Annotated in this window: 114 protein-coding genes and 1 tRNA gene (1 of these 115 cut by a window edge); 50 read left to right on the plus strand and 65 right to left on the minus strand. The window is 64.0% G+C overall.

Annotation, left to right across the window (positions count from 1 at the left end; all coding sequences use genetic code 11):
* The first annotated feature begins 12 nt into the window (after positions 1-12).
* Positions 13-89 (plus strand) — tRNA-Met (locus JDO7802_RS00475).
* Here JDO7802_RS00475 and JDO7802_RS17510 read toward each other — a convergent pair.
* From JDO7802_RS17510 to JDO7802_RS00500, 4 genes are all read right to left on the minus strand, one after another.
* A complete protein-coding gene (locus JDO7802_RS17510) occupies positions 68-1879 on the minus strand; it encodes a recombinase family protein (RefSeq protein ID WP_245624070.1) in 1812 nt (603 codons plus the stop codon). The two genes, JDO7802_RS00475 and JDO7802_RS17510, sit on opposite strands and share 22 nt — an antisense overlap.
* 317 nt (positions 1880-2196) lie before the next feature.
* Positions 2197-2838, minus strand: a complete 642-nt coding sequence (locus JDO7802_RS00490) for a hypothetical protein (RefSeq protein WP_144430468.1) — start codon at positions 2836-2838, stop codon at positions 2197-2199.
* Positions 2839-2891: 53 nt separating this feature from the next.
* Positions 2892-3341 carry a hypothetical protein gene (locus JDO7802_RS00495; RefSeq protein WP_055081746.1) on the minus strand — a complete coding sequence of 150 codons (450 nt, stop codon included), beginning with the start codon at positions 3339-3341 and terminating at the stop codon, positions 2892-2894.
* Complete coding sequence (locus tag JDO7802_RS00500) at positions 3338-3895, minus strand: hypothetical protein (RefSeq protein ID WP_055081747.1); 558 nt, start codon at positions 3893-3895, stop codon at positions 3338-3340. Before JDO7802_RS00500 ends, JDO7802_RS00495 begins: the two co-directional genes overlap by 4 nt.
* A 415-nt stretch (positions 3896-4310) precedes the next feature.
* Here JDO7802_RS00500 and JDO7802_RS17820 point away from each other — a divergent pair, with 415 nt between their 5' ends.
* The 8 genes from JDO7802_RS17820 (at position 4311) to JDO7802_RS00520 (ending at position 12851) form a co-directional block, all read left to right on the plus strand.
* Positions 4311-4718, plus strand: coding sequence for a hypothetical protein (locus JDO7802_RS17820; RefSeq protein WP_144430469.1), 408 nt, complete (start codon positions 4311-4313; stop codon positions 4716-4718).
* A gap of 229 nt (positions 4719-4947) precedes the next feature.
* Positions 4948-5754, plus strand: coding sequence for a DNA adenine methylase (locus JDO7802_RS17515; RefSeq protein WP_083480951.1), 807 nt, complete (start codon positions 4948-4950; stop codon positions 5752-5754).
* Positions 5754-6941 (plus strand): metallophosphoesterase family protein, encoded by a 1188-nt coding sequence (locus JDO7802_RS00505; RefSeq protein ID WP_055081748.1) that lies wholly within the window; start codon positions 5754-5756, stop codon positions 6939-6941. The genes JDO7802_RS17515 and JDO7802_RS00505 overlap by 1 nt, the downstream gene beginning before the upstream one ends.
* Positions 6938-8782, plus strand: a complete 1845-nt coding sequence (locus JDO7802_RS17825) for an ORC-CDC6 family AAA ATPase (RefSeq protein ID WP_144430470.1) — start codon at positions 6938-6940, stop codon at positions 8780-8782. Before JDO7802_RS00505 ends, JDO7802_RS17825 begins: the two co-directional genes overlap by 4 nt.
* Positions 8739-9710, plus strand: a complete 972-nt coding sequence (locus JDO7802_RS17830; RefSeq protein WP_144430471.1) for a hypothetical protein — start codon at positions 8739-8741, stop codon at positions 9708-9710. Before JDO7802_RS17825 ends, JDO7802_RS17830 begins: the two co-directional genes overlap by 44 nt.
* 654 nt (positions 9711-10364) lie before the next feature.
* Entirely contained in the window at positions 10365-11720 is a 1356-nt protein-coding gene (locus JDO7802_RS00510) for a plasmid recombination protein (protein WP_055081749.1), read from the plus strand.
* A 178-nt stretch (positions 11721-11898) separates the two neighbouring features.
* The gene (locus tag JDO7802_RS00515) at positions 11899-12333 is read left to right on the plus strand and encodes a hypothetical protein (RefSeq protein ID WP_055081750.1); all 435 of its coding nucleotides are present in this window, start codon (positions 11899-11901) and stop codon (positions 12331-12333) included.
* Between the two features lie 260 nt (positions 12334-12593).
* Positions 12594-12851 (plus strand): hypothetical protein, encoded by a 258-nt coding sequence (locus tag JDO7802_RS00520; RefSeq protein ID WP_055081751.1) that lies wholly within the window; start codon positions 12594-12596, stop codon positions 12849-12851.
* An 882-nt stretch (positions 12852-13733) separates the two neighbouring features.
* On the opposite strand, the gene JDO7802_RS00525 is transcribed toward JDO7802_RS00520, so the two are convergent.
* From JDO7802_RS00525 to JDO7802_RS00565, 9 genes are read right to left on the minus strand one after another with little or no spacing between them, the layout of a single operon-like run.
* Positions 13734-14519, minus strand: coding sequence for a creatininase family protein (locus tag JDO7802_RS00525; protein WP_083480952.1), 786 nt, complete (start codon positions 14517-14519; stop codon positions 13734-13736).
* Complete coding sequence (locus JDO7802_RS00530) at positions 14516-15430, minus strand: isopenicillin N synthase family dioxygenase (protein WP_055081752.1); 915 nt, start codon at positions 15428-15430, stop codon at positions 14516-14518. Before JDO7802_RS00530 ends, JDO7802_RS00525 begins: the two co-directional genes overlap by 4 nt.
* Positions 15427-16020, minus strand: a complete 594-nt coding sequence (locus JDO7802_RS00535; protein ID WP_055081753.1) for an NAD(P)H-dependent oxidoreductase — start codon at positions 16018-16020, stop codon at positions 15427-15429. Before JDO7802_RS00535 ends, JDO7802_RS00530 begins: the two co-directional genes overlap by 4 nt.
* Complete coding sequence (locus JDO7802_RS00540) at positions 16020-16652, minus strand: NAD(P)H-dependent oxidoreductase (protein WP_306455338.1); 633 nt, start codon at positions 16650-16652, stop codon at positions 16020-16022. Before JDO7802_RS00540 ends, JDO7802_RS00535 begins: the two co-directional genes overlap by 1 nt.
* 56 nt (positions 16653-16708) lie before the next feature.
* On the minus strand, positions 16709-18103 hold the full coding sequence (locus JDO7802_RS00545) for an FAD-binding oxidoreductase (protein WP_055081755.1): 1395 nt from the start codon (positions 18101-18103) through the stop codon (positions 16709-16711).
* Positions 18100-19362, minus strand: a complete 1263-nt coding sequence (locus tag JDO7802_RS00550; RefSeq protein ID WP_055081756.1) for a cytosine deaminase — start codon at positions 19360-19362, stop codon at positions 18100-18102. The genes JDO7802_RS00545 and JDO7802_RS00550 overlap by 4 nt, the downstream gene beginning before the upstream one ends.
* Positions 19362-20243: an ABC transporter permease gene (locus JDO7802_RS00555; RefSeq protein WP_055081757.1), complete on the minus strand. Its 882-nt coding sequence runs from the start codon at positions 20241-20243 to the stop codon at positions 19362-19364. The genes JDO7802_RS00550 and JDO7802_RS00555 overlap by 1 nt, the downstream gene beginning before the upstream one ends.
* Positions 20240-21022, minus strand: coding sequence for an ABC transporter ATP-binding protein (locus JDO7802_RS00560; RefSeq protein WP_055081758.1), 783 nt, complete (start codon positions 21020-21022; stop codon positions 20240-20242). Before JDO7802_RS00560 ends, JDO7802_RS00555 begins: the two co-directional genes overlap by 4 nt.
* A 20-nt stretch (positions 21023-21042) precedes the next feature.
* Positions 21043-22056, minus strand: coding sequence for an ABC transporter substrate-binding protein (locus JDO7802_RS00565; RefSeq protein ID WP_055082904.1), 1014 nt, complete (start codon positions 22054-22056; stop codon positions 21043-21045).
* Positions 22057-22264: 208 nt separating this feature from the next.
* On the opposite strand from JDO7802_RS00565, the gene JDO7802_RS00570 reads away from it, so the two are divergent.
* A complete protein-coding gene (locus tag JDO7802_RS00570; RefSeq protein WP_055081759.1) occupies positions 22265-22663 on the plus strand; it encodes a RidA family protein in 399 nt (132 codons plus the stop codon).
* A gap of 200 nt (positions 22664-22863) precedes the next feature.
* On the opposite strand, the gene JDO7802_RS00575 is transcribed toward JDO7802_RS00570, so the two are convergent.
* Together JDO7802_RS00575 and JDO7802_RS00580 are read right to left on the minus strand one after the other, a co-directional pair.
* Positions 22864-23442, minus strand: coding sequence for a c-type cytochrome (locus JDO7802_RS00575; RefSeq protein WP_055081760.1), 579 nt, complete (start codon positions 23440-23442; stop codon positions 22864-22866).
* The gene (locus JDO7802_RS00580) at positions 23439-24704 is read right to left on the minus strand and encodes a PQQ-dependent sugar dehydrogenase (RefSeq protein ID WP_055081761.1); all 1266 of its coding nucleotides are present in this window, start codon (positions 24702-24704) and stop codon (positions 23439-23441) included. Before JDO7802_RS00580 ends, JDO7802_RS00575 begins: the two co-directional genes overlap by 4 nt.
* 420 nt (positions 24705-25124) lie before the next feature.
* Here JDO7802_RS00580 and JDO7802_RS17520 point away from each other — a divergent pair, with 420 nt between their 5' ends.
* On the plus strand, positions 25125-25838 hold the full coding sequence (locus JDO7802_RS17520) for a metallophosphoesterase family protein (protein ID WP_083480954.1): 714 nt from the start codon (positions 25125-25127) through the stop codon (positions 25836-25838).
* Positions 25839-25913: 75 nt separating this feature from the next.
* On the opposite strand, the gene JDO7802_RS00590 is transcribed toward JDO7802_RS17520, so the two are convergent.
* The gene (locus JDO7802_RS00590; RefSeq protein WP_055081763.1) at positions 25914-28670 is read right to left on the minus strand and encodes a [protein-PII] uridylyltransferase; all 2757 of its coding nucleotides are present in this window, start codon (positions 28668-28670) and stop codon (positions 25914-25916) included.
* Positions 28671-28701: 31 nt separating this feature from the next.
* Positions 28702-29913, minus strand: a complete 1212-nt coding sequence (locus tag JDO7802_RS00595; protein WP_055081764.1) for a penicillin-binding protein activator — start codon at positions 29911-29913, stop codon at positions 28702-28704.
* Between the two features lie 105 nt (positions 29914-30018).
* Between JDO7802_RS00595 and rsmI the strand changes: the two genes are divergently transcribed.
* The 3 genes from rsmI (at position 30019) to gshB (ending at position 32266) form a co-directional block, all read left to right on the plus strand.
* Positions 30019-30873 (plus strand): 16S rRNA (cytidine(1402)-2'-O)-methyltransferase, encoded by an 855-nt coding sequence (gene rsmI / locus JDO7802_RS00600; protein ID WP_055081765.1) that lies wholly within the window; start codon positions 30019-30021, stop codon positions 30871-30873.
* Positions 30870-31223, plus strand: coding sequence for a YraN family protein (locus JDO7802_RS00605; RefSeq protein ID WP_055081766.1), 354 nt, complete (start codon positions 30870-30872; stop codon positions 31221-31223). Before rsmI ends, JDO7802_RS00605 begins: the two co-directional genes overlap by 4 nt.
* 89 nt (positions 31224-31312) lie before the next feature.
* Complete coding sequence (gene gshB / locus JDO7802_RS00610) at positions 31313-32266, plus strand: glutathione synthase (protein ID WP_055081767.1); 954 nt, start codon at positions 31313-31315, stop codon at positions 32264-32266.
* Here gshB and JDO7802_RS00615 read toward each other — a convergent pair.
* Genes JDO7802_RS00615 through cobU form a run of 4 tightly spaced genes read right to left on the minus strand, consistent with a single transcriptional unit; the run spans position 32263 to position 35638 of the window.
* Positions 32263-33771 (minus strand): YifB family Mg chelatase-like AAA ATPase, encoded by a 1509-nt coding sequence (locus JDO7802_RS00615; protein WP_055081768.1) that lies wholly within the window; start codon positions 33769-33771, stop codon positions 32263-32265. The genes gshB and JDO7802_RS00615 overlap by 4 nt on opposite strands.
* Before the next feature lie 58 nt (positions 33772-33829).
* Positions 33830-34510 carry a glutathione S-transferase gene (locus tag JDO7802_RS00620; RefSeq protein WP_055081769.1) on the minus strand — a complete coding sequence of 227 codons (681 nt, stop codon included), beginning with the start codon at positions 34508-34510 and terminating at the stop codon, positions 33830-33832.
* 58 nt (positions 34511-34568) lie between these two features.
* Positions 34569-35126: a histidine phosphatase family protein gene (locus tag JDO7802_RS00625; RefSeq protein ID WP_055081770.1), complete on the minus strand. Its 558-nt coding sequence runs from the start codon at positions 35124-35126 to the stop codon at positions 34569-34571.
* Entirely contained in the window at positions 35123-35638 is a 516-nt protein-coding gene (gene cobU / locus JDO7802_RS00630; RefSeq protein WP_055081771.1) for a bifunctional adenosylcobinamide kinase/adenosylcobinamide-phosphate guanylyltransferase, read from the minus strand. Before cobU ends, JDO7802_RS00625 begins: the two co-directional genes overlap by 4 nt.
* A gap of 99 nt (positions 35639-35737) precedes the next feature.
* Here cobU and JDO7802_RS00635 point away from each other — a divergent pair, with 99 nt between their 5' ends.
* The 10 genes from JDO7802_RS00635 (at position 35738) to JDO7802_RS00680 (ending at position 44849) form a co-directional block, all read left to right on the plus strand.
* Entirely contained in the window at positions 35738-36616 is an 879-nt protein-coding gene (locus JDO7802_RS00635; protein WP_055081772.1) for an RNA polymerase factor sigma-32, read from the plus strand.
* On the plus strand, positions 36613-37341 hold the full coding sequence (locus JDO7802_RS00640; RefSeq protein ID WP_245624073.1) for a ChaN family lipoprotein: 729 nt from the start codon (positions 36613-36615) through the stop codon (positions 37339-37341). Before JDO7802_RS00635 ends, JDO7802_RS00640 begins: the two co-directional genes overlap by 4 nt.
* Positions 37342-37384: 43 nt before the next feature.
* On the plus strand, positions 37385-38578 hold the full coding sequence (gene coaBC, locus JDO7802_RS00645; protein WP_055081773.1) for a bifunctional phosphopantothenoylcysteine decarboxylase/phosphopantothenate--cysteine ligase CoaBC: 1194 nt from the start codon (positions 37385-37387) through the stop codon (positions 38576-38578).
* Positions 38575-39042, plus strand: coding sequence for a dUTP diphosphatase (gene dut / locus JDO7802_RS00650; protein WP_055081774.1), 468 nt, complete (start codon positions 38575-38577; stop codon positions 39040-39042). Before coaBC ends, dut begins: the two co-directional genes overlap by 4 nt.
* Positions 39042-40094 carry a HesA/MoeB/ThiF family protein gene (locus tag JDO7802_RS00655; RefSeq protein WP_306455339.1) on the plus strand — a complete coding sequence of 351 codons (1053 nt, stop codon included), beginning with the start codon at positions 39042-39044 and terminating at the stop codon, positions 40092-40094. The genes dut and JDO7802_RS00655 overlap by 1 nt, the downstream gene beginning before the upstream one ends.
* Before the next feature lie 65 nt (positions 40095-40159).
* Positions 40160-40948 (plus strand): transporter substrate-binding domain-containing protein, encoded by a 789-nt coding sequence (locus JDO7802_RS00660; RefSeq protein ID WP_055081776.1) that lies wholly within the window; start codon positions 40160-40162, stop codon positions 40946-40948.
* Positions 40949-40968: 20 nt separating this feature from the next.
* Positions 40969-41757: an amino acid ABC transporter permease gene (locus JDO7802_RS00665; protein ID WP_055081777.1), complete on the plus strand. Its 789-nt coding sequence runs from the start codon at positions 40969-40971 to the stop codon at positions 41755-41757.
* A 70-nt stretch (positions 41758-41827) separates the two neighbouring features.
* A complete protein-coding gene (locus JDO7802_RS00670) occupies positions 41828-42379 on the plus strand; it encodes a GbsR/MarR family transcriptional regulator (RefSeq protein WP_055082909.1) in 552 nt (183 codons plus the stop codon).
* On the plus strand, positions 42376-43827 hold the full coding sequence (locus tag JDO7802_RS00675) for a cytochrome ubiquinol oxidase subunit I (protein WP_245624074.1): 1452 nt from the start codon (positions 42376-42378) through the stop codon (positions 43825-43827). Before JDO7802_RS00670 ends, JDO7802_RS00675 begins: the two co-directional genes overlap by 4 nt.
* Before the next feature lie 5 nt (positions 43828-43832).
* Positions 43833-44849 (plus strand): cytochrome d ubiquinol oxidase subunit II, encoded by a 1017-nt coding sequence (locus tag JDO7802_RS00680; RefSeq protein ID WP_055081778.1) that lies wholly within the window; start codon positions 43833-43835, stop codon positions 44847-44849.
* Between the two features lie 62 nt (positions 44850-44911).
* Here the strand turns inward: JDO7802_RS00680 and JDO7802_RS00685 are convergent, their stop codons facing one another.
* The 18 genes from JDO7802_RS00685 to JDO7802_RS00760 form a co-directional block, all read right to left on the minus strand.
* A complete protein-coding gene (locus JDO7802_RS00685; protein ID WP_055081779.1) occupies positions 44912-45976 on the minus strand; it encodes an ATP-binding cassette domain-containing protein in 1065 nt (354 codons plus the stop codon).
* Complete coding sequence (locus JDO7802_RS00690; protein WP_055081780.1) at positions 45976-47025, minus strand: ABC transporter permease; 1050 nt, start codon at positions 47023-47025, stop codon at positions 45976-45978. Before JDO7802_RS00690 ends, JDO7802_RS00685 begins: the two co-directional genes overlap by 1 nt.
* A 113-nt stretch (positions 47026-47138) precedes the next feature.
* The gene (locus JDO7802_RS00695) at positions 47139-48125 is read right to left on the minus strand and encodes an ABC transporter substrate-binding protein (RefSeq protein ID WP_055081781.1); all 987 of its coding nucleotides are present in this window, start codon (positions 48123-48125) and stop codon (positions 47139-47141) included.
* Positions 48126-48387: 262 nt separating this feature from the next.
* Entirely contained in the window at positions 48388-49371 is a 984-nt protein-coding gene (locus JDO7802_RS00700) for a glycine betaine ABC transporter substrate-binding protein (RefSeq protein ID WP_055081782.1), read from the minus strand.
* A 167-nt stretch (positions 49372-49538) separates the two neighbouring features.
* The gene (locus tag JDO7802_RS00705; protein ID WP_055081783.1) at positions 49539-50348 is read right to left on the minus strand and encodes a division plane positioning ATPase MipZ; all 810 of its coding nucleotides are present in this window, start codon (positions 50346-50348) and stop codon (positions 49539-49541) included.
* A gap of 205 nt (positions 50349-50553) precedes the next feature.
* Entirely contained in the window at positions 50554-50775 is a 222-nt protein-coding gene (gene rpmE / locus JDO7802_RS00710) for a 50S ribosomal protein L31 (RefSeq protein WP_055081784.1), read from the minus strand.
* 11 nt (positions 50776-50786) lie between these two features.
* Positions 50787-51164, minus strand: coding sequence for a 50S ribosomal protein L19 (gene rplS, locus JDO7802_RS00715; RefSeq protein ID WP_055081785.1), 378 nt, complete (start codon positions 51162-51164; stop codon positions 50787-50789).
* Between the two features lie 205 nt (positions 51165-51369).
* Positions 51370-52149 carry a tRNA (guanosine(37)-N1)-methyltransferase TrmD gene (trmD, locus tag JDO7802_RS00720; RefSeq protein ID WP_055081786.1) on the minus strand — a complete coding sequence of 260 codons (780 nt, stop codon included), beginning with the start codon at positions 52147-52149 and terminating at the stop codon, positions 51370-51372.
* 52 nt (positions 52150-52201) lie between these two features.
* On the minus strand, positions 52202-52363 hold the full coding sequence (locus tag JDO7802_RS17525) for a DUF1328 family protein (RefSeq protein WP_083480955.1): 162 nt from the start codon (positions 52361-52363) through the stop codon (positions 52202-52204).
* A gap of 107 nt (positions 52364-52470) precedes the next feature.
* Positions 52471-53007 (minus strand): ribosome maturation factor RimM, encoded by a 537-nt coding sequence (rimM, locus tag JDO7802_RS00725; protein WP_055081787.1) that lies wholly within the window; start codon positions 53005-53007, stop codon positions 52471-52473.
* The gene (locus JDO7802_RS18115; protein WP_187298067.1) at positions 53004-53177 is read right to left on the minus strand and encodes a hypothetical protein; all 174 of its coding nucleotides are present in this window, start codon (positions 53175-53177) and stop codon (positions 53004-53006) included. The genes rimM and JDO7802_RS18115 overlap by 4 nt, the downstream gene beginning before the upstream one ends.
* A gap of 56 nt (positions 53178-53233) precedes the next feature.
* Positions 53234-53674 carry a 30S ribosomal protein S16 gene (gene rpsP / locus JDO7802_RS00730; protein ID WP_187298068.1) on the minus strand — a complete coding sequence of 147 codons (441 nt, stop codon included), beginning with the start codon at positions 53672-53674 and terminating at the stop codon, positions 53234-53236.
* Between the two features lie 27 nt (positions 53675-53701).
* Positions 53702-53998, minus strand: a complete 297-nt coding sequence (locus JDO7802_RS00735) for a chorismate mutase (RefSeq protein ID WP_055081788.1) — start codon at positions 53996-53998, stop codon at positions 53702-53704.
* On the minus strand, positions 53995-54327 hold the full coding sequence (locus JDO7802_RS00740; protein WP_055081789.1) for an NIPSNAP family protein: 333 nt from the start codon (positions 54325-54327) through the stop codon (positions 53995-53997). Before JDO7802_RS00740 ends, JDO7802_RS00735 begins: the two co-directional genes overlap by 4 nt.
* Positions 54324-54887, minus strand: coding sequence for a GNAT family N-acetyltransferase (locus tag JDO7802_RS00745; RefSeq protein WP_055081790.1), 564 nt, complete (start codon positions 54885-54887; stop codon positions 54324-54326). Before JDO7802_RS00745 ends, JDO7802_RS00740 begins: the two co-directional genes overlap by 4 nt.
* Positions 54884-55402 carry a GNAT family N-acetyltransferase gene (locus JDO7802_RS00750; protein WP_055081791.1) on the minus strand — a complete coding sequence of 173 codons (519 nt, stop codon included), beginning with the start codon at positions 55400-55402 and terminating at the stop codon, positions 54884-54886. Before JDO7802_RS00750 ends, JDO7802_RS00745 begins: the two co-directional genes overlap by 4 nt.
* Positions 55399-56889, minus strand: coding sequence for a signal recognition particle protein (gene ffh, locus JDO7802_RS00755; RefSeq protein WP_055081792.1), 1491 nt, complete (start codon positions 56887-56889; stop codon positions 55399-55401). Before ffh ends, JDO7802_RS00750 begins: the two co-directional genes overlap by 4 nt.
* A gap of 185 nt (positions 56890-57074) precedes the next feature.
* On the minus strand, positions 57075-57650 hold the full coding sequence (locus JDO7802_RS00760; RefSeq protein WP_055081793.1) for an FMN-dependent NADH-azoreductase: 576 nt from the start codon (positions 57648-57650) through the stop codon (positions 57075-57077).
* A 152-nt stretch (positions 57651-57802) separates the two neighbouring features.
* On the opposite strand from JDO7802_RS00760, the gene JDO7802_RS00765 reads away from it, so the two are divergent.
* The 3 genes from JDO7802_RS00765 (at position 57803) to JDO7802_RS18120 (ending at position 59825) form a co-directional block, all read left to right on the plus strand.
* Entirely contained in the window at positions 57803-58696 is an 894-nt protein-coding gene (locus tag JDO7802_RS00765; RefSeq protein ID WP_055081794.1) for a LysR family transcriptional regulator, read from the plus strand.
* A gap of 1 nt (position 58697) precedes the next feature.
* Positions 58698-59594, plus strand: a complete 897-nt coding sequence (locus JDO7802_RS00770) for a DMT family transporter (protein WP_055081795.1) — start codon at positions 58698-58700, stop codon at positions 59592-59594.
* Between the two features lie 69 nt (positions 59595-59663).
* Positions 59664-59825, plus strand: a complete 162-nt coding sequence (locus JDO7802_RS18120) for a hypothetical protein (protein WP_187298069.1) — start codon at positions 59664-59666, stop codon at positions 59823-59825.
* 4 nt (positions 59826-59829) lie between these two features.
* Here JDO7802_RS18120 and JDO7802_RS00775 read toward each other — a convergent pair whose 3' ends face one another.
* A complete protein-coding gene (locus JDO7802_RS00775; protein WP_245624075.1) occupies positions 59830-62097 on the minus strand; it encodes an adenosylcobalamin-dependent ribonucleoside-diphosphate reductase in 2268 nt (755 codons plus the stop codon).
* Positions 62098-62174: 77 nt separating this feature from the next.
* Between JDO7802_RS00775 and JDO7802_RS00780 the strand changes: the two genes are divergently transcribed.
* The 4 genes from JDO7802_RS00780 to JDO7802_RS00795 all read left to right on the plus strand — a co-directional run bounded on the left by JDO7802_RS00780 (position 62175) and on the right by JDO7802_RS00795 (position 66335).
* Positions 62175-62594, plus strand: coding sequence for a DUF1489 family protein (locus JDO7802_RS00780; protein ID WP_055082917.1), 420 nt, complete (start codon positions 62175-62177; stop codon positions 62592-62594).
* A 90-nt stretch (positions 62595-62684) separates the two neighbouring features.
* Positions 62685-63089: a c-type cytochrome gene (locus tag JDO7802_RS00785; RefSeq protein WP_055081796.1), complete on the plus strand. Its 405-nt coding sequence runs from the start codon at positions 62685-62687 to the stop codon at positions 63087-63089.
* A gap of 167 nt (positions 63090-63256) precedes the next feature.
* Positions 63257-65755 (plus strand): GcvT family protein, encoded by a 2499-nt coding sequence (locus tag JDO7802_RS00790; RefSeq protein ID WP_055081797.1) that lies wholly within the window; start codon positions 63257-63259, stop codon positions 65753-65755.
* Positions 65718-66335 (plus strand): hypothetical protein, encoded by a 618-nt coding sequence (locus tag JDO7802_RS00795; protein WP_055081798.1) that lies wholly within the window; start codon positions 65718-65720, stop codon positions 66333-66335. Before JDO7802_RS00790 ends, JDO7802_RS00795 begins: the two co-directional genes overlap by 38 nt.
* On the opposite strand, the gene JDO7802_RS00800 is transcribed toward JDO7802_RS00795, so the two are convergent.
* The gene (locus tag JDO7802_RS00800) at positions 66330-67298 is read right to left on the minus strand and encodes a DUF2125 domain-containing protein (protein ID WP_055081799.1); all 969 of its coding nucleotides are present in this window, start codon (positions 67296-67298) and stop codon (positions 66330-66332) included. The genes JDO7802_RS00795 and JDO7802_RS00800 overlap by 6 nt on opposite strands.
* A gap of 66 nt (positions 67299-67364) precedes the next feature.
* On the opposite strand from JDO7802_RS00800, the gene JDO7802_RS00805 reads away from it, so the two are divergent.
* The 3 genes from JDO7802_RS00805 (at position 67365) to JDO7802_RS00815 (ending at position 71289) form a co-directional block, all read left to right on the plus strand.
* On the plus strand, positions 67365-67907 hold the full coding sequence (locus tag JDO7802_RS00805) for a gamma-glutamylcyclotransferase (protein ID WP_055081800.1): 543 nt from the start codon (positions 67365-67367) through the stop codon (positions 67905-67907).
* A gap of 79 nt (positions 67908-67986) precedes the next feature.
* A complete protein-coding gene (locus JDO7802_RS00810; RefSeq protein WP_055081801.1) occupies positions 67987-69201 on the plus strand; it encodes a biopolymer transporter ExbB in 1215 nt (404 codons plus the stop codon).
* A gap of 3 nt (positions 69202-69204) precedes the next feature.
* Positions 69205-71289: a peptidoglycan -binding protein gene (locus tag JDO7802_RS00815; RefSeq protein ID WP_055081802.1), complete on the plus strand. Its 2085-nt coding sequence runs from the start codon at positions 69205-69207 to the stop codon at positions 71287-71289.
* Positions 71290-71310: 21 nt separating this feature from the next.
* Here the strand turns inward: JDO7802_RS00815 and JDO7802_RS00820 are convergent, their stop codons facing one another.
* From JDO7802_RS00820 to JDO7802_RS00840, 5 genes are all read right to left on the minus strand, one after another.
* On the minus strand, positions 71311-72156 hold the full coding sequence (locus JDO7802_RS00820; RefSeq protein WP_055081803.1) for an extensin-like domain-containing protein: 846 nt from the start codon (positions 72154-72156) through the stop codon (positions 71311-71313).
* Entirely contained in the window at positions 72153-73067 is a 915-nt protein-coding gene (locus tag JDO7802_RS00825) for a prephenate/arogenate dehydrogenase family protein (RefSeq protein WP_055082919.1), read from the minus strand. Before JDO7802_RS00825 ends, JDO7802_RS00820 begins: the two co-directional genes overlap by 4 nt.
* Complete coding sequence (hisC, locus tag JDO7802_RS00830; RefSeq protein WP_055081804.1) at positions 73064-74152, minus strand: histidinol-phosphate transaminase; 1089 nt, start codon at positions 74150-74152, stop codon at positions 73064-73066. Before hisC ends, JDO7802_RS00825 begins: the two co-directional genes overlap by 4 nt.
* Before the next feature lie 115 nt (positions 74153-74267).
* On the minus strand, positions 74268-76457 hold the full coding sequence (locus JDO7802_RS00835; protein WP_055082921.1) for a primosomal protein N': 2190 nt from the start codon (positions 76455-76457) through the stop codon (positions 74268-74270).
* 42 nt (positions 76458-76499) lie between these two features.
* On the minus strand, positions 76500-77129 hold the full coding sequence (locus JDO7802_RS00840) for a LysE family translocator (RefSeq protein ID WP_055081805.1): 630 nt from the start codon (positions 77127-77129) through the stop codon (positions 76500-76502).
* Between the two features lie 66 nt (positions 77130-77195).
* Here JDO7802_RS00840 and fsa point away from each other — a divergent pair, with 66 nt between their 5' ends.
* The 3 genes from fsa to JDO7802_RS00855 all read left to right on the plus strand — a co-directional run bounded on the left by fsa (position 77196) and on the right by JDO7802_RS00855 (position 79585).
* Entirely contained in the window at positions 77196-77849 is a 654-nt protein-coding gene (gene fsa / locus JDO7802_RS00845) for a fructose-6-phosphate aldolase (protein WP_055081806.1), read from the plus strand.
* Between the two features lie 114 nt (positions 77850-77963).
* Positions 77964-78662, plus strand: a complete 699-nt coding sequence (locus tag JDO7802_RS00850; protein ID WP_055081807.1) for a DUF484 family protein — start codon at positions 77964-77966, stop codon at positions 78660-78662.
* A 2-nt stretch (positions 78663-78664) separates the two neighbouring features.
* Positions 78665-79585 (plus strand): tyrosine recombinase XerC, encoded by a 921-nt coding sequence (locus JDO7802_RS00855; protein WP_438501623.1) that lies wholly within the window; start codon positions 78665-78667, stop codon positions 79583-79585.
* A 4-nt stretch (positions 79586-79589) separates the two neighbouring features.
* On the opposite strand, the gene JDO7802_RS00860 is transcribed toward JDO7802_RS00855, so the two are convergent.
* The 5 genes from JDO7802_RS00860 to JDO7802_RS00880 all read right to left on the minus strand — a co-directional run bounded on the left by JDO7802_RS00860 (position 79590) and on the right by JDO7802_RS00880 (position 85442).
* Complete coding sequence (locus JDO7802_RS00860) at positions 79590-80978, minus strand: alpha,alpha-trehalose-phosphate synthase (UDP-forming) (RefSeq protein ID WP_055081809.1); 1389 nt, start codon at positions 80976-80978, stop codon at positions 79590-79592.
* A gap of 3 nt (positions 80979-80981) precedes the next feature.
* Positions 80982-81767, minus strand: a complete 786-nt coding sequence (otsB, locus tag JDO7802_RS00865) for a trehalose-phosphatase (RefSeq protein WP_055081810.1) — start codon at positions 81765-81767, stop codon at positions 80982-80984.
* Between the two features lie 19 nt (positions 81768-81786).
* Positions 81787-82632, minus strand: coding sequence for a UTP--glucose-1-phosphate uridylyltransferase (locus JDO7802_RS00870; protein ID WP_055081811.1), 846 nt, complete (start codon positions 82630-82632; stop codon positions 81787-81789).
* A 148-nt stretch (positions 82633-82780) separates the two neighbouring features.
* Positions 82781-84211 (minus strand): UdgX family uracil-DNA binding protein, encoded by a 1431-nt coding sequence (locus JDO7802_RS00875; protein WP_055081812.1) that lies wholly within the window; start codon positions 84209-84211, stop codon positions 82781-82783.
* 1 nt (position 84212) lies between these two features.
* A complete protein-coding gene (locus tag JDO7802_RS00880; RefSeq protein ID WP_055081813.1) occupies positions 84213-85442 on the minus strand; it encodes a putative DNA modification/repair radical SAM protein in 1230 nt (409 codons plus the stop codon).
* 264 nt (positions 85443-85706) lie between these two features.
* On the opposite strand from JDO7802_RS00880, the gene JDO7802_RS00890 reads away from it, so the two are divergent.
* The 3 genes from JDO7802_RS00890 to JDO7802_RS00900 are packed head-to-tail and all read left to right on the plus strand — an operon-like array spanning position 85707 to position 87495.
* On the plus strand, positions 85707-86198 hold the full coding sequence (locus JDO7802_RS00890) for a hypothetical protein (protein ID WP_055081815.1): 492 nt from the start codon (positions 85707-85709) through the stop codon (positions 86196-86198).
* On the plus strand, positions 86195-86590 hold the full coding sequence (locus tag JDO7802_RS00895) for a phage holin family protein (protein WP_055081816.1): 396 nt from the start codon (positions 86195-86197) through the stop codon (positions 86588-86590). The genes JDO7802_RS00890 and JDO7802_RS00895 overlap by 4 nt, the downstream gene beginning before the upstream one ends.
* A complete protein-coding gene (locus tag JDO7802_RS00900; RefSeq protein ID WP_055081817.1) occupies positions 86590-87495 on the plus strand; it encodes a DUF3618 domain-containing protein in 906 nt (301 codons plus the stop codon). The genes JDO7802_RS00895 and JDO7802_RS00900 overlap by 1 nt, the downstream gene beginning before the upstream one ends.
* Positions 87496-87558: 63 nt before the next feature.
* On the opposite strand, the gene JDO7802_RS00905 is transcribed toward JDO7802_RS00900, so the two are convergent.
* Positions 87559-87906 (minus strand): RidA family protein, encoded by a 348-nt coding sequence (locus JDO7802_RS00905; protein WP_055081818.1) that lies wholly within the window; start codon positions 87904-87906, stop codon positions 87559-87561.
* A 68-nt stretch (positions 87907-87974) separates the two neighbouring features.
* Here JDO7802_RS00905 and JDO7802_RS00910 point away from each other — a divergent pair, with 68 nt between their 5' ends.
* A complete protein-coding gene (locus JDO7802_RS00910) occupies positions 87975-88346 on the plus strand; it encodes a rhodanese-like domain-containing protein (protein ID WP_055082924.1) in 372 nt (123 codons plus the stop codon).
* Here JDO7802_RS00910 and JDO7802_RS00915 read toward each other — a convergent pair.
* From JDO7802_RS00915 to gloB, 3 genes are all read right to left on the minus strand, one after another.
* Positions 88343-89266: a M23 family metallopeptidase gene (locus JDO7802_RS00915; RefSeq protein ID WP_055081819.1), complete on the minus strand. Its 924-nt coding sequence runs from the start codon at positions 89264-89266 to the stop codon at positions 88343-88345. The genes JDO7802_RS00910 and JDO7802_RS00915 overlap by 4 nt on opposite strands.
* Before the next feature lie 136 nt (positions 89267-89402).
* The gene (clpA, locus tag JDO7802_RS00920) at positions 89403-91742 is read right to left on the minus strand and encodes an ATP-dependent Clp protease ATP-binding subunit ClpA (RefSeq protein ID WP_055081820.1); all 2340 of its coding nucleotides are present in this window, start codon (positions 91740-91742) and stop codon (positions 89403-89405) included.
* A gap of 156 nt (positions 91743-91898) precedes the next feature.
* Positions 91899-92654, minus strand: coding sequence for a hydroxyacylglutathione hydrolase (gene gloB, locus JDO7802_RS00925; RefSeq protein WP_438501624.1), 756 nt, complete (start codon positions 92652-92654; stop codon positions 91899-91901).
* 86 nt (positions 92655-92740) lie between these two features.
* On the opposite strand from gloB, the gene JDO7802_RS00930 reads away from it, so the two are divergent.
* Both JDO7802_RS00930 and JDO7802_RS00935 read left to right on the plus strand, forming a co-directional pair.
* Positions 92741-93493 (plus strand): class I SAM-dependent methyltransferase, encoded by a 753-nt coding sequence (locus JDO7802_RS00930; protein WP_055081821.1) that lies wholly within the window; start codon positions 92741-92743, stop codon positions 93491-93493.
* A gap of 111 nt (positions 93494-93604) precedes the next feature.
* Entirely contained in the window at positions 93605-94069 is a 465-nt protein-coding gene (locus tag JDO7802_RS00935; RefSeq protein ID WP_055081822.1) for a GNAT family N-acetyltransferase, read from the plus strand.
* Here the strand turns inward: JDO7802_RS00935 and JDO7802_RS00940 are convergent.
* The gene (locus JDO7802_RS00940; protein WP_055081823.1) at positions 94066-94365 is read right to left on the minus strand and encodes a CBU_0592 family membrane protein; all 300 of its coding nucleotides are present in this window, start codon (positions 94363-94365) and stop codon (positions 94066-94068) included. The two genes, JDO7802_RS00935 and JDO7802_RS00940, sit on opposite strands and share 4 nt — an antisense overlap.
* 627 nt (positions 94366-94992) lie before the next feature.
* Between JDO7802_RS00940 and JDO7802_RS00945 the strand changes: the two genes are divergently transcribed.
* The 7 genes from JDO7802_RS00945 (at position 94993) to JDO7802_RS00975 (ending at position 101391) form a co-directional block, all read left to right on the plus strand.
* Positions 94993-95553 (plus strand): F0F1 ATP synthase subunit delta, encoded by a 561-nt coding sequence (locus JDO7802_RS00945; protein ID WP_055081824.1) that lies wholly within the window; start codon positions 94993-94995, stop codon positions 95551-95553.
* Complete coding sequence (gene atpA, locus JDO7802_RS00950) at positions 95553-97091, plus strand: F0F1 ATP synthase subunit alpha (RefSeq protein ID WP_055081825.1); 1539 nt, start codon at positions 95553-95555, stop codon at positions 97089-97091. The genes JDO7802_RS00945 and atpA overlap by 1 nt, the downstream gene beginning before the upstream one ends.
* Positions 97092-97112: 21 nt before the next feature.
* On the plus strand, positions 97113-97982 hold the full coding sequence (locus tag JDO7802_RS00955; RefSeq protein WP_055081826.1) for a F0F1 ATP synthase subunit gamma: 870 nt from the start codon (positions 97113-97115) through the stop codon (positions 97980-97982).
* A gap of 44 nt (positions 97983-98026) precedes the next feature.
* Positions 98027-99451, plus strand: coding sequence for a F0F1 ATP synthase subunit beta (atpD, locus tag JDO7802_RS00960; protein ID WP_055081827.1), 1425 nt, complete (start codon positions 98027-98029; stop codon positions 99449-99451).
* Between the two features lie 3 nt (positions 99452-99454).
* Positions 99455-99859 (plus strand): F0F1 ATP synthase subunit epsilon, encoded by a 405-nt coding sequence (locus JDO7802_RS00965; RefSeq protein ID WP_055081828.1) that lies wholly within the window; start codon positions 99455-99457, stop codon positions 99857-99859.
* A 139-nt stretch (positions 99860-99998) separates the two neighbouring features.
* Entirely contained in the window at positions 99999-100349 is a 351-nt protein-coding gene (locus JDO7802_RS00970) for an H-type lectin domain-containing protein (protein ID WP_055081829.1), read from the plus strand.
* A gap of 64 nt (positions 100350-100413) precedes the next feature.
* Complete coding sequence (locus tag JDO7802_RS00975) at positions 100414-101391, plus strand: type I glyceraldehyde-3-phosphate dehydrogenase (RefSeq protein WP_055082928.1); 978 nt, start codon at positions 100414-100416, stop codon at positions 101389-101391.
* On the opposite strand, the gene JDO7802_RS00980 is transcribed toward JDO7802_RS00975, so the two are convergent.
* The 9 genes from JDO7802_RS00980 to JDO7802_RS01025 all read right to left on the minus strand — a co-directional run.
* Positions 101375-103270, minus strand: a complete 1896-nt coding sequence (locus tag JDO7802_RS00980; protein ID WP_055081830.1) for a beta-galactosidase — start codon at positions 103268-103270, stop codon at positions 101375-101377. The two genes, JDO7802_RS00975 and JDO7802_RS00980, sit on opposite strands and share 17 nt — an antisense overlap.
* Positions 103267-104130, minus strand: a complete 864-nt coding sequence (locus JDO7802_RS00985; protein ID WP_055081831.1) for an SMP-30/gluconolactonase/LRE family protein — start codon at positions 104128-104130, stop codon at positions 103267-103269. Before JDO7802_RS00985 ends, JDO7802_RS00980 begins: the two co-directional genes overlap by 4 nt.
* On the minus strand, positions 104127-104747 hold the full coding sequence (locus JDO7802_RS00990; RefSeq protein WP_055081832.1) for a 2-dehydro-3-deoxy-6-phosphogalactonate aldolase: 621 nt from the start codon (positions 104745-104747) through the stop codon (positions 104127-104129). Before JDO7802_RS00990 ends, JDO7802_RS00985 begins: the two co-directional genes overlap by 4 nt.
* The gene (locus JDO7802_RS00995) at positions 104748-105626 is read right to left on the minus strand and encodes a 2-dehydro-3-deoxygalactonokinase (protein ID WP_055081833.1); all 879 of its coding nucleotides are present in this window, start codon (positions 105624-105626) and stop codon (positions 104748-104750) included.
* 1 nt (position 105627) lies between these two features.
* Positions 105628-106398, minus strand: coding sequence for an SDR family NAD(P)-dependent oxidoreductase (locus JDO7802_RS01000; RefSeq protein WP_055081834.1), 771 nt, complete (start codon positions 106396-106398; stop codon positions 105628-105630).
* Between the two features lie 123 nt (positions 106399-106521).
* Positions 106522-108651, minus strand: coding sequence for an alpha-galactosidase (locus tag JDO7802_RS01005; protein WP_055081835.1), 2130 nt, complete (start codon positions 108649-108651; stop codon positions 106522-106524).
* A gap of 24 nt (positions 108652-108675) precedes the next feature.
* On the minus strand, positions 108676-109524 hold the full coding sequence (locus JDO7802_RS01010; protein WP_055081836.1) for a carbohydrate ABC transporter permease: 849 nt from the start codon (positions 109522-109524) through the stop codon (positions 108676-108678).
* Positions 109524-109868: an MmcQ/YjbR family DNA-binding protein gene (locus tag JDO7802_RS01015; RefSeq protein ID WP_055081837.1), complete on the minus strand. Its 345-nt coding sequence runs from the start codon at positions 109866-109868 to the stop codon at positions 109524-109526. Before JDO7802_RS01015 ends, JDO7802_RS01010 begins: the two co-directional genes overlap by 1 nt.
* A 445-nt stretch (positions 109869-110313) precedes the next feature.
* A protein-coding gene (locus tag JDO7802_RS01025; RefSeq protein WP_055081839.1) for a carbohydrate ABC transporter permease crosses the window boundary here: on the minus strand, positions 110314-110392 show its final stretch. It continues 869 nt past the right edge of the window; 79 of the gene's 948 nt are visible here — the last part of the coding sequence; its start codon lies off the right edge, out of view — the gene reads right to left on this strand; the stop codon is at positions 110314-110316.

Here is a 110392-nt window from a genome sequence, read left to right on the forward strand (position 1 = left end):
AAGGACCAATGGCGCGGGATGGAGCAGCTCGGTAGCTCGTCAGGCTCATAACCTGAAGGTCGTAGGTTCAAATCCTACTCCCGCAACCAACTTCCGCGAAAACCTCTCCAGATAACGCATCGAGTCCGCTTGGGCCTGATTTGCGCAGCATGTCCAGGAGATTGCCTTCGATCGTAAGACGATGGGCGTGCGCACCTTCATCCCAATCTACGACGATCCGGTCCACGAGTTCGTGCAGCTCGTCCGCCGCGCGGCCCGCGATGAGCTCCTGCGACAGCGTCGTCGCCAGATCGGCCACCATCTCTCTATAGAGTTCCGGCAGATTGTCCGGCAGTTCCACCGTCGGCGGCACGATCCTGTCCCGACGCACCCGCATCTCCTTCAGTTCGGCATCGATGGCGTTCAGCCGGGCGACGAGAACCGACGGATCATTCCCCAGTTCGATCGCGCGCAGCAGATTGCGGTGCGATGTCTCCAGTTCCCGAATCCGGGCATCGTGCAGCTTGAGCGTGTCCTCCGCGCTCCCCTGGCTTGCCCGGAGCCGGTGATGAAACCGATCCCTGAAAGTCTGGTAGGCGTCTGGCTTCATCAATTCGCCGCGCAGCCCGGATAGCACCAGGGGGAGGGCGCGGCTCTCTCGCAGGCCTCGGAAGCCTTCGCAGACGCTGGCCCCCTTCTCCTTCGCGCTGGCGCAGTAGTAGGTCTTGTATTTGCCAACCCCGGCGATGGTCATTGAGCTTCCGCACCGCGCGCAGGTGAGCAGACCGGACAGCAGATATTTGCGACGCCGGAGCGACTGTCCGGATGACAGGGCTTTGCGGTCCGTCGTCTCGAGTTTGGCGCGCCATTTCGTCAGGCCGGTTTGGCGCGCCTTCACCTCGTTCCAGAGATCCTGCTCAACGATCCGCAGGTCAGGCACATCCACGGAATGCCACTTGCTCTCGGGGTTCAGTTTTGAGACCCGCCGATCCGTCGCTGGGTTCTTGGAATAGGTCAGCTTGTTCCAAACCCGGGTGCCGATGTAGATCTCGTTGTTCAGGATGCCGGTGCCGCGTGCGCGGTTGCCGTTGATCGTGTTCTGCTTCCAGTGGCCCGACGATCTTCGCTTCGTGCCGACGGAGGGGGAGGGGATGCCTTCAGCGTTGAGCCGAGCGGCGATCGCGATCGGCGACAATCCGGCGGCGTAGTCGCGGAAAATCCCGCGCACGACGGCGGCTTCGATCTCATCGATGGCAAGCGCGCCCTTCACCGGGGCACCGCGCTCATCGGTGCCGGGACGGTAGCCGTATATGCGGCCGCCACCGCTCTGGCCGCTCAAGACCTTCCCTTCGACGCCGCGGCGGACCTTGTCCGAGAGTTCTTCCAGGAACATCGCGCTCATCAGCGAGGAAAGCCCGAGGGTGAGGGCGTCGACGCGACCCCGGCCGACGGTGTGGATCTCTACGCCGGCGTAGCGGGCGTCCTTGTAGAACCGGGCGATGTGCTCTTGGTCGCGCGAGATCCGATCGACGGATTCCGCGAGGACGATGTCGAAGCTGCGCGCCTGCGGATCGAGACCCGCCGAGAGTTCGGCGAAGCCGGGCCGCGCTTGGCCGACCGACCCGCTGACCGCGCTGTCGGAGATCTCCTTGATCACGGTCCAGTTGCGCTCCCTGGCGTAGCGCCGGGCCGTCCGCAGCTGATCCTCGGTCGACATCGGGTTCTGCATGTCGGTGGAGTAGCGCGCGTAGAGCACGGCGCGGCGTGGAATGCTTTGGTGGCTGGTCATCAGATGGTCCTTCGTCGGGCGGCGGTCTCTTCGAGATGGCGGGCGATAAAGCCCCTGAAAACCGTGTTCAAGGGGCGGCACGTCCGACTTGGTCCGCAGCTTCGCGTCCACGATAGTCAGGCGAAGTAAGGGAAGTCTTTACGACGATTGGAAAAACTGTGTGCCAGAATGAACAGATGGCGGTAGACCCATCCTATCGCGTCAGGTGTCGCCTCCTGCTTCTCCCGCCCTTGCGAGAGTCTGCGGACCGCGGCTTCTGCGAGAAGGTCTATCAGTCTGTCGAGCGGCATCGGCGGAGTCCTTTCCTGTTCGGGCATTCGACAACCGACACGGCGGACGCCTACCCGAGACCGTCGCACAGCGATGGCCACAAGCGCCCGCGGGACAAATCCCGTGGGCGCGTCTCGTTTGGCGGGGCGGCCTGGTTGTTATTGACCGGGTCGACGGAGCACCCGAAGGCCAGCCCTCCAGGACATTGCAAGGTCGGCGGCGTCCTGCGCCGCGCGGTGGGTCGTGCGCCGCCGCGCCCGCGTGTCGTAGACGGCTTTGAGGGCTGCCGAGATCCCAGCGCGGCTCTCTACGAACACAGTCCAGGCCGCGTTGTCGAAATCCTGTATGCGGAGGGTGGGCGCGCCCGGTCTCGTCGCAAGCAGTCGATCCAGCCAGCGTTGATCGAACTCCGGCGCGTCCGAAATCAGCACGGCATCCCCGATTGCGTCGGTCGCCCATCGAGCGACATCGGCGGCGGGATCGGCATCATCGAGCGCGGAGCGTGGGATGCGGTGCACCTCTGCGCTTTCCGGGGACCACGCCGTCTCGGACCAAGCTGGATCGGGGCGGATGAGTCGGCCTGTCTGCGAGATCGTGCCGTCCGGCTCGATCCGCGCGAGGCCGATCTCGATCGGCCAGCTGTCGGAAAAGAGGCTCGAAGCCTCGAAGTCGATGAAGATGAGCATTGGGAAGCCTGATGAGAAGATGGAAGGGGAAGGCGGCGCGCCGACGGGAGCAGCAGATGGATGGATGTCGGCGCGCCGGCCGCCGGTGTGATCCGGTTCGGCGGCAAGAGGCATTGGCCTCTCAAGGACGGCGCGCGAGACGCGCGCCGCTTCGTTGGGTCGGTGAATCAGTCGACCGTCATCATCGCTTGGCTGATGCGAACGGCTTCGGCATAGTCGAGGGCCTCGTGTGTCGCCCGCGCGAGCCGTTCGAGCAGCGGCAGGGCGTCGTGCAGAGCCTCCGCCGCAGGACTGCGGACCCTGCGCTTGTCGTGAGCCTCCGTGCAGCCGACGAGACGCCGAGGGTCGATCTCGACACGCTCTTCCCTCGTGCCAGCGGAGATGGCAGCGCGAACGTCGGCCATGACGTTGTCGAGACAGCAGGCAAGATCGGCCATGATTGCATCGCCGTTCCGCAGGAGCACGAGCAGAGCTGCCACGCCGTCGTGAGCGGCCCCGTCGAGGTGTGGGAGAACCCGCAACGACAGATGGTCCGACATACTCCGCCGCAGTTCGACGACGGCAAGCATCTTGTCGATCAGCGGGCCAATCGGCAGGCGGGATCCCGCGGCGCTCATTGCGACACCGCCGTTCCTGGTGCCGTCGCAAGGCTGACGGCTGGTCTTGCTCGACCGGTGCCATCTTTCCGCCCCCTCATACGAAAGCGTTGCGCCCGGGCCCGGCGGTCCGCCGCGATATCCCGTATTGCATAGATGCGGCCCCTCACGAGGTTCATCACCTCGTAGGGCTTCCCCTCGATGCGGCCCAGCACGGCGGAGCCGGTCGCGCCGCATAGGGCGAAGCCGCTGTGATCCAGCGATACGAGGACACGGCGCGCCCCGACGAAGCGGGTGGGGCGGTTCAACCCTGCCGCCGCGTAGTCCTCCCGACGTCGGACGTGCACCTCGTAGCCGATGTTCGACTTCCGACGCGATGTCGTCCCGTAGGCGATTAGGGCGAAGCGGTGGTCGCCACGTTCCTCGATGTCGAGGATCAGGCACGGCCGCGCTTTCGGGTGCGCCCGGTTGCCGTCCTCCGCGAGTGGGAACCGGAACGACACGATGTCGCCGGGGCTGATGTGATCGCGCCATTCCGCGGTCATCGTGTGAATGATGGGGGTGCTGTCGAGCATCTCGACCTCCTTGCGTCTCTAAAACGCCGCACCTCCCGATCTCACCCCGGACCGGGGCGTCGTCTTCGTGCGCGACACAAGGCGCGTGCACGAAGACGACGATCCCAAGGCCCGAGCCTCAAGCTGTCCTCTGTGTCGTGGCAGGCGGAGCCTGACCGTCCGATTTGATCGTCCGGTGATGATGGGGAGAGCGTCGAGAGGGGGCACCCCTCTCGACTTCGGTGGATGGTAGCTTGCGGCCCATTCCGGACTCCCATAGTGGCCTCCAATGCTGCAAGGCGCGATCCCTTAAGCGGACGTTGCTTGTGGTGGGTCGTGTAATGGCTATCATAGTGCTAAATTTTTGAAGGATGGTACGTGTTGATGTGTGCAGATAGAGGAGTATCCGGATAAGGCCGACCGGCTATTCAAAGTCATGATGCGCCTGGAATTTTCATTAAAGGAAAATGGTTATTGCAAAGGCATAAATAGACAGGCCGCCGAAGTCGATTGGGATGGGTTTGCCAATGCTTGCCTTGGAGCACCGTTCTTCGAGCTAATCAGAGCAGCAGGCAATGTGAACGTCCTTATCCAGACCCCGCCAAAACGCCAATTTGTAGATAGAAACGGCTACTTAAGTTGGGAGCCGGTTGGTGCAGTCTCGAACATCCAAGAATTAATAGGGTCTCTGCGTCGGGTTAGAAACAACCTCTTTCACGGAGGGAAGAGTGGCGACCCTGATAGAGATCGAAACGACGCACTGGTCGAAAATGCGCTGTCTGTTGTGGATGATATTCTACTGTACGACGATGATTTGCGAAGGATGTTCGAAGGCACCTACTGATCCAGCCCGTTGCCTACGCAACACGGATAGTCAGCAAGATCGATCGCGAAGCAACAAAGCTTCATGGTGGCGAGTGTCGACGCGAACTGTCGGAAGAAGGGGCCGCACCGAGTAACGGTACGGAACAGCAAAGGGTCCTATCCCTTGACGCTAACTTTCAAACAGACGACTGTAGTACATCGTCTCAAAGACAAGGCAGGTCTCTGCCACATGGCAGTGGTGGGCAACAATGAACAAGCAACGCGGATCACCCATAAGATGGGCTGGGAGCAAAGCGTCATCTGCCTCCCAGATAATGCCTCTGCTCGATTTTAGACGTCCTTACATCGAGCCCTTCTGCGGATCTGCGGCCTTCTTCTTTAAGCAGAAACCAGATTTCTCATATCTAAACGATAGCAACCCTGCTCTAATTTCATTTTATGATGAGCTTTGTCGAAACCCTGCAGAGGTCTGGAAAAATTACGATGACACGCCGATTGATGAACCTACCTATTACGAAAAGCGGAAAGAATTCAATCAACTAGAATTGGGCACGAGGAAAGCATCACTCTTCCTTTACCTTAATCATTATGGCTTCAATGGTATCTTTCGAACAAACAGGAAGGGCGAATTAAACACGCCATTTGGGGCGCGAAAGAAGATACGGAATAAAATGTCTCTCGAGGAGATAACTTCACATTCTGAAGCCCTGAAGGGCGTCTCTCTCTACTGCGGTGATTTCGAAGATTTCTTGAAAAACCTGTCGCCTGAAGGTTGTTGTATATACATGGATCCGCCATATTTCACAGATGACTCGCGGGTGTTCGGAGAATATGGAGCTTACACTTTCAAAGCGATAGACCTTCAAAGACTGCTTGACGTAGCGATAGAGCTGGCTGCTTCAAACAATAAGATTGTGATCTCGTATAAAGATTGCACTGAATTTCGAGATTTGTTTCGGGCAACAATAAGGTCTGAGATAACGGTACAAAGAAACGTGGGTGGGTTTGCTGGTAGGCGGAAAACCGATCAAGAGCTAGTGGCAATTTTTCAGTAATGCGCTTTTTAATCCTAAGCGATATACACTCGATATCTTCCGATCTCTCTAAGCTACAAGCCTATGACAGCGGAAAGGTAAGCATTTGCGACATCGAGAGCAAAGACGTTCAAAGCAACCCGCTCCTCGGAATTTCAAGCGCTCTAGCAGAGTACAGCGGCAAGCTAGATGGTGTCTTATGTCTGGGTGACTTAGCACACCATGCTAAAAAATTGCCGTTGCAAGAGACTTGGAGGGTAGTCCACAAAATAGCGGATGAGTTGGGGGTCAGTTTGGTGCTTGGCGTGACAGGAAATCATGACATAGCTTCAAGGCCAGAGGATTTTGAGGAACTGGAGAACATCAAGTATATTCGAGGAATTGAGCCGAAGTTTCCTTCCACGGATTGTACCTTCAACGACGCATACTACTTAGACGGCGTGGCGGCAATGGATGTGGGCAAGACTACGCTTATCTGCATCGATACGTGCCGTCTTCATGGCTACGGCGGCAGCCAGAAATCAGACGTTTTCTCTGTCGGTAACATAACTGATGATATGATCTCTGCCGTTGTCGAAAAAGCTGACTTTACCGATTCAAAGGACGTTGTCGTCCTCATGCACCACCATCCAGAGCCCGTAGATGAGGTCTTCGACAGAGATGCTGATGTCATGAGCAGAGGAAAGCAACTAATGCTCGCATTAGGCGCTGTGTCTAAGCCAATTTTTTTACTTCACGGTCACAAGCATATGGTCAAAATCAAGTATGCACAGGGAAAGATAGATCCAATTACCATACTATCTGCAGCCAGCTTGTGCAGTTTACCATATAGTGTTGAGCATCAGCTAGCTGCAAACCAGTTCCACGTCCTCGAAATCGGCGAAGATCTCGGAGAGTTCGGCGAGCGAGGTATGTTGCTTTCGTGGGAATGGCGAGTGAACGCTTGGAAACCTAGCCACCAACCGTACATGGCGCACCAGTTGACGATTGGTAGGCCGCCCGAGTTGACTAAACTTCTAAGCTCGCTTCGAAGCGTTTCGTTTGTTGGCTTCATGTCGAGAGAAGAACTGTTGCAGCAGGTGCCAGATCTTATTTTTGCTAGTGCCGCAGAACTAAACGAGCTTAATGCTGAGTTAGCTGCGAATGGAAGGTCGATACATCATACGAGCGGCCAAATTAAAGGAATGCTTTACGAGGAAGAACGATGAGTGAGTTTCTCTCCAGCTTTAATGCAAGGAACAGCTCTCCAGAGCAGATTGCTGCCACTTTTGTTCCTCCAGATCGACTGCGGGATATAGCAAGCTTCTCGAACCTGGTTCTGGTGGGGCCTAGGGGAATAGGAAAAACCACAGTTCTCAAAGTCCTCACCGCATCCGGACTTCATCATTTGCAGAAGCGCGCAAACGTGCCAGAGCTCCCGATCGATTATTTACCAGTCTACATACCAGCTGAGAAGATGTGGAAAGGTAACTCGGAAGCAATTGCAAAAGCCGGATTCAGCGCTGAGCTTCAGAACCGGGTCCTTGACGGGTTATTTGTAAACCATTGCTTGTACCATCTGGTTGCTTCAATGCAGGATTGCGCCAAGATAGGAAAAGAGTACCCTACTGGTGAAAACCCTCGCTGGGCTCTTCAAGTCAAGCCTGAGCAGGAAGAACAGATCTCACGGCTCGCATCAGATCTCTGGGAAATTGAAAAAATACAGACATCGTTCATTGGTCTCAAACTCAGCTTGATCAAGAGGACCAACAAGTTCTGTACGGCCGTAAACTCAATGCAGTCCGCCGAGCAGACAGCAGAGCTCTCAGGTGTACCTAAGCTTAATATTCTTAAGATGCTACAAGGCTTCTTTGATATCACTGAGGAAGTGTTAGGCGTTTCACGCTGGAGCATTAACTTCGACGAGATGGAAATAGCGCCTCACCGCTTAGTACACGAACTGTTTGAAAATCTTCGTTCATTCGATCAGCGCGCGGTGCTAAAGTTCTCTTTGTTCCCTTACGTAGAATTTTACAATTGGCTGCATGGTCCCAATGTAGTGAGCGACAGCCCAGGACCAGGCAACGACTTCATATCAATCAATTTAGCCAATCGTTTCACGCATTCTGACACATCATTCTCAAATGCTCTTGTTGAGGGAATCTGCGCGTCTAGGAAGATTAGCAAAGAGGTTTTTCGTGACTATCTAAATAGCTCATCCGCGATACCCTCTGGCACACGCCTGTTCGAAGAAAGCGGCCTTCATCGTGGGCATCCAGGCATTCTTGAACAGATCATCAAGGATCGTTCAGACCCCAGTTTCCTTGAGTACGTGAACGGTAAAGGAATTCACGAGCCTAGCGACATTGAGCACTTGACGGAAAACAAGCGAGCAGCTTTCGTCCGCAAACCTTTTCCCATCGCTGAACTGCGAATGTACTACTTAAAGGAAAAGCCAAGTGTCGAAGACGGTGTTATGAGGCGGTCGATAAAAGGCTACGGATACTACCATGGGTTTGATCAAATTTTGACGCTTACCGAAGGTAACCCCAGAGCAATCCACTTTTACGTTAATGAGTTAATTGACTCGTTCACGTCTCGACAGGCTTCGAGCAGTGCTCAAAATGCTGCAATTGGCAGAAATGTAAATCGCTTCCGGGCGTTTATTGCTACGCAAGCCGTCCCACACACTTCGGCGCAGGGAATGCTACGCAACACTCTTAACGTTGTAGACCGCCTTGGAGCAGATCTTTCGAATTTTTTGTTCGATCGGAAATTTCGACCAGAGCCACCTTTGTCATTTCAATTCAAGGACCTTGACCAAACTACGAAAGAAATCATTGGTATAGCTATCAATGCCGGAGCAATTGTTCCTGAACAACCATCAGATGACAAACACTTGATTTTCGATTTAATAGGCTACCGGATGAGAGTATCGCACCGACTGTCACCATACTATCCGTTGCCGACCATCACTGGGAAATCAAAGCTGTTGCGGCGAATTCCGAGATCTAAAAATGAGATAGATGCTCAGCCTGATCTTTTATCTTATAGGTTCGACGATGACTGACATTTTCCCAGTATCGAACATTGATAGTCGGACAAGTGTTTTCGTTGGTTGCATCGGATATGAGGACCGATCGTCCTACTTGTTGAGGGAGGACTTCAATGACTCCGAGATAAGCCATGTTTTGTTCGACTATCGAGCGGTCGATGGCGATGGTGTCGGGTTGTGCTCTTATGACAGAAATTTAGAAATCGCTAAGCGCATGGGGGCCAAATTAGAGCCTGATTTTAATCGTTTTCTTGAGATACTCTCTTCGACAATTGGATCGCAACAGAATCCGAACTTGATATTAGATATTACGTCTTTTGATCGCTCTAAGATGGCCGAACTACTTCTTCAGGTTTTCCGTCTTAAAGACGCACTGAGTCAAATTCGCTTAATGTATAGTCCGAGGACTTTCCAGCCATTTGAAATGGTGAAATTTGATGTCGTCCAGTCATTTGGTCCGGTCCTCCCGGAGTTCTTTGGCTCAGCAGATGGGTTTGAAAAGCCACTGTCGCTTGTTCTGGGGGCCGGATACGAATTTGGAAAAGCCGTAGGAGCAGTAGATACACTGGAGCCGGATCATATCTACTGTTTTAGGCCAACTGGTACTGATCCAAGGTTCGATCAACACATCGATCAAGCCAACGTAAATTTTAGTTTTATGGATAAACAAGAAAACATCTTTGGATACGATCTTAACGATGCTTACACATTGTACTCTGATTTGCGAAGGCTAGTGGAGTACGAAGGTGTTGAGCGTTCAGTCCTTTTGCTACCTCTTGGACCAAAGCTATTTGCGGCACTTAGCATTCTGATAGCAACGGTATTGCACCCTACCGTAATGGTTTGGAGACATTCAACAGTATCTGCGGCGCAACCAGAGACAATAACTGACGCAGAAACTACTGGTGCGATCGTTGAGTTCGCTTTTCGTTTTGCAAAATAGAGAGGCTATTGGAATACTCGGCTCTGGAGCCCTTAAGCGCCTCTGTGAACGTCCGCTTCTTGGCGATCGAGTTGACCATTGTGACTTCACAGCGAACTTCCGCTCTCCCGCCCGAGTTGTCGATGACATCTACTCGGATCCGTCGCGTCCTACCAAGCCTGTCCCAAAGTGCAGGCTTGGTAGGACTCACGGGACCCACCCTTACGACCTCCCGCGCTGCTTGCCCACGAGCGTGGCCCTTTGGATATCGTGAGCAAGGTCGTATGGTGATGGCGTGCCATGCATCGTCCACCGGCCCGTCAGAAGACGCCAGGGGTTCAGGGGAGTGGCGAACGACGCCTTGACCTGCCGGGAGGCGAGCAGGGGGATGCAAGGGGGAGTGCGGAACGATGACCCTTGCTCCGGCGGAAGGCCCCTGGAGGGTTCGGGAGGGCGGAGCGTTTCCCGACCGACGCGTAGCGGCGCCGGGGTCCGGGGGTGTCCCCCGGCGAACGACAGCCTGTGCACAAAGGCGCGCGCAGCGCGACGACTGCGCAGGTTGATTAGTGAGTAGAGGCCTCTGCGCACCCCGCGACCGACATCTGACAGACCACGATTTCCCGATCACATGATCCGACAACATCTCCCCGGTTCCTGCGGTCCCGGAGATGAACCATGCTCGATCAGTCCCAACCCGAATGCCCCGTCGTCTGCCGCTTTCGCGGTATGTCTCCGTCCGATCTGGGCGGCTATGAGAAGCACCGCATCCGCAAGGGCGGAGACCTTGGACACGTTGATCGCTCCCGGTCTCATAAAAACCGGCCTTTGATCGGAGAGGACGACTGGGCTGCGCGCACTGTCGCCATGATCGACGACATGAAGGCGGAGAACTTCGCCGATGAACTCGAGACACTCACCAAACGTCGCCGGATGTCGCAGATCAAGGCACGGATGGTCGAAGGTCCACGCGATCCGTGGCGTGCCACGCGCCACGGCCCTTTGCGCGAAGTGATCCTGACGGCCAACCGCGACTGGTTCGCGGTGATCGAGCCAGACGGCGACAACAACATCGATTTCGAAAAGCGCGAACGGGCCTTCGAGGCGAAGGCCGTCGAATGGCTCCGCGAGAACTTCGGCGACGATGTCGTTCACGCGCGCGCCGATCTCGACGAAACGACCTACCATATCCACGCCATCATCGTGCCGAAGGTGCAGGTCGACCTGAACGGCACGAAGCGCTGGATGCTCCAGCCGTCCAAGCACCCGCTGATCAAGAATTACGAGGCGGCTCAGGACAGCGTTGGACAGCACTTCGCGTCCATTGGCCTCGTTCGGGGCGAGCGACGGGCGGCGGCGGTGCGGACGGCACGGCAGAATGGCCAAGTGCCTCCCCCCTATCGGGAGCACGTCCGAACGGTCGACTGGCGGAAAGCCAAGGATACGAGGATCGTCGAGACCTTGCGGGAACTCAATAAGCGCGAGACCGTCATTGAGCAGTCGGAAGACGATCTCGTGGCGGCTCGGCAGATGATGGGTCAGCGAGAAGATGCCGTCGCGAAGCGTGAGGCCAAGATCGGGAAGCGGGAGCAGGCTGCGGAAGCGAAGACACAGGAGGCGGACACCATCTTGGCGATCGGCGAGGGTCTCGCTGCCGACGACTTCCAGATCGAGGATGCGGATGATGCACCACGCCTGATGGATGCACCGGCGGCACCTTCGGGACGTCTGGCGAAGCTGAAAGCGAGGATCGCTTCATCGCCGGGCGCACGGTCGGGCGCGCTCCACGTCTTCTCGAATGCGCTCAAGGCTCTGCGCAAGCGGGCGCGCGAGGAGGCGAAAGCCGAAGTCGCGGCAGAAACCGCCGAGATCCGGCGCGCCGACGACACCATCGTCGAGATCGCGCGAACGCTGCCTCGCGTTGAGCGTGAGAAGATCGGAAAGATCAGGCGGTCGCTGTCGGCTGCGATTATGGCTCTCAAACCGCGCAGCGACGGCTCTGCGGTGGACCCCAAGAAGGCTGATCCGCGATAGCGAGGGAGAAAAATACGTTTAAATACCGTTGTTCGACAACAGGTTGCCTGGTCAGGCCATTTTAGTTCAGAAACCGATGTTTTTTTCCCGATCGACCTCACACCACTCTTCTCCTGTCCGCGGCAGAACAGTCGATCGGAGGACAGCAACCTAACCAACGAATGAAGGAACACCGACGATGAAAACTCTCCTCTCCACCACCTACTTCTCCGCAACTCCCTTCTACGCTTTCGCCGACGGACGGGGCAGCGGCGACGCCAAGCCAAAGCTGTCCGCGCAGGAGCGCGCGATCAAAACCCTCGTGGGGGCGATCGGCAAAGACGCCAAGGCCGAGGCGCGAGAGGAGGCCGCGCGGCGAAAAGCCATTGGCGAGCTCTTCACGAGCTTCATCGAGGACGCCGACGAAGATCTCGTCGTGGCCGTCTTCGCGGGACTGGAAGTCCCCGCGACGAAAGCCAACCGCAAGCGCATCGCCGCGCACCCGCTGCGCCCGGCCAAAGTCGATGCCATCGTCGAGAAGCGGCTAGCCGAGATCGAAAAGGCGAAAGCCGAAGAGGCGGCCGAGCGCGAGCGCCTTCGCGTTCAGGATCTGGCCGAAGCGGCCGACGCCTGATCCTGCCCTCCCGTCCTCCGCATCATCGCGGAGGACGGCAAACCCTGCCGGCGGTCGTGGACTCCTCGTCCTCTCCGCCGGGTCTCCGGATCATCCCGAAACCGGAACGAAGAGCGTCGTTTTCGATAAAGTCCAATGCGCGCTCCCGCAACCAATACTAATTCTTCATCAATATCAAATATTTGAAAATCCTGCGTTCCGCGGGATCTCTCATCGTGTCCAATCGACAGCGACAGCAGGGCTGCAAGAGCACCTTCGAGATGGATCCCCAACCGGCCGGTCACATCATCGTTGCGGCTGCCTTGGGTTTGGCCCCGCCCCACGGCGCGCGGATCAGCGTCCGGGACGGCGAGGTCGGAGTGGACTTGCCAAAGCGAATGACCCGCGACGCGCTGGACCGCCGCATGGCGGCGGTTCTGGCCGGGCGCGCAGCGGAAGACCTGATCCTCGGCAGCATCGGACACGGAGCAGGATACGGGGGCGGGGCCGACCTGGAAGTCGCACGGCAATCGCCCTGACGGTCGAGACGGAATGGGGCCTGGCGGATCACCTGATCTACGCGCCAATTCCACCCCATGAGCGTATGCGTCTTCCAGAAGGCCTGCGCCGCCGCGTCGAACGGTATCTGTCCACCGCTAAACGATGGGAGCTCGATGTTCCGACACACCACGAAAAGGCTCTCATCGACATCGCCGCCGGGAACGTGTGAGTGCGACCTTGACGCGGATCGGATCGCGGATCTCACGCGCTCGATGCGAAGGGCGTGCAAAGATGCCGTCTCTGCCGCGCCCGCCTGCAGGCTGCACTAAGGTCGCCCGGTGGCGACCGCGCTGTACGTCTCGACCGGCGAACCCGTGGTAGCGGTCGACGCAGCAGGACGCGAGTAACCTGACGAGACTGCTCAAAGGGCGGATCGCAGACCTTCGTTGCGTGACGTGCGGAGGTCCGAAGTGCGGGACGAAGTGGTCATTTGTCGACCCTTCTCCGATGGCTCATATGTGTCGGGTCTCAGGTCGGCACCAGTCTCGTCAGGGAAGGGGCGTAGCCGTAATGGATGCCGACAAGTATTGTCCGGAGGTTGCTTGACCATGTCAGGCCCTGACCGTCTGCACAGCTGGGGTCATCGGCACCGCAGCGGCGCGACCGATTGCAAAAGCATAGGTAGTGCAAGAGCCGCGTCCTCGATCATGTGCGCGAAGATCTACAGCTCGGCCGGGACGCCGTCCTGGAGCAGGTGGTGATGTTCGGCCAATGCGCGCGAACCCCATTTTCGACGGAAGTTTCGGGATGCAGTTCGAGGAGCAGCACCAGCAGCCCCGAAGCGGAGGATTGCAGAGCGGTGCAGATGCCGCTTCTGCCTAGCGGACCTAACAGCGGCGCAATGGGCGTGGCCGTTTGTTTCAGACCCACCCGGTCCGTGCGGAGGGCACGGGCGTGGCGACTATCGTGCGTGTCAGATCGGTAAAGCCCGCGACCTGATGGCAGGCCAACGCCTCGCCCTTTTCGGCCATGGCCAGATGCGCCTCGCCGACGACGCCGTCGTTGGAGAGGTCGGATGCGATCCAGCCGAAAGACGTAGGCCCGATAGGAGAAAGATCGGACGTTTCGGCGGTCGAAGCGAAATCCTGCGCCAGCTCCATGTCGACCGTGTCGGGGCGGAAGGCGAGCATGAGCGAGGTCTCCCGGTCACCGCCATGGATGCCGAAGGCCTCCTCCCGCGCGGAGAAGAGACCCTCGGGGGCACCGAAGCTGCTCCATTGGGTCTTCACCGCCAGCATCCCGGCGCGCACCCGTAACTCGCGGCTCAGGATCGACACGAGGTCGAGGTTGCCGCCGTGGGAATTGACGATGGCGAGCTTGCGCAGCCCTGCGCGCGCGACCGACAGGCCGATCTCGGTCCAGGCGGCGAGGGCGGTTTGCGCGGTCAGCGTCACGGTGCCCCCAGCCCAGAGGTGTTCGTTCGACTTGCCGACGGTCTGGACCGGCAGGATCAGCAGATCAAGGTCGGCGGGGCAGGTGGCGCGCAGACGCGTCAGCATTCCTTCGGCGATCAGCGTATCGGTGCCCACGGGCAGGTGGGGGCCGTGCTGTTCGATCGCGGCGGTCGGCAGGACGGCGATGGTCCGCTCCGGGTCGAGCCCGGCGAAGTCGGGCGCGCGCAGGTCCAGCCAGTCGCGGGCGCTCATGTCGGCACCTTGGGTGCGTAGGTCGCGTCCAGACGGCTGGCGAGGTAGTCCGCCGCGCGGATCGGCGGGTATTTCGCCGCACCGGTGCCGGGCAGGGCGGTGACCAGCGCGTCTGGGTTCGCCTCGACGAAGAAGGCGACCGACCGGCGGGTGCGCGCGGGCGGCAGGACGCGGTGCGGCGTCGAGACGTAGATGTCGTTCGACCAGCGCATCAGGCAGTCGCCGATGTTGACCACGTAGGCCCCCGGCACATGCGGCACATCCGTCCAGTCGCCGCCGCGCGGGCGCACCTGCAACCCCGGTTCGCCGTCGGTCATCAGGAGCGTGATCGCGCCGTAGTCGGTATGCGCGCCGGCCCCGATCTCGCCCGCCGCGCCGGTGGCGGGAGGGTAATGGAGCAGGCGAAGCGCCGAGAGGGGCGCGTCGAAGAGGGGGGCAAAATGGTCGGGGGGCAGGCCCAGATCCTCGGCCAGGAGCGACAGGATCGCCACGCCCTGCGCCTGCGCGGCGTCGTAATAAGCCAGCATCTTCTCGCGGAAGCCCGGCAGGGGGGGCCATTGGTTCGGGCCGCGGAACGGCTCGCCCACACGCGGGTCGTTGGGGGCCAGGTCGTAGCCGATGTTGAAGGTCTGCTTGGTGTCGACCTCGCCCCGCGTCTCGTCCAGGCTTTCGACGCCGGGGCGGGCCCAGCCGCGATAATGCGGGGTGTTCGAGATCGCGACGGCCTCCTTCTCGCCCTCGGGCAGGGCGAAGACGGCGTCGGACAGGTTAAGGACGCGGGTGCGCAAATCCGGATCTATGTCACTGTTTTTCAGAAGGAAAAACCCGGTGCCGCGCACCGCCGCGCCGAGGTCGGCCACGAGGCCCGCGCGGTCGCTGCGCGCGCGGGTCCAATCGAGAAGGGGGATCATGCGACGAGCCTTTCCATGATGCGCCCGACGCGCGACAGATGGGCAGCGCGGCTGTCGGGGGTGGAGCTGTCCATCAGGTGATGCGCGGCGTAGTACGTGCGGCAACGGCGCGCGCAGATCGAGCGGACGCCGCGGGTCAGCGTGCGCTTGCCCGGCGCGCCGATCACCTGCGTCAGCCACCAGGACGCGCCGCAGGTGGTGAAGACGCCGATCCGGGTGATTTGCGCCAGGCCGGGGCGGATATTCTCGGACCCTTCGGGCATGATGAAGGCGACGCCGGGCACCAGCACCCGGTCGAGCCAGCCTTTGAGCATCGCGGGCAGGCCGTACCACCATGTCGGATAGACGAAGATCAGCGTGTCGGCCCATTGCAGGTCCGCCACATCCTGGGCGACGGCTTCGGTGTTCGCCGCCTCGTCGAGGTAGACGTCGAGGTCCTGCGCGGTGAGGACCGGCGTGAAGTTGCTGCGATAAAGGTCTCGGACGCGGTATTCAGCCTTGGCCGCCTCAAGCCGGGCGGTGACTTCCGACAGGACGGCGGCGGAGAAGCTGTCGGTCTTGGGGTGGCAGAAGACGATCAGGGCGCGCATCATAAGTCCTTCATTTCCCGACCGACTTTCGACAGGAACCCGGCCCGATCGTCAGCGGTGGCGCGGTTCATGTCGTAAAGCGCCAGGTAGCGCGTCTTGCGCGGGCGGCAGACGTGCCAGACGGCGCGGGTGACGCATTTTCGGGGTGGGTCGCCGACGAGCATGGCGCGGAGTCTTGTGCCGCCGTAGGTGGTTACGGCGGCGAGGCGGCGGATCTGGGTGAGGTTGGGTTTCACCTTGCCGTCTTCGAGCCGAAAGGAAACGCCGGGCAGGAAGACGCGGTCGAGGAAGCCCTTGAGCATCGCCGGGTAGCCGAAATTCCAGACCGGAAAGACCATGACGAGCGCCTCGGCCGCCTCGAGCCGCTCGACGTAACTTTCGACGGGGGAACGATTTTCCGGCACATCGTGGTAGCCCCGTCGCTCGGCGTCCGAGAGGACCGGATCGAAGTTTTCGGCGTAGAGGTCGCAGTCGTCCACGCTCCAGCCCCGGTCCGTCAGCGTGTCGACGACGCGGGTGTGAAGGGCCGCGTTGAAGCTGTCCTTCATGGGGTGGGCGGCGAGGACGAGGGCGTGGGTCACGGCGAAACCAGGGTCGGATTTCGGGGGTGATCCACGTCGGATATGCGTCACCCGTATCGGATCGCACCATCGAGCAGTAAAGCCGTGGGTTCGGTGCGCAGGTGCGATCATTCCGCTGCCTGCATCTTGGGGTAGGCGTACATCGTCTCGAAGCCGAAATCGGGATCGTCCCAGGCGATCATCTTGCCGGGGTTCAGGAGGCCCTTGGGGTCGGCCTCGCGCTTGAAGGCGAGCTGGCGGTCGTCGACGGCCTGTCGCCCGCCTTCCTCGAGGGTATAGCGGTGTGGGTTGAAGATCATGGCGCCAGCGTCCTCGTGCATCTTCACGATCTCGTCGAGGCGGTCCTCGGTGGTGAAGTTGACCAGTGATAGCCCCGCGAACATCACTTTGCCGTTCTCGCGCAGCACTTCGAGGTGCTGGAGGACTTCGGGCGACAGCGCGTCGCGCATCTTCTCGATCAGGTCGAGATGCTGGGGGAAACCGTAGCGGACCTGGAGGTAGGTGATCGACGGATCGACCTTGAGCGCGCGCAGGGTGGTGTGGTTCCAGCCGTATTCGAACACGGCCCCCGGCCCGCGCGCCCAGTCGTGATCGTCGTTGCGATAGATGAGCGTGAGGTCGGGGTGGCGGCCGAGGAAGGTCAGGAAACCGTCCATCGAATGGGGCGCGACCATGAGGCCGACGAGGCTGTCGCCCTCGTCGACATGGGGGGCGACGCGGGCGAAGTACGCCTTGGCGATGGGGGCCTCGAACACCGTGGCGAGCTTGATGAGCACACCGTCGAGATTGGCGAGCCCTTCGGCGAAGCGGGTGGCTGCCATGAAGTCCTTGGAGGTCACGAACATCTCGACCCAGTCGTAGGCGGGGGCGAGGGGGATCTCGATCTCGGTGATGATGCCGTTGGTGCCGTAGGCATGGCTGACGCGGGCCAGCTCCTCTCCCCGGAACTCCAGGATGCGCGGTTCGGCCTCCATGGTGACGACGCGCAGGCGGATGATGTTGCCGAGGTCGCGCAAGCTGCCCCAGGTGCAGGACCCGACGCCGCCGGACCCGCCGGCGATGAAACCGCCGATGGTGGCCGTGGCCCAGGTGGAGGAGAACATGCGGATCTCCTGGCCCGAGTGGTCCTTGGTGGCGGCGTCCAGATCCTTGAGCAGGATGCCCGGTTCGCAGATCACGCGGCCCGGCGCGATCTTCTTGACGGCGGTCATGTGGCGCAGGTGCATGACGCAGCCGCCGGCGAGTGGCATTGCTTGACCGTAGTTGCCGGTTCCGGCCCCCCGCGTGGTCACGGGGACGTCGTGTTCGTAGCAGGCCTTGAGCACCTCGATCACCTCGGCCTCGGATTTCGGCGAGACGACGAAATCGGCCTCCACGTGGTCGAGCCGGTCCTTGAGGACGGGGGAATACCAGAAGAAGTCGCGCGACTTGGCGCGGATGGCGGCCTCGGACTGCTCGATGTCGAGATGGGCGAGGGCGGCTTTGGCGGCGTCGAGGTTCATGGCGTCGTCTCCCACAGGTGGTCGAGGTCGGAATAGGCGGGCAGGGTGCGGTCGATGGCCCGGCCACCGCGCAACACGATACGGTCGGATTGCGGGCGGGCGTGGAATTCGGTCCAGTCGCGTGCGTTGAAGAGGACGAGGTCGGCGGGGGCACCGGGTTCGAGCGTCTGCGCGGGGAAGCCGCAGGTGGCGGCGGGCTGGGTCGTGAAGGCGGTGACCCAGTCGTCGCGGCTGTGATCGAGGTGGGCGATGCGCGTGGCCTGTCGCATGACCTCGACCATGTCGAGATCGCCGTAGGCGTAGAACGGATCGCGCGTGTTGTCGGAGGCGAAGCTGACGGGGATGCCGCGGTCGCGCATCTCGTGCACCAGGGTCACGCCACGGTTGCGGGGCGTGCCGGGGCCCCGGTCCTGCAGGTAAAGGTTGCACATCGGCAGAGAGACGACGTGGAGGCCGGCGCGGGCCACGAGGTCGAGCGTGTCCATCGCGCGGGCGGTCTCTTGCGTGGAGAGCGAGCAGCAATGGCCGACGGTGACCGGCGCGTCGAAGCCGGTTTCCAGCACTGTTTCCGCGATCAGGCGCAGGGTTTCGGAACCGGCTTCCATCGTCTCGTCCACGTGGAAGTCGGCGGCAAGCCCCCTCTCGGCGGCCATGCGGAGGAAGCCGCGCAGGCGGTCGGCGAGGTCGGGCACCGGGTAGGTCACCATGCCGAGGACGCCGCCGTGATGGGACACGAGGTCGGCGGTATCGCGGAAATCGCCGTCTTCGGAGAATTGATCGCAGCCGATGAGGCAGACGCCCTGCAGGTCGATGCGCCCGGCCCAGTCGTCGCGCAGCTCGGCGAAGACGGGCCAGGTGATCTGCGGCTGCGGCGGAATGGAGTCGAGATGCGTGCGGATGGCGCGGGTGCCGTGAGCGTGGGCGCATTTGAGGGCGAAGGTCATGCGGGCGCGCAGGTCGTCGGCGTGCCAGTTGGCGTGGTCGGCGCGCACGGATGCGAGCGCCCCCATGAAGCTGCCGTCGGGGTTCGACGCGCGGGGCCAGATGTGGCCCTTGTCGAGGTGGGTGTGCATGTCGGTAAAACAGGGCAGGGCCATGGCGCGGGCCATGTCGACGCGGGGGCCGGGCGTGTCGGTCAGCCGGCCGTCGGCGATGTGCAGGTCGGTCACGACGAGGTCGCCGGCTTGGCCCAGAAGGCAGGCGGGGACGGTGACGTCGGAGAGGGTGATCGGGCCGCTGGGCAGGGCGCGGAAATCCATCAGCCCTCCCGGCTCAGCGCGCTCTCGTGCCATTTTCGCAGGAGGAGATGCGACAGGAGTGACAGGGCCGCGAAGATGAACACGCCCATCGCCGCCACGAGGGCCAGGGCCGCGAACATGCGCGCGATGTTGAGGCGGTAGCCGGCCTCCTGAATGCGGAAGGCGAGGCCCGCGCCCACGCCGCCGGTGCCCGCCACGAGTTCGGCCACCACGGCCCCGATGAGCGACAGGCCCCCGGCGATCTTGAGGCCGCCGAGGAAGTAGGGAAGGGCCGAGGGCAGTTGCAGCATCGTGAGCCGCTGCCAGCGCGAGGCACCGTAGATGCGGAAGAGGTCGCGCAGGTTGTGGTCGACCGAGTTGAGGCCGAGCGTGGTGGAGCTGAGCACCGGGAAGAAGGCGACGATCCAGGCGCAGAGCAACATGCCCACCGTCTTGGAGGAGACGTAGATGAAGATGAGCGGCGCGATCGAGACGACGGGCGTGACCTGCAGGATCACGGCGTAGGGATAGAGCGAAAGCTCGACCATCCGCGACTGGTTGAAGAGGATGGCGAGGCCCGCGCCGCCGATCACCGCGATGATGAGTGCCAGAAGCGTGATGCGCCCGGTCAGAAGGGCGGCGTCCCACAGGATCGGCCAGTCGGTCGTCAGCGACTCCCACACGAGGCCGGGGCCGGGCAGGATGTAATGGGGGATCTCGTTCCAGGCGACGATACGGTCCCAGAGCCAGATCGTCGCGACCATCATCACCAGCGGCAACAGCCAGCGCGCCGTCCGCTCCATCCGGCGGCCCCGGGCACGGCGCGCTTCCTCGGCGTCGACGACAGGCGGGGCGGTCAGGGGGGCGGAGGGGCCGGCGGGGCCGGTGGAGGCGTCGGTCATGCGGCCTCCGCCATGGCGTGTTCGAGCGCGGTCGAGGCGGCGCGGCAGTGCGCGGCGTAATCCGCGGAGGTGCGGAACGCCTCGGTGCGCGGATAGGGGGCATCGACGCGCACCTCCTCGATCACGCGGCCGGGGCGGGCGGCCATGACGACGATGCGGTCGCTGAGGAAAACGCTCTCGAACACGGAATGGGTGACGAAGATCACGGTGCAGCCGATGCGTGCCTGCATCGCCAGAAGGTCGTTGTTGAGCTTGAAGCGCGTGATCTCGTCGAGGGCGGCGAAGGGCTCGTCCATCAGGATGAGGCGCGGCTGCGTGACCATGGCGCGGGCGATGGCGACACGCATCTTCATGCCGCCCGAGAGCTCCCGCGGATAGCTGTTCTGGAACCTGTCGAGGCCCACGAGTTTGAGCGCGTTCAGGACGTCGTCCCTGACCGAAGGATAGGCGCGGCCTTCCAGGCGGAAGGGCAGGAAGACGTTCTGCGCGACCGTGGCCCAGGGCATGAGCGTGGGTTCCTGGAACACGACGCCGAGATCGCCCTTCTGGCGCGGGATGGCCCAATCGATCCGTCCCGCGGTGGGCTGCGACAGCCCCGCCATCAGGCGCAGCGCCGTCGACTTGCCGCAGCCAGAGGGGCCGAGGAGGGAGATGAAATCCCCCTCCCGCACCGTCAGGGACATGTCGCGCAGCGCCTGCACGTTGCCGGGGAAGACCTTGTCCACGGCCTCCACCGTCAGGAGGGCCGCACGGCTGTCGATGGGGGCGACTTTGGGCATCGGCTTCTCCGGGACCCGGACTATTGGTCCTTGATCTCCATGCCCGCGCCCTTGTTGGTGAAATCGAGCGTGTAGGACGCCTTCCAGTCGATATCGTCCTCGATCACCCCGGCCTCGACCATCTTCTGGTAGAAGTCGCCGATCACCTCGTCGGTCATGGCCCCCACGCCCAATTCCAACGCATCGCCGCTGTCGACGATGCCGAGCTCCAGCATCTTGGACTTGGCGAAGTCGATCTTGTCCTGGGTCATGTCGGCGTTCGCCTCGAGGATCATGGCGTCGGCGGCGGAGCTGTCGCCGTAGAGATAGGTGTACCAGCCCTTGAGCGAGCCATCGACGAAGCATTCGACCACCTCGGGGCTCTGCTCGATGGTGGCGGCCATGGTCTCGATCGTGGTGGCGTAGGAGGAATAGCCGTTGTCGGCGATCAGGAAGACGTTCGGAACGAAGCCGCCTTCCTTTTCCACGACATAGGGCTCGGACGAGAGGTAGCCCTGCATGGCGACGTCCGTGTCGGCGAGGAAGGGTGCGGGGTTGAAGGTATAGGGCTGCCGCTGCTCGACGGTGAAGCCGTGGGCGGCGATCATCCACTGGTAGTAGCTGGTGAAGCCGTTGTCCCCGATCAGGAGCGTCTTGTCCTTGAGGTCGTCCCAGCTTTCGACGTTAGGATGCGCGACCAGAACCTGCGGGTGCTTCTGGAAGATCGCGGCGACGGCGACGACGGGGATATCCTCCCTGACGGCGTTGAACGCCTGAAGCATGTCGCCGCCCATGTGGAACTGGATCCGGTCGGCCAGCATCAGCGCGCGGTTGTTCACCTGCGGTCCGCCCGAGACGATCGTCACGTCGAGGCCGCAGTCGGCGTAGGTGCCGTCGGCGACCGATTGGTAGAAACCGCCATGCTCGGCCTGAGCGAGCCAATTGGTGCCGAAAGTCACGGGCACCAGATCGGTCTGTGCGAAGGTGACGGATGGCAGTGCCGCAGCGGCGAGCGCGGTGGCGATGGGTGCTATGCGGACGGGCAGGCGGGTCATGGGCGTCTCCGAAAATTGAAGGGGCGGCATGTTTCGCAAAAATTGCAGCAGCAAGGTGCCCAAAGGTGAAGCCAGCCGCCACGGAATGGCCGCCGATCCGCGCGAACCTCGGCGCAACTGCCCACTTGTTGGGCGCAAGGGGCGGAATCCGGGCAGGCACACGATACCGCGGCTGGTCGGCGCCCTGTGACATGGAGATGATCGGGCGATGGATGATCCGAAGATCGCCTTGAGCCCCGCCATCGCGCCGCCGCCTTTCGGCGCGTATTCCCATGGCGTCCTCGTTCCCGCCGGCCGCCTTCTGGTCACGTCGGGACAGCTGGGTCTGGGGGCAGATGGCGATTGTCCGGCCGATCTGGCCGAGCAGGCCCGCCTATGCCTCGCCACGATCGACGCAATTCTCGGAGAGGCGGGTGCCGGGCGCGAGCATGTTCTGCGTCTGAACGCTTATGTGACGCGACGCGAAGATTTCGCCGTCTGGATGAAAGTGCGCGACACCTGGTTGGCCGATGTTGCGGTCAAACCGGCCTCGACCCTGATGATCGTCGGCGGCTTCACCAAGGCTGAATTCCTTGTGGAAATCGAGGCGCTGGCAATGGTGCCGTAAATACTCAGACTGAAATTCGGATGGGCCGTCCATAACGAGGATCAATGCCGCGATATGGCGGGTGCTGCGCTGCATCCGAGGTCCGGTTTGAGCCCAGAGCGGAAGTTGAATTCGAACAGGGTCAGCCTCTATTTGGTGAACGTTATGAAAGAAACCGAGAGGTTCCGCCCGCCTGAATGGCTGGTAGCGGATGTCATCACTTACTCGGCCAAAACGATCTCCAGTTGGACATTCGAATACCAATCCGCAACCTCCCGGATTTCTGCGTCGTCCAGATGCGAAGCAATCTCAGACATGATTTCGTGATCACGCTTTCCGAGGCGGAACGCCTTTAGTTGCGTGTCGATATAAATGTTGACCTCGCCCGCCAGATTAGGTGCGTCTAGAAGAACTGAGATCCCATCGGCCCCATGGCAGGATACACAGGCTTGAGGCGCATCGTCCTCGTTTATGCCATCTGGCAAGGTGGCGACAGCATTGTGGGATGCATACCACGCTGCCACGTCCGAAATCTGTTGGGCCGAAAGAGTTGCGGTTACAACAGACATCATCTCGTGTTCGCGCGCGCCGGACTTGAAGGCCATCAGCTGCGCTTCGAGGTATTCCTTCGGTTCACCGCCGATATGGGGCGCGATTGGGATCTGCGCATATCCGTCGATGCCGTGACAGGTTCGGCACATGTTGGCGATCTGACGTCCGGCAGACGGATCGTCGGCGGCGGCAGGGGACCCCCCGGCGAGCATCAGCCCGCCGAGAATGGTCATCACTGCAATCCTCATTCCGAGGGTGCAGGATTATAAGCGATGCGCCAGATCGCGCCGGCAAAGTCGTCCGAGACCAGCATCGAGCCGTCCGGTAGGAACTCAATGTCCATCGGGCGCCCGCGGTATTCGCCGGTGTTCTCGTTCAACCAGCCATCCGCGAAGACCTGCGCGCCCAAGGCATCGCCCGTTTCAGGATCGAGCGCGGTGAACATCACGCGCGCGCCGACCGGCGTGGTGCGGTTCCACGAGCCGTGCTGCGCCCAGAAGATGCCGCCATGATATGCCTCTGGGAAGCTCTCGTCATGGTAGAAGCGCATCCCGAGGTCAGCCGCATGGGCTGTCAGCTCAAGCTGTGGCTCCGTGAAAGACACGCCCTCCGGACGCGGGAACTCGCTCTCCTTAACGATTTCGACGCGCGAGTTGGTCCAGGGAAAGCCGAAGTGCTGGCCAGCTTCGGTTTGGCGGTTCAACTCGCCCGGCGGGATGTCGTCGCCCATGCCGTCGACCTGGTTGTCAGTCCACCACAGTTCGCCCGTGGCCGGGTTGAAGTCCTGACCCACCGAGTTGCGGACGCCCCTGGTATAGACTTCGCGTTCCGACCCGTCGGTGTTCATCCGAACGATTCCGCCGATGCCGATCTCGTCATACATCTCGATCTTGTCGACGGGCTGCACATTGTGCGGCTGGCCAAGCGAGACATATAGCTTGCCGTCCGGGCCGATGTCGCACACGCGTGCGGTATGGTTGAAGCTTTCCTCCTCGGCCGGAATCAACTCGCCCTGTTCGACGACGACGCCGACTGCCGGATCCGGGCCCTCAAAGAAGAATTCGGCCGCCGGGAAGACAAGCACCCGGTTTCGCTCGGCGATGTAGAGAAAACCGTCAGGTGAGAAACATGGTCCATTCGGGATGTCGAAGGTGATCGAGGGCGCAAAGTCCTTGACCTCATCTGCCACACGGTCACGGTCGCGGTCGACGATTGACCACATCTTGTCCTTCCGCGTTCCTGCAAAGAGCACCGTCCCCTGCGGGGCCATGGCCATCGAGCGCGCATCCGGCACGACGGCATAGAGGCTCACTTCGAACCCGTCGGGTACATTGATGTGCTCTACGATCGCCCTGAGTGCCTCGGCCCGGTCCCCCTCTTGATCAACAAACGTGAACGTGGCGTCCGTTTTTTGCATGCTGGTGAGCTTGTCCATGTTGTCCTGAGCCAGAGCCGGTCCTGCCAACATGGTTCCGAGCAGAAGTCCCGGAAGTATCCTCCGATGAGTCATGTGTTCCTCCCATTATCTTATTGAAGCGGTTAGACGCATTCGGGCCGTTGCCGCCTCCCAAGACGTTATCATCACTTTACGTAAGGGAAGCTGTCAACTTTATTACCAACTTACAAGCAAGGGCTTGTCGACCACTGCCCTAGGTTCCAGATCGCTCCGACTGGCCTCCCATCCTCGCCACTTCAAAACACTGCGCGATGCACGAACGGCCGATCTGGTGAAGCTGCGTTGCAGCATCGTCGATGACGGCGGAGGTCCGTTTTGGGCCGCAGGTGTCGCCATTGAAGGCCGCTGATGCGCCGATGCTGCTTTGCATTTGAGGTCGGCTTCGAGCCCAATTTACCGCATGCTGCAACATGTACAGATGGCTGCTTCGTGGAATTTCTGGCGTTGCCTGTTTAGAGCTTCTAATCTGAAATCATGGATAAACTTATCTACGCAATTGGAGATGTTCATGGTCGCGACGACTTGCTTCGCGACTTGCATGAACACATTCGCGATTACCACCAACTGATGCACTCCGGCAGAGATGCTGAGTTGATCCACGTTGGCGACTACATCGACGGTGGCGCGCATAGTCGCGAAGTCATTGATCGGCTGATGTCGGGTCTAGGCAATTTTGAAATGACATGCCTTCTCGGGAATCATGAAGCGATGCTGCTGGAATGTCTGGCCACGGACAATCGACAGGCTTGGTACACTTGGCTCTCCAACGGAGGTGAGGAAACACTCGCGTCCTTCGGAATGTCTCTCCGTTTTGGCGGCTACGACCCGGACGAGCTTCATTCAAGCGTGGGTGACGGCAGAGTCGCCTGGCTGAAATCTCTGCCGCTCTGCAAAGCCATCGAGCCCTATTTTTTTGTTCATGCGGGCATCGCCCCGGGCGTTCCAATCGATCGACAGCAACCCAAAGATATGCTTTGGATTAGATCGCGCTTCCTAGATAGCGAAGAGGAACATGGCTGCGTGGTTGTACATGGTCATACGCCAGGTGACGAACCTGTGGTTAAAGCCAATCGGATTTGTATCGACACAGGTGCAACGTCGAATGGGTTGTTGACTGCCGCTGTTTTGGACGGGAACGCTGCCCCCATCTTCTTACGCGCAGCCGGTCGCCCTGGAAAAACCGGCTAGGCAACCGAAAGCCGACTTTGGGTAAAGTGCAACGAACTGGCGCTTCGTCCCGCACAGCGGACATAAATCCCCCGGTTACGCCCCCGCCCGCTCCGCCGCGCGTGTGACGGCACCGCGGAGTTTCTCTGACAGTGCTTCCTGTTTGGATTTCGACATGATTTTCAGGCCGAACAGGTCCTTGACGTAGAAGCTGTCGACCACTTGCGCGCCGTAGGTCGCGATGACGGCGTGGGAGATGTAGATGTTCGACTGCGCGAAGGCCTGCGTCAGGTCATAGAGCAGACCGGGGCGGTCGCGGGTGTCGACTTCGATGATGGTGTAGATGTCCGACCCTTCGTTGTCGAAGCTGATGTTGGTGGGCACGGTGAAGCGGCGTTCGCGCTTCTTGATCTCCTTGCCCTCCAATTCGCGTCGGGTGGCAAGCTCCCCGCGCAGGATCTTTTCGATCATGCTGCGCAGGCGCGGCAGACGACTGGCTTCATAGGGGTGGCCCTCGGCGTCCTGCAACCAGAAGGCCGATGTCGCGAATCCGTCCTTGGAGGTATAGGTCCGCGCGTCCACGATGTTCGCCCCAACCAGCGACAAGGCACCGGCCAGGCGCGAGAAGATGCCGGGATGATCGTGACAGGTCATCAGGGCGCGGGTGGCGTCGCGGTCCTCGTCCGCCTCCAGATCGACGCGGACTTCACCGTCGGGCAGGTCGCGGAGCATCTTGGCGAATTGCACCTGCGCCGCCGTCGGCAGACCTTGCCAGTAGGGGCCGTAGTGGCGCCCCAACTCGGCGCGCAGGGCTCCTTCCGACCAATCGGGCAGCATTTCGCGGAACAGCTGCTTGGCCTTCTTCTCCCGCGTTTCCCGGTTCACATCCTCCAGCCCGTTTTCGAGCGCTGCGGCGGTGGCACGGTGCAGCGCGCGCAGCATCTGTGCTTTCCAGTTGTTCCAGACGTTCGGGCCGACCCCGCGGATGTCGCAGACGGTCACCACCGTGAGCAGATCAAGACGTTCACGCGTCTTCACCGCCTTGGCAAAATCGCGGATGGTGCGGGGGTCGGAAATATCGCGCTTCTGCGCCATGTCCGACATCAGCAGGTGGTGCCGGACCAGCCATTCGACGGTTTCCACTTCTTTGGGCTTCAGGCCCAAGCGGGGGGCGACGACGCGGGCGATCCGCGCCCCAAGAACCGAATGTTCTTCGGTCCGGCCCTTGCCGATGTCGTGCAGCAGCAACGCAATGTAGAGCACGCGTCGATTGACGCCTTTGGCCAGGATATCCGAGCAAAGTGGCAACGTCTCCACCTTCTCCCCGCGTTCGATCTGGGCGAGGTGGGAGATGACCTGGATGGTATGCTCGTCGACGGTGTAGCTGTGATACATGTTGAACTGCATCATCGCGACGATGGGGGCGAATTCCGGGATGAAGGCGCCCAGAATGTCCAGCTCGTTCATGCGGCGCAGGGCGCGTTCGGGATTGCCGTGTTTGAGCAGCAGGCCGAGGAACAGCCGCGCCGCTTCGGGGTCTTCGCGCAGATCGCGGTCGATCAGGTGCCGGTTCGCACCGATCAGACGCATGGCGTGGGGATGCAGCAGCAGGCCGGTGCGCAACGCTTCCTCGAAGATGCCCAGCATGTTGAGCGGCGTGCCCAGAAACGCGGCCTCGTCGTCCACGTCCAGCCGGCCCTGGCGTTCGGCATAGGGCGACTTGACCCTGCGGCGGCGCTTGAAGAACCCCATCAGGCCTGGTTCCTGCTTGATGTTGTCCGCCTCCAGCGCGACCAGAAGGATGCGCGTCAACTCTCCGACGCGGGTGGCGTGGCGAAAGTAGTCTTGCATGAAATGCTCGACCGCGCGCCGGCCGGCATGGTCGCGGTACCCCATGGCGGCGGCCACATCGACCTGCGCGTCGAACGTCAGCATGTCGGCGGCGCGGCCGGCGATCAGGTGCAGATGGCAACGCACGCACCACAGGAACCGCTCGGCGGACTCGAACGCCTTGAATTCGTCTTCGGTGAAGACGCCCATGGTCTGCAGCACCGCCGGGTCGTCCACGCGGTACCGGTACTTCGCAATCCAGTAGAGCGCCTGAAGATCGCGCAGGCCGCCCTTCGCCTCCTTCACGTTCGGCTCCAGAATATAGCGCTGGCCGCCCTGCTTGCGGTGCCGTTCGAAACGTTCCTGCAGCTTGGCGTCGATGAAGTCGGGCACGGTCTTGAGGAACAGATCTTCCCACAGGCGCGCGTCGAGGGTGTCGGCCAGCGCCGCCTCGCCGCAAATCAGGCGACGCTCCAGGAGGGAGGTGCGGATGGTGTAGTCTTCGGCCCCAAGCCGCAGGCAGTCCTTCACGGTGCGGGTCGAATGGCCGACCTTCAGCTTCAGGTCCCACAGGATATAGAGCATCGACTCCACGACGCTCTCGACCATGGGGGTGACCTTGTAGGGCGTCAGGAACAGCAGATCGACGTCTGAATGGGGGGCCATTTCGCCACGGCCGTACCCGCCGACGCCGATGACCGCGAAATGCTCCCCATCGGTCGGGATCGGGCAGGGATGCAGGACCCGCGTGGCGATAAGCCAAGCGCATTGGACCAGCCGGTCGGTCAGATGCGCATAGGAATGCGTGACCCGTCTGGCCCGCGTCGGATCGGCCTGGAACCCCGCACGAATGGCGGCGCGCCCCTTGGCCTGAGCCTGCGACAGGGCGGCGACGGTGGCCTGACGGATCGCCATGGGGTCGTCCAGACGATGCACGTCTGACAAGGCCGCGAGCGTGGTCGCGGCGTCGAAGATCTCGGCCAAGGGCGCGATCAGCGTGTCGCTGGTCGCGGGCGGTGGCAGGTCTTGGAGTGTGAAGGCCGGGGCCGAGGTCTTACGACCCGGCGCCGCCGAAGCTGTTGGGGGCAGGGCTGACCACCTGTAGTTGACGGTTCACGATTTGCGCGACGGCCAGCGCCCTGTCGTTGGTGCCATCGCCGCGCAGTCGGAATATACCGCCCGTGCCGGCAAAGCCAGCGTTGGTCGTCAGTGAACGGCGCCCGACCGTCTGGCCCTGCCGTGAAATCGCCCCGATGGCCGCCATGCCATCATAGGCAAGGTTGGCCAGGGGATGCGGTGCGCCGCCATAGGCCGCGGAATACCGCGACCGGAACTGGCTGAGCGGGCCGGGTGCGGGCAGCGCGAAATAGCCGCCCTGCAGGCCCGGAAGCTGCAGCGCCTCGGCCGGGATGTCCCAGCGGGTGAGGCCAAGGAACCTGAAATCCTCGCCGCCGATGCCGGCTTCGGACAGCAGTTGCGAGATGACGGGCAGATCGCCCGACGTGTTTCCGGTCAGGAAGATGGCATTCGAATTGGTGCTGCGCGCCTGCGCGACGATGCCCGGTACGGCGGCCTGAATGCCCGCCTGGCTTAGCTCGTAGGGAACCGAGCCGGTGATCTGGGCCTGCGTTTCGCCAGCCGCGCGTGCGACGGCGGCGTTGGCGATCTGGCCGGACTGATTATTGGCGTGGGTCACCAGGACGCGGTTGCGCCCCTGCGTTGCGGCATAGCCCAGAACCCGGCGGGCCGTGTTCTCGAAGGTGTTCCCAAGGACCCAGACGTTCCCGCCCGAGATCGCCGTGTTGTTCGAAAAGCTGAGCACGGGGATGCCCGACCCGGCCGCGGCCACACCTGCGGCAGCGGCATTATCGCCGTAAAGCGGGCCGAGGATGACCTGCGCCCCGGCCGCGACTGCCTGCGTCGCGGCGGCGCTGGCCCCGCCCGGCGTTCCTTGCGTGGGATACACGGTGATCGACACGACGCCGTCCCCCAAGTCGGCGGCAGCAAGGCGGGCCGCGTTTTCAAGGCTGCGGGCCACGGTGGCGTCGGTGCCTCGGCTGGAGCCGTAGGGCACCAGAAGCGCCACGGAGGTCGGACCGCTGCCGGCAGTGCCGCCGCCACCGCCACCACCGCCCAGACCCGGACCCGCGACGTTACAGGCCGCAAGCGCGGCCCCCGTCACCAGCAGCAGCGCCGCCGTGCGGGCGCGATGCGCGACCTTGCGCGCACGTGCGGCGAGTGAGACGAACAGGCTGTGCTTGGACATGAGTGGTTTCCCCCCGGGAATTGGCCTGTCACGGCCACGTGATTTGACCCAAGGGATACCTTCCCGATCCGGGCGCGTAAACGGCGGAACCAGAGGAGATGCGAAATGGCGGACATCGGCAGGATCGAAGCCGGGCTGCATCTTGTTGCGGTGCCTATCGGAACGGCCCGCGACATCACGTTGCGCGCCCTTGACCTGCTGGCCGGAGCCGACGTTCTGGCGGCCGAGGACACGCGGTCCCTACGCCGGTTGATGGATATCCACGGCATCGCGTTGGGGGACCGCCCGCTGATCCCGTATCATGATCACAACGGACCGCAGGCCCTGCCCCGTCTGCTGGGCGCGTTGCGGGCTGGGCGGTCGGTCGCCTATGCCTCCGAAGCGGGTACGCCGCTGATCGCCGACCCGGGGTTCCGGCTGGGGGTGGATGCGCGGGCCGAGGGCATTGCGGTGCGCGCGGCTCCGGGGGCCAGCGCCGTTCTGACGGCGCTTTGCGTTGCGGGGCTTCCGACGGACCGATTTTTTTTCAACGGGTTCCTGCCGCCCAAGTCGGCGGCGCGCAAATCGGCGTTGCGTGATCTGGCGGCGGTGCCCGGGACGCTGGTCTTCTACGAATCGCCCCGCCGTCTGGCCGCGATGCTGCGCGATGCGGCCGAGGTTCTGGGCCAGCGCGAAGCGGCGGTCTGCCGGGAGTTGACCAAGCGGTTCGAGGAGGTTCGGCGCGGTCTTCTGTCCGATCTTGCCGCATCCTACGACGAGGAGACGACGAAGGGCGAAGTGGTCGTCGTGATCGACCGCGCCGCCGGGGTCGTGGCGGACGAGGCCACGGTCGAGGCCGCCCTGCGCGTCGCCTTGCAGGAAGGGTCGGTAAAATCCGCTGCAAAAGACGTTTCCGAAACCTTCGGAATTGCGCGTAACATGGCCTACCAGATGGCACTGCGAATAAAGGATTACGGATGAGCGGATCGACGTCCTATCACGCCGGCCTTGCGGCGGAAGACAGCGTCGCGCGCCACTACGGTCTGGCCGGTTACCGCGTCGTCGCGCGACGCTGGCGTGGCAAGGGCGGAGAGATCGACGTGATCGCGCAAGCCGGCGACGACACCATCTTCATCGAAGTGAAGAAGAGTGACAGCCATGCGGCCGCAGCCGCGCGCGTCAGTGATCACCAGATCAGACGGCTGTTCGATTGCGCCGGCGAATACATGGGCACCTTGCCGAACGGCATGCTCAGCTCGGTCCGGTTCGACGTCGCGCTTGTCGATGCGGTGGGCCGGATCGAGATCATCGAGAACGCGCTGACGGCCTGACGCCGGGGGGTGCCTTGCGCGACAGCACATTGTCACGCCAGCGGGCCTGCGCCATCTAGGGGCAAAGCAGTTTGCCCGAGGATGCACAGATGCCCAGCCCGAAATCTCTGAAGGTCGGTTTCCAGATGGATCCGATGGAAGGCGTCGACATCAAGGCCGACAGCAGCTTCCGCATCGCGCTGGAAGCGCAGGCGCGGGGGCATTCGCTGGTCTATTGGACGCCGGACAGACTTGCCTACGTCGAAGGCCGCATCGTCGCGCGGGGGCGGTCGATGGAGTTGCGCCGCGAGGTTGGAAACCATGTCACGCTGGGGGCAATGCAGAACTACGACCTGGCTGACCTCGACGTCGTCTGGCTGCGCCAGGATCCGCCGTTCGACATGGGATACATCACGTCGACACATCTGCTGGAGAGGGTGCATCCCGGCACGCTGGTGGTGAACGATCCGGCTTGGGTGCGCGGCTGGCCCGAAAAGCTGATGGTACTGGATTTTCCCGACCTGACGCCGCCGACGGTCGTGGCCCGCGATCTGGAGACGCTCAAGGCGTTCAAAGAACGGCACGGCGATGTGATCCTCAAGCCGCTTTACGGCAATGGCGGTGCCGGGGTGTTCCGCCTGACGCCGGACGACCGCAACCTAAATTCGCTGCACGAGATATTCACGTCGATCAACAACGAGCCGTTGATCATGCAGAAATTCCTGCCCGCCGTGTCCAAGGGCGACAAGCGCGTGATCCTGGTCGACGGGGAGCCTGTGGGTGCCATCAACCGGGTGCCGGCCGCGGGCGAGACACGGTCGAACATGCACGTCGGTGGGCGACCCGAGAAGGTGGCCCTGACCGACCGGGACCGTGAGATCTGTGCCGCGATCGGACCGCGTCTGCGCGATGCGGGGCAAATCTTCGTCGGCATCGATGTGATTGGCGACTGGCTGACCGAAATCAACCTGACGTCACCCACCGGCCTGCAGGAACTTGAGGCGTTCGACGGTATCAACGCCAGCGCGATGATCTGGGACGCGATCGAGCGGCGGCGCGCCTAGCTGCCGCTGACCAGACGGTAAGACAGCGCCTCAGCCACGTGGGGGCGGCGCACGCATTCGCTGCCGTCGAGGTCGGCGATGGTGCGCGCGACCTTGAGCACACGGTGATATCCGCGCGCGGACAAACGGAATCGGTCCACCGCTTGCAGCAGCATCGCGCGCCCGTCTTCGTCGGGTTCGGCCACGGCCATCAGATCGTCGCCGGCCACGTCGGCGTTGACGGTGACCCTGTCGTGGCCGGCATAGCGCTCGGCCTGAACGGCGCGGGCCGCGGCGACCCTGTTCGCGGTCGCCGCCGACGTGTCCCCAGTTGCGGCTCGTGACAGATCCGCGACCTCGACCGCCGGAACCTCCAGCCGCAAGTCGAAGCGGTCCATCAGGGGCCCCGAGATCTTGCCCATGTAATCCTCGCCGCAGGTCGGGGCGCGGGTGCAGGCCTGTTCCGGGTCGAACAGCATTCCGCACCGGCACGGGTTCGCCGCCGCCACCAGAAGGAAGCGGCAGGGATAGCGGACATGGGCGTTGGCGCGCGCGATGGTGACTTCGCCGGTTTCGATGGGTTGACGCAAGGTTTCCAGCACCGCGCGCGGGAATTCGGGAAATTCGTCCATGAAGAGAACGCCGTTGTGCGCAAGGCTGATCTGGCCGGGCCCGGCCCGTTTGCCGCCGCCCGCGATGGCGGCGACCGACGCGGTGTGATGCGGCTCCTGAAAGGGGCGACGATGCAGGATGCCGCCTTCCTCCAGCGTTCCGGCGAGGGAATGGATCATCGACGTCTCCAGCGCCTCGCGTGCCGACAGCGGCGGCATCAGGCCGGGAATGCGGGCGGCCAGCATGGATTTGCCGGCACCCGGCGGTCCGACCATGAACAGGTGGTGACGCCCGGCCGCCGCAATCTCTAGCGCGCGCTTAGCCCGGTCCTGGCCCCGCACGTCGCGCAGGCACAGCGGACTGGCATCTTCTGGAATACGCCCGGCGGTGGCGGCAGGCAGGGGGGCCGTGCCGATCAGATGGTCCATCAGCGCCTTGAGCGAGCGCGCGGCGTGAACGCTGGCCCCCCCGACCCAGGCGGCTTCGGCACCGCAAGCCTCGGGGCAAAGAAGCTCCATCTCCAGCTCGGCGGCGGTGACGGCAGCCGGAAGCGCGCCGGTAACCGAGACGAGGCCGCCATCGAGCGACATCTCTCCGATGCTAAGGACGCGGGCCACACGGGTCGGCGGCACGATTTCCAGCGCGGCGAGCAACGACAGCGCGATCGGCAGGTCGAAATGCGCCCCTTCCTTGGGAAGATCGGCGGGCGACAGGTTCACCGTCAGCTTCTTGGAAGGAAGCGCGATCCCCAGTTCGGACAGGGCGGTGCGAATGCGGTCTTTCGCCTCCGACACGGCCTTGTCGGGCAGGCCCACGACCGAAAACCCCGGAAGGCCGGGGGACACGGCGCATTGCACGTCGACGGGTCGGGCCTCCAGCCCTTCGAAAGCGACGGTCGTGGTGCGTGCGAGCATGTTTTCCCCCTGCCCATGTTGGTTAACGGGCAGGGGGTTTAAGAAAGGTTAACGGTCATCATACGATTGGAAATGGTGACGTTGGCAGCCCGATGTCGTAATTCGACAGGGTGCGGTCGCGCGCTTCGCCCTCTGCCCGCCAGGCGCGCAGGGGGGCATGGGTCAGATGCGCGTCGACGTAGGTGCGACTCGCGTCGCTGATCGGCAGGTCGTAGCCTGCGATCCGCATCGCGACCGGCGCAAAAAAGGCGTCCGCCGCACAATACGCGCCGAAGAGCCAGGGACCGTCCCCCGCCATCTCCCGCGCCGCCGCCCAAAGCGTCTCCAGCCGGGCAAGGTCGGCGCGGACGGCGGCGTCCGGCGTGAATCCGTCCCATCGGACGCGCAGGTTCATCGGGCAGGCCCCGCGCAGGGCGGTGAAACCCGAATGCATCTCGGCCGTCATGGATCTGGCGAGGGCGCGGGTCTTCGGGTCTTTCGGCCAGTGCCCGGCCTTCGGATGCCGCTCGGCCAGCCCTTCCGCAATGGCGAGGCTGTCGCACCAAAGCGCGCTGTCTGGGGCACGGGCAACGGGCACCGTCCGGGCCGGGGCCCAGGCCTTCAGCCTGTCGTGGAAAGACTCGCGGTATAACTCGTTCACCTCGACCCGGACGGGCAAGTCGAAGGCTGCGAAAAGAAGCCAGCCGCGCAAGCTCCAGGAGGAATAGGATCGGTCGCCGATCAGCAGGTCATAGGTCATGGACCAGTCTTATCATTCCTGCGGCTTTGCCCGAAACGACCATTCCTGATGACAGGAATCACGGTTTTCGATTGGCCGCGACCGCAACCGGACCGTCTTGCGTCAGGTCGATGCGCGTCAGGCTGAGGTTGTCGATCTTCTGCGCCAGCGCGTCGTAAGGCGTCTTGCCGGCCGCGCGCGCCCATTGTGTCAGGATCACGCCCATGTGTGCGACCACGATCAGATCGGGACCGATCGCCAGCCGCGTCAGGGTTTCCGTCACACGCGCATCCACGTCGTTCCAGCTTTCGCCGTTCGGCGCACGCTGGTCGCCCGGATCGTCGAAATAAGAGCGCAGGTCGGGGCTCTCGATCTCCTCGAACGATCGGTTCTCCCATGCGCCATAGTTGAATTCCCGCAATGTCTGAGCATGCGGAAGCCGGGGCCGGACTCCCTGAAGGGCCGTCGCGGTGTCAACCGCGCGTATCAGATCGCTGCTGATCACCGGGGCCTGCGGCAAAACCTGTTCCAGCCGGTCGAGGGCAGGGCGGTCCGAAAGATCGGCGGGCAGGTCCGTCCAGCCGACCATGGTGCGCGCGTGGGTCGGGCCATGCCGGATGAGCCACAGGCGTGTCATTTCAGCTGCTGCGGCAGGCCGGCGGTCACCAGGACCACCCGGTCGGCATATGTGGCCAGCCGCTGGTTGAGCGCGCCCTGCATCCGCTGGAACCGGCGGGCCATCGCATTGTCCGGGGTGATGCCGCCGCCGACATCGTTCGACACCACGACGAACGTCGCCCGAGACCGCCGCATGGCAAAAAGCCATTCTTCCGCAAGGGATTGCCAATCGTCTTCGTCCATCATCCGGTTCGTCAGCCACATTGTCGCGCAATCGATCAGGACGGTGTCGTCCGTGCCGAACCGCGTGCAGACGGCGGCAAGGGTGTCTGCCGCCTCGACCAGCGACCACTCTGGTCCACGTCGCGCGGCGTGGTCGGCCACCTTGGCCCGCATCTCTGCATCCAGGATGCGGGCGGTCGCGACATAGCTTTTTTTGCCCCCCAGGCGAGCGATTTCCGCTTCTGCCCATAAGGACTTACCGGATGCGGCATGGCCCAGGACCAAGGTGATGTCCGAATTTTCTGACACTGTTAGGGAACTCTTAATGATCCATCGGCGTAGTCTTGTCGTAGTTGGATGTATGATGCCACGTCACGGCACATCGCATGCACCCCAGGGAGACTTGAGATGGCTCTAGATTTCAATAGTGATACGTCCTTGTCCCGGCGTGCGATGAAAGCCGAATTGCTGGACGCAGAGACAGAGTTGCGCCTTGCCTATGCCTGGCGCGATGACCGCTGCGAGGAAAGCCTGCACCGGCTGATCACTGCTTACATGCGTCTGGCGATTTCGATGGCCTCGAAATTCCGTCGGTACGGTGCGCCGATGAACGACCTGATCCAGGAAGCCGGGCTGGGTCTTATGAAAGCCGCTGAAAAATTCGACCCCGACCGCGGTGTTCGTTTTTCGACCTATGCCGTCTGGTGGATCAAGGCATCGATCCAAGACTATGTGATGCGCAACTGGTCGATGGTCCGCACCGGATCCACCAGCAGCCAGAAATCCCTGTTTTTCAACCTGCGCCGTGTCCAGGCCCGTCTTGAGCGGGAAGCTGCGTCTGATGGTGTCGCGCTGGACCGCCAGACCATGCGCGAGAAGATCGCGACCGAAGTCGGCGTTCCGCTGCGCGACGTGGAAATGATGGAAGGTCGTCTGGGCGGATCTGATTTCAGCCTGAACGCCACGCAGTCGTCGGAAGATGAAGGGCGTGAGTGGATCGACGCCCTGGAAGACGATTGCGCGCAGGCCGAAGAGACGGTCGAGCTGAAGCACGACAACGCGATGCTGCGCGAGTGGCTGTTGATGGCCTTGTCGGCCCTCAACGACCGGGAGCGGTTCATCGTGCGCGAACGCAAGCTGCGGGAAGACCCCCGTACGCTGGAGTCGCTTGGCAATGAGTTGAAGTTGTCCAAAGAGCGTGTGCGTCAGTTGGAGGCCGCGGCCTTCGCCAAGATGCGCAAATCGCTTGAAGCCGAAAGCAAGGAGGTTTTTGGCTTCCTCGCGTGAATTACCTGATCGCCTTGCTGACCGTCGTCAGCGTTTCGACTTTTCCGGCGGGGGCGCAAACGCTGCCCCCGGCGGATATTTATGTGTTGGGCGAAATCCACGACAACCCCCATCATCACGTTGTTCAGGCCCGTCTGGTGGAAACGCTGGACCCCGCCGCCGTCGTGTTCGAGCAATTGACCGACGAACAGGCGGACCGGTTGTCGCCGGACACGCCGCGCGATGCGCATGTTCTTGGTGAAATTTTCGACTGGGCCAACAGCGGCTGGCCCGACATCGCGATGTACGCCCCGATCATGGCCGCGACCGACGCGCCGATCCTGGGGGCGGCGGGCGCACCCGACGATCTATCCGCCTATGGTCTGTCCGATCCACTGCCACAGGCGGAACAAACTGCACGCGAGCAATTGCAGGCCGACGCGCACTGCGGTGCTCTTCCCGCAGCGATGTTGCCGCAGTTCGTGCAGCGTCAGCGACAGGCCGACGCGCTGTTTGCATCCCGCACCATCGCGGCCTTCGATCGCTACGGCGGCCCCGTGGTCCTGATCGCGGGCAACGGGCACGCGCGAACCGATTGGGGGGTGCCGGCGGCCATCGCGCGCGTTCGGCCCGACCTGCGCGTGGTCGCGTTGATCCAGGGCGAAGGCGGCGAGACGCTGCCCGGCGACGTGACCGTGCAAAGCGACGCACCCGACCGTGACGACCCCTGCGCGGCCTTCCGCTAGGTCGACGGCTGCCCTAGACATTGGCGTTGAACCGGAGGGGCACATGCTGACCGACAAGACCATCTTGCTGATCATCGGGGGCGGCATCGCCGCGTTCCGGTCGCTCGACCTGATGCGGCGTCTGCGGGACCGCGGCGCACATGTGACACCCGTTCTGACCCACGCGGCCGAGGAATTCGTGACACCGCTGTCGGTGTCGGCCCTGGCCGCCAGCAAGGTATACCGAGACCTGTTCGACCTGACCGACGAGGCCGAGATGGGGCACATCGAACTGAGCCGGGCCGCCGATCTTGTCCTCGTCTGTCCGGCCACGGCGAACCTGATGGCGCGCATGGCGGGGGGCTTGGCCGATGATCTGGCGACGACACTTCTGCTGGCGACGGACACGCCGGTGATGATCGTGCCGGCGATGAACGTCCGCATGTGGGAACATCCGGCCACGCAGCGCAATCTGGCCACGCTGCGCGCCGATGGCATCGCGGTGGTCGGACCGGTGGACGGGGCGATGGCCTGCGGCGAGTTCGGCCCCGGTCGCCTGTCGGACGTGCCCGACATCGTGTCGGCGGTCGAGGCGCATTTCGTCGAAGGCCCCCTGTCCGGCAAGCATGTCCTCGTCACGTCCGGCCCCACGCACGAGCCGATCGACCCCGTCCGCTATATCGCCAATCGGTCGTCGGGGGCGCAGGGCACGGCCATCGCCACGGCGCTGCGCGATCTGGGCGCACGCGTTACATTCGTGACAGGCCCCGCCGACGTGCCACCGCCCGCCGGGGTCGATGTCGTTCGGGTGCAGACCGCGCAGCAGATGCTGGACGCGACCCTTGCCGCGCTGCCCGCCGATGTCGCGGTCATGGCGGCCGCCGTCGCAGATTGGCGGGTCGAGAATGCGAGCGGGTCGAAAATGAAGAAGGACGCAAGCGGTGCCGCCCCGGTCCTGTCGTTCGCCGAAAACCCCGACATCCTGAAGACGGTCGCGCAAGGCACCACACGGCCCCGGCTGGTCGTCGGGTTCGCGGCGGAAACGGATGATGTGACGGCCCACGCGACGGCAAAACGGGGGCGCAAGGGCTGCGACTGGATCGTGGCGAACGATGTCTCTCCGGCGACCGGCATCATGGGCGGATCCGAGAATTCCGTCACGCTCATCACCGACGCGGGGGCCGAAGACTGGCCGCGTCTGTCCAAGGCGGAAACCGCGCGACGCCTGGCTGTGCGCATCGCGGAGGCGTTGAGATGAGCGTTCTGATCGAAGTCACCCGGACCCACGGGGCCGACCCCGATCTGCCGTTGCCCAGCTATGCGACCTTGGGGGCGGCTGGGGCTGACCTGCACGCCGATACCGGCGGCAAGACGATTGCCTTGGCGCCCGGTGCCCGCATTCTGGTGGGGACGGGTTTGAATATCGCTATCCCGCGCGGATATGAGATGCAAATCCGACCCAGGTCGGGCCTGGCGTTGAAGCATGGGGTGACCCTGGCCAACGCCCCCGGTACGATCGACAGCGACTATCGCGGCCCCTTGGGCGTGATCCTGATCAATCTTGGATCGGACAGTTTCGATATCGAACACGGGATGCGCATCGCACAGGCCGTCGTCGCCCCCGTGGTGCTGGCCCGGTTCGAGGTGATCGAAGAGCTTGGCATGACGAAACGGGGCAACGCCGGGTTCGGTTCGACCGGGGTGGGGGCCAAGCGGCCGTGATGGTCGTCCTGATCCTTGCGGCGGCGATCTGGGGCATGGGCGTTTACCTGAAAACGCCGGTCCAGGCGCGCGCCCTAATGCTGGCGCTGCTGTACGTTGCGGTTCTGTTTGTGCAATTCGCCCTTCCCGACGGCCATCCCCTGCGAAATTCCTTGGGCGGATCGCCGGGGCAATGGCTGGTCTTTGGGGCCATGGTGGCCGCGATCCTGGGCTATCGCCAGGTGCTGGGGCGCGTCCGCAGCAAAGCCCAGACGGTCGAAGCCGCGCGCGACGGGACTGACGCCCCGGCGCAGACGGGGCCGTTCTCGGACGTCGAGCTGGAGCGGTATGCCCGCCACATCATGTTGCGCGAAGTCGGCGGGCCGGGGCAACGACGGCTAAAGGATGCGAAGGTGCTGGTCATCGGTGCCGGCGGGCTGGGGTCGCCCGTCCTTTTGTATCTGGGCGCGGCGGGCGTCGGTACGCTGGGTGTCATCGACGACGACATCGTGTCGTTGTCGAACCTGCAGCGCCAGATCGTGCATGCCGACGATCGCGGCGGGCAGCCCAAGGTCTTCTCGGCCGAAACGGGCCTGCGGGGGTTGAACCCGCATGTCACGGTCCGCCCTTACAACCGCCGGCTGACGGCCGATATCGCGCCCGATCTGTTCGCCGATTACGACCTGATCGTCGATGGATCGGACAGCTTTGCAACACGTCGAATCGTGAACGCCGCGGCCGTCGCAGCGGGCAAACCGCTGATCGCGGGTGCCATCACCCAGTGGGAAGGACAGGTCACGATCTACGATCCGGCGCGCGGCGCGCCCTGTCTGACGTGCCTGTTCCCCGACGCCCCGGCCGCCGGCCTGGCCCCCAGTTGCGCCGAAGCCGGCGTCATCGGGGCCTTGCCGGGCATCGTCGGATCGATCATGGCGCTGGAAACCATTAAGGAGATCACGGGTGCCGGCACGACCCTGCGCGGCGCCATGCTGCTGTGGGACGGGCTGGACGCAGAGGCGCGGCGCGTGAAGATCGGGCGACGACAGGGCTGCGCGACCTGCGGATCCGTCTGACCCCTTGCGCCGGGACGGCATCGCTGCATCATTGCCGGTGACCCAACTCCCCGGAGGATAGCCCGATGAAGACCCTTGCCCTGCTTGCCGCGCTCGGCCTTGCGATGCCTGCCTTTGCCGATGGACATCTGCCCGATCTGGGCGGGCGGACCGTGACCATCGCGACGGAGGACGCCTATCCCCCGCTGCAGTTCAAGGACCCTGCCAGCGGCGATGCGATCGGTTGGGAATACGACGCCATGGCCGAGATCGCGACGCGCATCAACATCACGCCCGAGTACGAGAAGATCAGCTGGGACGCGATGATTCCCGCCGTATCCGAAGGTCAGATGGACATGGGGATGACCGGCATCACGATCCGGGACGATCGCAAGGAAACCGTCGATTTCTCCGACCCCTACATGCGGTCTGAAATGGTGATGATGGTGCGGGGCGACGAAGATCGCTTCACCGATGCCGCCGGGTTCGCTGCCGACCCGGACCTGCTGATGGCCGCGCAACCGGGAACGACGCCGTTCTATGTCGGCGTTTATGACGTGCTGGACGGGGACGAGGCGAACCCGCGCATCAAATTGTTCGAGACGTTCGGCGCAACGGTGCAGGCCCTGCGTGCCGGCGACGTCGATTTGATTTTGACGGATGGCACGGCTGGCAACGGTTATGTCGCGGCGTCGGACGGTGGGCTGAAGATCGTGGGAGAAACGCTGGGAACGGAGGATTTCGGCTTTATCTTCCCTAAGGGTTCGGAGGAATTGATCGGTGCGATGAACGCCGCCATCGCGTCGATGAAGGACGACGGGACGATCGACGCGCTGAACACGAAGTGGTTCCTCGACTACAAGCTGGGCGGTTGATCGGCTGAGGGGGAGGGCCCTTGCGGCCTTCCGACACATCCGACCGCGACTTTCCGTGGTGGCTTCTGGCGGTGGCCGTCCTGCTGGGGACGGCCTATGTCGTCGTGCTGATGGACGATGGCGCGCGGCAGGTCCTATCGACCCTTCGCCGGGGCATCTGGATCACGGTTCTGGTCACGCTCACCGGTTTTGCCGCGGCATCGGTCGTGGGGCTGGGGCTGGCGCTGATGTTGTTGTCTCGGTCTCTGATCGCGCGTCAGATCGCACGGTTTTACATTGAAATCGTGCGCGGCATCCCGATTCTCGTCCTTCTGCTCTATGTCGCGTTCGTTCTGGCCCCCGCACTTGTGGCGTTCTGGAACTGGATCGGTCTGCCCGAGGCGCGAACGCGGGATTTTCCTCTGCTGTGGCGCGCTGTTCTGGCGCTGGTCATCGCCTATTCATCCTTCATCGCCGAAGTCTTCCGCGCCGGTCTTCAATCGGTCGATCCGGGCCAGATCGAGGCGGCCAAGGCGCTGGGGTTGAAACGCGTCCACATCTTTCGCCACATCGTCTTTCCCCAGGCGATCCGCACGATCCTGCCGCCGCTGGGCAATGATTTCGTAGCGATGGTGAAGGATTCCAGCCTCGTTTCCGTCGTGGGCGTGATGGATATCGCGCAGCTGGGCAAGCTGACGGCGGCGGGCAATTTCCGGTACTTCGAGACTTATAACGTGGTCGCGCTGATCTATCTGACGATGACTATTCTGCTGTCGCTGGGACTGCGCCGGCTGGAGCGTAAGTTGGGCGATTTTCAGCACCGGTCCTGATTGTCGCACCCCCCTTCAATGGGTCGTCGCAGGTGATACATGAATTTCAGAAATTACTGAAATGGTCGACATGGCGCTTTCACCTCTGCATCAGGACTTCATCTGGCACTTCGGCGAGATGGGCAGCCGTTGGGGCATGAACCGGACGGTCGGGCAAATCTACGCCCTGCTTTTCCTATCCGAAGAGCCGCTGAACGCCGAGACGATCACAGCGGACCTGGGGATCAGCCGTTCGAATACCTCGATGGGTCTCAAGGAGTTACAGGCCTGGAATCTGGTGCGGATGCGCCATGTGCAGGGCGACCGGCGCGATTATTTCACCACGCCCGACGATCTGTGGGAAATCGTCCGAACGCTGGTGGCCGAACGCCGCAAGCGGGAGGTCGATCCCACCCTGACCAAACTGCGAGAGCTGGAGATGGCCGGACCACAGGGCGACGCCTATGCCGAAGCGCGGATTGCCGAATTGCGCGAGATGATCGAGATGATGACCCAGTTTCACGATGAGATGAATCGTCTGGAAACCGAACGTTTGGTACAACTGATGACGATGGGTCGCAAACTTGGCGGACTGCTGGACAAGGGTCCCCGCCTGAACCCGTTCCGGAGGGCCGCGAAATGATGGACACCCTGATCCTGAGCCGCATCCAGTTTGCGGCCAATATCTCCTTCCATATCCTGTTCCCCACGATCACGATCGCGCTGGGCTGGTTCCTGCTGTTCTTCAAGCTGCGCTTTCAATGGACCGGCGATTTCAAGTGGATGGAAGCCTACCGCTTCTGGGTCAAGATCTTCGCGCTGTCATTCGCGATGGGGGTGGTGTCGGGTATCACGATGTCGTTCCAGTTCGGCACCAACTGGCCGGGCTTCATGGAAACCGTGGGCAATATCGCGGGGCCGCTTCTGGCCTATGAGGTGATGACGGCCTTCTTCCTGGAGGCGGTGTTCATCGGGATCATGCTGTTCGGATTTTCGCGCGTGCCCGGCTGGTTGCATACGCTGGCGACGTTTCTTGTCGCCTTCGGTACCACGATGTCGACCTTCTGGATCATCGTGCTGAATTCCTGGATGCACACGCCGCAGGGGTTCGAGATGGTCGACGGCGTCGCCTTCGCGACCGATTGGTGGGCGATCATCTTCAACCCGTCGATGCCGTACCGTCTTGCCCACATGCTTTTGGCATCCGGTCTGACCGTGGCCTTTGTGATCGCGGGGATCGCCGCCTTCCGCTACATCCGTGGTGACCGGAAGGAGACGGTGCGCACGCAGATCCGCGTCGGCATAACCTTCGCCGCGCTGCTGATCCCGATCCAGATCTTCATGGGCGACCTGCACGGGCTCAACACGCTCGAGCATCAGCCCGCCAAGGTCGCGGCGATGGAGGGCAACTGGTCCGATACCGACGGCAACACCCCCCTGATCTTGTTCGGCCTGCCGAACGAGGAGACGCGATCGAACGATTTCGAGATCGCCGTGCCCAACATGGCATCTATCATCTTGACCCATAGCGCCGAGGGGGCGATCCCCGCGCTCGATGAATTCGTCACTGAGGACGGCGACGTTCTGCACCCGCCGGTCGGCAAGGTGTTCTGGTCGTTCCGCACGATGATCGGGACCGGCGTGGCGATGCTCCTGATGTCCTGGGGCTCGCTGATCTTCCTGTGGCGGCGCAAGCCCTGCGAGGAGACCGGCACCGACCGGCGGTTCATGATCCGCCACCTGCCGAAACCGCTGCTCTATGCCTTGGTGCCGATGGCGCTGTCGGGCTGGGTCGCCACGCTGGCGGGCTGGTACACGACCGAGATCGGGCGTCAGCCGTGGCTGGTGAACGGTGTTATGACGACGGAAATGGCCGTAGCCGATGTGCCCGCGCCGCTGGTCCTGTCGACGCTGCTGGGCTACCTCGCGATCTATGCGGCATTGCTTTTCGCCTATATCGGCGTGGTCGTCTATCTGGCCGTGAAAGCCCGCCACGACGAGCCGTTGGAAAGTCTGACGCCTGCGTCGGGCGAGGCGCTGGTCGACGTCATCGCACGGGAGGATCGCGGCGGCGCGGTCCCGGCGGAGTAGGGCGGATGGAGTTGTTCGGATACGCCGACACGGTCTGGCTGCCCTTCGTCTTCGCGGGTCTGATGGGCTTTTCGATACTGCTTTACGTCGTCCTGGACGGGTATGACCTTGGCGTCGGCATCCTGACGCCGTTCGCCGGGGACGACGTGGAAAAGGACATGATGGTCGCGTCCATCGGCCCGTTCTGGGACGCGAACGAAACCTGGCTGGTGCTGGCGATCGGCCTGCTACTGGTAGCGTTTCCGACGGCCCATGGCATGATCCTGTCGACGCTGTACCTGCCGGTGTTCTTCCTGCTGATCGGGCTGATCCTGCGGGGGGTGTCTTTCGAATTCCGCGTCAAGGCGCGGGCGAAGTATAAGAACTTTTGGAACTGGATGTTCTTCACCGGATCGCTAATGGCGACGCTGGCGCAAGGGTTCATGCTGGGCCTTTACGTCATGGGGCTGGAGATAAACACGGGTACGCTTCTCTTCGCGATGCTCTGCTCGGTCTCGTTGACGATTGGCTATGCGTTCATCGGGTCGACCTGGCTGATACTGAAAGGGCAGGATGCGTTGCAGGTGCGGGCTGTTGGCTGGGCCAAAGGGTGCATCTGGGGCCTCGTTGTCGGGATCGGGGCGATCAGTCTCGCGTCGCCGCTGGTCAGCCCACGCATCTTCGAGAAGTGGTTCAGCTTCCCCTCGATCCTCTATCTCTCGCCCTTGCCGGTGCTGTCGCTTGCGCTGCTTTTCTTGCTGTGGCGGTCGTTCAAACATCTCCCGGCCGAAAACGATCGTTGGGCTTGGGCCCCGTTCTGCGTGGCGTTGGGTCTGTTCACGCTGGCCTTCCTTGGCCTAGGCTACAGCTTCTATCCCTATGTCGTGCCCGAACGCCTGACGATCTACGAGGCGGCAAGCGCGCCGGAGAGTCTGTTCATTATCCTGATCGGGGCGATGTTCGTGGTGCCGACGATCCTGGCCTATACCGCGCTGGCGTATTGGGTATTCCGCGGCAAGGCGAAGGCACTGCGTTACGACTGAAGGTGACATTACGAAAAAGGCCCGGTCCTGAGACCGGGCCTTTGATAATGGTGGAGCGGTGATCAGGCGGCGGAGGCCGCGCGGCGGGCTGGATCGGCGGCTTCGACAGGCACCAGTGCCTTGACCAGATCGCGCATGTGCAGAAGGCCGACCTGCGTGCCGTCCTCCATCACGCGGTAGTTCAGATTGGTGTCGCCTTCGGACATGGCGATGACCGATTCCAGATTTTGCATCGGCGACACGTCGCCCGCGACGTTCACGCCGGGGGCGTTCGTTACCTCCATGATCGACCGGACGCGAAGCACGCGGGCGCGGTTGATGTCGGAAATGAAGTCGATGATGTAGTCGTCGTTTGGATTGAGCAGGATCTCCTGCGGCTCCCCCTGCTGGATGACAGCCCCATCCTTCAAAATCACGAGATGGTCTGCCAGCTTGAGAGCCTCGTCCAGGTCGTGGGTGATGAAGATGATCGTCTTGCGCAATTCCCGCTGCAATTCCAGCAGCAGGTCCTGCATGTCGGTCCGGATCAGCGGATCGAGCGCCGAGAACGCCTCGTCCATCAGCATGATCTCGGAATCCGACGACAAAGCCCGGGCGATGCCCACACGCTGCTGCATGCCACCCGACAACTGACCGGGGTAATGGCCGCCGTAGCCCTTGAGCCCGACCCGTTCGAGCCATTTCTGCCCTTCGGTGTCGGCGATCTCGCTCGATTCACCGCGTACCCGCCGTGACATGCCGGCGTTGGCCAGAACCGTCTGATGCGGGAACAGCGCGAATTTCTGGAACACCATCGACATTGTGTTCTGCCGCAACTCTGCCAGGCGCGATTCCGAATAGGCCAGGACATCTTCGCCGTTGACGATGACTTCGCCCGCTGTGGGGTCGATCAGACGGTTCAGATGGCGGATCAGGGTCGATTTGCCCGACCCCGACAGCCCCATGATGACCGTGATCTCGCCTTCGCGGATGTCGACGTTGATATCCTGCAGGCCCAGAACATGGCCGTACTTTTCCAGAAGCTCGGGCTTTCCGACGCCGCTGCGCACGTGCTCCATCATGGCCTTCGGGTTGGTCCCGAAGATCTTGTAGAGGTTGCGGATCGAGACTTTGATTTCATTGGACATCAGCGGGCACTCGTGTCGATGCGACCGAGGGCGGCCTTGGTGGAACGGTCCAGAAGAACCGCAAGAAGGACGATGCAGAAGCCCGCGACCAGGCCGACGCCCAGTTCCAGGTTCCGGATACCGGCCAGAACCTTGACGCCCAGACCCGGTGCGGACACCAGCGACGCGATCACGACCATGGCCAGCGACATCATGATGGTCTGGTTGATGCCAGCCATGATGTTTGGCAGGGCCAATGGCACCTGCACACCCCAGAGTTTCTGGCGCGACGACATGCCGAAAGCATCCGCCGCCTCGATCACGTCCTTGTCCACCAGGCGGATGCCCAGATCGGTCAGGCGGATCACCGGCACGATCGCATAGAGGATGATCGCGATGCCGTAGAGTTTGGATTCGGTAACCGAGAACAGGAAGATCAGCGGGACCAGATACACGAATGTCGGCAGGGTCTGCAGCATGTCGAGGATGGGTATCACGGCGCGTTGCAGGATATTCGACCGCGACATGGCGATGCCGATGGGCACGCCGAGAAGGACAGCGATAATCGTACACACGAAGATAATGGACAGCGTCTGGATCGCTTCGTCGTAGTAGTTGATGAAGGCCATGAAGCAGAAGGACGCGAGCACGAACAGCGTCACGCCGATTTTTTTGGTTGCAAACCACGTGATCGCGACCAGTAGCGGGATCATTATGAACCACGGCACCGCTTCGAACCCGGCGAGGGCCCAGTCGAGCATATAGGACAGAGGCTGCGTGACCGGGTCGAGGACGACCTTGAGTGGGTCCTTGATGGCCAGGAAGCCCTGCTCGACCGCTTCGGTCATGTCGCGCGACCGCGGGATCGCGGAGCAGGATTTGTTGAGCGCGTCGAGCGACGGGAAAGGTGTCTGCATCAACGGCGTCGCCGGATCGGGCGACCCTGCGGGTGCGGAGGTGCCATTCGCGCGGGCCAGCAGTTCGGCCATCGTCATCGGGCCGTCGGTCTTGCCACCGCCACACCATTCTTCGAGGCCCAGAGCCCCGATCAGTCCATCATACGTCGCCATGTCGTTCCCCGTTGGTCGTCTTTGTTCTTTGTTCTTGGATCGTCAGGTTACCCGGATTCGTCGGTCTTCAAACGAAAAACGGGCCCCGGAGGGCCCGTTTTCCGCTATGTCGTTTACTGCAGCAGCGCCGCGAGCTTTTCGCGGGCTTCGTCGCTGACCCAATTCTGCCACGTGTCCTGATAATTGGTCAGGAAGTACACGGCGGCTTCGTCGGCGGAGGCATTGTTGTCCTCCTGCCAGGCCAGGACTTCGCCCATCTGGGCGTTGGTGAAGCTGACGTTCTTCATCAGTTCGGCGATGGCGGGCTGACGCTCGACGAAGTCGGTGGTCACGACCGTCTTCACCGGGCCGACCGGATAGGACGACATGCCGACGTCTTCGCAATCGGGGTCGGCGTTACACATATGCTCGGTCTCGTTGTACGGGCCGAGGTCGATCTGGGTCATGTCGTACTTGCCCAGGACGGACGTCGGGGCCCAGTAGTAACCGAGCCACGGCTCTTCCGCCTCGAACGCGGCGGCGATGGAGGTTGCCATCGTCTCGCCCGAGCCGTGCTGGAAGATTTCGAAGCCGTTGCCTTCGAGATCAAGCGCACGAATCATCCCGGCGTTGGTGTTCTTGCAACCCCAGCCTTCGGGGCACTGGTGGAACAGGCCACCGACGAGGTCGGGGTTGGCCAGCAGGCCTTCCACCGTGGTCAGCTCGGGGTGGGCTTCGGCCAGATAGGTCGGGATCCACCAGCCTTCGATGCCGCCGTCCGACAGAACGTCGGTCAGCGTCTCGATGGTGCCGGCTTCCTGCAACTCGCCGTAGGCAGGCGTGCCGTTGATCCAAAGCTCTGTCACGATCTCGGGCTTGCCCGTTTCGGAGACGGAGGCCAGCGCGGGCGTGGTGGAGGACGGCACTTTGGTGACGTCGCAGCCGTAGCCCTGCTCCATCAGGAACGACGAGATCGAAGTGACGATCGCGGCGGAGGCCCAGTTCATCTCGGTGATGGAAACTTCACCGCATTCTGCGGTGTGACCGTCGGCCATCGCAACGCCGGCAAAGCCGGTCGCAGCCGTGGCGGCAAAGGCCGTCGTGATAAGATACTTCTTCATGTGTCCACTTCTCCCTGTGTGGATTTCGACCGCCGGCTGTTGGTCCGGCGAGGCCGCCCATTCACAGGCGGCGCTATGCAAACCCGAGTTTTCACCAATCGGGTATGCCTAAAGGGTTGCAAGGCCAGCGTCGGAGGTCAACCGGATAGTCGAAAAGCGACAAGTATCTGTCGCAGACGGCCTTTGGCCGGGACGTCGCTCACTCGACGGGGCTTGGCGGATCGACCTGCGGCGGGGTGTCGTCCGCCGCAGGCACGTTTGGTTACTGCAGCAGGGCGGCCAGACGCTCGCGCGCGGCGTCGTTCACCCAGTCCTGCCAGACGTCGGTATAGTTGGTCAGGAAATAGACCGACGCTTCCTGTACGGAGGCATTGTTGTCTTCCTGCCAAGCCAGAACTTCGCCCATCTGCGCGTTCGTGAACTGCACCTTGTTCATCAGTTCGGTCAGATCCGGCTGCTCCTCCTGGAATGTCGTGGTGACGACCGTCTTGACGGGCACGACTGGGTAGGACGTCACGCCGATATCTTCGCAATCTGCGTTGGAGTTGCAGGTGAAGATCTCTTGGTCGTAGTCGCCCAGATCGACCTGCGTCATGTCATATTTGCCCAGGATGCTCGTCGGCTCCCAATAATAGCCGAACCACGGCTCCCCGTTTTCGACCGCCGAGGCCATCGAGGTGGCAAGCGTCTCGCCAGAGCCGTGCTGGAAGACCTCAATGCCGGCCTGTTCGAAATCGGCGGCGGTGGCATAAGCAGTGCCGGTGGTCTGGCAGGCCCAGCCATCGGGGCAGCCATGAAAGCGACCGCCGACCAGCTCCGGGTTGGCGAGAACGCCGTCGATCGTCGCCAGTTCGGGATGCGCCTCGACCAACGTGGTCGGAAGGTAGAAGCCTTGCACGCCGCCGTCGGACAAAACATCGGACAGCGTCACGATCGTGCCTGCGGCCGACAACTCGTCGTAGCCGGGGTTCCCGTTGGTCCAGACCTCGGTGACGATGTCGGGGCTTCCGGTTTCCGCCACGGACACCATGGCGGGCGTGGTCGCCGACGGCACGGCCGTCACGTTGCAGCCATACCCTTGCTCCATCAGGAACTTGGCCACATTCGTGACGATTGCGGCCGAGGCCCAGTCCATCTCGGTGATGGTGACATTGCTGCAATCGGCGTGGGCGTCGGCCTGCGCCAGACCGGCGAACCCGGTCGCGGCCGTTGCGGCAAGGGCCGTCGTGATCAGAAATCTCTTCATGGGTCCACATCTCCTTGATGGGCGGTCGATCGATCGACCCCGACACGGCACCGTCGGACCACTGTGAACCGACCCCCACCGCGCGGATAGCTTCCGACGCTGACAAGGTCGGACGGTCCCGTCAACCGGATGATGTGGAAGCGCGGCGAGGAGCCGCGGTCCGCGCGTCAGACGGTGATGTCGACGTTCGGCAGATTCAGGGCTCGGATCAGGTCGCGCACTTCCTGGCGGGCGGCGACATTCGACAGGTTCAGGTTCGCGATCCCGATGTCCTTGAGGTCGAGCAGGGTCATGCCACGGGGAAACAACTCCCGGAAGATGACCCGTTCGGTAAAGCCGGGGGCCACGCGGAAACCGATCCGTTTGGCCAGGTCTTCCAGCGCCTGACCCATCTTGCGCTTGTTGTGCATTTCCTGCGCGCCCAGACGGTTGCGCAGCACGATCCAGTCGATGGGCTTGAGTCCGGCCTTGGCGCGCAACTGGCGGGCGTGCCAGACCATCTCCGAATAGACGGACGGGCCGATGATCGTGGCGGAATCGGGGTCGATGCGGGCCAGCAGGTCGAAATCGACGAAACTGTCGTTGAGCGGCGTGACCAGCGTATCGGCAAGGCTGTGGGCCACCTGGCTCAAGCGGGTGTGGCTGCCGGGGCAGTCGATCACGATGAAATCGACCTTGTCCTCCAACTCTGCAACGGCAAGCGACAGGGATTTGTCGAAGGGATTTTCCCCTTCGGACAGGTCCGCCCGGTCGATCTTGGGAAGGCCCATGACCTCTGGCGTGGGCAGTTGAACCCCGTGACGCGCGCCGTAGTCCACGCGGTTTTCAAGATACCGGGTGAAGGTCCGCTGCCGCAGGTCCAGGTCGAGGACGCCGACGCGAAGACCCGCGCGCACCAGGGCCGTCGCGGTATGCATGCAGGTGGTCGATTTGCCCGACCCGCCCTTTTCGTTGCCGAAGACGATGATGTGCGCCATTGGCCCGCCCCTGTCTCTACCACCCGTAAGTCGGGTCTTGCCACGTCTTAGGGCCTGTTGCGCGCCTTGCCCAGAACGCGCGAATCGGTTGGCACGCGAAAATCCCGCGCGTTGATAAAAACATCGCGGTTCGGCGCGCGGCGTGCGGATGCCGAAACGAAAAAGGGCCGCCCGAAGGCAGCCCCTGATGTAGGTTGGCGTGGCTTCAGAAGCCGAGGCCGGCGTACTTGTTCTTGAACTTGGACACGCGACCGCCGGTGTCCATCAGACGCGAGGTGCCGCCGGTCCAGGCCGGGTGCACGGACGGGTCGATGTCCAGCGAAAGCTGATCGCCTTCGGAGCCCCAGGTGGAGCGCATCTGGATGATCGTTCCATCGACCAGCTTGACGTCGATGGCGTGGTAGTCGGGATGCAGATCCTTTTTCATCACATCTCTCCTTAGCTGGCTTTGGGGGCGCGGTAATTGGTCTGCTCGACGATGCGGGCAGACTTACCACGGCGGGTGCGAAGGTAGTACAGCTTCGAGCGGCGCACGCGGCCACGGCGCACGACGGTGATGCTGTCGATATTCGTCGAGTGAAGGGGGAACACACGCTCCACACCCTCGCCGAAGGAAATCTTGCGGACCGTGAACGCACCGGCGATGCCGGTCCCGTGCTTGCGGCCGATGCAGACGCCTTCGTAATTCTGCACGCGGGTGCGCGTGCCTTCGGTAACCTTGAAGCCGACGCGGATGGTGTCGCCGGCCTTGAAGTCCGGAATGTCGTTGCCGAGGGCGGCGACTTGCTCCGCCTCGATCTGAGCGATCAGGTTCATGGGAACCCTCCTATGAATACGCGCGGTTTGCCCGCGGATGATGTCCTGCACCCGTTCGGGCACGGCTTTTCTTTTTGCCACGCAGAGCGTCCCGGCGGGCCGGGGCGGTACGTGTCCGCGCGGGGTATATCGAACCGGGGTCCGGTGCAAGGGGCGACACCGAGGCGCGGCCCCGGACGCCGAGGTACCCCAGCCCAGAAGAAGATCAGGTCCCGTTGGTGTGTTTCGCCCAAAGGTCCGGGCGCCGGTCGCGCGTCAGCGCCTCGGATTGCGCGCGACGCCAAGCGTTTACCTTGCCGTGATCGCCAGAGGTCAGGACCTCGGGGATGGCGTGGCCCAGCCATTCGGCGGGCTTGGTGAACTGCGGATGTTCCAAAAGACCGTCGGAGAAGCTCTCTTCCTCGGTCGAGGCGGCGTTGCCGATCACGCCGGGAATCAGTCGGACGGTCGCGTCGAGCAGGGCCTGCGCCGCGATTTCCCCGCCGGTCAGGACGAAATCCCCCAGCGACACTTCGGCCATGTCGAAATAATCCAGAACACGCTGATCTACGCCTTCGAACCGACCGCACAACAGCGTGACGCCCGGCCCTGCGGCAAGTGTGCGTGCCATCGCTTGGTCGAACGGGCGGCCACGGGGGCTGAGGTAGATCATCGGGCCGGGGCCGCGCGCATCGTGCAGGGCCGCCGCGACGACGTCGGGGCGCAGGACCAGACCCGCACCGCCGCCCGCGGGCGTGTCATCGACCTTGCGGTGCTTGCCGATACCGTATCGGCGTAAGTCGGTCGTCGTCAGCGACCAAAGCCCCCTTTTCAACGCGGTTCCCGTCAGGCTGTGCCCCAAAACACCGGGAAACGCTTCGGGGAACAGGGTCACGACGCTGGCCTGCCATGCGTCCGGCCTGACGTTGACCTCGCCCATCAGGTCGCGGGGCTGCGCCGAGGCTCGGATCGATTTCTGGCCGTGGGATCGGGTGGGGGTGGACATGCCCGTCCCTTAGCGAAGGGACGGGCCTTGGGAAAGTGGCGTAGCGGTTCGGTCAGGCGATCGCGAAGACGCCCAGTGCCACGAGCACGAACAAGACGAGAGCGATAACGATAAGGATTTTCGCCCCCGTCAGCGCCATGCCCGAAATCTTGCCGAGGCCGAGGAAGGCCGCGATGGCCGCGATTGCGAGAAGGGCGAGAATCCAGCCGAGCATTTGATATTCCTTGTTGGTTGATCTGGCATGACAACCTGTCGCAGGGGCGTTTGTTCCATGTCTTCGCGCGGCTTCGCGGCATAAGAGCGCCAATCTGGCCGAATGCCTTATGGGCCCCGTTCGTCAGGGCCATCGCTGTCGCCTTCGCCCGGCATCAGGCCGTAGGGCAGGTCGACGATCACCCGACCCGCCGTCAGATCGACGGTCGGCACGATGGCGCGGGTGAACGGAATCAGGACGGGGGTGCTGCCGATGCGAACCTCTAGAATGTCGCCCGCGCCGTGGTCGTGGACGGCGTGAATGCGCCCCAGCGTCTCGCCGCCGGTATCGAACGCGGTCAGGCCGATCAGATCGGTGTGGTAGAATTCGTCGTCCGGCAGGGCCGGCAGGGCATCGCGGTGCGCCCAGAACTTCTGTCCGCGAAGCGCGTCGGCGGCTTCCTTGTGCGGCACGCCGGCCAAGCGCACGGCGTAGCCACCCTTGATGGGCCGGATCACGGTCAACTTGGCCACGGTGCCGTTGTCGAGGATTACGGGACCGTAGTCGCCGATCGCGCTGGGGTCGGCACAGAAACTCTTGACCCGCACTTCGCCACGGACGCCGTAGCTGCCCATGATGGCCCCCAGGCAGACGTGATCCTTCATCGTGGCACCATGATCGAGAGGAGGAGAAGACCGGACAAGCCGGTGCTTGCCAGAATGCCGGCGCCCATCCAGCGCAGCCATCTGACACGCGGCTGAAGCACCGCCACGACGGCCCCGGTCAGGACCAGACTGCCGATCGCCAAAAGCGGGATGAAGATATGTGCGGGCATGGCTACGAGCGGAATTGGGGTCGGACGGGCCGCGTGGGCCCGCCCGGGTACCGGAGTTATTCCGCTTTTTCTTCGGCGGCCGCTTCTTCTGCGGGGGCCTCTTCGGCAGGGGCTTCCTCTGCGGGCGCGTTCTTGGCTTCCTCGGCGGCGGCCGCGGCGGCCTCTGCCTTGTCGGCCTTCTCCTTCACGCGGTCCTGCGCGGCCTTGCCCGGCTCACCCTTCTTGAGGTTCGCACGCTCCTTCTTGGGCAGAACGTCGGCGGCTTCCAGGAAGCGCGAGACGCGGTCGGTGGGCTGCGCGCCCTCGCCCAGCCAGTACTGCACCCGCTCCATGTTCATTTTGATGCGGTCCTCGGAATCCTTGGGCAGCAGGGGCTGATAGGTGCCCAGCTTCTCGATGAAGCGGCCGTCGCGGGCCATGCGGCTGTCGGCGGCGACGATGGAGTAATACGGGCGCTTCTTGGAGCCGCCGCGGGCAAGGCGAATTTTCATGGCCATGATGGATAGTCCTTTGATTTGGTAAAGTTAGGATTGGTGTTGTTTGTGGTGGTGGATGACTTCCTCGATGATGAAGGCGAGGAATTTGCGGGCGAAGTCAGGGTCGAGCCCCGCTTCGATGGCGAGGGTTTCAAGCCGCGCGATCTGTGATGCCTCCCGATCGGGATCGGAGGGCGGAAGGGTGTGCTCGGCCTTGAGCCGCCCGACCGCCTGGGTGTGGGCGAACCGTTCGGCCAGGGTATAGACCAGCACCGCATCCAGACGGTCGATGCTGGCGCGGTGATCGGCCAGAAGGCTGGCGGCGCGGGCGGCTGCGTCGGTCATAGGCCCAACTCCTGCGGGGACGCGCCGGTCAGCAGCGGACGCTCGAACGTCCGGTCATAGCGGCGGATGCATTTGGTTTCGCGCGCGAAAGCATAGGCGCGCTGGCACTCCGGGTCGGCATTCATCCGCGTGCGGTAGTCTTCGTACGCGGCGAGGGAGGCAAAGGAGAAGTGGCACGACGCCCGGTCGTTCGCGCCTTCGTGAGGCATGAAATAGCCGTGATGCGTGCCGCCCAGCTTGGTGACCAGATGGATCCATACTTTCGCATAGACCTCGAATTCGGCCAGTTTGTCCGGGTCGATCGTGTAATGGACGGTGCAGGTGATCATCCGTCATGCCCCCGCATATGGCGCCAGATGGCGACGCGTCCGTCGTAGATCGTCCCGTCGGGGATGGCACCCAGACGGGCGGCCAGCCGTTCGGATCGGGTGTGACCGGGTGCGATGTAGCTGACCAGGCTGGGCACGCTCAGCTGATCCCAGGCATAGGCGCGGGCAGCGCGGGCGGCTTCCTGCGCCAGACCGATCCCCTCGAAGGCATCCACCAGCAGCCAGCCGAGTTCGTGTTCCCGGTCGCCCGGCTCGCACCCGATCAGCACGAACCCCGCGACGTCGTCCGCCCGCGTCTGCACCGTCCACATGCCGTGGCCGCGCAACATCCATGTCGCCGTCATGGAGCAGAAGTCGGACCAGCTTTGCGCTTCGGTCGACGGGCCGCCTTCGAAGACGGCGCGGTCGCTGCCGGTGATGGAATGCAGCGCGTCGAAGTCGGCCAGGCGCGGCGCGCGCAGGACAAGGCGCGGCGTCGTCAGGACCGGCACCAGAGCTTCCAGCGCGGCGGCGCGGGCGGCGGCGGGTGCGGTCACGGGAATTTCCAGCGGCGCGATCATGGGGCGACCTCGTGGATCCAGACCGTGCATCCGGCGTCGTGCGCGGACACCGCGCCGGAATCGATGGCCCCGAGCCGCGCAGCGACCTTCGCGGATGCGACGTTCGTTCGGTCGATATGACTGACGATGCGGTGCCACCGCGCCGCATGGCCCTCCGTCCGGGCCCAGTCCAGCGCGGCGCGCGCGCCTTCGGTGGCATAGCCTTTGCCGGTGCCGGAAAACAGGGACCACCCGAGTTCGACCGCATCCCGGCCGCCCGGAAGATGGAACCCGCAGGACCCGACGCAGCCGGTCGCGTCGTGCAGCGTCCACCACCCGAACCCGCGCAGGGACCAATGCCCGCGATCGTTGGCCAGGATCTTCCACGCCGCCGTCCTGTCGAGCGGCCCGCCGATGATGTGCGAGCGAGGCGATGCATAGAATTCGGCGTAGGCGTCGAAATCCGACGCCCGCGGCGCGCGCAGGGTCAAACGCTCGGTCTTGAGCGTCGGGATTTCGAAGTCGGTTCCAGTCACTTCTTGCGGCCCAGTCCGGGGAAGCCGGGCGGCAAGCCGCCGGGCAGGCCGCCCGCGCCGGGCATGCCCTTCATCTGGCCAAGTTGTTTGCTGGCCGCTTCCAACGCGGCCGGGTCCATCTGCGACGGGTCGGGCATGCCGCCGCCCTTGCCGCCCATCATGGCCATCGCCTTCTTGAGCATGCCGCCCTTGCCCATCTTCTTCATCATGTCCGCCATCTGACGGTGCATCTTGAGCAGCTGGTTGAGCTCCTGCACCTGCAGACCGGCACCGGAGGCGATGCGCTTCTTGCGGCTGGCTTGCAGCAGGGCGGGCTGGGCGCGTTCGCGCTTGGTCATCGAGTCGATCAGGGCGATCTGGCGCTTGAGGACGCCGTCGTCCATGCCGGCCTTGTCCATCTGCTTGGCCATCTTGCCCATGCCGGGCATCATGCCCATCACGCCTTCCATGCCACCCATCTTCTGCATCTGCTGCAGCTGACCCTTGAGGTCGTTCATGTTGAAGAGGCCCTTCTGGAACCGCTTCATCATGCGTTCCTGCGCCTCGACCTCCATGACTTCCTGGGCCTTCTCGACCAGGGCCACGATGTCGCCCATCCCGAGGATGCGCCCGGCGATGCGGTCCGGCTCGAAGGTTTCCAGCGCGTCCATCTTTTCGCCCAGGCCGACGAAGCGGATCGGCTTGCCGGTGACGGCGCGCATGGACAGGGCGGCACCGCCGCGGCCGTCGCCGTCCATCCGGGTCAGGACGACGCCGGTGATGCCAACGCGGGCGTCGAATTCCTGTGCCACTTCGACCGCGACCTGACCCGTCAGGCCGTCGACCACCAGCAGCGTCTCGCGCGGTTGCACGGCGGCGTGAACCTGCGCGACCTCGTCCATCAGGACCTGGTCGATCTGCAATCGGCCGGCGGTATCCAGCATGTAGACGTCATAGCCGCCAAGGCTGGCCTGCTGCTTGGCGCGTTTGGCGATGTCGACGGGGCGCTGACCGGGAACGATGGGCAGGGTGTCCACGCCGATCTGCGCGCCCAGGATCGCCAGCTGCTCCATGGCGGCCGGGCGGTTCACGTCCAGGGACGCCATCAGCACGCGCTTGCCGTCACGTTCGGTCAGCCGCTTGGCCAGCTTGCCGGTCGTCGTCGTCTTGCCCGACCCCTGCAGGCCGACCATCAGGATGGGGGCGGGCGGATTGTCGATCTTGAGCGGGGCGATGCCGTCTTCACCCGCCAGCACGAGGCGCAGTTCGTCGTGGACGATCTTGATGACCTGCTGGCCCGGTGTGATCGACTTGGTGACGGCCGCGCCGGTGGCCTTGGCGGTGACGCGCTTGACGAAATCGCGCGCAACCTCCAGCGAGACGTCCGCCTCCAGCAACGCCGTGCGGACTTCGCGCATGGCAGTCCGGACGTCATCCTCGGACAGGGCACCCTGCTTGGTCAGGCGGTCGAAGACGCCGCCAAGGCGGTCTGACAGGCTCTCGAACATCGGCCACTCCTTTATGCTGATCCCAATGTGGGGACCTGCGGCGAATACACAATTGCCCCCGCGGGCGTACAACGCTGGCGGAGGGCGATCCCCGATCGGATCGGGGACCGGAAGTCAGACGCTTCCGGATCGGTGCGGCTGATACGAAGACCCCCACCTGGTGTCAAGCCGGGCGGGGGCGTGTGTCAGGCGGCCAGTTCGGCGATCTGGGCGTCGGCGCGGGCGGCGGCCGCCTCGGCGTCGGCACCCTGACGGTCGGCGGCGACGACCTCAACGTCCGTGATGCCGATGAAGCCCAGGATATGCTTCATATAGCCCGTCGCAAAGTCGATGTCGGACCCGACAGGCGTGCCGCCCGACGCCACCGCCAGGACGGCGCGCTTCCCCTCCAACAGGCCGACGGGGCCGGTGTCGGTGTATTTGAACGTCACACCTGCGCGGCAAATCAGGTCGATCCACGCCTTGAGCGCGCCGGGAACGGAGAAGTTGTAGATCGGCACGCCGATCAGAAGCGTATCGGCCGCCTTGATTTCGTCGATCAAGCTGTCCGACAGCGCCAGGGCCTGACGCTGGTCATCGGAGCGGTCGTCCGGGGCCGTGAAATTTGCGGCGACCCATGTGCCGGAAATCTGCGGCAGCGCTTCGCCGCCCACGTCGCGGCGGATGTCCGCGGTGCCCACACGTGCCTCGATCTCGTCGAGCAATTTGCGGGTGGTGGAGCCTTCGGCCTTGGCCGAGCTGTCGATGCGGAGAATTGTCATGCTGTGCCTCGTTTTCCTTGGGTTGCGCTTGATATCGGTGCAGCAGCGGGCCGAGGCAATTTCCGAAACCCCAACAGGCCCTGTGCATCTGCGCAGGAAACTTGTTTTGACGGTGCGTTGGCGCAATAGTCGTCGCGAACGGAGGACGGCGGATGGCATTCAACGATTGGGACGAGGTCCGCACGGCCTTTCAGGTCGCCCGGCTGGGCACGGTATCGGGCGCGGCGCAGGCGCTTGGTGTGCACCACGCCACGGTGATCCGCCATATCGACAGCCTGGAAGGCAAGCTGGGCACCAAGCTGTTCCAGCGGCACGCCCGTGGCTACACCGCGACGGAGGCCGGGCAGGATCTGCTGAAGGTCGCGCAATCGACCGACGATCAGCTGGCCCAGCTGGCCAACCGCATCAAGGGACGCGGCAACGAGGTGACGGGGGAGTTGATCATCACGTCCATCGCCGTGCTGGCCCCGCTGCTGTCGCCCGCGCTGGCCGCCTTCCGCGAGGAACATCCCGAACTCACGATCAAGTTCCTGACCGATGAACGATTGTTCCGTCTGGAATACGGCGAGGCGCATGTCGCCATCCGTGCGGGCAACCCGCCGGACCAGCCCGACAACGTGGTGCAGAAATTCTATCACCAGGGCTTCGCGCTTTATGCCTCCAAGGATTACATCGCCAAACACGGTCGCCCCACCAGCCTGGAAGACGTTGGCGACCATATCTTCATCGGGTCCGCCGACGACACACCGCGCGCGCCGTTCTTCGCCTGGATGCAAAAGCACATTCCCGCCGAAAATATCGGCTACAAGGTCAATCAGGTCACGGCGGCGCGGCCTGCGGTTCTGGCCGGGCTGGGCATCGGATTTTCGACCACCTGGGCCGAAACGGAATGCGGAGAGACCGAGATGGTCTTCGGCCCGCGCCCTGAGTGGAACTCTCAACTGTGGCTCGTTACACACGTCGACCTGCACCGGACGGCGAAGGTGCAGACGTTCCTGACGTTCCTGAAGGATTGGGCGACCCGCTGGCCGGTGCTGGACGGCTGACGTGAGCGCGTCTGCGCAGGGGCATCTTGCGATGCTTCTGTTCTCGGCTTTGGTGGCGGGATCGTTTCCGCTGGGGGCGGCGGCGGCGAACGACATATCTCCGCTGGCGCTGAATGCGGTCCGATTCGTGCTGGCCGCCGCGATCATCGGAACGTTCGTTGCGTGGCGCGGCGGCGTGCCTGCGGTCGCGCGCGATTCCCTTTGGCGCTACGGCGCGCTGGGCGGGGTTTTCGCCGTATATTTCGTCCTGATGTTCGAGGGGTTGAAGACGGCCGCACCGGTATCGGCGGCGGCCGTCTTTACCCTGACGCCGGTCCTTGCGGCGGGGTTCGGATGGGTGTTGTTGCGACAGGTGACCACGCCGCGGATCGCCCTGGCGCTGACACTGGGGGCCTGCGGCGCGCTTTGGGTCATCTTTCGCGCCGATGTCTCCGCGCTTCTGGCGTTCGAAATCGGGCGGGGAGAATGGATCTATCTTGTCGGTTGCGCGGCGCACGCGCTCTATACGCCGATGGTGCGATTGCTGAACCGGGGCGAAAGCGCGCTGGTCTTCACCTTCGGCACGCTTGTGGCGGCGTCGGCGATCCTGCTGGTGGTCGGCGCGCCCGCGCTGGTCGCGACGGATTGGACGACGCTGCCCCGGACGGTCTGGATCGCGATCGGGTATACGGCGGTCTTTGCCTCGGCTGCGACGTTCACGCTGTTGCAATTCGCGTCGCTGCGGCTGCCGTCGGCCAAGGTGATGGCCTATACCTATCTCGTCCCGGCCTGGGTCACGGTCTGGGGCATCGCACTGGGGGACGCACCGCCGCCGGTCGAGATGCTGATCGGCGTGGGCCTGACGATCCTGGCGCTGGTCGCCTTGCTGCGGGACGGAAATGCGCAAAAATCGCTATAAATTCGCCACGTCCCCGCCCAAATCATCCGCGACGCTTCCTCGACAGAATCCCGCGTAGGAGGCGGAACGATGAACGGATGTCTCAACCTGCCCTTCTGGGGCCAGTATTGTGTCGGCGACCTGACTTTCAGAATGGGGGGCTTTTCCCTGGACCTTTTGCACCCCGGCGTCATCACGACACTTCTGCTGGGGTCGGTTCTGTATATCTACATCTTCAAGAACCCGACCTGATCGGTCAGCCGCATCGGGAATAACCGCAGTTGCCGCAGGTCGCACAGCCTTCGACCATGTGAAGGTCGAAACTGCCGCAGTTCGGGCAGGCCGGGCCGGGGGCCTGCGCTGCTGACGGGTCGACGGGATCGGCCTTGAGGCCCAGCCCCTCGCCCTTCAGGAAGCCGGTGGCCACCATGTGACGTTCGATCACGCCGCCGATGGCCGCAAGGATGCTGGGCACGTATTTTCCCTGCACCCAGGCCCCGCCACGCGGATCGAAAACGGCCTTCAATTCCTCCACCACGAAACTCACGTCGCCGCCGCGCCGGAACACCGCCGAAATCATGCGCGTCAGGGCGACGGTCCAGGCGAAATGCTCCATATTCTTGGAGTTGACGAATATCTCGAACGGACGGCGCTGCCCGTTCAGGGTGATGTCGTTGATCGTGATGTAGAGGGCATGTTCGCTCTGCGGCCATTTGATCTTGTAGGTCTCGCCGGTCAGGCGGGCCGGGCGATCCAGCGGGTCGGCGAAGGTGATGGTCGTCGCGGGAACGGGGGCGCTTTCGTTCGGCTCCTCGCTCAGCACGCTGCCAGTGACGGCGTTGGGCCGATAGGTCGTGCAGCCCTTGCAGCCCTGCGCCCACGCCTGGAGATAGACATCCTTGAACGCGGCAAAGTCGATACCGGCGGGCACGTTGATGGTCTTGGAAATGCTGCTGTCGATCCACTTTTGCGCCGCTGCCTGCATCGCGACGTGGTCGGCGGGGGTCAGGTCGGCGACCCGGACCATGTGGTCGGGCAGCGGGGCATCGCCACGCATCTCACGCCAGAGCGCGACGGCATAATCCTGCACGGTTTCTTCGGTCCGGGTGCCGTCGGGTTGCAGGACCTTTCGGGTATATTCATGCGCGAAGATCGGTTCGATCCCCGAGGAGACGTTGCCGGCCAGCAGACTGATGGTCCCGGTCGGCGCGATGGAGGTCAGAAGCGCGTTGCGTAGCCCATGCTCCGCGATCAGGGCGCGGGTGTCGTCGGACAGGCGTTGCACCATGGGGGCCGCCAGGATGGCTTCGCGGTCGTAAAGGGGAAACGCGCCCTTTTCCTTGGCCAGCCGAGCGGAGGTCGCATAGGCCGCGTTCGCGATCACCTCCAGCCAGTCGCCCGTGGCTGCGACGGCGTCACTGGCCCCGTACCGAAGGCCGCACATCGCCAGCGCATCGGCCAGGCCAGTCACGCCCAGGCCGATGCGCCGCTTGGCGCGGGCCTCGTCCGCCTGCGCGGGCAGGGGGAAACGGCTGGCGTCGACGACGTTGTCCATCATGCGGATGGCGGTGCCAGTCAGATCCGCCAGCTCCTCCAGGTCCAGTCGCGCGTCGTCTGTGAACGGGTCGCGCACCAGCCGCGCCAGGTTCACCGACCCCAGAAGGCAGGCACCATAGGGCGGCAGGGGCTGCTCCCCGCAGGGGTTCGTCGCGGCGATGGTTTCGGCGTAGGACAGGTTGTTGGCGGCGTTGATGCGGTCGATGAAGATGACGCCCGGCTCGGCATACTCGTAGGTCGCCTGCATGATCGCATCCCACAGGTCGCGGGCGCGCAGGGTGCGGTATGTGGTGCCGCCGAAGACCAGCGGCCAGTCGGCGTCGGCGGCCACCGCATCCATGAACGGATCGGTCACCAGGACCGACAGGTTGAACATGCGCAGGCGGGCCGGGTCGGATTTCGCGGCCACGAAGTCCAGCACATCCGGATGATCGCAGCGCAGCGTCGCCATCATCGCGCCGCGCCGCGACCCCGCGGACATAATCGTGCGGCACATCGCGTCCCAGACGTCCATGAACGACAGCGGCCCCGACGCATCGGCGGCGACGCCCGTGACGCCCGCGCCCTTGGGCCGAATGGTCGAGAAATCATAACCGATGCCGCCGCCCTGTTGCAGCGTCAGCGCCGCTTCGCGCAGGGCGGTGAAGATACCGGACATGCTGTCCTCGATGGTGCCCATGACGAAACAATTGAACAGGGTGACGGACCGGTCGGTGCCTGCCCCCGCGACGATGCGCCCCGCCGGCAGGAAGCGGAAATCCTGCAGGGCGGCGCGGAACGACGGCTCCCACGTGGCGGGGTCGCCTTCGGGGACGGTGAGCGCGCGGGCGATGCGGTCCCACGTCGCATCCATGTCGGCGTCCAAAGGGGTGCCATCGGCCGTTTTCAGACGGTATTTCATGTCCCAGATCTGCTCCGCGATGGGCGCGGCGAAGGTGGGCGACATGGGGCGGGCGGTATCGGGCATGATGTCACGGGCCTAGGGCTGGTTGCACGGACGGACGGGACGACTAGATATACGGCATCCGGGGGGATTCCCAAATGATGAATCTGATCAAACTGTCGGTCGGCACGGAAACGATCGAAAGTCTGGGCAAGTGGCAGCGCAATGCGCGCGCCAAGGGGCCGGACGGCGCACCGCGTCACGTCACCCGCATGTGGCCCAAGCGAGAAGCCGAGGTTTTGGCCGGCGGGTCGATCTATTGGGTCATCAAGGGCGCGATCATGTGCCGACAGGAAATCGCCCGCCTCGACGAAGTCGTCGGGGCCGACGGCATCCTACGCTGCGGCATCGTGCTGCGGCCCGGTCTGGTCCCGGTCGCGCCGACGCTGAAGCGACCGTTTCAGGGTTGGCGCTATCTCAAGCCCGAGGACGCGCCGATCGACATCGACCCCGCCCGCGCGTCCGAAGCACGGCTGCCGACGGAACTGTCTGTGGCGCTGGCGGAAATCGGCGTGCTCTGACCCGTCGGTCATGGGGCTTGATGCAGATCATGGCGTCATGTGCGCGGGCCTGGCAGAACGATCTCGACCGACCGAAATCCGGAGCCTTCGATGCCTGCCTTTCCCAATCTGCGGATTTCCGCGTTCCTCCTCGCCCCGCTTGCCCTGGGTGCTTGCAACGCTGCGGATGAACCGCGCACGGACGCCGCCCATGGGGCCAGTCTTTTCGCGCAGAATTGTGCCGCCTGTCACGGCGCGGACGGTGCCGGCGCGGGGGGCATCGGACCTGATCTGACGTCGCTGTCGCGGCGCAACGGCGGGGATTTTCCGCGCGACCGCGTGCTGGCGCAGATCGACGGGCTGAACCGTCACGGCGATGCTGGAGCGGTGATGCCGGAATTCGGGGCCGGCGACCTGGGTCCCGCCATCATCGTGGAAGAACACGACGGGCTGGGCACGCCGATCCCGTCGGACCTGATCGCGCTGACCGAATACCTGCGGACGATCCAGCGGTAGCCATGCTTGCCTGAGACCCGCGCCCTGATCGGGGGCGGCCCGACAGGTCACAAACCCCATACCGAGGCAGCGGAGCGAAGGTCGCAAATCGCCTCCGTCGTGTCGGCACCATTCGACCGCGCCGCATCGGTTGAGGCACAGTGAGGCCAGGCAATTCGGGACCAATCATGCAAACCCACGTCAAAGCACTCATCGTCGGCGGCGGTGCCGTGGGCACAGGCATCGCCTATGCGCTGTCAAAAGCGGGATGGCGCGATGTCGTTTTGCTGGAGCGGGACGAGCTGACGGCCGGATCGACATGGCACGCGGCAGGTCTGCTGCCGTATTTCAACATGGGCTATGCGACCAGCCATATCCACGACCATTCCATCAAGCTCTACAAGACGTTAGAGGAGGAGACCGGCCTGAACCCCGGCTTTTCCGTCGTTGGCAACCTGCGCATGGCGCAGACGCAGGCACGGATGGACGAATACGAACTCTATGCCTCCATCGCCGAAACGGTGGACATCCCCCATGAATGGATGACGCCCGCGCAAATCAAGGAGCGTTGGCCCCTGGTGCGGACCGAGGATTTGAAAGGCGCGATCTTCCATCCGACCGACGGCTACATCAACCCCGCCGACGTCACGATGGCCATGGCCAAAGGCGCGCGGGATCGCGGCGTAAAGATCGAACGGCGTTGGCAGGTGGACGGATACCATTGGACAGGCGACCACTGGGACGTGACCTGCACCAAGATGGTGGAGAAGGGCGGCAATCTGGTCGCGTCGGAGGAGCAGGTGGTGATCCACGCCGACCACGTCGTCACCGCGACCGGCAACCACGCGCAGCGCACGGCGCAGCTGCTTGGCATCAAGATCCCGGCCGTCGTCGTCGAACACCAGTACATCGTGACCGAACCGGACCCCGCGTTGGTCGAATACCGCAAGATGCAACCGCAGCACCCCGTCCTGCGCGACGCCGACGCCAAATGGTACGTACGCGAGGAGCGGGGCGGCTGGATTCTGGGCCCCTACGAGAAGAACGCGCCCGCGCGGTTCGAGTATGGCGTGCCCGACAGCTTTCGTGCCGATCTTTTCCCCCTCGACCTCGACCGGATCGAGGCGGAATACATGTCTTTCATCCACCGCATTCCATCGTCCGAGAACGCGGGTCTGAAAGACGACTACAACGGCCCCATCTGCTACACGCCCGACGGCAACCCGCTGGTGGGGCCCGTTCCTGGCCTGCGCAACATGTGGCTGGCCGAAGGGTTCAGTTTCGGGATCACGGCGGCCGGGGGCGTGGGCCATTACCTCGCGCAGATGATGACGGAGGGCGAGGCGGAGATCGACATGGCGTCGCTGGACCCGCGCCGGTTCGGACGCTGGATGACGACGGAATATGCCGCCCGCAAGAACGAGGAGGCGTACGACCACGTCTTCATCCTGCACCACCCCGATGAGGAGCGGCCCGCCTGCCGCCCCCTGAAGACCGCGCCGTCCTACGACCGCATGAAGGCGCGCGGCGCGCAGTTCGGCTGCGTCAACGGGTGGGAGCGGCCCAACTACTTCGGCCCCCTCGATGCGCCCGAGAGTTTCGATCATGATGCGCGCAGTTTCCGTCGTGGTGGCTGGTGGAAACACACGGTGGAGGAGGCGACGGCCATCCGAGAGACGGCCGGCATGATCGACGCGACGGCCTTCACCAAGCACAAGCTGCGCGGGCCGGGGGCGGCGGCCTTCCTCGACTGGTTCACGACGAACAAACTGCCGAAGGTGGGGCGCATCAACCTGACCTATGCGCTGACCGAGGCTGGGACGACGCGGACGGAATACACCATCGTGCGGCTGGCTGAAGACACGTTCTACCTGGTGTCGGCGGGGGCGTGGCAAAGCTACGACAGCGATTTTCTGGCACAGGCGATCAACGACAACGTGGAACGGTTCGGGCCGATGTGGCTGGATGATTGCACGGGGATGCACGGCGTTTTCGCGCTGGCTGGGCCGAACGCGCGCGCCGTCCTGAACAAGGTCGTGCGCGACGCCGACGTGTCGACCGTCCTGTCGAACAAGCGGTTTCCCTGGCTGTCGGCGCGGCGGCTGGAACTGCTGATGTGCCCGACGAATGCGATCCGCGTGGCCTATACCGGCGAGTTGGGGTGGGAGTTGCATCACCCGATGGAGATGCAGAACTATCTGTTCGACCGTCTGATGGAGGCTGGGGAGCAGCACGGCCTGAAACTGGTCGGGGCCCGCGCGCAGAATTGGTTGCGCCAAGAAAAATCCTATCGCGCCTTCGGCAACGAACTGGGCCGGGATGCGACGCCGCTGGAAGCGGGGCTGGACCGCTTCGTCGACCTGTCCAAGCAATTCCACGGCAAGGCCGCAATGGAGGACGTCGGCATCCGTTCGAAATGCGTCACGATGCTGATCGACGGGCCGGCGGACGCGGACCCCTGGGGGCGCGAGGCGCTGTACGACGGCGACACCAAGGTTGGGCGTCTGACGTCTGGCGGCTATTCCGTCGCATTCTCCAAGTCGATCGGCATGGGCTATGTCCGCCCCGATCTGGCCGTTCCAGGCACGAAACTGCGCGTGCGGATGCAGCGCAAGCTCTGGGACGCCGAAGTGACCGAGGACAGCCCCTATGACCCGACCAACGCTCGGATCCGCATCGACGGCTAGGGGACGGCTGACACTTCTGTTTCTTGCGGCGATCGGCCTTGGAGCATATCTCTGGCTCGATCCCTTCAGCCTGCCCGCCGAACCCTCGCTGCATCTGAGCGGGGACGGATCCAAACAGGTTCTGGCGTCCCTGCAGGAGCCGGACATCGTGGCCAGCGGCCTGAGCGTGGAATGGGTCGCGGATGATCCTGCGGACGCGGCGTTGGAGGTTATCCTGCTGCGCCGCCCTGAAAATGCCGACGGGTTGAAGCATCTGCGGCGTATCTGTCCGGGCGTCTGCAAACGATCTGCGGTGACGACCTTCACGGTGATGAAGCCATTCGACGCGCGGCGGATCGTGGTCGTGAACCTCGCGCGTCTGGGACAGCAGGTCGATGTGGCCCGTGACATCGGCATCCGGCTGGATCGGGCGGAACCGCTGACCTCGCAGGAAGCGATCTGCATCGCGCAAATCGTCGTGCGACAAGTCCCCGTTATCGCGGAGCGTCTTGCGTCGTCCCCGCCCACGGCACCGCCCGACAACTCCTGCGCGGCGCAGGCGGACGGCGTGCAGCGCCGTGTTCTGCCGTTCGATCTATGACGGAGGCAGGACAACGACCTGCAGGCCAAAGACGCTGACGGTGCCGTTCGACACCGTGACGGGCACGCGCGCTATGCCGTCATTCCCCGCCAGTCCCGCGACGCCCGCATTCAGGATCGCGGCCTCGCCCGTCGTCAGCAGTCCTTGTGCGACGGCACCTGCCATCAGCGGCTCCCACCCCTCCAGCGCCAGCGTCAGCGCGCCGTCCGGGCGGCCATCGGCATCGACCGCGACCTCTCCGGTCAGATCGGCGCGGATGTCGCCCCAGACGATCTCCCCCCGGCGCAGCAGGACCGTCTGAATGATCGGTTGCCGACCCGGTCCGACCGCGTCGGTCAACCCGATTTCCGCTTCCACCTTCACCGCGTCGATCCGGTCGGGAAGCTGACCCTGCGTGTCGAGAAGGTCGCGGATGGCCGGGGACAGCGTGATGTCCGATAGCGACAGCGCGACATCGTGCGCCGTCTCGGTGCCGGCCTGCCGCGTGGCGAGCAGTGCCGTCGCCGCCTCCCCCCACAGATCGGCGAGTGCCACGCGCACCGCCATCCCCTCGACGGTCGATTGATCCAGCACCGGGGTGGTGGAGGGGGTGACGATCACCGATCCGCGCAACGCCTCGTTGGTGATGTCGATTGCGTTGCCGGGAAGGTCCAGCGTCATTTCGGGCGGCGCGACCGCGATTACGTGATTGGGGCGATAGGCCAGCGCGAACGCCTGCACGAAGGGGGCGGACCACAGGATGTCGCCGTCCGGCGTGGTCACGCGCGGATCGGTCACCGTGGTGTCGAAGCGGCTGGGAAAGCCCACGACGGACAGGTCGTCGTATTCGATCCGCCAGCCTTGCGCCCGCGCGGCCTCGATCCCCGCGATGATGCCCCGCTCCGCCGCACCGGAGCCGAACCACCACCAACCGCCCCATATCAGGGCGACCACCGCCACCAGCCCCGTCAGCCATTTCGCCATGCCCGGCCCTTTCGCCCATGTCTCGCCCCGTCTATCGGGGGGAACGGATGCGCGAAAGGACCGCAGATGACCATTCCGGACGAACTCTGGGTATTCGGCTATGGCTCGCTGATCTGGAACCCCGGCATCGACGTGGCCGAGCAGCGTCTGGCGGCCCTTGCCGATTTCCGGCGCGGCTTTTGCATGCGGTCGATCCACCATCGCGGCTCGCAGGAAGATCCCGGTCTGGTTCTGGCGCTGGAGCCTCACGATGGCAGCAGCTGCACCGGCCTGGCCCTGCGTGCGGCCGAGCCGGAAACGGCGCTGCGGGCCTTGCGGGAGCGGGAGCTGATCTCCTCTGCCTATTTCGAGCAGCACGTCACGCTTTTGGGAGAGGACGGGGAGGCCGTGACCGCGCTGGCCTACGTCATCGACAGGACGCACGACCAGTACTGCCCCGAACTGACGCTGGAGGAGCAGGCGCAGATCATCGCGCGGGCGACCGGTGGCCGCGGTCCGAACCATGAATACCTGACGCGGACGGCCGCGGGTCTGGCCGCCCTGGGCATTCGCGACGACGACATGGGCTGGCTGGTCACGCGTGTGCAACAGATCATGGATGCCGCCTGAGCCGCGCTTGTGACCAAATCGCAGCGCCGCTAGGGTTTTCAATGCAATCACGCAGCGCCCGCGCAGGGCCAGAGGCCACATGACCATCGACCCTCTCGACCACGGCACCCAGTTTTCGCAGCCGATCCGGCAGATCGTTCAGATGCTGGTGGTTCTGGTGGCTGTCGGCGTGGGCGTGGTGCTGGCCTATCCGACGGTCGCGCCGATCTTTTCGGCGAACCCGTGGCTGAACGGTACGATCATCCTGGTTTTCGTCCTGGGCGTGCTGGCCTGTTTCGCACAGGTCTTTCAGCTGTTCAGTTCGGTCAGCTGGATCGAAGGCTTCGCCGAGCAGCGCAGCGGCCACGACATCACGCGCCCCCCCGGCCTGCTGGCCCCCCTGGCATCGCTGCTGCGGTCGCGGTCGGCGCGCAGCCAGATCTCGTCATCGTCTTCCCGCTCGATCCTCGATTCGGTCGGCGCACGGATGGAGGAGGCGCGGGACATCACGCGCTATATCGTCAACACCCTGATCTTCCTTGGCCTTCTGGGCACGTTCTGGGGTCTGGCGACCACCGTCCCGGCCGTCGTTGACACGATCCGCAACCTGAACCCCGACAACGGCGAGGGTGGCGTCGCGGTCTTCGGCCGTCTGATCAGCGGGTTGGAGTCGCAGCTGGCAGGCATGGGCACGGCCTTCGCGTCGTCGCTGCTCGGTCTGGCGGGGTCGCTCGTCGTGGGCCTGCTGGAACTGTTCGCGGGCCATGGCCAGAATCGCTTCTACCGCGAGATGGAGGATTGGCTGTCGTCGATCACGCGCGTCGGCCTTGTCGGCGACGGCGGGGAGGAGACGATCGACCAATATTCCCTGGCCGCCGTGCTGGACCACATGAACTACCAGATGGAATCGCTGGGCGATATGTTCGCCAAGGCCGAAGCCGGGCGTCTGGCTGCCGACAGCAAGATGGCCCATCTGACCGAAGCGGTGACCGCCATGGCCAGCCGGATGGACGGCGGGGTCGGCACGGCCGACGCGCTCAACCGTGTGGCCGAGGGGCAGGAAAATATCGTGACGGTTCTGCAAGGGTCGTCCGGGGCGTCGGGTGACGGCGGGCTGGATGCCGAAAGTCGGATGCGCCTGCGGTCGATCGATGTGCAACTGCTCAAGGTCTTCGAGGAGGTTCAGCAGGGACGGCAGGCCGCCATCGACGATTTGCGCGGCGACCTAGGGTCGCTGACCCGCACGCTGCGACAATTGAACCGCCAGATGCAGGCGTCCAACGCCGAAGGCGACGGCGAACCGGACGGGGCCTGATCCATGGCTTTCGCGCGGCGCAACGGACAGCGGTTCACGGCCAACGTCTGGCCGGGGTTCGTCGATGCCATGACGGCGCTTCTGCTGGTTCTGATGTTCGTGCTGTCGATCTTCATGATCGTGCAATTCGTCCTGTCGGAAACCATCGAAGGTCAGTCCGACACGATCGAGGGACAAGGACAGGCGCTGGAAGCGTTCAGCGCGCAGGTCGCCTCCCTGTCTCGCGCCCTGGGGCTGGAGAATGCGCGCGCCGCCGCGTTGGAAGATGACGTCGCCGAATTGGGCGCGGAGCGGGATACGCAGGCCGCGCTGATCGCGACCCTGTCGGCGCAGCGCGATGATCTGACCAGTCGTGTGGCCACTTTCGAGGAACAGGTCGCCAGCCTTATCGCGACGCGCGACCGGCTTTCGACATCGCTTGAGACGACCGAAGGGGAGCGCTCGGCGCTGGCCGGGCAACTGGCGACCACCGAAGGGGAGCTGACCCGCATCATCGATGAGCGGGAGGCGCTGCAATTGGCGCTGGCAGCCGCCCGGAACGAAATCGACGAAAGCGCGGAAGTGGCCCGGCTGGCAGCGGCCCGGCGCGAAGCGGTGGAGGCCTTGCTGGTGGACCTTCGCGCCGAATCCGAAACCCGGCAGGCAACGCTGGCCCAGACCCTGGCCGCATTGGACGGACAACGCGATGCGGCGCAGGCGTTGCAGGATCAGGTGACCGACCTTGAAGCATCGCTGGACGAGACCGAGTCAGCGCGCTTGGCCGAATTGGCGGCGGCGCAGGCCCTGCGCGAACGACTGGCCGATGCGGATGCCGACCTGACGGCCGCGGAAACCGAACGTCTGGCGGAAGCTGCGGCTGCGGAAGCCTTGCGAAGCCGGTTGGCCGGGTCCGAGGCCGAACTGACGGCGATGACCCTTGCGCTGGAGGCGCAGCGTCGCGAAGCAGAAGAGACGCTGACCCTGCTGGCCGCGACGCAGACAGCCCGCGACGACCTGACCGATCGTCTGGCACAGGCCCTCGCCGATCTGGACGACAGCCGCGCGGGTGTCGGTGATATCGAAGATCGTCTTGCGACCGCATTGGCCCGGCTGGACGCGGGAGACGCGACCGAAGCCGATTTGCGCGCCGAGGTGGCACGGCTGCAGGCGACGCTGGACGCGCGCGGATCGACCGTGGCGGAGGCCGACGCGCGCCGGACGGAGTTGGAGCGTCGCCTGAACGAAGCGCTGGCCGCGCGGGACGCGGCGCAAGTCACGCAGAGCGATCTGCGCGACGACCTTGCCGCCGAACTGGCGCGCCGCCTGGCGGCGGAGGAGGAGGAAGCCACCGCGCTGACGGATGCGGAGCGGATGGCCGCACTGCTGGGGCAGGCGCGGGCGGAACTGGCCCAAGTCGACGACGACCGGATCGTCGCGCAGCGCGAGGCGGCTGTCCTGAACCAACAGGTCGCCGAATTGCGCGCGCAGCTGGGTGGTTTGCAGAACCTTCTGTCGGCGGCCGAGGAACGGGATGCAGAGGCGCAGATCCAGATCGACACGCTGGGCAGTCGCCTTAACACCGCGCTGGCCCAGGTCGCGTCGGAGGAGAAGGCGCGGGCCGAACGGCTTGCGGCAGAGGCCGCGGAGTTGGAGCGGTTCCGGTCGGAATTCTTCGGCCAACTGCGCGATGTCTTCGACGGGCGCGACGGGATCGAAATCGTTGGCGACCGCTTTGTCTTCTCGTCCGAAGTGCTGTTTCCGCAAGGCGATGTGGAGTTGCAGGCCGAAGGGCGCCAGCAGATCGCACAGGTCGCGGACATCATCCTGGATGTTGCCGACCAGATCCCCCCGAACATCGACTGGGTCCTGCGGATCGACGGCCATACCGACGACGTCCCGCTGTCGGGTTTCGGTCGCTATGCCAATAATTGGGAGCTGAGCCAGGGCCGCGCGCTTTCGGTCGCGCTCTATTTGATCGAAGCGTTGGGTGTGCCGCCGGACCGGGTCGCGCCGACGGGGTTCGGGGAGTTTCGGCCCGTGGACACGGCCGACACGGACGCGGCTCGGGCAAGGAACCGGCGCATCGAGCTCAAGCTGACGGAACGCTGAACGGGCGCGCGCCGAAGCGCGTCACCGGCAGTAGGGGCCGGAGCGGTAGCCGGCCACGTCGAAGTGGAAATGATCGCGGTGATAGCGGTCGGATTCAGGTCCGAGCACCGTACCGAACGGCCCGCAGGCCCGCTGCCACAAGGTGCGCAGCATTCGCCCCTTGGCCCCACGGCCCCAATCGGACAGCACGGTCAGACGCTCCCCGTTGGCGAGGGTGATGGCGGAGATGTCGATGGCATTTCCCTTGGCATGTTCGCTCAGCTTGGCACCCGCCCGGCTGTTGCGGGTGCGGCAGGAATAGCCGGCGGCCACCTGCAATGCGACGGCCCCGCCGCCGGTGCGCCCGACGGTGGGCAGAACGCCCTGCCGAACCCAATCGTCCAGGGCGACGGCGGTGGCACAGTTCATCCGCGTCGGCCGACTCAGCGCGACGCCACCCACGGCTGTGACGCGGACCGGGTTCGGAATGCCGCAGGCCCCGGATCCGTTCACGGGATCGATCCGGGTCGCGACGATGCTGCTCCGCCCGCAAGGGCCTCCACCGCTCTGGCCTTGGCGGGGCGTGCGACTGGCCGCAAGAACAAGATCGTCGGGGCGCAGGCCGGGACGGTCCGACTGTCGCACGCTGCCGGTGATGTCGATGCGCGGTTCGGGCGACCGGATCGCTGCGGCCATGGTCAGCGCCAGCCGGTCTTCGGGGGTCAAACGCTCTACGGGGCGCACGGACCGGGGGACCGCCGCGATTTTGGGGGTTTCGATGCTGCCGCGCGTCGACATCACCTCCAGCTGCAAGACGGGCCGCGGCTCGGGTCGGATATCGGCGGCGGCGGGCAGGGCAAGCAGGGCAAGTGCAAGGATCGGTCTCATGGCGCGTCTCCCCGGCCAAAGTTGGCCTTGTCGGTGTCCTGTCCCGCTTCGATGATGCCGCGCCGGATGGCGCGGGTTCGTGTAAAATAATCGTGCAGATGGTCGCCGTCACCCTTGCGGATGGCCCGTTGCAACGCGAACAATTCTTCGGTGAAACGGCCAAGGATTTCCAGCGTCGCATCCTTGTTGTTCAAAAAAACGTCCCGCCACATCACCGGGTCACTGGCCGCGATGCGGGTGAAGTCCCGAAAACCGGCGGCCGAATATTTGATGACCTCGCTGTCGGTGACACGGCGCAGATCGTCCGCCACGCCGACCATCGTATAGGCGATCAGATGCGGCGCATGGCTGGTCACCGCCAGCACACGGTCGTGGTGGTCCGGCTCCATCGTATCGACGTTCGATCCCATCGCGCGCCACAGCCGGGCCAGTCGATCGGTCGCATCGGATGCCTCATTCACCGGTGTCAGCAGGCACCAGCGATTGTCGAAAAGCTCCGCGAAGCCGGATGTCGGGCCGGAGTGTTCGGTTCCGGCCAACGGGTGCGCGGGCACAAAATGGACCCCCGGTGGCAGGTGCGGCGCGACCGCCTCGATCACGGCGCGTTTCACCGATCCGACGTCGCTGACGGTGGCACCGGGTTTCAGATGTGGGCCGATGTCGGCGGCGACCTCGGCCATGGCGCCGACGGGGACGCATAACACCACCAGATCGGCGTCGCGCACGGCCTGCGCCGCCGTTTCGGTCACCCGGTCGCACAGCCCCAGATCCAGCGCGGTGGCGCGGGTTTCGGCGGACCGCGCGGTGCCGACGATTTCACCCGCCAGTCCGTCGCGTTTCATCCGCAGGCCCATGGACCCCGCGATAAGGCCCAGACCGATCAAAGCGACGCGGTGATAGATCACGCTCATGTGCCGCGCGCCCGCCACGCGGTCAGCGCGTCCAGCAGCCGGGTCGTTCCGGCCCCGTCCCCCACCGTCATGCGCAAGCAGTGGGGCAGGCCGTAATTCGCCGGATGCCGGACGATCACGCCTTGGGATTTGAGGAAGGTGTCGGCATCCCGCGCCTCGTCCTCGTCGGCGAAGCGGGCCAGGACGAAATTCGCCTCGGACGCGTCCGATGGCAGGCCCAGATCGGCCAAACCGGCCCGCAGGCGCGCCCGCTGTTCGGTGTTGTCGGCCAGACAGTGGGCGGCAAAGTCGCGGTCGCGCATCGCCGCTTCGGCGGCGGCCAGCGCCACATTCGACAAGTTGAACGGGCCCCGGATGCGGTTGAGCACGTCGATGATCGCCTGCGGCCCGTAGCCCCAGCCGATACGCAATCCGCCCAGCCCGTACATCTTGGAGAAGGTGCGCGTCACGAAGACGTTGTCGCGCGTCGTCGCCAGCCCCAGCCCGCCATCGAAGTCGGGCACGTATTCCGCATAGGCCCCGTCAAGGACCAGCAGGCACCCGTCGGGCAGACCGTCGGCCAGACGCACGACATCCTGTCCGCCCATAAAGGTACCAGTGGGATTGGCGGGGTTCGCGATGAAGACAAGGCGGGTGGCGTTGGTCACGCCCGCCAGCAGCTTGTCGACGTCGACGGTGCGCGCGGTTTCCGCGACCTGCACCGGCGTGGCCCCCGCGCCGCGCGCGCTGATGGCGTACATCAGGAAGGCGTATTCGGTGTGCAGCACCTCATCGCCCGGCCCGGCATAGGCCTGACAGAGCATGTGGATGATCTCGTCCGACCCCACGCCGCAGATGACGCGATCGGGGTCCAGCCCGTGCACCTCGGCGATGGCGGCGCGCAAACCGGCGTGGTCGGTGGAAGGATAGAGATGCATGGCCTGCGCGGCATGGGCGGCGGCGGCGCGGGCGCTTTCGGGGGCACCGTGCGGGTTCTCGTTCGACGATAGCTTCAGGATGTCGTCCACGCCGTCGACCTTGGAGGTGCCGCCGACGTAGAGTTCGATGTCCATGATCCCCGGCTGGGGTTTGGGTGCGGCGGTCATGTCGAATGGCTCCCGGATGGTCCGGGGTGTTCTATGCCGCGCGGGCCCCGAGGGGCAATGGCGGCTCTTTCTTCGGGCGGTAAATACCTCCGCGCGCGCGAGGGGTTTGCCCCGGTCACAGGAAGCTTTGGGGGTCGATATCGATGCTCAGCCGGGTCGAGCGGGGCAGGATGATCCGCCCGACCCAATCGGCCAGTGCCGGCTGGATCGGGGCCTGGCGGGGGGCCTTGACCAGCAGTCGCACGCGATGCCGCCCCCGGATGCGCGCAATGGGCGCGGGGGCGGGGCCGTAAACTTCGGCACCGATCGCGGCCAGGGGCGTGATGTCGCGGGCCAGGGCATTGCCGACGTCGAAGGCTGTCGCGCCATCGGTGTCGGAAATGACGATGCCGGCCATACGGCCGTAAGGTGGGACGCCCGCGGCGCGGCGCTGATCCGCTTCCTCGCGCAGGAAAGATTCCTCGTCGCCCGACAGGATCGCGCGGATGACGGGGTGCTCGGGTTGATAGGTCTGCATCAGCGCGACGCCCGGCTTGTCCGCGCGCCCCGCACGCCCCGACACCTGGCGCATCAATTGGAATGTGCGTTCGGCGGCGCGCAGGTCGCTGCCCTGAAGCCCGAGATCCGCGTCGATGACGCCCACAAGGGTCAGCTTGGGAAAGTTATGTCCCTTGGCCACCAACTGCGTGCCGACGATGATGTCCGCCCCGCCCCGTGCGATCTCCTCGACCTTGGCCTTGAGGCTGCGTGCGGACCCGAAGAGGTCGGACGACAGGATCGCGACGCGCGCCTCGGGGAACAGGGTCGTCACCTCCTCGGCCATGCGTTCGACGCCGGGGCCGACGGCGGCCATCTTGCCTTCCACCTTGCACGACGGGCAGGCGTCCGGCATCGGCGCAGTCTCCCCGCATTGGTGGCACATCAGACGTTTCTGGAACCGGTGTTCGACCATGCGCGCATCGCATTGGTGGCAGGCGACCTGCTGCCCGCAGGCGCGGCACAGCGTGACGGGGGCGTATCCACGACGGTTCAAAAAGATCAGGCTCTGCTCGCCCTCGATGATCCGCGCCTCGATCGCGCGCTGCAACGTGGGGGAGACCCATCGACCGCCCGGCAGCTGTTCATCGCGCATGTCGATGGTGGCCAGCTTCGGCATGACCGCATCGCCGAAGCGCGACGTGAGATCGAGCCGCGCGTATTTGCCCAGCTCCGCATTGGCCCAGCTTTCGAGCGATGGTGTAGCGGTGGCGAGGATCACCTGCGCGCCTTCGCAGGACGCACGCAGCACGGCCATGTCGCGGGCCGAATAGAGCACGCCGTCCTCCTGCTTGTAGGAGGTGTCGTGTTCTTCATCGACGACGATCAGGCCAAGGCTGCGGAACGGCAGGAACAGCGACGATCTTGCACCCACCACCAGCCGGGCCTGGCCGGTCGCGACATGGGTCCAGCAGCGTCGACGCTCGGCCTGGGTGACGCCCGAATGCCATTCGGCGGGCCGCGCGCCGAAGCGCGCCTCCACCCGCGTCAGAAACTCACCCGTCAGCGCGATTTCGGGCAGCAGCACAAGGGCCTGCCGCCCCTGCGCCAGAGCCTCGGCGACCGCTTCGAGATAGACTTCGGTCTTGCCGGACCCGGTGACGCCCTTAAGCAGGGTCGTGCCATAGGTCCCCGATTTGACGGAGGTTCGCAGGCCTTCTGCCGCCGCAATCTGATCCTCGGCCAGCGTCTTGCCGGGGCGCTGCGGGTCCAGCGTCGGATAGTCGGCATCGCGCGGCGTGGCCTGTTCCAGCACCGCGCCCGACTTGAGCAGGCCCTTGACCACGCCCGAGGAAACCCCTGCCATATCGGCCAGTTCCGACAGGGCGAAGACATCGCCGGGGCGGCTTTGCAGGGCGTCGATCACGGCCGCCCGCGCGGCGGTGGCGCGGTCCGGCTCCCCGGTTCCCAGCGTGTAGACCCGCCGTTTGCCCGGTGCTTCGCCCAGACCGGGTGCCCGCAGGCCAAGGCGCAGCATCGCGGGCAGGGGCGTCAGCGTATAAGCGGCGGAGCGTTCGATGAAATCCCGAAACGCCTGCGCCATCGGCGGCACCGGCAGGACGCGCAGGATCGGGCGCAGTTTCTCGACCGGCCAGTCGCCCGCCGCCGCGCCCCAGACCACGCCCAGCACCTTGCGCGGGCCAAGCGGCACCTCGACGAAGGCCCCGTCCTCCACCCCGCCCTCGGGCGCGCGGTAGTCGAGCGCCCGGTCGAGCGGTTGGGTCGTCAGAACGGCCACGGGCGCGCCGGGGGGATGGAAACGGGTCATGGAGGTCATATCGCCCCTGCACCGCCCGTTTGCCAGAGGGCGTCAGGCCGTCCGACGCGTCAGGGCCGTCACCAGACCCATCGCCATCAGCGCGACGCCACCGCCCTGCGTTACGCGGCGCAGCACTGCGGGCCGCCGCAGACCCGCGCGCAATCGGTCGGCCAGCAGCGCATAGGTCAGCGTATTGAGCGCGGCCAACGTGACGAAGGTTGCCGTCAGGATCGCGAATTGCGGCAACAGCGGGTCGCCGGCCCGCAGGAATTGCGGAACGAAGGCGATGAAGAAGACGATGGATTTCGGATTGAGGGCAGTTACGACGGCGGCATGGCCGAAGACCGCGCGGGCGGGAACCTTCCGCACCGTGCCGATGGGTCCCAGGGTGGCGGCATCTGCGGACCGGAACAGCGTCCACCCCATCCAGATCAGATAGGCCGCGCCGATCCATTTGAGCACCGTGAACAACGTCGCCGACGCCAACACCAGCGTGCCCAGACCCGCCAGCGACGCCGACATGGCGATCGCATCGCCCACAGCCACCCCGGTTGCGGATGCCACGGCAACGCGGCGGCCCTGGGACACCGCATAGCTTGTCACCAGAAGGACGGTGGGGCCGGGAACCAGCAGAAGGGCGGTGGAAGCGGCCACGAAGGTCAACCAGAGCGTGAAGTCCATTGGGGTGGCCCTTGGATGTCGGGAGGCGTATTGTAGAACAAAGCTCACACGCACCCCGGGGACAACATGAAATTCTTCGTAGATACCGCCGACATCGACGCCATCCGCGACCTGAACGAGACCGGAATGGTCGATGGCGTGACCACGAACCCTTCGCTGATCGCCAAGTCCGGGCGCGACATCAACGAGGTCACGAAGGAGATCTGCGACATGGTCGACGGGCCGGTATCGGCCGAGGTCGTGGCGCTGGATTTCGATCAGATGCTCAAGGAAGGCCGTCACCTGGCCAAGATCGCCGACAACATCTGCGTCAAGGTGCCCCTGACCTGGGCGGGCCTTCGCACCTGCAAGGCGCTGACGGACGAAGGCACCAAGGTGAACGTGACGCTGTGCTTCTCGGCCAATCAGGCGCTGCTGGCGGCCAAGGCGGGCGCGACCTTCATAAGCCCCTTCATCGGTCGGCTCGATGACCTGAACCTGGACGGCATGGACCTGATCGGGGACATCCGCACCATCTATGACAATTACGGGTTCGAGACCGAAATCCTGGCCGCGTCGATCCGCAACGCGAACCACATGAAGGACGCCGCACTGATGGGGGCCGACGTGGCGACGGCCCCTCCGGGCGTCATCAAGGGGATGATAAACCACGTGCTGACCGACAAGGGCCTGGACGGGTTCATGGCGGACGTGAAGAAGGCCGGTATCAAGATCCTGTAAGGCCCGCGCGCCACAGTCGCGGCCAATGACCGGGCCGGGGGCGATTTTCCGTCCCCGGTCCGCGTCGTTCGTGCTATCCCGCCTCCAAACGGCATCAGACCGAAGAGAGAGCAGATGGCAGACAACACCGCCCGCAGCGCGGCGCCCGATTGGCGTGACCGCGTGATGACCGACCCCGACATGATCCTGGAAGACCGGGACCTGATGCGCGCGCTGATCGCCGCGAACGAGCGTCAGATGGGCAAGAATATCGTGGACCTGCGGGGCATCGCGATGGACCGGCTGGAGGCGCGGCTGGACCGCCTGGAGGATACGCATCGCAGCGTGATTGCCGCCGCCTATGAAAACCTCGCGGGCACCAATCAGATCCATCGCTGCGTTCTCAAGCTGTTGGAGGCAGCGGATCTGCCCCACCTGCTGGACCTGCTGCCGGGCGAACTGGCCGATATCGTGCGGGTCGACCGCGTGCGGCTGGTGCTGGAAAGCCCGACGCCGGGGCCGGCACCGCATGCCACGGTGTCGCCGGTCGATCCGGGGTTCGTCGACGATTACATCACGCAGCGCCGCGACGTCCCGGTACGTCGTGTCACCCTGCGCCAGTGTCATCCCGCGTCGGAGTGGGTGTTCGGCGAAGACAGTGCCTGGATTCGGTCGGAGGCGCTTTTGAAGATCGACCTAGGTCCTGAAAAGCTGGGCGCGATGCTGGCCTTCGGGGCGGAGGATCCGCACCAGTTCCGCGCCAACCAGGGCACGGAACTTCTGACGTTTTTCACACAGGCGTTCGAGCGGGTGCTGCGCGGACACCTGGGGTGAGCCTGGAGATTTCACCCGGCGCGCGCGATGCGCTGAGCGCTTGGGTGGATCACATGCGCGCGCTGGACGGTGCGGCGGACAATACGCTGACCGCCTACGCGCGCGACGTCACCACCTTTCTGGCGTTTCAGGCCGGGCATCGCGGCGGGCCGATGGGACTGACGCAGATCGGGGCGATCCGCACGCCCGACATGCGTGCCTGGATGGCGGATCAGCGCCTGCGCGGGACCGGCCCACGATCGGTCGCGCGGCATCTTTCGGCCGTCAAATCGTTCATTCGCTGGCTATCGGAGCGTGAGGGGTTCGATCCCACCGCGGTCCTGTCGACCCGCGCGCCGAAGTTCCGCAAGCCGCTGCCGCGCCCCGTGTCTCAAGGGGCCGCAAAGGACCTGATTGCGACGGTCGGACTGCAAAGCGAGACGCCGTGGATCGCCGCGCGGGACGTGGCGGTCGTGACCGTGCTTTATGGCTGTGGCCTGCGGATTTCCGAGAGTCTGGGCCTGACGGGCGGCGATGCGCCGCTGGCCGACGTCCTGCGCATCAGGGGCAAAGGCGGGAAGGAACGGATCGTGCCGGTCCTGCCGGCCGCGCGGGATGCGGTGAACCGCTATGTTGCCGCCTGTCCATTCGATCTGGAGATCGACGGCCCGCTGTTTCGCGGGGCGCGGGGCGGTCCACTCAACGGGCGGATCGTGGCCGGCGTGATGGCGCGGGCACGGATGCAACTGGGCCTGCCGTCTTCGGCCACGCCGCATGCGCTGCGCCACAGTTTCGCGACGCATCTGCTGGAGGCGGGGGGCGACCTGCGGTCGATCCAGGAATTGCTGGGTCATGCCAGTCTTTCGACGACGCAGGCCTATACCGCCGTCGATCAGGTGCATCTGATGGAAACCTACGCCCGCGCCCATCCGCACGGGCGCTGACCGGTCAGGTCCGGTTCGTGCCGCGCAAGCGTTTCAGGAACGCTTCGGTCCACCAGGCGATGTCCTCCTCAAAAACGCTGACGCGCAGGGCGGCGTGACGTTCCTGCCGTTCGGCCAGCGGCATGTGAAGCGCGCGGTCGATGGCATCGGCGAAACTGCCGTGGTCGAACGGGTTGACCAGCAGCGCGTCCTCCATCTGTTCCGCGGCCCCGGCAAAATGCGACAGGATCAGAACGCCCGGATCGTCCGGGTCCTGTGCCGCCACGAATTCCTTGGCCACCAGGTTCATGCCGTCGGCCAGCGGCGTGACCAGGGCGGCGTCGGCCCGCCGGTAGAGCCCCGCAATCACGGCACGGTCGAAATGACGACGGACATAGCGGATCGGCGTCCAATCCAGATCGGCATGGGCCCCGTTGATCGACCCGGCCGCCTGCTCCAACTCCTCCCGGATATCCTGATAGGCGGTGACATCCTCGCGCGATACGGGGGCGATTTGAAGGAAGGTGGGCCGCGGCGCGCCCTCGGTCCGCCGCGACAGATAATCCCCGAACGCCTTGAATCGATGGACGAGCCCTTTGGAATAATCGAGGCGATCGACTCCGATCAACAGGGGGGCCTTTGCGGCCAGTTGCAATTGGGGCACGTCGGCGGCTTTGGCGGTCTCTTCAAATCCTACCGCATCGATGCCGATGGGAAAGCTCAGGATCTGAAACTGGTGGCCCGCGCGGTGCCAGCGCCCGTTTGGCATAAGCGACGCCTTGGAATCGTGGCGCAACATCTCGTTCGCTGATGTGACATCGCGCTTGGTCTGCAGGCCGAAGACGTCGTGGGCCGCGATCCACGACGACAGGGCCGCGACCTGTGGCAAGGCCATGACGTCGGTGGGACTGGGAAACGGAATATGGAGGAACAGCCCGATCCGGTTGGTCACGTTCAGCTGTCGAAGCTCCTGCGCGACCATCAGGAAATGGTAGTCCTGTATCCAGATCAGGTCTTCGGGTTCGGCGATGGCGGCGATGGCGCGCGCGACGCGGCGGTTCACGGCCGCGTAGGCCTCGAAATCGCCGTCGTGAAAATTCAGAAGGTCGGGGCGATGGTGGAACAGGGGCCAAAGAACGGAATTGGCATAGCCGAGATAATAGCCCGAATGCTCCGCCTCGGTGATGGCGAAGGTGGCGCGGTCATAGGCACCGGACCCGATTTCGGTCAGTCCCTCCAGCGCAAACTCGGTCGGATCCGCAGCCCCGATCCAGAGGCCGCCCGCCGCCGTCAGCACTTCGTCGATGGCGAAGACGAGACCTCCGGCAGGCACATCCCCCTTGGGAATGCGATTGGAGACGACGATGATGCGGCCGGAGCCCGGCGCACCCGATGAACGGCTGGAGGAGGACATCAGTCAGGCCAGCCAGTCGTCCAGCACCTTCAGCAGCGCGGCGGGGTCGGGCAGGCGCGCCTCGGCCACGGTTTCGGCCATGCCGATCTTGATGGTGGCCCCCTTGCGCTCTCGGATCAGTTCCAGCGCAGGTTCGTCTGTCAGGTCGTCCCCCGCGAAGATCGGAGTCTTACCCTCGAACCCCGGTCGGCCGAGCAGATCGCGCAAGGCGATGTCCTTGCCCACGCCTTCGGGCTTGAGCTCATAGGCCATGAGGGCGGGTTGAAGGCGGAACCCCTCGGCCGCCATGGCAAGGCTTTCCATGAACCGCAGGGCAAGCGCGCCGTGTTCGGTGGCCTGGCGGTAATGCAGAACCACGCCCGAGGGCTTGGGCTCGACCAGGAATTCGGGGCGCAGGGCCGCGAAATCCTGCGCCAGACGGATCAGGCGGGCGACGGTCTCGCGATCGAAGGTGACGGTGTTTTCGTGCACGCCGTCGTGGCGCATTTCGGACCCGTGGGTGCCGATCAGCGTTCCGTTGAAATCGGGCACGAAGCCTTCCAGCGCTTCAACCGACCGACCGGAGACGAGGGCGACCCGCCCGTCCAGCTGATCCATGGCGCGGCGCAAGATGTCCGGAACCAGATCGGGCACGGTGATGCCGTCGGGGCGGTCGGCGATGTCGACCAATGTGCCGTCAAAATCCAGAAGCAGCGTGGCCGTCGCAGGATCGGGCAGCCCCTTGGCCAACCCGTCGAAGTCTATTGCGTCGGCCTCACCCATGAATCCCGTCATCTGGTAATACTGCATCGGCTGGTCATCTCCGGTCCTATTCAGCCGCCAAGACGATCGCCGGGGCTTGGCGTAGCTGTTGCACTGCGAGGGTCGCATCGACGATGCCGTCGGGATTGCCGCAATCGAAACGGGTGCCTGAGAAGCGGAACGCATGGATGCCGCCGCAGTCCGCGATGGCATCGGTCAGCTGAATCTCTCCACCCGCGCCGGGGGCCGTCTGGCGAAGCGCGTCGAATACCTCCTGCTTAAAGACATAGCGTCCAACGGCCGCAAGGGTAGAGGGCGCGGCATCGGGCAACGGTTTCTCGACCAGACCATTGGCGGGCGTGACGGCGGACCCGCCCGGCGTGCAGTCGAAAATGCCATAGCTGGAAACCCGGTCACGGGCCACATCCTGTGCCGCGATCAGGCTGGTCATGCGGTCGGGGTCGAACGCCATCGCCATCTCGCGCAGGCAGGGCGTGCCAAGCATCAGGTCGTCGGGCAGGATCACCCCAACCGGCCCGTCCAGCAGGTGATCGGCCGCCTGCAGAACCGCGTGGCCCAGACCCAGCGGTTCGGGCTGCATCACGAAAATCACCTCCACGTCGTCGGGCACGGTTGCCTGACGAACAGCGGCCAGAAGAGTTTCCTTGCCCTTGGCCGACAGCGAATCTTCCAGCCGGGCGGAGGGCGCGAGGTAATCCTCGATCGCCGATTTGTCGGGATGGGACACGAAGACGAGGCGCTTGGCCCCGGCGGCCAAAGCTTCCTCGACCGCGAATTGCAGCAGCGGGGTGTCATAGACCGGCAGAAGCTCTTTCGGGACGACCTTGGTGGCGGGCAGCATTCGCGTGCCCATGCCGGCGACGGGAAAGATGACGGTGGCGAGGTCGGTCATTGCAGGACTCCGGCTATAATAGTGAATCGGTCTCAAGATGTGTAACCGAGGAGTGACGCAGGTGTTCCATCCGGCGGACGGATCATCTTGCATACGCAGCATTCTGCCGGCGGCGCGTTCGCAACTGCAGCATTTCCACCGCAAGCGCCTAATTATTAAGCAGATGGAGTGCTTTTGTCAAATCCGCGGTAACATTCCGCGTCGCCTCTGCCCGTGCCGCCGGGTCCGGCAGTCGCAACAGATAGCTGGGATGCAGCGTTACCAACAGCGGGCGACCGTCCTTGGTCCGTTCCACTCCGCCGCGCCGCTTCAGAAGTCCGCGCCCGTCGCCCGTCAACGCGTGGAGCGCCGTGGCCCCGAGGGCAAGAACCAGTTCGGGGTCGACGGTCGCAAGCTCCCGGTCAAGCCACCATCTGCAGGCGTTCACCTCTCCGGCGTTCGGGGTTTGGTGAATGCGGCGCTTGCCGCGCTGGACGAATTTGAAATGTTTGACGGCGTTGGTGACGTAACTGGCCTGCCGATCCAGCCCCGCATCGTCGGCCAGCCGGTCGAACAACTGCCCGGCGGGGCCGGTAAAGGGTCGCCCTTCGATATCCTCCCGATCGCCAGGCTGTTCGCCGACGATCATCAGGCGCGCGTCGCGCGGACCTTCGCCGGGGACCGCCTGCGTCGCTGGCCCGTGCAGGGGGCACCTTGTGCAATCGTGAATTTCCGCGTGCAACGTCGGAAGGCTGACGGGGCGGTGTATCATCGGCGCGGGTGTCGTTTGGTCGACGCGCCGGCCCTGTCGGGGCGTGGTGGCCGCGGCATCCTGCATGGCCTGGCTGCGCGCGCGCGCGCCGGCGATCAGATCGGGAATAAGCGCCGCTTCGGGCAGGTTCTTCCAATACTTCTTGGGCATCTCGGCCCGCATGGCGTCTGGCTTGAGCCGGGCGGGATTGAAGATGTTCGCGTAATATGTCGTCCAAAGCTGCTCCAGCGGATCGTCGGCGTCGGGGCGTTGGCTCTCGATCTCGTGCAGCGTCAGGGTGCGATCCTGATAGCGGATCGTGACCTCGGGCGTGACGATGGCCCAGTCCATGTCCCCGAAACGGTTCACGAAGAAATCCGCCGTCGGTTCCTCGATGCGGTGGGTCGGTTCGAACCAGGCCGCGAACCGCCGCCTGCCGTCCGCCTGACCGACTTCCCGGAAGCGCACGAAGGCGTGCATCTTGTGCAGATCGCGGTGGATGGATTTGGCGATGTCGCGCGCTTGTGCCACCTGGGCATCGGCGCGGTTGGACAGAAGGCCCGGCTCCGCCTGCAACCGCATCAAGAGGACGTAAGCCAGCGTCATCCCCTTGCCGGAGCGTTCGGGGATCAGGCTGCGGCTGAGGTCGGCGAAGCTGGCGGGAACCTTCAGATCGCCGCGTTCAACTGACAGTGGACCAATGGGCAGGGGCGCGTCGAACATCGACGCATCGTCGCCCGCAAGGCCCCAGTCCACCTGTGCTGCGGGCACGTCCGCCCGTGCCAGCCGCCGCGCGGTTTCGCGCCATGCGGCATAGGTGCCGATGCGCGGCAGGCGCGGCGCGTACACGTCAGAACAGCTCCATCTGCTGCGGCTTGACGAACCGGGCGCGCAGGTTGGCCCCGTCCAGCATCTGACCCGGTGTGTGGCCGCGCGCGACGACGAAGGACGATGCCTGCTTGATGCGTCCGCCCATGCGGCGAATATCTTCGAGGGCGAGCGCCCCGTTGCGGCGGGACGACAGGATGCGCTGAACGATCTTGGTGCCGAAGCCGGGGACGCGCAGCAGGTCTTCCTTGGCCGCACGGTTCACGTCGACGGGAAAACGGTCGCGATTGGCCAGCGCCCACGCAAGCTTGGGGTCGACGTCGAGGTCCAACATTCCGCCGTTGTCGCGTGTGATGATCTCGTCCAGCCCGAAATCGTAGAAGCGCAGCAACCAGTCGGCCTGATAGAGCCGGTGTTCGCGCATCAGCGGCGGATCGACCAGGGGCAGGACCGCGCTGGCATCGGGGATGGGCGAGAAGGCGGAATAATACACCCGTTTCAATCCGTACGCCCCGTACAGCTTGTTCGCGGTACCCAGAATGTCGGCATCGTCGGCGGCATCGGCCCCGACGATCATCTGCGTGCTTTGTCCGGCCGGCGCGAATTTGCCCCGCCGGCGCCCGGTGAAAGACTTCTCAGCGTAGTCTTCCTTGGTCAGGCGGACCTTGCCCATCGCGTCGCGAATGCCGGCCGGATCTTTTTCGGGGGCATAGGCGCGAACGCTGGCGTCGGTGGGAAGCTCTACATTGATCGACAGACGGTCTGCGGACAGGCCCGCGCGTTCGATCAACTCTGGGGAGGCTTCGGGGATCGTCTTGAGGTGGATGTAGCCGCGGAAGCCGTCGGCGCGCAGTTTTTCGGCAATGCGCACCATCTCCTCCATCGTGTAATCCGACGATTTGACGATGCCCGAGGATAGGAACAGGCCCTCGATATAGTTGCGCCGGTAGAATTCGATGGTCAGCCACACCACCTCCTCCACGGTGAACCGCGCGCGCGGCACGTTCGACGACACCCGATTGATGCAATACGCGCAATCGTAGACGCAGTAATTCGTCATCAGGATCTTGAGCAGCGAGATGCACCGCCCATCGGGCGCATAGGCGTGGCAGATGCCCGACCCCGTGGTCGAGCCCAGCCCCTTGCCATCGCGGGAGCCGCGCTTCGTCGTGCCCGACGATGCGCAACTGGCATCGTACTTGGCCGCATCCGACAGCAGCGCGAGTTTATCCTGAATTGTCATCTTTGCCATTCGTTCACTATATGTTCCAGGCCCGTGCGCAGCAAGGCCCGAAGATGCGACGGAACATCTCAGCCACGATCGACGTTGGGGATCAGATCAACGAGGCCTTGCGCTTCGTCAATCGACCGAACGGGCGAATGCGCAACATCATACGGAGCAATCGAATGAACAGCATCTTCTACATCATCGGTGTGGTCGTCGTCGTCGTTGCAGTGATCAACTTCGTCGCCTGATCACATCCCCATCCGATCTGACGTATCAAAGGAGAATTCCATGACGACCCCGACCCCCAACCGCAAGAAAACCGAAACCGGCACAGCTGGCGTGGCGGAAACCCCCGTCGGCGTCGCCTCCACCACGTCGTCCGCGACGGCGCATGTGTCCGAAGACACCGGGTCCGACCTGAAGGCGAAGGCCAAGGCCGAAGCCGCCAAGATCGCCGACCAAGCACGCGCGGCAGCCGATGCCCGCGTCGAAGACGTCAAGGGTGAGGCCACGCAACGCATCGATGACACGGCCGCGAATATTCGGAGCGCCGGACGTGAATTCGGCCCCGAAAGCTACCAGGCGCAGGCGGCGGACTACCTTGCCGACAACCTGATCGAAGCGGCGGACCGGATCCGCGCGCAGGACCTGGACAGCATTGCGCGCGATGCCACCGATTTTGCCCGTCGCAATCCGGCCGTCGTTCTGGGCGGTGCCGCCCTTCTGGGCTTTGCCGCCGCGCGTCTGCTCAAGGCGTCGGAAAATGGGGGGCGCGCATGACCGACCAATCCTCCAGCCGCAAAGGCCCGGCGGGATTGATCGGGGATGTGTTGACCCACGTGGCGACACTGGTCCGTAAGGAATTCGATCTGGCCCGTACCGAAATGTCGGAAAATCTGAACCGCGCTGCTGTGGCCGTCGGCCTGCTGGTCGGGGCGCTCATCGTCGCTCTGGTCGCGTTGAATGTGCTGGCTGGCGCGCTTGTGGCGGGCGTGACCCGTCTTGGCCTTGAGCCTGGATGGTCCGCTCTGCTGGTCGGGGTCATCTTCGCGGCGGTTGCTGGCGGCATGGTGGCCAAGGGTGTGCGCGATCTGAAGCTCGTCAGCCTCGCCCCGACGCGCACCGCCAAAAACGTCCGTCGCGACGCCGAAGCCGTGAAGGAGACGTTGTGATGGCCGATCAGATGACATCCGACGACATCGAACGTGACATCGAAAAGGAACGCGTCGCGCTTTCGCGGTCGCTGAACGAGTTGCAGCGCCAGATTTCCCCAGACGCGATCGTCAATCGGGTCAGTGCCTTGCTGCGCGAAAATGGCGGCGATGTTGCCGACAGCGCCTTGCGTCAGGCACGCGCGAATCCGATGGCGTTGGCTTTGACGGGGGCCGGTGTCGCATGGCTTTTCGCGGGCCCGGCCAAAAAGGTCCACGATCCCGCATTGCTCACCGATCGGCGTCCCAGTGCGGTGCGCAACCGGCCCCGCGTCGGATACGATGAGCGTGACTACACGAAGGTGTCGGGGTTTCGCCGAACCCAGCCCGACGAAAGCTTCGAGCGCCGCGTCGCGCGCGCCGAAGATGACACATACGATCCGGCAGTGCACGCCAGTGCCGTTCCGCCGGCCACGTCCCAAACCCGATCCGCGCGGGGCAAACGCTCCTTGCGCGACCGCCTGATGGAAGGAACCGAAATGATGACCGATGCCGCCCGTGACCGCGTGATTGCCGCGCGTGAAGCCGCGATTGCCGCAGAACAACGTCTGGAGGCCCGTGCCCGCGACTACGGCATGGCCGGAAAAGAAGCCTTCAACAGTCAGCCCCTGATGGGCGCGCTCGTCGCGTTCGGGATTGGGGCGCTTGCCGGTGCCCTGCTGCCGCGCACGCGGACCGAGGATCGCCACCTGGGGGCCGCGCGCGACCGCGCCATGATGGAAGCGGAGCGCATCTACCGCTCAGAGGCCGCCAAACTGCGGGCGCAGGCCGAAGCCCTGGCGGAAGAGACGCTCGATACCGCGGCAAGCAGTTTGAAATCTGCCGCCAAGGATGTCGATGGATCGCCGGAACGATCGGTCAACTGATCCGTCGAAAGCCGTGACGAAACGACGGCGCGTTCCCTGCGGGGCGCGCCGTTTTTCAATTTATCACCTCCGGGCTGCAATCACCAAAACTTCCACCAGAAAATCGGGACGCGCCAGCTTTGCCTCCCCACAGGCACGCGCCGGGGCATGACCTTCGGCGACCCAATGATCCCAGACGTCGTTCATTTGCGCGAAATCGGCCATGTCAGCCAACCAGATCGTCGATTGCAGGATGCGGGTCTTGTCGAGGCCGATCTCGGCCAGAAGCGCGTCGACCTTATTTAGGCAGGACTGCGTTTGCTCGGCGACGGTCGCGCCCTCGCCGATTTGGCCGGCCAGATATACGGTGTCGCCGTGCTGGACGATCTGGCTCATGCGCGGCGTCGTGTGGTGTCGGGTAATCTCGGTCATCTTGGCCTCTGGGCATGATTGGATTGAAAGGGTTGCGCGCGGCGAACGGGCGCGTCAACGTCGGTCCCATGAAAACAGCACAAGACATGGTTGCGGCGGCCCGCACGCGGATCGAGGAGTGGGACGCGGCGCGATTGAAGGCTTCGCCCGATGCGGTAATCGTGGACATCCGCGACGTCCGCGAACGGGCGAAGGGCAAGATCCCCGGTTCGGTCCACGCGCCGCGCGGTATGCTGGAATTCTGGTGGGATCCGACATCGCCTTACCACCGTGAAGTCTTTGCCGGACCAGGGCCTTATGTCCTTCAGTGCGCCTCGGGCTGGCGATCGGCATTGGCTGCGGCCACCTTGCAGGACATGGGTTTCGAGGTGGCACATCTGCGCGGCGGCATGACCGAGTGGATCGAGGCCGGGGGCCCGGTCGAAGGGCCGGAGGACTAGGGGCCCACCCCCAGAACAATATCGGTCACGAGGCTGTCGAGCGTGACCCCATCGCGTTTCAGGACCACCGTGCCGGTATGGCGGCCGGCCTGCCACTGCGGATCAGACAGGCGTTGTCCGGCGGCGCGAAACAATTGCGCCTGTGTCCGGTCGAGCGTCACCTCGGTTTCGAACACGGATTGGCCGTCGGAATCAGTCACGGTCATTTCGATAATGTCCCCCTCTCGACCGCCGAACATATAGGCCCAAAGCACGAGGGCGGGGGCCGTGACCGGCAGTGTTTCCGCCTCTGCGGTGCCGTCCTTTATTTGCTGATAGTCGGGAATGGCATCAGCGAAGCCAATCCTGAGAAGCCCGCCCGGTTCGTAATCCGGTTCGGCCTGCCAAAGGTCGGCTGTGAAAGGGTCGACGACAGTGCCGTTTTGGCGAACGGTGATATGTACATGTGGAAACTGAGTGCGACCGGTCATCCCCATTTCTGCGATGGGCTGACCCACCCGCAAGATGTCCCCCACTGCGACCTGAACGGAGCCGTTGGAAAGATGACAAAGCTGCGTCTCCCAGCCATTGCCGTGGTCGATAGCAACGCCGTTGCCGCAGTCTTGCCCGTCGGGGAAGGTGCCGTCCGGAACGCCGTCGCGCACCCCGCGCACCCGGCCCGCCGCCGGCGCGAGGATCGGGACGCCGTCTGTCATCGCCTGCCGGTCCGGAACACGGATGTCGGTGCCCTGATGGCCATCGTAGCTGAGCGGCCCGCCGGTGAAATCGCGCGCGCCGGGGCCCGGATCGGTATCGACGTACTGCTGGATGAAGCAAGTCTCGCCAAGCGTGCAGTCGAGCGGAAGACAAAGGCGCAGGTCCTGCGCCATGGCGGCGGTGCCGAAGGCGAGGATCATTGTGAGGGCGGCAAACAGGCGCATCAGATTTCTCCGTATCTCGGGGCCGTCAGGATCGCGGGATTGCAGATGCGGTCAAGCGACCCTGCGACCTCGGGCGAAGAATAGCAAAAGCCCCCGCCGTTGGGCGGGGGCTTTCTGGTGACATAACGATCCGATCTTACTCGGCCGTCAGAAGCGGCGGCTTCTTGTTGCTGATCTTGCCGGGACCCGGCTCGGTGATGCGCAGGTCGAGCTTGCCGTCCTTAACGCCTACTTTGACCAGACCGCCCTTGGCGAGCTTGCCGAACAATAACTCCTCGGCCAGCGGTTTCTTGACGTATTCCTGAATAACGCGGCCCAGGGGGCGCGCACCCATTTTGTCGTCGTAGCCTTTGTCGGCGATCCATTCAGCCGCTGCCTTGGTCAGCTCGATCGACACGTTGCGATCCAGAAGCTGCGCTTCCAACTGCAGGACGAACTTTTCGACAACCTGCAAGATGGTGTCCTTCGGCAAGGCCCCGAAGCTGATGATTGCATCGAGACGATTGCGGAATTCGGGCGTGAAGGTCCGCTCGATTGCGGCGGTATCCTCGCCCTCGCGCTTGGTGCGACCGAAGCCCAGCGGTTCGCGTGCCGCGTCGGACGCACCGGCATTCGACGTCATGATCAGAACGACATTGCGGAAATCGACCGCGCGCCCGTTGTGATCGGTCAGCCTGCCGTGGTCCATCACCTGCAACAGGATGTTGAACACGTCCGGGTGCGCCTTCTCGATCTCGTCGAGCAGAAGCACGCAATGCGGGTTCTGGTCCACGCCATCCGTCAGCATGCCACCCTGATCGAACCCCACGTATCCCGGAGGCGCACCGATCAGGCGCGAGACGGCATGCTTCTCCATGTATTCCGACATGTCGAAGCGCAGCATTTCAACGCCTAGGGTATCGGCCAACTGCTTGGCGACCTCGGTTTTGCCGACGCCCGTGGGTCCGGCGAACAGGTAATTGCCGATTGGCTTTTCCGGTTCGCGCAGACCGGCACGGGACAGCTTGATCGCCGACGACAGCGCTTCGATCGCCGCATCCTGCCCGAAGACCACGCGCTTGAGCGACGCTTCCAGGTCGCGCAACACTTCGGCATCGTCCTTGGAGACGTTCTTGGGCGGGATGCGCGCGATCTTGGCGACGACATCCTCGATCTCCTTGGTACCGATGGTCTTGCGACGCTTGCTGTCGGGCACCAACGCCTGCGCCGCGCCAGCTTCGTCGATCACGTCGATGGCCTTGTCGGGCAGTTTGCGATCGTTGATGTAGCGCGCCGAAAGTTCGACGGCCGTCTTGATCGCCTCGGCGGTGTATTTGATCGAGTGGTGATCCTCGAAATACCCCTTCACACCTTTCAGGATCTTGACGGTGTCGTCGACCGAAGGTTCATTCACGTCGATCTTCTGGAACCGGCGGGCCAATGCGCGGTCCTTTTCGAAGTGCTGGCGGAATTCCTTGTAGGTGGTCGATCCCATCGTGCGCAGCTTGCCGCCCGCAAGCGCGGGCTTGAGCAGGTTCGACGCGTCCATCGCGCCACCCGATGTGGCACCTGCACCGATCACGGTGTGGATCTCGTCGATGAAGAGGACGGCGTCGGGATGTTCCTCCAACTCGGTCACGACGGCCTTCAACCGCTCCTCGAAGTCGCCGCGATACCGCGTGCCGGCCAGCAACGCGCCCATGTCGAGCGAGTAGATCGTGGCCCCGGACAGAACTGCCGGAACGTCGCCCTGCACGATCTTGTGAGCCAGACCTTCAGCGATGGCTGTCTTGCCGACGCCGGGATCGCCCACCAGCAGGGGGTTGTTCTTGCGCCGACGGCACAGGACCTGAATCGCACGCTCCACTTCGTGGCCGCGACCGATCAATTTGTCGACGTCGCCCTTTTCGGACTTCTTGTTGAGATCGACGGTGTATTTCGCCAGCGCGCTCTCTCGGTTTTCGGACGGGTTGGGACCGCCGGAGGGTTCCGCATCACCAAAGCCGTCGCTCTCGTCTTCCTGACCTTGGAGGGGGCGATTGTCGCCGAATTCTGGGTCCTTGGCGACGCCATGGGCGATGAAGTTGACCGCATCATAGCGCGTCATATCCTGCTCCTGCAGGAAATATGCGGCATTCGACTCCCGCTCTGCGAAGATCGCGACCAGGACGTTGGCACCGGTCACTTCGGTGCGGCCAGACGATTGCACGTGGATGGCGGCGCGCTGGATCACGCGCTGGAAGGCGGCGGTGGGCACCGCTTCCGACCCCTCGACGTCCGTCACCAGGGTGGAGAGGTCATCCTCGATGAATTCCTCCACGGTTTTCTTGAGGTCGTCTAGCTTTACGCCGCAGGCCTGCATGACGCGGGCGGCATCAGGCTCGTCTATGAGGACGAGGAGCAGATGCTCCAACGTGGCGAGTTCGTGACGGCGGGCGTTGGCCTGGGCCAGCGCCGCGTGGATGGCTTGCTCAAGGGTATTCGAGAATGAGGGCATCCTGCTCTCCTGCCTGTATGCGACCACGGGAGTATGGCCGCGTTTCTTTAAGTTTTGGTTGTCAGCCGCGTGGCTTCAAGCTTTTTTCGTGTTCCGTCGCCGTTCCGTGACCGATTGTTGATCGAAGGCGTCGCATTTCGGGCGGCCCGCGCCGCGTTAGAAGGCATCCTTCGCACGCCGGACAGCGGCGAAGGTGAGTGCGTCGGATTGTCCGGTGGTTCCTGTCGCGTCCTTGAGTGCGGAATCATGCACTCGAAGAAACGGATTGGTCCGGCGTTCCGTGCCCAGCGTGGACGGGACGGAAGGTTGGCCCTCCGACCGCAGGGCGTCCACCTCGGTCTTACGAGAGATAAGCGCGGGATGATCCGGTTCAAGGCTGAGCGCGAAGGCCAGATTCGTCTGCGTGTACTCGTGCCCCGAAGCGATCAGCGTATCGTCGGGCAGGTCCGCGAATTGCGACAGGCTTTCGTGCATCTGTTCCGCCGTACCTTCGAACAACCGTCCGCAGCCGGCGGCCATCAGGCTGTCGCCGGTAAATGCGATACCGTCGAAGATGTAGGCGATATGGCCGATCGTGTGGCCCGATACGTCCCAGACGCGCGCGGTCGCCCCCCCGATGTCGATGGTTTGGCCGGCACTGATCCCATGGTCGAGATACGGCAGCCGATGTGCGTCAGCGGAATGTCCCCAGACCTTTGCCCCTGTCAGCGCGACCAGATCGGCCACACCGTCCACGTGGTCGGGGTGGTGATGGGTCAAAAGGATGTCGGTAATCATCCAGCCCCGCGCCTGCGCCGCCGCGTGCAGGGGGGCTGCGCGGGCCGCGTCGATGCACATCACGCGGTCGCCTGCCCGGAACAGGTAGCCGTAGTTGTCGAGCAGGTCGGGAAAGCGGTCGCGCAGCATCGGCACGACGATCAGGCTGTCGGTCATCTGGGTCATGGTAATCTCCGCCACTCCGGGTAGCATGACAGCTAGATGATCAGGGGCAACGTTCAATGCATCTCGACGTGCTGGATTTGCGGCAATTCTATTACCGCACGCGGCTGGGCCGGACCGCACAGAAGGCCGTGCGCGACCGATTGATTGCTTTATGGCCGGAGGCCAAGGGGCAGACCGTTGTTGGGTTCGGGTTCGCCGTACCCCTTTTGCGGCCTTATCTGGCAGGGGCCCGCCGGGTGATCGGTCTGATGCCCGGACCGCAAGGTGTCATGCACTGGCCCGCCGGCACGGCCAACGTGTCCGTCCTGGTCGAGGAAACCCTGTGGCCGCTGGAGACCGGGGCGGTGGACAAGCTGGTGCTGCTGCACGGGCTTGAGACGTCCGAAAATCCCACCGCCGTGCTGGAAGAATGTTGCCGCGTGCTGGGGCCGGGAGGGCGCGCGATCTTCATCGTGCCCAACCGCTCGGGTCTCTGGGCGCGGCGCGACGGGACGCCCTTCGGCTATGGCCGGCCCTATTCGCTGGGCCAGTTGGAGGCGCAGGTCAAGAAGGCCGGGCTGATCCCGGAACGTCACGCCGCCGCGCTTTTCGCGCCGCCCAGTGACGGAAAATTCTGGCTGCGGGTCAGTGGCTGGCTGGAACGGCTGGGTCAGCGGTTGTCGCGGTCCGGCGGCGGCGGCGTGATTCTGCTGGAGGTGTCAAAGCAAGTTCCAGCACGGCCGCGCACCGGTCTCGCCGCGCGAGTGCGCCAACCCCTGCGCGTGCTGGAAGGCGTGCCCGAGCCTGTGGCGGCAGGGCGCAGCGGTTGACGAATCGCCGCAGCTGACCCGACGGTCGTCCTGTTTCGATCTGCGGCGTGATCCGCCTGACCGTTGCCGAGGTTCGGCGCGGGCCATAGTCCTGATCGAAAGATACATCACATGATCGATATTCATGAAGCGCGCGCCGACGACCGCGCCGAGATCCTGCGCGTCGCGCAGTCCAGCGGGCTGTTCCTGTCCGCAGAAATTCCAGTCTTCGCCCAAAGCTTCGACGCTTGGTGCCCGGGCGACCCGGACGAAGCGACGCTGTGGCTGATTGCCGAAGGCGGGGGCGGCGCGGCGATGGTGACGCCCGAGGTGATGTCCGACAATGTCTGGAACATGCTGTTCATCGCCGTGGCGCGGGAGCGGCAGCGACAGGGGATCGCATCGGCGCTTCTCGCCGCGGTCGAAGGGCGGGTCGCGGCGGTCGGAGGACGCATGATCTTGGTCGATACCGCAGATGCCGACGATTATGTCGCGGCGCGTTTATTCTATGGCGCATGCGGGTATCAGCAGGTTGGACGCGTTCCGGGGTACTACGGCGACGACGTCGCCCGCATCAGCTTTGCCAAGACGCTTTAGCCGAGGCGTCGCAACCGGTTGCTTGGCCGGTTGCGACGCAGGCGCACCACGATGCTGATGACGCTCACGACGATCCAGAACAGCTGGATCACCAGAGAGGCGGCGTTGAACGACTGGCTCAGCGAGACGAGGACGAGAGAGGCCGCCGTCAGGTTCATCATGAAATACTTGATCGAGTCGCCCGACAGGATACCCAACGCCAACAGCGCGAACGTCATCATATAGAGAAACGCCCCCGACAGGCCGACATGCTGCAGCGTCGGCTCCGGCAGTGCGAATATCATGTCGGTGATCATGGTGTCGGTTCCTGCTGGACGGGCGCATTCGATCTGCCTCCTTTCTAGCCGTCCAGGCACGGTCGGTGCGAGTAAGGGAATCCTTACGTTCCACGGGTGGATCCCGCATGGGCGTCCTGGACGAGGCGTGACGGTCGTCCCCCCGCGCAGGCTATCCGACGTCTGCATCCCAGGTAACTTCTGCCACGAGACAACATCTATCGCTGTCGCCCCGGTGGTCGTGTAAATGATCGTATGGCCGCCCGACGTTCGAAGAAACCCGGTCGTCCTCGCTTTTTCCGTGACGTCCAGTCCGGGCCGCCCGCACCGGGGAAATGACGTTGGGTGGGGCCGTCGATCGGGTCGTATCGACACGCGGCCGATGGGCTGGGTGCCGGTCTATGTGGATCGGTCAGACCCCCAAGTCAGCGTCGGAAGGACCGCGCCCGAACACCGGGCGAGATCCGTGTCACGATGTCGCGGCCCGGTTCGGAAAATGGGAGCCGTCGCGGTGTTTGGGCGCTGTTGCAGGGTGCGAACCCCTCTGCTAGAGGAAGCGCGATTTCGTGATCCGGCCCCGTCAGGGACGGGTCTATTCAGGGTGCCGCGAACCGCGGTCGTACCCGAGAGACTGTCGAAAGGGTGGACGTGTCCGAACCAGCTTCGATTTCCACGGGGATCGCCGCGCGCTATGCGCAGGCCGTCTTCGATCTGAGCCGCGACAGCGGTGATCTCAAGACCCTGGCAGCCGACGTGTCGGACCTGGACGACGCCATGAAGGCCTCGCCGGAGTTGCGCGATATGCTTACCTCGCCGGTTCTCACCCGCGAAGAGCAGGGCAACGCGATCGCCGCCGTGGCCGCAAAAATGGGTCTGGGCGCGGTGCTGGCAAACACGCTGAAGCTGATGGCCTCCAAGCGCCGGTTGTTCGTCGTGCCGCAGATGATCGTCGCCCTGCGCGGGATGCTGGCCGTGGACGCCGGTGAGGTCACCGCCGAGGTGCGCGCGCCAAAGGCCCTGACGAAGGCACAGTCCGACAAGCTGATCTCGGCGCTCAAGACGTCGACGGGCAAGGACGTGAATCTAGATGTCACCATCGACGACCACCTGATCGGTGGTCTGGTGGTCAAGATCGGCTCGCAGATGATCGACACGTCGGTCCGCGCAAAGCTCAACGCACTCCAGAATACGATGAAAGAGGTCCGGTAATGGCGATCCAGGCAGCGGAAATTTCCGCGATCCTCAAAGATCAGATCAAGAATTTCGGTCAGGATGCCGAAGTCTCGGAGGTTGGCCGCGTGCTGTCCGTCGGTGACGGCATCGCCCGTGTCTATGGCCTCGACAACGTCCAGGCCGGCGAGATGGTCGAGTTTCCGGGCGGCATTCAGGGCATGGCCCTGAACCTCGAATCCGACAACGTCGGCTGCGTGATCTTCGGGACCGACCGGGACATCAAAGAAGGCGATACCGTCAAGCGCACCAACTCCATCGTGAGCGTGCCCGTCGGTGACGAATTGCTGGGCCGCGTCGTTGACGGTCTGGGCAACCCCATTGACGGCAAAGGCCCCATCGGTGCCACCAAAACCGCCTTGGCCGAACAAAAGGCACCGGGCATCATTCCGCGCAAATCGGTGCACGAGCCGATGGCGACAGGCCTGAAGTCCGTCGACGCGATGATCCCGATCGGTCGTGGCCAGCGCGAGTTGATCATCGGCGACCGTCAGACCGGCAAGACCGCCGTGGCGCTCGACGCGATCCTGAACCAGGCGTCCTACAACAAGGAAGCCGGTGACGACGAGTACAAGAAGCTCTATTGCGTCTATGTCGCCATCGGCCAGAAGCGGTCGACCGTGGCCCAGCTGGTGAAGCGTCTGGAAGAGACGGGGGCCATCGAATATTCGATCGTCGTCGCCGCCACCGCGTCAGACCCCGCGCCGATGCAGTTCCTCGCTCCCTATGCCGCGACCGCCATGGCCGAGCATTTTCGTGACAACGGCCGCCACGCCCTGATCGTGTACGACGACCTGTCCAAGCAGGCCGTGTCTTATCGCCAGATGTCGCTGCTGCTGCGTCGTCCGCCCGGCCGCGAAGCCTATCCCGGCGACGTGTTCTACCTGCACTCGCGTCTGCTGGAGCGGTCGTGCAAGCTGGGCGACGAGGCGGGCAACGGCTCCCTCACGGCGCTGCCGATCATCGAAACCCAGGGCGGCGACGTGTCCGCGTTCATTCCGACGAACGTGATCTCGATCACCGACGGTCAGATCTTCCTGGAAACCGAGCTTTTCTATCAGGGCATCCGCCCGGCCGTGAACACCGGTCTGTCGGTGTCGCGCGTTGGATCGTCGGCGCAGACCAAGGCGATGTCCTCGGTTGCCGGCCCGGTGAAGTTGTCGCTGGCCCAGTACCGCGAAATGGCGGCCTTTGCGCAGTTCGGCTCCGATCTGGATGCGTCCACCCAGCAGTTGCTGGCCCGTGGCGCACGCCTGACCGAGCTGATGAAGCAGCCGCAGTATTCGCCGCTGACCAACGCCGAAATCGTCTGCGTCATCTTTGCGGGCACCAACGGCTACCTCGACAAGGTTCCGGTGGACGAAGTCGGCAAGTGGGAAGCGGGCCTGTTGTCCTATCTGCGCGGTCAGAAGAAGGACATCCTCGACTGGATCTCCAACGACGACCCCAAGATCAAGGGCGAGCATGCGGACAAGCTGAAGGCCGTCATCGACGACTTTGCCAAGACCCACGCTTGATCGTCTGACGGGAGAGACCGAATGCCCAACCTGAAGGACCTGAAAAATCGGATCGCGAGCGTGAAATCCACGCGCAAGATCACGAAGGCCATGCAGATGGTCGCGGCGGCCAAGCTCCGCCGTGCCCAAGACGCGGCCGAGGCGTCGCGGCCCTACACGGAACGGTTCAACGCCGTTCTGGCGGGGCTTGCATCCTCCGTCGGCGGGTCGGACACCGCGCCCCGATTGCTTTCGGGCACGGGATCGGACCAGACGCATCTGCTGATCGTGATGACATCCGAGCGTGGCCTGTGCGGTGGCTTCAACGCCAACATCGCCAAGCTGGCCAAGATCCGTGCGGACAAGCTGCTGGGTGAGGGCAAGACAGTGAAGATCATCACTGTTGGCAAGAAGGGGCGCGAGTCGCTCAAGCGGGAATACGGTCAGTATAACGTCGGTCACGTCGATCTGACGGAGGTGAAGCGTGTCGGTTACGCCGACGCGGCGGGTATCGCGGCAGATATTCTCAAGCGCTTCGACACGGGCGAGTTCGACGTGGCGACGATTTTCTATGCCGAGTTCAAGTCCGTCATCAGCCAGACGCCGACCGCGCAGCAGATCATCCCGGCCGAGTTCGATGCGGACGCGGAAGTTTCGACCCTCTATGACTACGAGCCCAGCGAGGAGGCCATCCTGGCCGATCTGCTGCCGCGCGGCGTTGCCACGCAGATCTTCGCAGCCCTGCTGGAAAACGGGGCGTCCGAGCAAGGCGCGCGGATGTCGGCGATGGACAACGCGACCCGCAACGCGGGCGAGATGATCGAAGACCTGACGATCGAATACAACCGATCCCGCCAGGCCGTCATCACCAGCGAGCTGATCGAAATCATTTCGGGCGCGGAAGCGCTCTGACATTGGCCGGTGCCTCGGCACCAGAGAAACCGGAGACATACGACATGGCAAACGCAGTCGGAAAAATCACCCAGGTCATCGGCGCCGTCGTGGACGTTCAGTTCACAGGCGACCTGCCGCAGATCCTGAACGCCTTGACGACCCCGAACGACGGCAAGGACCTGGTCCTGGAAGTCGCGCAGCACTTGGGCGAGAATACCGTTCGCACCATCGCGATGGACGCGACCGAAGGCCTGGTCCGCGGTCAGGACGTGACTGACACGGGCGACCAGATCCGTGTGCCCGTGGGCACCGCGACCCTGGGCCGGATCATGAACGTCACCGGCGATGCCGTCGACGAAAAGGGACCGGTCAACACCGATGAAACCCGCGCCATCCACGGCGAAGCCCCCAGCTTCGCCGAGCAGTCGACCGAGACCGAGATCCTGGTCACCGGCATCAAGGTCATCGACCTGATGGCCCCCTACACCAAGGGCGGTAAGATCGGCCTGTTCGGCGGTGCCGGCGTGGGCAAGACGGTTCTGATCATGGAATTGATCAACAACATCGCCAAGGTGCACTCGGGCCTGTCCGTGTTCGCCGGCGTTGGCGAACGAACGCGTGAGGGGAACGATCTTTACCACGAGATGATCGAATCCGGCGTTATCGTCCCCGACGATCTGGAGAAATCCAAGATCGCGCTGGTCTACGGCCAGATGAACGAGCCTCCGGGCGCGCGGATGCGCGTCGCACTCTCCGGCCTCACGCTGGCCGAGCAATTCCGCGACGAATCCGGCTCCGACGTTCTGTTCTTCGTCGACAACATCTTCCGGTTCACGCAGGCCGGCTCCGAAGTGTCGGCCCTACTGGGACGTATTCCTTCTGCCGTGGGCTACCAGCCGACGCTTGCCACCGACATGGGGGCCATGCAGGAGCGGATCGCCTCCACCCGCGCTGGCTCAATCACCTCGGTGCAGGCCGTCTACGTGCCCGCCGACGACCTGACCGACCCCGCGCCGGCGACTTCGTTTGCCCACCTCGATGCCACGACCGTTCTGGACCGTGCCATTTCGGAAAAGGGCATCTATCCGGCCGTGGACCCGCTGGGCTCCACCTCGCGCCTGATGGACCCGGCCATCATCGGCGAGGAGCACTATAAGGTCGCCCGCGATGTGCAGGGCGTGCTTCAGCGCTACAAGTCGTTGCAGGACATCATCGCCATTCTGGGCATGGACGAGCTGTCGGAAGACGACAAACTGGCCGTGACGCGCGCCCGCAAGATCGAGCGTTTCCTGTCGCAGCCCTTCGACGTGGCCAAGGTCTTCACCGGGTCCGACGGCATCCAGGTGCCGCTGGCCGACACCGTCGCGTCGTTCAAGGCGGTCGTTGCGGGTGAATACGATCACCTGCCCGAAGGTGCCTTCTATATGGTCGGCGGTATCGACGACGTGAAAGCCAAGGCCGAGCGTATGGCCGCGGAGGCTGCGTAAACCATGCAGTTCGAACTCGTCTCCCCCGAGCGGCGGCTGGCCTCTGAAGAGGTCAATGCTGTCCGCATCCCCGGCGCCGACGGGGATCTGACCGCCATGGCCGATCACGCGCCGACGATCACGTCGTTGCGTCCCGGCATCCTGACGATCGAAACGGCATCGGGCGAGAAATCCTTTGCCGTGACCGGCGGCTTCGCCGAGATCGGCGCGGGCGTCACCGTTCTGGCCGAGCGTGCACTTGCGGTATCCGACGTCACGCAGGACGTCTTCGATGACTGGGTAACCCAAGCGGCCACCGCCCGCGACGATGCGTCCGAAGACGGCGTAGACGCTGCGGTGAAGCTTCTGGCCGACATGGTCGCTGTTGGCGACCACATCGGTCTGAATTCGAACCAGGCCAATCTCTGACCTGGATCGGCTTGATAGGTTTTGAACATTTGAAAGCCCCGGCCGAAACGCCGGGGCTTTTCTTCTCTTCGGGAACCGAATTGACCGCATTGACCGTTTGCCTGTAGCGGAGACGAGCCGCAAATCTGAACCGGACGACATGCTGAGACTGTCAAACCATCTGATCGGGATTCAGCAGGGAAGTTCCGTCATGTTTTCGGACTTCGAGACCGGCGGCGATATGTGGGAAGGTACCGGACCGCGCCAAGCCCGCAAACGCGTGGATTTCGACGAAGCCTTTCTGTCGGCCCCCGCGATCCTGACTGGACTAGCGATGTTCGACATGGACGAAGGGTCCAACCAGCGCGCCGATCTTAGCCACGGCAACGTGACCACGACCGGCTTCGACCTGATCTTCCGAACCTGGGGCGACACGCGCGTGGCCCGCGTGCGCGCGGACTGGACCGCTATCGGCGAAGTTCGGGGCGAAGACCAATGGGACGTGTATTGAGACATTTGTTCCTTTGACATCGCCCGCGTCCCCCGATCACAACGACGGCGAAGGCGAGGGATCCATGAAGACATTCATCAACGGCTTCGGACGGATCGGACGCTCCATCCTGCGGGCGCATCTGGCCGGTGCCGGGGCGGGGATCGAGGTGGTGGGCATCAACGATATCGCGCCGCTTGAAACCTGCGCTTATCTGTTCAAATACGACAGCGTCTTCGGCCCGTGGCCCGGAACCGTGGAGGCGAGTGAAGACACCCTGCTTATCGACGGTCGCGCCATACCGTTCCACCGCACGCCAGACCTGCGTACGCTGTCGCTGGGCGGTGTGGACCTTGTGATGGAATGCACCGGCCACGCCGACACCCGACCTGAGGTGGAGCGTGGACTGCTGGCAGGCGCATCAAAGGTCCTGATGTCAGGTCCGTCTGCGGTGGCAGACGCCACGATCGTGCTGGGGGCGAACGATGCCACGCTGAACGGCGCGCACCGAATCGTCTCCAACGCCAGCTGCACGACGAACGCGGTCGCCCCGTTGCTGGCCGTTCTGGACGCGGCGTTCGGCGTGCAGACGGGGTCGATGACGACGATCCATTGCTACACCGGTAGCCAACCGACGGTTGATATGGCTTTGGGTGGGCCATTGGCGCGCAGCCGGGCGGCGGCGCTGTCGATGGTGCCCACGACGACCAGCGCGGGGAAGCTGGTGGATCAGGTGCTGCCGCATCTGGCCGGGCGCGTGCCCTGCCAGTCGGTCCGCGTTCCCGTTGCCAGCGTGTCCGCCGTCGATCTGTCGTTCATGCCAACGCACCCCGCCACCGCCGAGGAGGTGAATGCCGCTTTGCGCAAGGCCGGCGGTGTGATCGGCGTGGAAGACGCCCCCCTCGTCAGTTCCGATCTGCGCGCGCGGCCCGAAAGCTATATCCACGCGAGTGCCGAAACGCGGGTCAGCGGGGGAGGCATGATCCGGGTCTTTGGTTGGTACGACAACGAATGGGGGTTTGCGAACCGGATGCTGGACCTTGGCCTCAGGATGGCAGGCTGAGGCGCAGGATTCCTGCCGGATCCAGCGTTTTACCATCATAGTCGAGCGGATGGCTGGCGTAGTTGAAGACGAACCGCTCCGTGCCCGTGTCGCGGATGCGCAGGCCTTCGGGCAAGTCGACCGTCGTCAGGCCCGCGTCCCGCGCCAGCGCCCCGATGATGCGCCGGGCCGCCATCTTGTCGGGCCAGCCCGCCAGATGCGCGCGTTTGCCGTGTCGCAGCAGGACAGGCGCGCCATCGGTCGTGCGCTCCACCACCTCGGCCGTCGTTTCAATATGCTCAAGCCACAGGTCGATGCCGCCCCCCGCCGGCAGGCCGCGCGGGGCCTCCGGCGGAAAAGTTTCCTCCATCACGGACGTCGCGGCCAATCCCGGCAAGTTCGGGCCCATTGGTGTGGGAATGCTCAGTTCCGATGTCTTCAGATCGGTGCGCGGTCCGGTCAGAACGAGGCCGTCCGCCGCTTCGATCGCCGCGCGCAGCGGATCGGTCAGCGAGAGCAAGCCGGGCACCAATGTGAACGCATAACCGCCCAGCGACGCGGTATCCGGTGGCAGGATGTCGACCGACAGGCCAAGTGATCGCAAGGCGCGGTACAGATCGAAGCACAGGGCAAAATGGTCGAAGCCTACGCCCTGCGGCTGCACCTCCCACGCCCATTGGGACGCATAGTCGAAGATCAACGCGACCGGGGCCTGCACCGCAGCGACGTCGGGGGCATCGCGCAGTTCGGCGGCAACCTGCGCGGCTTCGGCAAATCCCGCCGCCTCGCTGCTGTCGGGGCGCAGAAGGCCCGCATGCTGTTGCTCCTGCGCCTGTGGAAACTGCCGCCAACGGAACCAGCAGACGGCCTCTGCCCCGTGAGCAAAGGCTTCCCAGGACCACAGGCGAACCATTCCGGGCAACGGTGCGGGGTTCCAAGGGGCCCAGTTCACCGGGCCCGGCTGCTGCTCCATCACCCACCAGCGTCCCGCACCGCAAGCGCGGTAGAGATCGTGATGGAAGGCCTGAAAATCAGGATCGCCCTGGCGCAGATATGCGGCTTTGTCGCCACCTGGCACCCGGTCCAGAAGGAAGCCCATGGGATAGCTGTCCCATGTCGCGATCTCCATCTGCCGCGCGACCGCATAATGATCGAAATCCGTCACCCGGCCCATGTAATTGTGCGAAATCGGCGCGTCGGAATGGGCGCGAATGGCCGCGACCTGCGCCGCGTTCCAGTCGACGACCATGTCGGACGCGAACCGACGAAAGGCCAGCGCATGGCTCGGGTTCGGTTCCGTCACGGTAAGGTTCGGCAGGCCGATCTGCCCGAAGTCGTCGTAGGTCATCGACCAAAAGATATTGCCCCAGGCATCGTTCAGGTTCGTGATGGTTCCGTACTTGTCCTTCAACCAGATGCGGAAGGCGTCTTGGGCGACCGGTGACCAGCTGACGGTCGTGTCGTGGCAGCCGTATTCATTGTCCGTCTGCCAGGCGGCGATCCGGTCGCCGTAGCGTTCCGCCATCAGCCCGGCCATCCGGGCCGCTGCGTCACGATATCCCGCGTGTGCGAAGTCGTAGTGGCGGCGCGATCCGAATTTGCGCGGCCGCCCCTCCGCGTCATGGGCCAGCATGTCGGGAAACCGGTCCAGAATCCAACGCGGCGGCGTGGCCGACGGCGTGCCTAGAACCACCGACAGGCCCGCCCCGGTCAGCACGTCGATGGCGCGGTCCAGCCAGTCCCAGTCGTACCGCCCCGGTGCCGGCTCCAGCAGGGACCAGGCGAATTCGCCGATCCGCACCCACGTCAGTCCCAGATCGGCCATGCGGCGTGCGTCTTCGGGCCACTGCGCTTCGGGCCAGTGTTCGGGATAGTAGCAGGTGCCCAGCGTGCGCTTCAAAGCACGACCTTGCGTTCCGGAATGCCCCTGACAGGCATGTCCGCGATCCAGGTTCGCCCGGCGTTGGCATGGTGTCCTTCGCCCGGCGTGTCGATGTCTTCGGTGGCCGACGTCACGAACATCCGGTCCAGTTTCGGCCCGCCGAACACCGGACAGCTGGTGTGGGCGGCCCCGGTCGGCAAAGCCATGCGAAACCGCCCGTCGGGGCCGTGGCAGGCCACGCGCCACGCGCCCCACTGCGCGATCCAGAGGTTGCCCTTGGCATCGCAGACCGCACCGTCCGGGTTAAGTCCGACGCCCGAGAAATCGGCGAACATCTCGGGCTTGCCGGACGGCCATCCGGCACGGTCTATATGTTGCTTCCAAATGGCGCCCTTGGCGGTATCGGCGAAATAGGCCGTGTCCCCGTCGGGCGAGAAGCAGATGGAATTCGGGATCGTCATATCGCGATAGATCTGGCGGACTTCGCCCCGGAAATAGCGGTAGATCGCGCCCGCGTTCTCTTCGCCCTCCCGCCCCATGGTGCTGATCCAGAAGCCACCGACGGGGTCGGCCCGCCCGTCGTTCGATCGATTGCCCGGTTTGTCCGCCTCCAGCCCCACGATGATCTCCCGCGCGCCGGTTTCGATATCGAACTGCCAGAGCCCGCTGGCCCCCGCGATCATCAGCGTGTTTCGGTCGATCCATCCAGCGGCGCTGACCATTTCCTCGAAGGTCCATTCCAGCAGGTCGTCACCCGTTCGCGATAAGAGACGCTGACCGGTGATGTCGAACCAGAACAGCTGTTCCCGCTCGGGATGCCAAAGGGGCGCTTCGCCAAGGGTACAGACGCGGTCGTCGAAAACGCGTGCCGGGGTCATACCATCACCCCGGTCCCCGTGGCCGCATCATAGGCGGCAACGATCCGGTGGGCGCGCGCGGCGATCTCCTCGATCGGCAGACCGGGAACATAGACCGCCGTGCCCAGCCCGAAGCCGTCGGCCCCGGCATCCAGCCATGCCGCGAAATTGTCCGGCCCCGCGCCGCCAACGGCATAGACCAGCGTGCCCTTGGGCAGGATCGCCCGCATCGCCCTGAGCCCCGAGGGGCCCGCCATGTTTCCGGGAAACAGCTTCAGCCCCGTGGCCCCGGCCTGAAGCGCGGCGAAGGCTTCGGTCGGGGTGAAGACACCCGGCCAACTTTCCAGCCCCAGATCGCGGGTCGCCCTAATCACATCGGGGTCGGCGTTGGGCGACACGATCAACCGGCCGCCCGCATCCGCCACCGACTGCACCTCGGCCACCGACAGGACCGTTCCCGCCCCGATCAGCCCCTGATCGCCGTGCGCGTCCGCCATGGCGGCGATGGAGGTCAGCGGCTCGGGCGAATTCAACGGCACCTCCACCGTCGTGATCCCGGCATGGATCAAGGTGGCGCAGGCGGGAATGGCGTCGGGGGGCGTAATGCCGCGCAGGATGGCGATCAGGGGACGGGTCATTCAAGCGTCTCTCAGGGCGGCCAGGCCGGCAAGCGTCATCTCGTCGGCGGGCAGGAGGGTGGGGGAAAGGCCCTGTGATTTCAGGGCCGTGGCATAGGCGTGAGTGGTCTTGGATGATCCGGTGATGATGGCGTCGCGGCCCAGCCACCAGGGTTTGGTGGCGGCAAGTTCGGCCCCGATCAAGAGCCCGGACAGGATCGCGCGGCCCGTGGCAGCGTCCTGCCCATGCAGAAGATCGGCGGCGCGCAGTTCGAACAGACGGGCGGTCAGGATCTCGGGGCGTGACAGGGCGTCGGACACCGCCGCCACGAAAGCCTCCTCGTCCCAGCCGTCCCCGGCAAGCGAGTGGCGCAAGACCGACCGACCCGTAAGGTCGGCAAACAGCTCTCCGGTCATAACGGTGCGGAAACTCACGATTTCCCCGGCGGACAGATGCGCCCACTTGGTATGCGTTCCGGGCAGGCAGGCGACGCCGTCGAAATCGGGCTGGCGGGCCAGGATGCCGGCGATCTGCGTCTCCTCGCCGCGCATGACGTCGGGATGGGGTTTCAACTGACGGACACCCGGCACGATGGAGACGTTCAGGCGGGGGTCTTTCGTCGGGGCGTGGGTCAACTCGCCACCGGCCGCCGCACAGGGAACGGTGCGGTAGGCCGCTTCGGCCCAGCCCTGTCGCGCGCCGACCATGCCGCAGGCCAGAACGTCGGTCGGACCGTCGATCCAGTCGCCCGCCAAGTCGATGAAAACACGCTCGAAATCGTCGTGGGACAGGGCGTTCATACCCTTGTCGTTCTGCCGCGTGTCGACCGGACGTATGCCGTCCATCCGGGTGATGCGCAGGGCGGTGGTGCCCCAGTCGACTGCGATCCAGTGTGTCATGTCAGCCGGTTACCACGACTCCGCCGTCGACGGCCATAACCTGCCCCGTCATCATCCGCGACGCGTCGGACGACAAGAAAAGGGTGGGGTTCACAATGTCCGCTGGTGTCAGATGATCCTTGAGGCAGGCGCGGTCGAGGTGGGCCTGCAGGGACACGGGATCTGCCCATAATTCCAACTGCTTGGGGGTCAGCACCCAGCCGGGCGCAAGGGCATTGACGCGGATGCGGTCAGGGCCGAATTCGCGGGCCAGGGAGCGGGTCATTCCCGTGATGCCGGCGTTGGAGGATGTGTAGATGGCGTAGCCTGCGTTGCCCATCATGTAGCTGATGGACGAGAAGTTGACGATGTGACCGTAACCGACTGATTTCATGCCGCGAATGGCATGTTGGCAGGCGAAGAAATAGGCCTTGAGGTTGATGGCGACGGACCAGTCCCAAAACGCCTCGTCCACGTCGAGGGTGGCGTGGCGTTTGTCGTTGGCGGCGTTGTTGACCAGCCGGGTGATGGGGCCGTGGGCGTCTGCGGCGGCCTCCATCGCGGCCCGCAGGCTGTGCACATCCGTGATGTCGCCCTGGATGAAAAGCGGTGTGTTTCCCGTGGTTTGGGTCATTTCCTCTACGAAATGCGACGCGTCGGAGCGACCGATGAACGCGACGCGTGCCCCCTGGCGCAGGAAGCCTTCGGTCAGGCTGGCCCCGATGCCGGAGCCGCCGCCGGTGATGAAGACCGACGCGCCGGAAAGGTCGGGATAGGTGGCCGTCTGTGTCATGTCGGAACCTTGGGAAATTTCAGGGGTGATCTATGGGTGATCTGTGGGTGATATACGTCCGACACGATTTCCGGACGCAGCGCTTGGCCGTGGCATTTTGGCCGCGAATCGCACGGACCCGGATCAAAGCCGATGGCCCTCGATCACCCACATCGTGTCCGGGAAATTCCACGGCAGGGTGATCCCGTGATGCATCAGCCAGGCACCGGATACTTCGATCGCGCCGTCCTTGAGGATCGGCGATCCGCGCGACAGGGCGGGGGCCGTCTGGCGATTGATCAGTTCGATCCGGTAGCGGGCCTCCGGATCAAGCGCCGTCAGGCGCAGGGGGCGCGGGGCGATTTGGGCGGAAGTGGCCGCCTTGCCCGCGAAGACGACGAAGCGGTGCCCGTCGCGGGGCATCTGCTGTTCGGCCAGGATGGCCGGATCGCTGCTGTCGAGGCGCAGGATGTCGGCGTCCATCATCCAGGCGCGGTTGCGTTTCCACCAGGCCGTCACCTCGGTCAGGACGGCCGTTTCCCGGTCGTCGAGTTCGCGGGGGTCCATCTCGAACCCCATGTGCCGTTGGGCGGCGACCCATGCGCGGAAAGAGATGTCGAAAACGCGCCCCGACGTATGGCATCGGCGCGGGCCGACGTGGCTGCCCGAGACGGCCATCGGCAGGAACAGGGCGGCGTCGTGCTGGATGCGCAGGCGTTCCAGCGCATCGTTGCTGTCCGACAGCCAGACGCGCTGGGTGCGTTTCATGATGCCGAAGTCGATACGGCCACCGCCGGAGGCGCAGCTTTCGATTTCCACCTGCGGGAAGTCGGCGCGCAGCCGGTCGATCAGGGCGTATGATCCACGCGTCTGGTCGGCGTCGGGCATCGGCAGGACGCGGTTGTGATCCCATTTGACGTAGTCGATGGCGTGGCGCGACAGGATGTTGGCCATACGCTCGTAGATGAAATTCCGCACGTCCGGCAGCGCCATGTTCAGCGCCTTCTGCTGACGGCCCAGCGTCTGATCCATCGCGCCCAGGGTCCAGTCCGGGTGCGCGCGGTGCAGGTCGGAATCCGGGTTGATCATCTCGGGCTCGAACCAGATGCCGAAGGTCATCCCCTCGCCGTGGACATGGTCGATCAAGGGGCCCAGACCTTCGGGATATTTGCGCGGGTCCACCTCCCAATCCGACAGGGACCGGGTGTCGTCATCGCGATTGCCGAACCAGCCGTCGTCCAGAACGAAGCGTTCGGCGCCCAGTTTCGCGGCGCGGCTGGCGATGTCGTGGAGGACCGGCAGCTTGTGGTCGAAGTACACCGCCTCCCAACAATTGTAATGTACGGGGCGGGGTGTGGCGGGGCGGGGCCAGGTGACGATGCGGTCGCGCAGATGCCGTTGGAACGACGCGGCGCAACCGTTCAAGCCGGTCTGGGAATAGGTGACGTAGAGCGTCGCACTCTCGAACATTGTGGCGGCGTTCGTTTCCATCCGGGCGGCGTGGCCCCATTGGATCTGACGGCGCCCGTCGGGCAGTTCCTCGGCGATCATCTTGTGGCCACCGGACCAGCCGTAGTGGAAGCCGTACACCTCCCCTTGCGTGTTGGTCGCGCCGAAACAGGGGATCAGCAGGCCGGGGAAATGTTCGTGCCCCGTCCGGCCCGTGCGGTTTTCGCGGTAGCGGATGCCTGGCGACCACGCGGTGCGGTTGAGCTGAAACTCCCCGCACCAGCGGCCCGAAACGTCGATCATGTCGGACGATTGCTGCGGCGCGGGCAGGACTGGGCCGGCCAGCCAATGCAGGTGCACGGGGCGTGTCGCCTCCAGCACCGTCTTGGCGGTGATGATCCGGGTTTCGATGTCGCGGGTGAAGCGGAAGGTGAGGGTCAGGCCGTTGTCGGCGTCACCGTAGACCAAGTCGAGGGTGCCGTCGGTCTGCACGTCGCTGCGATAGGCGAATTTTGGCAGCAGGGGCGTGCCGTCATGGTCGCGCAGGATCAGGCCGGGCTGGCCCGGAAAGCTACGCGCGGCTTCGGGACAGAGGCTGAGGTCGGGGTTCGCGTCGAGCATTCCGCCGGTGACGTCGATCGCCGCGGCGCGCGCCACGACGCGCAGGTCTTCGTCCAGTGGCAGGGGCGCGCCCCAATAGACGACCTGCGGCAGGCAATCGCCGGTGGCCGCGAAGACCATCGTCTGACGTGCGCCATTGGCCGGATCGTGGTCGTCGATGCGCCAGGTGCGGACGGGCGCACCGGCGTCGGAGGTCTGGGTCATCTGCGGATCCGGGATCGAGAGGGATTACTTGACGGCGCCCAGGGTGAGGCCGGCGATGAAGTGTTTCTGCATCAGGAAGAACATCGCCACGGGCGGCAAGGCGGCGACGATGCTGCCCGCGCTCATCAGGTGATAGGCGGCGCGGTATTCGGAGTTGAACGAGGTGATTCCGGCGGTGACCGGCTGGCTGTCGGGCCCTTGGGTCAGGACGATGGCCCAGAAGTAGTCGTTCCAGATGAAGGTGAAGATCAACACCGACAGCGCGGCGATCGCGGGCTTCATCAACGGCATGACGACGTACCAGAAGATGCGCCATTCGGCGACGCCTTCGACCCGCGCCGCCTCGATCAGGGGGAAGGGCAGCGCGCGGATGAAATTGCGCATGAAGAGGGTGCAGAACCCGGTCTGGAACGCGATGTGGAACAGGATCAGGCCCCTTTTCGTATCGTAGAGCCCGAGGTCCAGCGTGAAATCGCGCACCGGCACCATCAGGATCTGGAAGGGTACGAAGTTGCCCGCGATGAACATGAAGAAGATCAGCAGGTTGCCCTTGAACCGGTAGATGCCTAGCGCGAAGCCCGTCATGCACGACAGCGCCACGGTGCCGATAACGGTGGGCACGGTGATGAGCAGGGAGTTCCACAGGTAGCGGGGCATGTCGGATTCGAAAAAGACCTTGCCGTAGTTGTTGAACATCTCGAACGAGCCGGGGACGCCCCAGTAGTTGCCGGTGGTGAAATCGCTGTCGGGTTTGATGGAGAAGATCATCACCGCGATCAGCGGCAGCAGCCAGGCGATCAAGGCGAGGGGCAGCAGGGTCTGATAGCCGATCTGCCAGGCGCGGGACGATTTCTCGATGGGGGTGGGGAACATCAGATGGCCTCGCGGGTGGCTTTGGGCAGGCTGGCGCGGATGGTGTCGTAGCTGACGCGGATGCGGTGCGCGGCTTCCGCGACGTCGGTGGTGGCATAGGGCAGGCGCACCCAGGAGCGGTGGAAGTATTTGGCCTTGTTTGCGGCCCCCGCGTCGATCAGCATCGCCGCCGTCTCCACGTCCGGACATTTGACCGACACGCCGTCCTCCGCCCCGCAGCTGTCACGGCCCGCCATGCAGGCGAACATCCGGCCAGCCAGCTTCCAGCTGTCGAGCTCGCCCGGCCCGGTGGGGGTCGCGCCGGGGAGTGCTGCGCAGAGGGTATCGACGTCGGCGCGGGTCATTGACGCCGCCTCAACGGATGGGGTGGCTGCGTCGGAAGGCGGTCGACCATCTCAATGCACGTCAGGACATCGGCTTCTACGTCGGCAAAACGGAGCGTCTTATCGCGGAAGGCCTGCGTGTAAGTTCGCGCAGATCCCTCCGAGTAGTCGCGCATTATCCTACGCGATCCATCGCTTGTCGGGAACTCCACAATGAGCCAACGCCTTGGCGGTTGTTCCTTCCTCCGCCACATTGAAAGAGGATCAGGGTTGGTGTCCGACAGCGTGCTAACCAGATGATACTGTCTGGCAGACTCGAGCCCGTCGAATAGGCCCTGGCATCGTTCTTGAATATTCTCATCCTCAATCGAGATCGGAGCGGAAATATCTCGCAGGACTTGCTCCGCGGATGCAACAGCAGGGAGACTGACGGCAAGGACGACGGACAGGATCGGAACGACTGGCATCACCGCGCCGCCCTCTCGTCGCGCCACATGCTCCACAGGAAGTAGGCGATGAAGATCAGCATGATCATGAACAGGACG

This window comes from Jannaschia donghaensis (assembly GCF_001403795.1).
GTDB lineage: Bacteria > Pseudomonadota > Alphaproteobacteria > Rhodobacterales > Rhodobacteraceae > Jannaschia > Jannaschia donghaensis.

What these genes read in the sequence shown, in the direction of transcription:
- JDO7802_RS00490 (WP_144430468.1), bottom strand. Translation starts at nt 2,838, where the DNA reads ATGCCTCTTGCCGCCGAACCGGATCACACCGGCGGCCGGCGCGCCGAC.
- JDO7802_RS00495 (WP_055081746.1), bottom strand. Translation starts at nt 3,341, where the DNA reads ATGAGCGCCGCGGGATCCCGCCTGCCGATTGGCCCGCTGATCGACAAG.
- JDO7802_RS00500 (WP_055081747.1), bottom strand. Translation starts at nt 3,895, where the DNA reads ATGCTCGACAGCACCCCCATCATTCACACGATGACCGCGGAATGGCGC.
- JDO7802_RS17820 (WP_144430469.1), top strand. Translation starts at nt 4,311, where the DNA reads ATGATGCGCCTGGAATTTTCATTAAAGGAAAATGGTTATTGCAAAGGC.
- JDO7802_RS17515 (WP_083480951.1), top strand. Translation starts at nt 4,948, where the DNA reads ATGAACAAGCAACGCGGATCACCCATAAGATGGGCTGGGAGCAAAGCG.
- JDO7802_RS00505 (WP_055081748.1), top strand. Translation starts at nt 5,754, where the DNA reads ATGCGCTTTTTAATCCTAAGCGATATACACTCGATATCTTCCGATCTC.
- JDO7802_RS17825 (WP_144430470.1), top strand. Translation starts at nt 6,938, where the DNA reads ATGAGTGAGTTTCTCTCCAGCTTTAATGCAAGGAACAGCTCTCCAGAG.
- JDO7802_RS17830 (WP_144430471.1), top strand. Translation starts at nt 8,739, where the DNA reads ATGCTCAGCCTGATCTTTTATCTTATAGGTTCGACGATGACTGACATT.
- JDO7802_RS00510 (WP_055081749.1), top strand. Translation starts at nt 10,365, where the DNA reads ATGCTCGATCAGTCCCAACCCGAATGCCCCGTCGTCTGCCGCTTTCGC.
- JDO7802_RS00515 (WP_055081750.1), top strand. Translation starts at nt 11,899, where the DNA reads ATGAAAACTCTCCTCTCCACCACCTACTTCTCCGCAACTCCCTTCTAC.
- JDO7802_RS00520 (WP_055081751.1), top strand. Translation starts at nt 12,594, where the DNA reads ATGGATCCCCAACCGGCCGGTCACATCATCGTTGCGGCTGCCTTGGGT.
- JDO7802_RS00525 (WP_083480952.1), bottom strand. Translation starts at nt 14,519, where the DNA reads ATGAGCGCCCGCGACTGGCTGGACCTGCGCGCGCCCGACTTCGCCGGG.
- JDO7802_RS00530 (WP_055081752.1), bottom strand. Translation starts at nt 15,430, where the DNA reads ATGATCCCCCTTCTCGATTGGACCCGCGCGCGCAGCGACCGCGCGGGC.
- JDO7802_RS00535 (WP_055081753.1), bottom strand. Translation starts at nt 16,020, where the DNA reads ATGCGCGCCCTGATCGTCTTCTGCCACCCCAAGACCGACAGCTTCTCC.
- JDO7802_RS00545 (WP_055081755.1), bottom strand. Translation starts at nt 18,103, where the DNA reads ATGAACCTCGACGCCGCCAAAGCCGCCCTCGCCCATCTCGACATCGAG.
- JDO7802_RS00550 (WP_055081756.1), bottom strand. Translation starts at nt 19,362, where the DNA reads ATGGATTTCCGCGCCCTGCCCAGCGGCCCGATCACCCTCTCCGACGTC.
- JDO7802_RS00555 (WP_055081757.1), bottom strand. Translation starts at nt 20,243, where the DNA reads ATGACCGACGCCTCCACCGGCCCCGCCGGCCCCTCCGCCCCCCTGACC.
- JDO7802_RS00560 (WP_055081758.1), bottom strand. Translation starts at nt 21,022, where the DNA reads ATGCCCAAAGTCGCCCCCATCGACAGCCGTGCGGCCCTCCTGACGGTG.
- JDO7802_RS00565 (WP_055082904.1), bottom strand. Translation starts at nt 22,056, where the DNA reads ATGACCCGCCTGCCCGTCCGCATAGCACCCATCGCCACCGCGCTCGCC.
- JDO7802_RS00570 (WP_055081759.1), top strand. Translation starts at nt 22,265, where the DNA reads ATGGATGATCCGAAGATCGCCTTGAGCCCCGCCATCGCGCCGCCGCCT.
- JDO7802_RS00575 (WP_055081760.1), bottom strand. Translation starts at nt 23,442, where the DNA reads ATGAGGATTGCAGTGATGACCATTCTCGGCGGGCTGATGCTCGCCGGG.
- JDO7802_RS00580 (WP_055081761.1), bottom strand. Translation starts at nt 24,704, where the DNA reads ATGACTCATCGGAGGATACTTCCGGGACTTCTGCTCGGAACCATGTTG.
- JDO7802_RS17520 (WP_083480954.1), top strand. Translation starts at nt 25,125, where the DNA reads ATGGATAAACTTATCTACGCAATTGGAGATGTTCATGGTCGCGACGAC.
- JDO7802_RS00595 (WP_055081764.1), bottom strand. Translation starts at nt 29,913, where the DNA reads ATGTCCAAGCACAGCCTGTTCGTCTCACTCGCCGCACGTGCGCGCAAG.
- rsmI (WP_055081765.1), top strand. Translation starts at nt 30,019, where the DNA reads ATGGCGGACATCGGCAGGATCGAAGCCGGGCTGCATCTTGTTGCGGTG.
- JDO7802_RS00605 (WP_055081766.1), top strand. Translation starts at nt 30,870, where the DNA reads ATGAGCGGATCGACGTCCTATCACGCCGGCCTTGCGGCGGAAGACAGC.
- gshB (WP_055081767.1), top strand. Translation starts at nt 31,313, where the DNA reads ATGCCCAGCCCGAAATCTCTGAAGGTCGGTTTCCAGATGGATCCGATG.
- JDO7802_RS00615 (WP_055081768.1), bottom strand. Translation starts at nt 33,771, where the DNA reads ATGCTCGCACGCACCACGACCGTCGCTTTCGAAGGGCTGGAGGCCCGA.
- JDO7802_RS00620 (WP_055081769.1), bottom strand. Translation starts at nt 34,510, where the DNA reads ATGACCTATGACCTGCTGATCGGCGACCGATCCTATTCCTCCTGGAGC.
- JDO7802_RS00625 (WP_055081770.1), bottom strand. Translation starts at nt 35,126, where the DNA reads ATGACACGCCTGTGGCTCATCCGGCATGGCCCGACCCACGCGCGCACC.
- JDO7802_RS00635 (WP_055081772.1), top strand. Translation starts at nt 35,738, where the DNA reads ATGGCTCTAGATTTCAATAGTGATACGTCCTTGTCCCGGCGTGCGATG.
- coaBC (WP_055081773.1), top strand. Translation starts at nt 37,385, where the DNA reads ATGCTGACCGACAAGACCATCTTGCTGATCATCGGGGGCGGCATCGCC.
- dut (WP_055081774.1), top strand. Translation starts at nt 38,575, where the DNA reads ATGAGCGTTCTGATCGAAGTCACCCGGACCCACGGGGCCGACCCCGAT.
- JDO7802_RS00655 (WP_306455339.1), top strand. Translation starts at nt 39,042, where the DNA reads ATGGTCGTCCTGATCCTTGCGGCGGCGATCTGGGGCATGGGCGTTTAC.
- JDO7802_RS00660 (WP_055081776.1), top strand. Translation starts at nt 40,160, where the DNA reads ATGAAGACCCTTGCCCTGCTTGCCGCGCTCGGCCTTGCGATGCCTGCC.
- JDO7802_RS00670 (WP_055082909.1), top strand. Translation starts at nt 41,828, where the DNA reads ATGGCGCTTTCACCTCTGCATCAGGACTTCATCTGGCACTTCGGCGAG.
- JDO7802_RS00675 (WP_245624074.1), top strand. Translation starts at nt 42,376, where the DNA reads ATGATGGACACCCTGATCCTGAGCCGCATCCAGTTTGCGGCCAATATC.
- JDO7802_RS00680 (WP_055081778.1), top strand. Translation starts at nt 43,833, where the DNA reads ATGGAGTTGTTCGGATACGCCGACACGGTCTGGCTGCCCTTCGTCTTC.
- JDO7802_RS00685 (WP_055081779.1), bottom strand. Translation starts at nt 45,976, where the DNA reads ATGTCCAATGAAATCAAAGTCTCGATCCGCAACCTCTACAAGATCTTC.
- JDO7802_RS00690 (WP_055081780.1), bottom strand. Translation starts at nt 47,025, where the DNA reads ATGGCGACGTATGATGGACTGATCGGGGCTCTGGGCCTCGAAGAATGG.
- JDO7802_RS00695 (WP_055081781.1), bottom strand. Translation starts at nt 48,125, where the DNA reads ATGAAGAAGTATCTTATCACGACGGCCTTTGCCGCCACGGCTGCGACC.
- JDO7802_RS00700 (WP_055081782.1), bottom strand. Translation starts at nt 49,371, where the DNA reads ATGAAGAGATTTCTGATCACGACGGCCCTTGCCGCAACGGCCGCGACC.
- JDO7802_RS00705 (WP_055081783.1), bottom strand. Translation starts at nt 50,348, where the DNA reads ATGGCGCACATCATCGTCTTCGGCAACGAAAAGGGCGGGTCGGGCAAA.
- rpmE (WP_055081784.1), bottom strand. Translation starts at nt 50,775, where the DNA reads ATGAAAAAGGATCTGCATCCCGACTACCACGCCATCGACGTCAAGCTG.
- rplS (WP_055081785.1), bottom strand. Translation starts at nt 51,164, where the DNA reads ATGAACCTGATCGCTCAGATCGAGGCGGAGCAAGTCGCCGCCCTCGGC.
- trmD (WP_055081786.1), bottom strand. Translation starts at nt 52,149, where the DNA reads ATGTCCACCCCCACCCGATCCCACGGCCAGAAATCGATCCGAGCCTCG.
- JDO7802_RS17525 (WP_083480955.1), bottom strand. Translation starts at nt 52,363, where the DNA reads ATGCTCGGCTGGATTCTCGCCCTTCTCGCAATCGCGGCCATCGCGGCC.
- rimM (WP_055081787.1), bottom strand. Translation starts at nt 53,007, where the DNA reads ATGAAGGATCACGTCTGCCTGGGGGCCATCATGGGCAGCTACGGCGTC.
- JDO7802_RS18115 (WP_187298067.1), bottom strand. Translation starts at nt 53,177, where the DNA reads ATGCCCGCACATATCTTCATCCCGCTTTTGGCGATCGGCAGTCTGGTC.
- rpsP (WP_187298068.1), bottom strand. Translation starts at nt 53,674, where the DNA reads ATGGCCATGAAAATTCGCCTTGCCCGCGGCGGCTCCAAGAAGCGCCCG.
- JDO7802_RS00735 (WP_055081788.1), bottom strand. Translation starts at nt 53,998, where the DNA reads ATGACCGACGCAGCCGCCCGCGCCGCCAGCCTTCTGGCCGATCACCGC.
- JDO7802_RS00740 (WP_055081789.1), bottom strand. Translation starts at nt 54,327, where the DNA reads ATGATCACCTGCACCGTCCATTACACGATCGACCCGGACAAACTGGCC.
- JDO7802_RS00745 (WP_055081790.1), bottom strand. Translation starts at nt 54,887, where the DNA reads ATGATCGCGCCGCTGGAAATTCCCGTGACCGCACCCGCCGCCGCCCGC.
- ffh (WP_055081792.1), bottom strand. Translation starts at nt 56,889, where the DNA reads ATGTTCGAGAGCCTGTCAGACCGCCTTGGCGGCGTCTTCGACCGCCTG.
- JDO7802_RS00760 (WP_055081793.1), bottom strand. Translation starts at nt 57,650, where the DNA reads ATGACAATTCTCCGCATCGACAGCTCGGCCAAGGCCGAAGGCTCCACC.
- JDO7802_RS00765 (WP_055081794.1), top strand. Translation starts at nt 57,803, where the DNA reads ATGGCATTCAACGATTGGGACGAGGTCCGCACGGCCTTTCAGGTCGCC.
- JDO7802_RS18120 (WP_187298069.1), top strand. Translation starts at nt 59,664, where the DNA reads ATGAACGGATGTCTCAACCTGCCCTTCTGGGGCCAGTATTGTGTCGGC.
- JDO7802_RS00775 (WP_245624075.1), bottom strand. Translation starts at nt 62,097, where the DNA reads ATGCCCGATACCGCCCGCCCCATGTCGCCCACCTTCGCCGCGCCCATC.
- JDO7802_RS00780 (WP_055082917.1), top strand. Translation starts at nt 62,175, where the DNA reads ATGAATCTGATCAAACTGTCGGTCGGCACGGAAACGATCGAAAGTCTG.
- JDO7802_RS00785 (WP_055081796.1), top strand. Translation starts at nt 62,685, where the DNA reads ATGCCTGCCTTTCCCAATCTGCGGATTTCCGCGTTCCTCCTCGCCCCG.
- JDO7802_RS00790 (WP_055081797.1), top strand. Translation starts at nt 63,257, where the DNA reads ATGCAAACCCACGTCAAAGCACTCATCGTCGGCGGCGGTGCCGTGGGC.
- JDO7802_RS00795 (WP_055081798.1), top strand. Translation starts at nt 65,718, where the DNA reads ATGACCCGACCAACGCTCGGATCCGCATCGACGGCTAGGGGACGGCTG.
- JDO7802_RS00800 (WP_055081799.1), bottom strand. Translation starts at nt 67,298, where the DNA reads ATGGCGAAATGGCTGACGGGGCTGGTGGCGGTGGTCGCCCTGATATGG.
- JDO7802_RS00805 (WP_055081800.1), top strand. Translation starts at nt 67,365, where the DNA reads ATGACCATTCCGGACGAACTCTGGGTATTCGGCTATGGCTCGCTGATC.
- JDO7802_RS00810 (WP_055081801.1), top strand. Translation starts at nt 67,987, where the DNA reads ATGACCATCGACCCTCTCGACCACGGCACCCAGTTTTCGCAGCCGATC.
- JDO7802_RS00815 (WP_055081802.1), top strand. Translation starts at nt 69,205, where the DNA reads ATGGCTTTCGCGCGGCGCAACGGACAGCGGTTCACGGCCAACGTCTGG.
- JDO7802_RS00820 (WP_055081803.1), bottom strand. Translation starts at nt 72,156, where the DNA reads ATGAGACCGATCCTTGCACTTGCCCTGCTTGCCCTGCCCGCCGCCGCC.
- JDO7802_RS00825 (WP_055082919.1), bottom strand. Translation starts at nt 73,067, where the DNA reads ATGAGCGTGATCTATCACCGCGTCGCTTTGATCGGTCTGGGCCTTATC.
- hisC (WP_055081804.1), bottom strand. Translation starts at nt 74,152, where the DNA reads ATGACCGCCGCACCCAAACCCCAGCCGGGGATCATGGACATCGAACTC.
- JDO7802_RS00835 (WP_055082921.1), bottom strand. Translation starts at nt 76,457, where the DNA reads ATGACCCGTTTCCATCCCCCCGGCGCGCCCGTGGCCGTTCTGACGACC.
- JDO7802_RS00840 (WP_055081805.1), bottom strand. Translation starts at nt 77,129, where the DNA reads ATGGACTTCACGCTCTGGTTGACCTTCGTGGCCGCTTCCACCGCCCTT.
- fsa (WP_055081806.1), top strand. Translation starts at nt 77,196, where the DNA reads ATGAAATTCTTCGTAGATACCGCCGACATCGACGCCATCCGCGACCTG.
- JDO7802_RS00850 (WP_055081807.1), top strand. Translation starts at nt 77,964, where the DNA reads ATGGCAGACAACACCGCCCGCAGCGCGGCGCCCGATTGGCGTGACCGC.
- JDO7802_RS00860 (WP_055081809.1), bottom strand. Translation starts at nt 80,978, where the DNA reads ATGTCCTCCTCCAGCCGTTCATCGGGTGCGCCGGGCTCCGGCCGCATC.
- otsB (WP_055081810.1), bottom strand. Translation starts at nt 81,767, where the DNA reads ATGCAGTATTACCAGATGACGGGATTCATGGGTGAGGCCGACGCAATA.
- JDO7802_RS00870 (WP_055081811.1), bottom strand. Translation starts at nt 82,632, where the DNA reads ATGACCGACCTCGCCACCGTCATCTTTCCCGTCGCCGGCATGGGCACG.
- JDO7802_RS00880 (WP_055081813.1), bottom strand. Translation starts at nt 85,442, where the DNA reads ATGGCAAAGATGACAATTCAGGATAAACTCGCGCTGCTGTCGGATGCG.
- JDO7802_RS00890 (WP_055081815.1), top strand. Translation starts at nt 85,707, where the DNA reads ATGACGACCCCGACCCCCAACCGCAAGAAAACCGAAACCGGCACAGCT.
- JDO7802_RS00895 (WP_055081816.1), top strand. Translation starts at nt 86,195, where the DNA reads ATGACCGACCAATCCTCCAGCCGCAAAGGCCCGGCGGGATTGATCGGG.
- JDO7802_RS00900 (WP_055081817.1), top strand. Translation starts at nt 86,590, where the DNA reads ATGGCCGATCAGATGACATCCGACGACATCGAACGTGACATCGAAAAG.
- JDO7802_RS00905 (WP_055081818.1), bottom strand. Translation starts at nt 87,906, where the DNA reads ATGACCGAGATTACCCGACACCACACGACGCCGCGCATGAGCCAGATC.
- JDO7802_RS00910 (WP_055082924.1), top strand. Translation starts at nt 87,975, where the DNA reads ATGAAAACAGCACAAGACATGGTTGCGGCGGCCCGCACGCGGATCGAG.
- JDO7802_RS00915 (WP_055081819.1), bottom strand. Translation starts at nt 89,266, where the DNA reads ATGCGCCTGTTTGCCGCCCTCACAATGATCCTCGCCTTCGGCACCGCC.
- clpA (WP_055081820.1), bottom strand. Translation starts at nt 91,742, where the DNA reads ATGCCCTCATTCTCGAATACCCTTGAGCAAGCCATCCACGCGGCGCTG.
- JDO7802_RS00930 (WP_055081821.1), top strand. Translation starts at nt 92,741, where the DNA reads ATGCATCTCGACGTGCTGGATTTGCGGCAATTCTATTACCGCACGCGG.
- JDO7802_RS00935 (WP_055081822.1), top strand. Translation starts at nt 93,605, where the DNA reads ATGATCGATATTCATGAAGCGCGCGCCGACGACCGCGCCGAGATCCTG.
- JDO7802_RS00940 (WP_055081823.1), bottom strand. Translation starts at nt 94,365, where the DNA reads ATGATCACCGACATGATATTCGCACTGCCGGAGCCGACGCTGCAGCAT.
- atpA (WP_055081825.1), top strand. Translation starts at nt 95,553, where the DNA reads ATGGCGATCCAGGCAGCGGAAATTTCCGCGATCCTCAAAGATCAGATC.
- JDO7802_RS00955 (WP_055081826.1), top strand. Translation starts at nt 97,113, where the DNA reads ATGCCCAACCTGAAGGACCTGAAAAATCGGATCGCGAGCGTGAAATCC.
- atpD (WP_055081827.1), top strand. Translation starts at nt 98,027, where the DNA reads ATGGCAAACGCAGTCGGAAAAATCACCCAGGTCATCGGCGCCGTCGTG.
- JDO7802_RS00965 (WP_055081828.1), top strand. Translation starts at nt 99,455, where the DNA reads ATGCAGTTCGAACTCGTCTCCCCCGAGCGGCGGCTGGCCTCTGAAGAG.
- JDO7802_RS00970 (WP_055081829.1), top strand. Translation starts at nt 99,999, where the DNA reads ATGCTGAGACTGTCAAACCATCTGATCGGGATTCAGCAGGGAAGTTCC.
- JDO7802_RS00975 (WP_055082928.1), top strand. Translation starts at nt 100,414, where the DNA reads ATGAAGACATTCATCAACGGCTTCGGACGGATCGGACGCTCCATCCTG.
- JDO7802_RS00985 (WP_055081831.1), bottom strand. Translation starts at nt 104,130, where the DNA reads ATGACCCCGGCACGCGTTTTCGACGACCGCGTCTGTACCCTTGGCGAA.
- JDO7802_RS00990 (WP_055081832.1), bottom strand. Translation starts at nt 104,747, where the DNA reads ATGACCCGTCCCCTGATCGCCATCCTGCGCGGCATTACGCCCCCCGAC.
- JDO7802_RS00995 (WP_055081833.1), bottom strand. Translation starts at nt 105,626, where the DNA reads ATGACACACTGGATCGCAGTCGACTGGGGCACCACCGCCCTGCGCATC.
- JDO7802_RS01000 (WP_055081834.1), bottom strand. Translation starts at nt 106,398, where the DNA reads ATGACACAGACGGCCACCTATCCCGACCTTTCCGGCGCGTCGGTCTTC.
- JDO7802_RS01005 (WP_055081835.1), bottom strand. Translation starts at nt 108,651, where the DNA reads ATGACCCAGACCTCCGACGCCGGTGCGCCCGTCCGCACCTGGCGCATC.
- JDO7802_RS01010 (WP_055081836.1), bottom strand. Translation starts at nt 109,524, where the DNA reads ATGTTCCCCACCCCCATCGAGAAATCGTCCCGCGCCTGGCAGATCGGC.
- JDO7802_RS01015 (WP_055081837.1), bottom strand. Translation starts at nt 109,868, where the DNA reads ATGACCCGCGCCGACGTCGATACCCTCTGCGCAGCACTCCCCGGCGCG.